This window comes from Streptomyces sp. NPDC008001 (assembly GCF_042958085.1).
Taxonomy (GTDB): domain Bacteria; phylum Actinomycetota; class Actinomycetes; order Streptomycetales; family Streptomycetaceae; genus Streptomyces.
Window position 1 is genome coordinate 395,891 of record NZ_JBIBIZ010000009.1, and the last position, 93,154, is coordinate 489,044.

Consider the following 93,154-nt stretch of genomic DNA (forward strand, 5'->3'; position numbering starts at 1 on the left):
GTCCGTGATGCCCTCGATCGGATCCAGGACGTCGGTCTTCAGCTTCAGGTCCTTGGCCAGCGTCTTCGCGGTCGCCGGGTTGGCCAGGGTCTCGAAGAAGACCGTCGAGACGTGGTGCTCCTCGGCGAGCGCGTGCAGGTCCTTGATGCGGGCCGCGCTGGGCTCGGACTCGGGGTCCAGGCCGCTGATGGACTCCTCGGTGAGGCCGTAGCGCTCGGCCAGGTAGCCGAAGGCGGCGTGGGTGGTGATGAACGTGTCGGAGGCGCGGTTCTTCAGCCCGTCCTTGAACTTGCCGTCGAGCGCGCCGAGCTTCTTCACCAGGGCGTCGGTGTTCTTCTCATAGTCGCCCTTGTGGTCCGGATCCGCCTCGGCAAGGGTCTTCGCGACGCCCTTGGCGGCCTCGGCGTACTTCACCGGGTCGAGCCAGATGTGGGGGTCGGAGCCGCCTTCGGGCTCGGAGTGCGAGTGGTTGTCGCCCGTGGTGTGGTGGTGGCCGTCGACCTCGGTGCCGTGCTGTTCCAGCGCGGTGAGGGAGGCCACGTCCACGGCGTGCTCGTTCTTCGACTGCTTGATCGCCTCGTCGACGGCGGGCTGGATGCCCTTGAGGTAGACGATCGCGCCCGCGTCCGCGAGGGAGCCGATCTGCCTGGGCTTGAGCTCCAGGTCGTGCGGCTCGACCCCGGGCTTCGTCAGGCTGGTCACGTGGACGTGCTCGCCGCCGATCTGCTCGGCGAGGTACTGCATCGGGTAGAACGACGCGACGACGGCGAGCTTGCCGTCCGACGCCTTCCCGGCCCCGTCCGAAGAGGAGCAGGCGGAGAGGCCGAGCAGCCCCGCCGCGGCGGCCGCGGCGACGGCGGCGGTGCGTATTCGGGGGGCGCGGAGACGACGGGCACGGCTTACGTTCATGACACTCATTTTCAACAAAAATGGAAACGATTGTCAACAAGCGCGTTCGGGGGATCTGCGCCGAGGGGTGTGGTCAAGCCAAGGCCAGAGCCGATTTGATGAGAGGGGGTACAGCGCCGGTAACCTGAATCATTCGCTGTTCGTCGTCGCAATGAAGAGAGCACCGTGGCCGCCGACAAGATCGACACCATCGTCAGCCTGAGCAAGCGCCGTGGCTTCGTCTATCCGTGCAGTGAGATCTATGGCGGACAGCGTGCCGCCTGGGACTACGGTCCGCTCGGCGTGGAGCTCAAGGAGAACATCAAGCGCCAGTGGTGGCGCTCGATGGTCACCTCGCGCGACGACGTCGTCGGTCTCGACTCGTCGGTGATCCTCGCCCGTGAGGTCTGGGAGGCGTCCGGCCACGTCGCGACCTTCACCGACCCGCTGACCGAGTGCACCTCCTGCCACAAGCGTTACCGCGCCGACCACCTTGAGGAGGCGTACGAGGCCAAGCACGGCAAGCTGCCCGAGAACGGCCTCGCCGACCTCAACTGCGCGCACTGCGGCACCAAGGGCGCCTTCACCGAGCCCAAGCTGTTCTCCGGCCTGCTCTCCACCCACCTGGGCCCGACCCAGGACTCCGGTTCGGTCAGCTACCTGCGCCCCGAGACCGCGCAGGGCATCTTCACCAACTTCGCCCAGGTCCAGCAGACCTCGCGGAAGAAGCCGCCGTTCGGCATCGCCCAGACCGGCAAGTCCTTCCGCAACGAGATCACGCCGGGCAACTTCATCTTCCGCACCCGCGAGTTCGAGCAGATGGAGATGGAGTTCTTCGTCAAGCCGGGCGAGGACGAGAAGTGGCACGAGTACTGGATGGAGCAGCGCTGGAGCTGGTACACCGGCCTCGGCATGCGCGAGGAGAACATGCGGTGGTACGAGCACGCCGCGGAGAAGCTCTCCCACTACTCCAAGCGCACCACTGACATCGAGTACCGCTTCAACTTCGGCGGCACCGAGTTCTCCGAGCTGGAGGGCATCGCCAACCGCACGGACTACGACCTGAAGGCCCACTCCCAGGCCTCCGGCCAGGACCTGACCTTCTTCGACCAGGAAGCCGGCGAGCGCTGGTTCCCGTACGTCATCGAGCCGGCGGCCGGCCTCAACCGCGCCATGCTCGCCTTCATGCTCGACGCGTACAACGAGGACGAGGCCCCCAACGCCAAGGGCGTCATGGAGAAGCGCGTCGTCATGCGCCTCGACCCGCGCCTGGCCCCGGTCAAGGTCGCCGTCCTGCCGCTGTCCCGCAACCCGCAGCTCTCCCCGAAGGCCAAGGGCCTCGCGACGGACCTGCGCAAGAACTGGAACATCGAGTTCGACGACGCGGGCGCGATCGGCCGCCGCTACCGCCGCCAGGACGAGATCGGCACGCCGTTCTGCGTCACGGTCGACTTCGACACGCTCGAGGACAACGCGGTGACGGTGCGCGAGCGCGACACGATGAAGCAGGAGCGGGTGTCTCTCGACCAGATCGAGGGGTACCTGGGCTCGCGTCTGCTGGGCTGCTGAAGCCTGTCCTTTCGGACTGATGCCGGGGCCCGGCACCGCGTCGTGCGGTGCCGGGCCCCGGCATTGTGCTCAGACCTCCCAGCCGGAGGTGTCGAGCTCGCAGTCGAAGGGGGCGGGGATATGGACAGTTCCGCCGAATTCGATCTGTGTCATGGCGCGGTAGCCGTGGTCCGACGGGTCGGAGTGCACGGCGACAACGCCCTTCAGCACGTCGACGAGCACGTAGACGGGCACGCCGGCCTTGCCGTAGACCTCAGCCTTTTCGTTGCGGTCGGCTTCGGCTGTCGAGGGCGACGTCAGTTCGGCGACGAGTGACAAGGCGTCGCCCGGCCTGTAGATGCTGGTTGTCCGCAGCGCGGCGGACTCCGCGACATGAAAGTCAGGGCCGAAGGCGCCGTCGTGCTCGGTGAACTTGTAGAGGCTGGAGCACGACCGTGCCCGATGCCCCTTGGGCGCGCGTGGGCCCAGCTGGTCCATGAGCTCATCGAGGATGAGGTCGTAGAAAGACCTGGACCAAGGTGACACGACGACCTGCCCCCCGATGATCTCCGGGTAGTACCCGTCCGGGAGATCGTCGTTGATCTTCTCGAGAATCGTGCAGAGCTCTTCGAAGTCTCCCGGCAGCCCGGGTCCTCGGACTATCAATTGCGGCGGCGGCGGTGTCTCGACCATGACTGCCATGATGCGCCTCCTTGGCTGTGTGTGCGGTCAGACACACAACGTAGCGGCGTCGCCGCGCCCCACGCGCCGATTCCCCTCGCACGTTCATCCGATGGTGGCACTGGCTGTACCAACGAGCCGGACACCAGTACCATCGCCTGCCCTGACCTGCGCAATTACCGTGTGAGCCATGCTGATCTCCGGTGTCCCCACCGCCCTTCGCCGCCCCTTCGACGGGGCCGGCCGCGCCGCCGCCTTCCTCGTCGCGGGCGGGCTCATCCAGACCGGCGCGCTCGTCGTCATGGCGGTGCCGTGGCTGAACGGCGGTCCGACGCGGGCGCTGAGCTGTCTCGCGGCCGTGCTGGTGCCGGCGGGCGTCCTCGCCGCCGCCTGCCCCGTGCTGACCCGGGCGCAGCGGGCCCGCTTCCAGGGCCGGCTCGGCGTGGAGATACCGGTCACCGGGCACTCGTGGTCGTGGCGGCAGCTGGGGTACCACCTGGCGGCCGGCCCGCTGATCGCCCTGGCCGGGGTGCTGACGCTGCTGCTGTGGGCGGCGGCCGGGATCGCCGCCACGGTCTACGTCTGGATCTGGGCGCTTCCGGTGGAGACGCGCCTCGCGTACTTCGGCTACACCACGCAGGCTGCGTACTGCACCGCCGCCGGGGTCGCAGGGCTGTACGGCGCGGCGTGGCTCTCCGGCGTGCTCGTGCGGCTGGACACCCGCGTCGCCACGGCCCGGCTCGGCCCCAGCCGTGCCGAGCTCCTGGAGATGCGGGTCGAGGAGGTCACCGAGAGCCGCGCCGGCGTCCTGGACGCCGCCGACGCCGAGCGCCGCCGCATCGAACGCGACCTGCACGACGGCGCGCAGCAGCGGCTGGTGTCGATGGCGGTCAACCTGGGACTGGCCAAGGTGACGCTCAAGGACCTGCCCGACGACGCCCGCCACGTCATCGACGAGGCGCACCGGGAGGCCAAGGAGGCCATCGCCGAACTCAGCAGCCTCGTCCGCGGCCTGCACCCCGCCGTGCTGGAGGACCGCGGCCTCGACGCCGCCCTGTCCGGCATCGCCGAACGCACGCCGCTGCCCGTCGGGCTGACGGTCGATCTGCCCGTCCGGCCGGCCCCGGCCGTCGAGGCCGTCGCCTACTTCGTGGTCTCCGAAGCGCTCGCCAACGTGGTCAAGCACGCCCGCGCGGGCAGGGCCGACGTCCGCGTCGCGGCGCGTGCGGGGATACTTCTTGTCGTCGTCACCGACGACGGCGTGGGCGGGGCCGACCCTGCGGGCGGGACCGGGCTGGCGGGGCTGGCCAAGCGGGTCGCGTCGGTCGACGGCACGTTCTCGATCAGCAGCCCCGCGGGGGGCCCGACCGTAGTGACTGTGGAGCTGCCGTGCGCGCCGTGATCGCCGAGGATTCCGTCCTGCTCCGGATCGGCCTGGTGAAGGTCCTGGAGGCGGCCGGGTTCGACGTGGTCGCGGAGACCGGCGACGCGGAGGCGGTGCTGGCCGCGGTGGAGGAGCACCGGCCCGGCCTGGTCGTCCTCGACGTCCGCATGCCGCCGGGCTTCACGGACGAGGGCGTGCGCGCCGCGCTCGTCATCCGCAAGCAGTGGCCGGACACGGCCGTGCTGCTGCTCTCCCAGTACGTGGAGGAGCGCTACGCCGCCGACCTGCTGTCGGGCGACACGCGCGGCGTCGGCTACCTGCTCAAGGAGCGGGTCGCCGACGTGGAGGAGTTCATCGACGCCCTGCGGCGCGTCGCGGCCGGCGGCACCGCGCTCGACCCGCAGGTCGTCTCGCAGCTGCTGCTGCGCCGGCACAGCGACCCGCTGGACCGGCTCACGCCGCGCGAGCGGGACGTGCTGGAGCTGATGGCGTCCGGGCGGTCCAACGCGGGCATCGCGGAGGGGCTGGTCGTGAGCGAGAGCGCGGTGGCCAAGCACATCAACTCGATCCTGGCGAAGCTGGACCTGCCGAAGGCGGACGCGGACCACCGGCGGGTGCTGGCGGTGCTGCGGTTCCTGGGCGTGGGCTGACCGCCTGTTTCCGCCTACTTCTGCAGGCCGCGCAGCAGCAGGTCGCACACGGCGTCGAACGCCGCGTCGATCCCCGGGAGCGACCAGTCCGCGGCGTAGGCGGGGTCGTGGAAGCGGTTCGTGGCGTCCCACAGGGCGCGGGCGGTGGCCACGGGGTCGGTTTCGGCGAACTCGCCGTTGCGGACGCCGTTTTCGACGATGTGCGCGAGCTGGCCGATCATCGTCTCGATGTGCCGGTCCACGGTGGCGCTGTTCTCGCCGACGAGGACCATGTACGTGGCGAACAGCTCGGGGTCGCCGCCCGCCTTGCGCCGCTTCGCGGCGAACAGCGCGGTGAGCCAGGCGCGCAGGCGCGGCCCGGCGGGGCCGTCCGCCTCGGCGACGGCCGACAGCTCCGCGTGCGACAGGTCGAGCCAGCGCTGCGTGACGGCCTCCCGCAGGGCGGCCTTGCTGCCGAAGTGCCGGTAGACACTGCCGTGGCTGACGCCCAGCGCGCGTGCGACGTCGACCACGGTGGCCTTGGCGGGGCCGAAGCGGCGCAGCACGTCCTCGGTGGCTTCGAGGATGCGCTCGGGGGTCAGCGGCTCGGGCGGCATGCGGGCGTACCTTTCGGTTCGGTGCGGGCGGTCCGGTGACGATGCGCCGCCCGAATGGACGGTACCTGCCCGGTCCCCGGGGGTGTGCGGAGAGGCCGGGCCTCTCTGTTCCGCCGCCGTGGCATGTAACCACCGTGGTGGTGTCCGGCGGTGCCGAACCTGCCCGGGCCGGAGGCTGCGCGGCACCGCCGGGTCGCGCTGTCGGGGCTGCTCGCTGTTGCGGCGGGGGATTTTCTGCCGGGCCGGCAGGGGGGTGGAGAGGCGTCGCCTCTCTGTTCCGCCGCCGCGGCGAGCAGCCACCGTGGCGGATTCCGGCGGTGCCGAACCTGCCCGGGCCGGAGGCCGTACGGCACCGCCGGGTCGCGCCGTGCGGCTTCTCGCCGTCGCGGCGGAGTTTTTGCCGGGGCGGCAAGGGGAGCCGGAGAGGCCGGGCCTCTCCTTTCCACCTCGCCCGTGGGCCGGCAGAGCCGCCCGCAGGGCTTACCGCTCGCTGTCCAGGTGGGCCATCTGGGAGTCCGGGTAGCGCGCGCCGGCCGCCGCGCCGGCCGGGACCGCTTCCTCGATCGCGGCGAGGTCGGCGGCGTCGAGGGTCAGGTCGAGCGCGCCGAGCGCCTCGGTGAGGCGGTCGCGGCGGCGGGCGCCGACGAGGGGCACGATGTCCTCGCCCTGGGCGAGGACCCAGGCGATGGCGGTCTGCGCGACGGACGCCCCCTTGCCCTCGGCGACCTTGCGCAGCGCGTCGACCAGGTCGAGGTTGTGCTGGAGGTTCTCGCCCTGGAAGCGCGGGCTCATGCCGCGGAAGTCGCCCGCCCCGAGCTGCCGGTCCCGGCCGAAGTGGCCGCTGATCAGGCCGCGCGAGAGCACGCCGTACGCGGTGATGCCGATGCCCAGCTCGCGTGCGGTGGGCAGGATCTGCTCCTCGATGCCGCGGGAGATCAGCGAGTACTCGATCTGCAGGTCGGAGACGGGCGCCACGGACGCGGCCCGGCGCAAGGTGTCCGCGTTCACCTCGGACAGGCCGATGTGCCGCACGTGGCCGGCCTCGACGAGCTCGGCGATGGCGCCGACCGTCTCCTCGATCGGCACGTCGGGGTCGACGCGGGCGATGCGGTAGACGTCGATGTGGCCGGTGCCGAGCCGCTGCAGCGAGTAGGCGGCGAAGTTCTTCACCGCGGCGGGGCGGCCGTCGTAGCCGGACCAGCCGCCGTCCGGGTCGCGCAGGGCGCCGAACTTGACGCTGGTGAGCGCCTTGGCGCGGTTCGCCTCGCTCGTGGTGCGCAGGGCCTCGCCGATGAGGAGTTCGTTGTGGCCCATGCCGTAGAAGTCGCCGGTGTCGATCAGGGTGACGCCGGCGTCGAGGGCGGCGTGGATCGTGGCGATCGACTCGGCGCGGTCGGCCTCGCCGTAGAGGGCGGACATGCCCATCGCGCCGAGACCGAGGGCGGAGACCCGGGGGCCGGTGGTGCCGAGGGTGCGGTGCTGCACGGGAGCTCCTAGGGAGAGGAAACGAAAGAAAGGGGCAATCCGCTCATAAGCGGGTAAGGCGGATTGCGGGCTCCCTTGAAGAGTGACACATGGACTGACAGATTTCAATATCTGTCAGTCCATGTGTCAGTGGTTCGCCTTCGGATGCGGCATCCGCAGCGTCAGCAGCACCGTTGCCACCACCGTCACCAGCTGCACCCCCAGCGTCACCGCGAGCGCGTCCCGCATCCCCATGGACTCCGACAGCGTCAGGAACAGCGACCCGAGCGTGGCCACCCCCAGCGCCATGAACGACTGCTGCGTGGTGACCATGACCCCGCTGCCCACGCCCGCCTGCTCCACCGGCACCTCGCTCAGCACCGTCCGCAGCGTCAGCGGCAGCAGCAGCCCCTGCCCCAGGCCCTGGACGGCCATCGCCGCGCACGGGCCCCACGCGCCGGGTCCGTCCCAGCCCCAGAAGAACGCCGCCGCCACCCCGAGCAGGCCCACGCCCTGGATCAGCGCCCCCGCCGTGACGGCCCGCCGCCCGTACCGGCCGAACAGCCGCGGCCCGGCCAGCGACCCCGCGAAGAACGTCAGGCACATCGGCAGCAGCGCCAGCCCCGCGGCCAGCGGACCCAGTCGCAGCCCCTCCTGCAACACCACCGCCAGGACGAACATGAAGCCGCCCCAGCCCAGCGAGAACGGCACCAGCACCGTCAGCCCCGTGCGCACCGAACGCACCCGCAGCAGCGACGGCGGCACCAGCGGCGTCCGGCCGGCGTTCCCCGCACGTCCTGCCCGCTCCAGCCGCCGCTCCGTGACGGCGAACGCCACCGCCGCGAACGGGAAGACCGCCAGCAGCACCCACGACCACACCGGCCAGCCCGTCGCCCTGCCCTCGGTCAGCGGCACCAGCAGGGACACCAGCGACAGCGACAGCAGCACCGTGCCCCGGACGTCCACCCGCGTCGGGTGCGCGGACCGGGTCTCCGGCATCGCACGGCCGGCCAGCAGCAGCGCGACCGCCGCGACCGGCGCGTTCACCAGGAAGATCGAGCGCCAGCCGGTGCCCGCCACATCGGCGGCGACCAGCACCCCGCCCAGCACCTGGCCGACCGAGGCGGAGACCCCGGCCGTGCCGCTGTAGAAGCTGAGCGCCCTGGCCCGGGCCGCCCCGCTCGTCGTGGCCTGGATCGTCGCCAGCACCTGGGGCAGCATCAGCGCGGACGCCGCGCCCTGCGCGATCCGCGCGATCACCAGCGGCCAGGCGCCCGGCGCGAGGCCGCACGCCACCGACGTCACCCCGAACGCGGCCGTGCCCCACAGGAACAGCCGGCGCCGGCCCACCATGTCGCCCAGCCGCCCGCCGAGCACCAGCAGCACGGCGTACGCGACCCCGTAGCCGCCCACGACCATCTCCAGGAGGGCCGGGCCCGCGTGCAGGTCGTGGTCGATGGCGGGCAGGGCGACGTTGACGATGAAGAAGTCGACCATGGGCAGCGCCGCGCCGGTCAGCACGGTGAACAGGCCGAGGGGGGTGAGGGCGGGGGAGGAGGGGGCCTTGCCCGGCGGCCGGGCGGCGGTGGTCCCGGCGGGGCCGGTGACGTGGGGAGTGGTTCGGGTATCGCTCACGCCTTCGACGATGGCGGTCCGCCCAGCCCGGTACCAGAGCCTTCTTATCCTGGTACCAGCACTACCTGGAACGGGGCGCCGGCCTCGCGCACGCTGGAGACATGACCACGATGCTGCTGGAATCCCGGGCCGTCCCCGCCCCCACCGCCGACGACGTGCGCCGCGGGGAGCTGGCCGCGTTCCTGCGCAGCCGCCGCGAGCGCGTCTCCCCCGAACAGGCCGGGCTGCCGCGCGGGCCCCGGCGGCGCACCCCCGGGTTGCGCCGGGAGGAGGTCGCGCACCTCGCCGCGGTGGGGGTGACCTGGTACACGTGGCTGGAGCAGGCCCGCGACATCAAGGTCTCGCCGCAGGTCCTCGACGCCGTCGCCCGGGCCCTGCAGCTCGACCGCAGCGAGCGCAGCCACCTCTTCGCCCTGGCCAACACGGTCGACCCGGTGCCGGAGACCGAGTGCCCGGGGGTCTCCGCCGACCTGCGGATGATGCTGGAGCGGCTGGAGCCGTTCCCCGCCTGCATCCAGAACTCGCGGTACGACATCCTCGCCTACAACCGCACTTACAACGCGCTCATGTGCGACCTCGACAAGCTGCCGGCCGAGGAGCGCAACTGCATGTGGCTCGCGTTCACCAACGAGGAGGTGCGGGCGACGTTCGTCGACCGGGAGGAGACGATCCGGGCGATGGCGGCGAAGTTCCGCGCGGCGATGGCGGAGCACCTCGCCGAGCCGGCGTGGGAGCAGCTCCTGGCCAGGCTGCTGGCGGCGTCCCCGGAGTTCCGCATGATCTGGGCCCGGCACGAGGTCGCTCCGATCACGTACTACCGGACCCGCACCCTGTGGCACGCGGAGGCCGGCGACCTCCGCCTGAACCACACGAGCCTGTGGACGGGCCCCCACCCGGGCGGACGCCTGCTGACCTTCACCCCGGCGGACGAGCGGACCCGGGAACGCCTGGACCGCCTGAGCGAGGTCGCCCGCGGCGGGGCGTAGCGGGGGCGCGGCGGGCGGCGGCGGAGTGCCGGCGCGCCGGGGATGAGGCACCGCCGGTCTCGTACGGGGTGGGCTCGCGCCGCTGCGGCGGAGAGGGGGCGCCCAGGCGTGCATGATCCGACCCGCCGCCACGGCGAGGACGAGCGCCGGGGCGTGTGCGATCCGCCCCGCCGCCACGGCGTGGGTCCGGCGGCCTGTATGACCGCGGCAGCCGCAGCCTTGCTCAGGAGCCGTCGGCCACCAGCCGTGAGGCGATCCGTTCCAGGGCCGCCAGATCCTCCGCCGGCAGCGCCAGCAGTGCCGGCGGCGGCGTGCCGAGGATGCCTTCCGCCCGGGCCGCCGCCTCCCGGCCCGCCGGGGTGACCGAGACGATCTTCGAGCGGCGGTCCGCCGGGTTGGCGGTGCGTTCGACCAGGCCGCGGGCGGCCAGGTCGTCCACGACCAGCGTCGTGTACGGGCGGTCGGTCAGGAGCTGTTCGGCCAGTTCGCGGAGGGTGAGCGGGCCGCGGGCGATGCGCCGCAGGGCCTTCACCCGGAAGAAGCTCATGCCGAGCGCGTCGACGACCTCCTTGCGGCGCTCGTTGCCGCCGAGGACGACCTCCCGCAGCTGCTCCCAGGCGCGCTGCGCGGTCTCGGCGTGGGTGTCGTGCGCGGTCATGGTGTGGTCACCGGGATCCTGCTCTGTTCGGAGGCGGGGTCGGGGCGGGCCGCGGCACGCTCCGCGGTCCGGGCGGCCCAGCGGCCGGTGGTGATCGTACCGATGACGAGGACCGCCGCGCCGCAGCCCGTGACGATCCACCAGCCCGCTCCCCGCATCCCCGCAGCGACCGTCGCGCCGATCACCGCGACGCCCAGCGAGCTGCCGACCTGCCGGCTGGTCGAGGCGACGGCGGCGGCGACCCCGGCCCGGGCGCGCGGCAGGCCGGAGACGGCCGTGTTGGTGATGGGCGCGTTCACCAGGCCGAAGCCGATGCCGAAGAGGACGTACGCGGAGAACAGCCGCACGTCGGACGAGCCCGGCCCGCCCGCCGCGAGGAGCACGCCGCTCGCGGTCATCGCCGCCCCCGCGAGCACCAGCGGCAGCCGCGGCCCGCGGGCCGCCACGAGCCGGCCCGACAGGGGCGCGAAGACCAGGCACATGAGGGCCATGGGCAGCATGTACAGGCCGGCGGCCAGGGCGGACAGGCCCCGCTCGTTCTGCAGGTACAGCGTGTTGAGGAAGAGGAAGCCGCCCAGTGCCGCGAAGCCGCACACCGCCATCGCCGTGGCCCCGCCGAAGGGCGCGCTGCGGAAGAGCCGCGGCTCGATCAGCGGTTCGGCGCGCCGCCGCTCGTAGGCGACGAGCCCGGCCAGCGCGCAGCCGGCGGCGGCGAAGCAGCCGGTGATGAGGGGCGCGCCCCAGCCGGCCGCGGCGCCCTCGATGATCCCGTACGTGAGCGAGCCGAGCAGCACGATCATCAGCAGCTGGCCGACGGGGTCGGCGCGGCGCGGCCGGGGCGCGCGGGACTCGGGCACGTACCGGGCGGTCATGGCGAGCGCGGCCAGCCCCACCGGAAGGTTGATCCAGAAGATGGCCCGCCACCCGGTCGTCTCGACGAGCGCGCCGCCGATGACCGGTCCCGCCGCCATGCTGATGCCGACGACGCCGCCCCACACCCCTATCGCGCGGGCCCGCTCCCGCGGCTCGGTGAAGGTGTTGGTGATGATCGACATGGCGACGGGGTTGAGCATCGAGCCGCCGACGGCCTGCACCATGCGGAAGGCGACGAGCCAGCCGAGCCCCGGCGCCAGGCTGCACAGCACGGAGCCGGCGGTGAAGAGCACCAGCCCCGCCTGGAAGACGCGCCTGCGGCCCAGCCGGTCGGCGGTCGACCCGGCGAGCATCAGCAGCGAGGCCAGGACGACCGTGTAGGCGTCGATCGTCCACTGCAGGCCGGCGACCGAGGCGTGCAGCTCGCGCTGCATGGACGGCAGCGCCACGTTGAGGATCGTGTTGTCGAGGCTCACCATCAGCAGGCTCGTGCAGCAGATGGCGAGGACGAGCAGCCGGCGGCGCCGGGAGAGCTCGGGCACAGGGACCCCCCATGGGTACGTGCGGGCGCACAACAAATAGTTGTACATCTCCAATGATTTAAAGAGTACAACTAAAGTTCCCGTGGCGGTACGCGACAATGGGGCCATGACGAATGACGCCGCCACGCCGCTCCAGATCGGCCCGCACACCGTGTGGCCGCCGGTGGTCCTCGCCCCCATGGCGGGCATCACGAACGCGCCCTTCCGCACGCTGTGCCGCGAGTTCTCCGGCGGCAAGGGGCTCTTCGTCAGCGAAATGATCACCACCCGCGCCCTGGTCGAGCGCGACGCCAAGACCATGCGGCTGATCCACTTCGACGGCACCGAGAAGCCCCGCTCGATCCAGCTCTACGGCGTCGACCCGGTCACCGTCGGCAAGGCCGTCCGCATGATCGTGGACGAGGACCTGGCCGACCACATCGACCTCAACTTCGGCTGCCCGGTCCCCAAGGTCACCCGCAAGGGCGGCGGCTCGGCGCTCCCGTACAAGCGCAACCTGCTCCGCTCGATCCTGCGCGAGGCCGTCGGCAACGCCGGCTCCCTCCCGGTCACGATGAAGATGCGCAAGGGAATCGACGACGAGCACATCACCTACCTCGACGCGGGCCGGATCGCGGTCGAGGAGGGCGTCACGGCCATCGCCCTGCACGGCCGCACCGCCGCCCAGCACTACGGCGGCACCGCCGACTGGGAGGCCATAGCCCGTCTGAAGGAGGCCGTCCCCGAGATCCCCGTGCTCGGGAACGGCGACATCTGGTCGGCGGAGGACGCCGTGCGGATGATGCGCGAGACCGGTTGCGACGGCGTCGTCGTCGGCCGCGGCTGCCTGGGCCGCCCCTGGCTCTTCGGCGATCTGGTCACCGCCTTCGAGGGCGGCGGCGGCTTCACCGCGCCCACCCTGCGCGAGGTCGCCGACGTGATGGTGCGCCACGCCACGCTCCTCGGCGAGTGGCTGGAGAGCGAGGAGCGCGGCGTCATCGACTTCCGCAAGCACGTGGCCTGGTACACCAAGGGCTTCTCCATCGGCTCGGACATGCGCAAGAAGCTGGCGATCGCCTCGTCCCTGGACGAGCTCCGCGCTCATCTGAGCGAGCTCGACCTGGACCAGCCCTGGCCCCTGGGTGCCGACGGGCCCCGTGGCCGTACGTCGGGCCGCAACCGCGTGGTGCTCCCGGAGGGCTGGCTGGACGACCCGTACGACTGCGCGGCCGTCGGATCGGACGCCGAACTCGACACGTCCGGCGGCTGAACGGGCGTGATTCTCGCCACCCCTGATCGAGGTGCCGCTCAGATGAGCGATTAGATCCGGGGTGCATCTCTTGAGGGGTGGCACGCAGTGCCACCCCTCTTGCGTTCACTGATTGACGCCACCCCTACAGATTTCTCGACGCTCCGTGATCCAGCGACTTCTTTTTGTCATTCTGTCTTCAGAAGTCGAACGATCGGCTTCCGGGCGCTTTACCCGGGCGTGACTTTCGATCTGCTGGCTGACAGGCGGTTACGCCCATATGGCCGGGGGGTGGACCTCCTCATAAGCCTTCGATCTGGGTACGCTCCCCGCCGTCAGCACGTTTGAGCACGCCTTCCCCCAACTGTGTACGGGGGGACCCCAGTGAGGAGTCGAGTCCCGTGCCGGAAACCACAGATCAGCAGAAGTTCGTCTACGACTTCACCGAGGGCAACAAGGACCTGAAGGACCTGCTCGGCGGGAAGGGCGCCAACCTCGCCGAGATGACCAACCTCGGCCTGCCCGTACCCCCCGGCTTCACCATCACCACCGAAGCCTGCAAGGTCTACCTCGACAGCGGCAGCGAGCCCACCGCCCTGCGCGACGAGGTCTCGGCCCACCTGGAGGCCCTCGAGAAGCGGATGGGCAAGAAGCTGGGGCAGGCGGACGACCCGCTGCTGGTCTCGGTCCGTTCCGGCGCCAAGTTCTCCATGCCCGGCATGATGGACACGGTCCTCAACATCGGGCTCTCCGACGCCTCCGTGGCCGGGCTCGCCGCCCAGGCCGGCGACGAGCGCTTCGCCTGGGACTCCTACCGCCGCCTCATCCAGATGTTCGGCAAGACCGTGCTCGGCGTGGACGGCGAGCTCTTCGAGGAGGCGCTCGACGAGGCCAAGCGCGCCAAGGGCGTCACCACCGACGTCGAGCTCGCCGCTGCCGACCTCAAGCGCCTGGTCGAGCAGTTCAAGGGCATCGTCGCCGAGGAGACCGGCCGGGACTTCCCGCAGGAGCCCCGCGAGCAGATGGACCTCGCCATAAGGGCGGTCTTCGACTCGTGGAACGGCGACCGCGCCAAGCTCTACCGCCGCCAGGAGCGCATCCCGGGCGACCTCGGCACCGCCGTCAACATCTGCTCCATGGTCTTCGGCAACCTCGGCCCCGACTCCGGCACCGGCGTCGCCTTCACCCGTGACCCCGCCAGCGGCCACCAGGGCGTCTACGGCGACTACCTGCAGAACGCCCAGGGCGAGGACGTCGTCGCGGGCATCCGCAACACCGTGCCGCTCGCCGACCTGGAGCGCATCGACAAGGCGTCCTACGCCCAGCTGATGCAGATCATGGAGACGCTCGAAACGCACTACAAGGACCTGTGCGACATCGAGTTCACCATCGAGCGCGGCAAGCTGTGGATGCTGCAGACCCGCGTCGGCAAGCGCACCGCGGGCGCGGCCTTCCGCATCGCCACCCAGCTCGTGGACCAGGGCCTCATCGACGAGGCCGAGGCGCTGCAGCGCGTCACCGGCGCCCAGCTCGCGCAGCTGATGTTCCCGCGCTTCGACGAGAAGGCCAAGACCGAGCTGCTGGGCCGGGGCATCGCCGCCTCGCCCGGCGCCGCCGTCGGCAAGGCCGTCTTCGACTCGTACACCGCCGTGAAGTGGTCGCGCTCGGGCGAGAAGGTCATCCTGATCCGCCGCGAGACCAACCCGGACGACCTCGACGGCATGATCGCCTCCGAGGGCATCCTCACCTCCCGCGGCGGCAAGACCTCGCACGCCGCCGTCGTCGCCCGCGGCATGGGCAAGACCTGTGTCTGCGGCGCCGAGGAGCTGGAGGTCGACACCAAGCGGCGCCGGATGACGGCCAACGGCCCGGACGGGAAACAGAGCGTCGTCATCGAGGAGGGTGAGGTCGTCTCCATCGACGGCTCCACCGGCAAGGTCTACCTCGGCGAGGTGCCCGTCGTGCCGTCCCCGGTCGTCGAGTACTTCGAGGGCCGCATGGACGGCGGCGCGGCGGACGCCGACGAGCTCGTGAAGGCCGTGCACCGCGTGATGTCCTACGCGGACGCCGGGCGCCGGCTGCAGGTCCGGGCCAACGCCGACAACGCCGAGGACGCCGCCCGCGCCCGCCGCTTCGGCGCCCAGGGCATCGGCCTGTGCCGCACCGAGCACATGTTCCTCGGCGAGCGGCGCGAGATGGTCGAGCGCCTGATCCTGGCCGACCACGAGGACGAGCGGGACGAGGCCCTCCGGGCCCTGCTGCCGCTGCAGAAGGCCGACTTCGTCGAGCTCTTCGAGGCCATGGACGGGCTGCCGGTCACGGTCCGCCTGCTCGACCCGCCGCTGCACGAGTTCCTGCCCGACATCACCGACCTGTCGGTGCGGGTCGCGCTCGCCGAGGCCCGCCACGAGCCGCACGAGAACGAGCTGCGCCTGCTGCAGGCGGTGCACAAGCTCCACGAGCAGAACCCGATGCTGGGCCTGCGCGGCGTCCGCCTCGGCCTCGTCATCCCGGGTCTGTTCGCCATGCAGGTGCGGGCCATCGCCGAGGCCGCGGCCGAGCGGCGCGCCGCCGGCGGCGACCCGCACGCCGAGATCATGATCCCGCTGGTGGGCACGGTCCAGGAGCTGGAGATCGTCCGTGAGGAGGCCGAGCGGGTCATCGCCGAGGTCGAGCAGGCCACCGGCACCGCGCTGCGGCTCACCCTCGGCACCATGATCGAGCTGCCGCGGGCCGCGCTCACGGCCGGTCAGATCGCCGAGGCCGCCGAGTTCTTCTCCTTCGGCACCAACGACCTCACCCAGACCGTGTGGGGCTTCTCCCGCGACGACGTCGAGGCGAGCTTCTTCACCGCCTACCTGGAGAAGGGCATCTTCGGCGTCAGCCCCTTCGAGACCATCGACCGCGACGGCGTCGGCTCGCTGGTGCGCGAGGCCGCCAAGGCCGGCCGGGCCACCCGCCCCGACCTCAAGCTCGGCGTCTGCGGCGAGCACGGCGGCGACCCGGACTCGGTGCACTTCTTCCACGAGGTGGGCCTGGACTACGTCTCCTGCTCCCCCTTCCGCATCCCCGTGGCGCGCCTGGAGGCGGGCCGTGCCGCCGCGCTCGGCAACGGGGGCTCCGACAGCCGCTGATGCGGCGGCCGCGCCGGCCCGGCACGACCCGGGCCGGCGCGGCGGAGCCGCCGCCCGGGCGACCCCGACCCTCAGCCCGGCGGCGGCTCCGGCACCTCGAAGGGGCGGCACCCGTGCGGGGGGCCGCCCCTTCACCATGCGCGGTCGTTCGCCGTGAGTGTCCGGCGTGGTCGTGCGTTGTAGTCGTTCCCCCCTCGCACGGACCGTTCGGTACGGACCAAGGCCCCTCGCCCGGAACCGCGTTGGCCGGAAACCGCCACTCCCATGGGGCGCGTGAGGCGTGCGGTGGGGCGGCAGTGTCTCCGGCACATGACGCGAGGGTTACCGGGAGGTGCTCGATCTGTGGTGATCCTGCGCCCGGCATGTGCCCGTCATGTGGCTGACCTGTGGCCGGGCGGGTGCCGGACAGGGCGAAGGGGCGGCGCCCGTGCGGGAGCGCCGCCCCTCTTTACTCCCCCACCGGGAGTTGTTGCCGCCCGCATCGGCTCGGGCGGCAACTCGCATACTCAGCGGCCGCTTTTTCGCTCGCCACCCCCCACGGGAACGAGCGGGGGCGGCCCCGAGTGCGTGAATAGCATTTCGCTTCCCCCACGTTCGCCGCGAGTCCTTTCAACTGTGGCCAAAAGGGCGTGGTAACAGCTCGTATCGGTGTGCATACTCAGTGAGCGGGGGGTGGTTGCGGATGTCTCATGTGGGGGTTTGGTGCTGCGCGTCCATTTCACTGGACTCGATCTGGCCCGGTTGCGCCTGGCCGGAGACCCGGACGCACTCTGGGAAACCGTATTGAGCCTCCACCGGCTCCGGGACAAACAAGGCGAGTCGATCTTCGGGGATTGGCGGTCGGAAACCCGGGCCAGGTTGAATGGTGAAACTCGGCTTCTCGCCCCGCTGGTGCCTTCCCGCGGGTATTTTCCGGACTTCCTCACGCCCCCCGAAGGGGTACTCGGACTGGACTCCGGCATGCAGGCCCTGCGCGAGACGCCGGGGGAGCGGGTGCACCGCGAGCTCGGGCGGCTCTCCACGGCCCGGACGCTCCCGGCTTGGATACGATCCATGGCCGAGGGCGACGACCGCGCCTTCGCCAAGCTCACCGGCGCGCTCCAGGCCTACCACGAGGCCGCGATAGCACCCTACTGGCAGCACATCCAGGCCCAGATCGAGGCCGACCGCGCCGTGCGCGGCCGGGCCCTGCTGGACGGCGGCGCGGACGCCCTGCTCTCCTCGCTGCCGCCCATGATGCGCTGGCGCGCCCCGGTCCTGGAGGCCGACTATCCCGTCGACCGCGACGTCCATCTCAACGGCCGCGGGCTGCTGCTGGTTCCCTCCTTCTTCTGCCGCCGCACGCCCGTCACCTACCGGGACCCCGACCTCACCCCGGTCCTCGTCTACCCCGCCCGGCACATGTCGGAGTCCTCGCCCGCCGTGCAGACCGCGCCGCGCTCGCTCGGCAAGCTCGTCGGGCACACGCGCTCGGCGGTGCTCGGCTCCATCGGCGGCGGCTGCACGACCAGCGAGCTCGCCCGCCGCGTGGGCGTCTCCGCGGCCTCCGCGAGCCAGCACGCGGGCGTGCTGCGCGAGGCCGGCCTGGTGCTGACCCTGCGCAACGGCAGCGCGGTGATGCACACCCTGACGCCGCTGGGCGCGGCCCTGCTGCGCGGCGGTCACAAGGCGCCGCGCCCTCAGCCGTCGATCCCGGAGCGCTCCACCCCCGCGACCATGTAGCGCTGCAGCGCCAGGAACACCAGGAGCAGCGGGACGACCGACACCGCCGCCGCGACGAACAGTTCGTGGAGGTTGACCGCCTGGGCCGTGGTGAACGTCGACAGGGCCACCTGCACCGTCCACGCGTCGCGGTCCTGGCCGATGACCAGCGGCCACAGGAACGCGTTCCACGCCCCGACGAAGACGATCGTGCCGACCGCGGCGAACACCGGCCGCGCGTTGGGCACGACCACCAGCCAGTACGTCCGCCACGGACCGAGCCCGTCCACCTGCGCCGCGTCCTCCAGCTCCCGCGGGAACCCGAGGAAGTACTGGCGGAAGACGAAGCAGGCAAAGGCGCTGAAGAGGGTCGGCACGATCAGCCCGCGCAGGCTGGAGACCCAGCCCAGCGACGACACCAGCACGAACGACGGCACGAAGGTCACCGCCGCCGGCACCAGCAGCGTGCCCAGGATCGCCGAGAAGACGGCGCCGGCGTGGCGGTAGGGGATCCGGGCCAGGCCGTAGCCCGCGAGGGAGGCGAGCAGCAGCGTGCCGAGCGTCGTCGCCACCGCGATCAGCGCGGAGTTCAGCAGCGCGTGCGCCATCGGCACGTCCGGGTCGGCGAACAGCTCCCGCACGTTCGACCAGTGCACCTCGGACGGGAAGAACGTCCAGTCCGGCGACGTGATGTCCGCCTCGGCCGCGAGACCGTTGCGCACGAGCAGGTAGAACGGGACCAGGAACAGCGCGGCGAGCACGATCAGCAGCACCAGCCGCAGCGCCCGCCCCGCCCGTACGAGTGCGTCGTCCACCGCTCAGTCCTCCCTGCGGCCGAGACCCGGCAGGCGCGCCTGCACCACCGTCACCACCGCGATCACCAGCGCCAGCACCACCGCGCCCGCGCTGCCCACCCCGAAGTCCTGCCCCTGCCCCAGCGCCGTGTAGTACAGGTAGACGAGCGGCGGCCTGGCGTACGGCGGGTAGCCGCGCGCGTCCGACAGCAGGTTGTAGAACTCGTCGAACGCCTGGAAGGCGTTGACGACCAGCAGCAGCACCACCGCCACCGACGTCGCCCGCAGCGCCGGGAAGGTGATGTGCCGGAACGTCTGCCAGCCGGGCCGCGCCCCGTCGACGGCCGCCGCCTCGTACAGCTGCGGCGGGATGCGCTGCACCCCGGCGAGGAAGAGCACCATGTAGAAGCCCGCCTGCAGCCACAGCCGGACGGTCACCACGACCAGCCAGTACCAGGGCGGGTCGGTCGCCGACAGCCACGCCACCGGCTCGGCGCCGAACCAGCCGAGGACGGTGTTGGCCAGCCCGAACCGCACCCCGTTGAAGAGCGACATCTTCCAGACCAGCGACGCGACCACGTAGCTGCACGCCGTCGGCAGGAAGAACACCGACCGGAAGAACGCCTGCGCGCGCCGCAGCCGCCCCACCGCCAGCGCGAGCCCCAGCGACAGCACGTACGTGGCCGGCACGATGAAGGCCGTGAACACCGCGAACGTGCCCAGCGCGGAGCGGAAGGCGGGATCGCCGAGCACCTGCCGGTAGTTGTCCAGGCCGGTGAAGCGCGTGGGCGAGACGGTGTTGTGCGCGTCGAAGAAGCTCAGCCAGACGCTCCAGCCCAGCGGCACGTACGTGAAGAGCACGAGCCCCAGCACGAAGGGCCCGGTGAACGCCCAGAACCACAGGGCCTGCCGGCGCCGCCGCACCGCACCGTACGCCGCCACCTCAGGACTTCTTCCTGGCGCGCCGCAGCTCCTCGGCGGTCCGCTGCGCCGCCGCCCTCACCTCGCGCTCCGGATCGGCGCCCTCCTTGATGATGCGGCTCAGCCCGTCCTGGTAGGCGGTCTGCGCGGCGACCGTCCACAGCAGCGGCTGGGCGTGGCCGTGGTCGGCGGCGAACCGCACCGCCTCGGCCGCCGCGCCTTCCTTGAGCCTGCCCGCCTTCGCGGCCAGGGAGGTGCGGGCCGGGATGTGGAAGCCGTAGGACAGCGCGAAGTCCTCCTGGAAGTCGGTGCGGTCGATCCACAGCCACTTCACGTACGCCTTGGCCGCCTCCTGCCGGCCGCTGCGCGCGCTGACCGCCGCCGCGTACGCCCCGACGGGCACGGCCGGCCGGCCCGCCGGCCCGTCCGCGGGAAAGGGGAGCACCCCGAAGTCGTCGCCGAGCGCCTTCTTCACCTGCGGCAGTGCCCACAGCCCGGACCACTGCATCGCGGTCAGCCCCTGGATCAGGGCCGCGGGGTCGGACCAGTCGGCGGGCGCGCCCAGCAGCAGGGACTTGTCGGCGTACAGCCGGTGCAGCTTGCCGAGGGTGCGGGCGGCGGCCGGGTCGTCGAAGCCCGGCTTGCCGTCGTCGGTGACGAGCGAGAGCCCCGCCGCGTACAGGGGCGTGCCGCCGAGGACGCCCGCGCCGCCGTCGTTGCCGAGGAAGAGGCCCTTGACCGTGCCCCCGGTCAGGCTGCGCGCGGCGTCGACCAGCTCGTCCAGGGTGCGCGGCGGCCGCACCCCGGCCTTCTCCAGCAGGCTGCGGCGGTAGTAGAGCAGCTGGGTGTCGACGACCTGGGGGACGCCCCAGACGCGGCCGTCCCAGGTCTTGGGCGCGAGGACGGCCTGGTTGAAGTCGCCCTGGACGTCGTCCAGGAGGCCGGTGAGGTCGGTGACCTGGCCGCCGCGGATCTGGTCGAGCGTGGGCCCGTTGACCTCGAAGACGTCGGGCCCGGAAGCGGTCAGCAGGGCCGCGGCGGTCTGCTGGTCGTAGTTCCCCGGACGCCACTCGATCCGCACGTCGGCGTCCTTGTACGCGGCGGCGTACCGGCCCACCGCCTGCCGCGTGCCCGCCTCGCCGTACTGGTGGTACCAGTGGGAGAGCCGGGGTCTGCCCGAACCCTCCCCGCCGCGCCCCGTGTTCGATCCGCACCCGGTCAGTGCGGCGGCCGCACCCCCGGCCAAGAGCAGTCTGCGGCTGATCGGCATGTCGGTTCTCCCCCTCGCGGTCGGGACCGTACGGACCAACGATCAACGATGGGGGAGGATTACGACAGGCCCATTACCGCCGTGTGCCGTCTTCTACCGCCTGCCGTCTTCCCGGGCGGCGGCCGGCCCGGCGCCGATGCGGAAGCGGAGGCGGCAGATCACCGCGTCGGTGTCCCGGCGCACGGCGTGGGCCACGACCGCGCCGCGCTGGTTCTGCAGCAGCCGCTGCCAGACGTGGGCGGGTTCGACCTCGGGGATGAGGACGGTGACGCGGTTGTCGGGGTGCCGGTCGGTGAGCGCGCGCACGTAGTCCACGATGGGGCGGCCCAGGGCACGCGTGGGGGCGGGCAGTTCGACCAGGTCGACGCCCGGGTTCCACAGCTCCCAGTCGCGCCGCAGGGACTCGGCGGCCCGCGCCCCCTCCGCGTCGGGCTGCACTGCGGTCACCGCGACCACCTCGTCGCCGAGCGACACGGCGGCGGTCAGCGCCTTGCTGGTCAGCCGGGAGAGGGAGGAGACGGGCACGACGACCACGCTGTGGCAGCGGCGCGGCGCCTCCGGCACCCGGCCCAGCTCCAGCGTCGCGCCGATCCGCCCGTACGCGCGGTGGACCGCCTCGAAGGCCAGGACCATCAGCGGCAGCGCCAGGACGATCAGCCAGGCGCCCTCCCCGAACTTCGTGGCCGTGACGACGACGGCCGACACGCCCGTCAGCAGCGCGCCGGAGCCGTTGAGGCACGCCTTGCCCCGCCAGCCCGCCGAGCGCTCCCGCCGCCAGTGCCGCACCATGCCGACCTGGCAGATGGTGAAGCCCACGAACACCCCGATCGCGAACAGCGGCACGAGGGTGTTGACGTCGCCGCCGGAGAAGACCAGCAGCAGCGCCGAGACGGCCGCCAGCGCCAGCACGCCGTGCCGGTGCACCTGCCGGTCGGCCTTGAGGGCGAAGACGTGCGGCAGGTAGTTGTCCCGGGCCAGCAGGGCCATCAGGACGGGCAGGCCGCCGAAGGAGGTGTTCGCGGCCAGCGCCAGCAGGACGACCGTCGCGCACTGCACCACGTAGAACGCCGCGTTGTGGCCGAGCGAGGCGTCGGCGAGCTGCGCGAGGACGGTGACGCCCTCGGCCGGCTGCAGGTGGAAGCGGCCGATGAGCACCGCCAGGCCGACCAGCATGACGCCCAGCAGCACGCCCAGCGCCACCTCCGTGCGCTGCGCGCGCCGCTGCGCCGGGGCGCGGAAGGCCGGCACGGCGTTGGCCACGGCCTCCACGCCGGTGAGGGCGGAGCAGCCGGCGGCGAAGGCCTTCAGGAGCAGCAGGGCGCCCACCGACGCGGCGTTCCCGGCGAGCACGGAGGCGTGCCCGGCGGCGGCCTCGGTGCTCGCGGGCGCGTCCCGCAGCAACCCGGCCACGATCATCGTCAGCACCGAGCCGACGAACACGGCGGTCGGCACCATGAACCACTTCGCGGACTCCACGATGCCGCGCAGGTTCACGCCGGTCACCAGGGCCAGCACGCCCAGGCAGAGCCACGTCCGGTCGGCGTAGAGGGAGGGGAAGGCGGAGGTCAGGGCGGCGACGCCCGCGGTGACCGACACCGCCACGTTCAGCACGTAGTCCAGCACCAGGGAGGCCGCGGTCACCAGGGCGGTGCGCCGGCCCAGGTGCCGCTTGGCGACCGCGTACGAGCCGCCGCCGTCCGGGAACGCCGCGATGACCTGCCGGTAGGAGGCGACGAGGACCGCCAGCAGGACGGCGATCGCCAGCGTGACGGGGAGCGTGAAGCCCAGCCCGTACGCGCCCGCCGCGGCCAGCACCAGGACGATCGACTCGGGCCCGTAGGCCACCGACGCCATCGCGTCCAGCGAGAGGGCCGCGAGCCCCTGGGTGGCGGTCAGCCGGTGCCGCTCCTCGGCGGACGGCCGCGCGGCGCCGGTATCAGGCGGTTCCTCGCCGGCCCCTCCGGGCCGGCGGTTCGCGTGGGCGAGCAGGGACATGCTGTTCGTACCTCCGTGAGTGGGACGCCCAGCGTGCAGCCGGTCCCGCGCGCCCGCGCACGGCATTGGCGGCCTTTTGGCGGGTTCCGGAGGGATCTTCACGTCTTCTTGACGGCGCGGGCCGGGTTACGTCAGGAGGGCGTAAGGGCCGGCCCGAGTGGCGTCAGCACCCCGTCAACGTCGGGCGCCCGGCGCCCGGGGCGGGCCTAGCGTCACGACCATGGGACGGCGACAGCTCTCGAAGGCGCGGGCAGGCGGAAACGTCGCACGGGCGGGACGGCCCGGGGCCCGGACGCCGGGCGGGGAGGTCCTCGCCCACGACCGGAGATGGCGGCGCGAGGCGCGGGCCGCCTGGTACTGCGGCGGCGCCCTCGCGGGCGTCCTCCTCATCGCCGACCTCGCCCGGGGCGGCCTCGACGGGCCGCGTGCCGTCTGCTGGACCGGCCTCGGGGCGCTCCTCACGGCCGTCCTGCTGCCCCCTCGGGTGACCGCCGGCGACGGCTGGCTCGCCGTGCGCGGCCTGCTGGGCGAGAAGCGCGTCCGCACGGACCTGCTCACGCGGGTGCACCGCGCGGACGGCATGACGCCGCGGCTCGTGCTGCGGGACGCCGGCGGCAACCGGGTGGAGCTCGACCCGCAAGTCCTCGTCGCCAACCCGCTGCTGTGGCACCGGCTGGACGGGGGAGCGCGGCGCGCCCGGGCGAGCGGCCTGCTGCAGGAGGGCGGGGCGCCGCTGGCCGAGCTCGCGGAACGGATCGACGGGGAGGGGGCGCGGCGGCTGCTGGAGACGCTTACCCACCAGAGTCTGTCCGGCGATTGAGGACAAAAGGCCGTGGTCAGGTCCGGGTCACAGCCAGTGGTACGTCACGCCCGTAAGTCGTTCGGAGGCCGCCCAGAGCCCGGCACTCGCCCGCTCGTTCCGCGTCCACGGAGCCCGCACCGTCCGCCGCGTGGGCGCCCCGGCGCTGCCGAAGCGCGGCCCGAAGTAGTCGTCCTGCCGCACGTCCGGCGCCGTGGCCGCGTACAGCGTGGGCAGGGCGCCGGCCTCCGCGCTCTGGGCGAAGAGCCGGTTGGCCAGCTCGGTCAGGCGCTCGGCCGTCGCCCGGCCCTCCATCCGCGCCCCCGCCGTCTGCAGGTTCGTCGCCGCGTAGCCGGGGTGGGCGGCCGCCGCGACGACGCGCGAGCCCTCCGCCGTCAGCCGCTCCGCCAGCTCGTGCGTGAACAGCAGGTTGGCGCTCTTGGAACGGCCGTACGCGATCCAGCGGCGGTAGCGGTGCTCCATGTTGAGATCGCGCGGGTCGACCGTGCCGAGGACGTGCAGCCCGCTGGCGACGGTGACGACCCGCGCGCCGTGCCCGGCCTCCCGCAGCCGCGGCAACAGCAGCCCGGTCAGCGCGAAATGGCCGAGATGGTTCGTCCCGAACTGCATCTCGAACCCGTCGACCGTGCGGCGCTGCGGCAGTGCCATCACCCCGGCGTTGTTGATCAGCAGGTCCAGCCGGTCGCCGGGCAGGTCCGCGGCGAAGGCCCGGACGGAGGACAGGTCCGCGAGGTCCAGCGGGGCGAACTGCACGTCGGCGCCCGGCGCCGCGGCCCGGATCCGCTCCTCGGCCGCCTTGCCGCGCGCCGCGTCCCGGCAGGCCAGGACGACCCGCGCGCCGCACCGTGCCAGCTCGCGGGCCGTGACGTAGCCGATGCCGCTGTTGGCGCCGGTCACCACCGCCGTGCGGCCGCTCTGGTCGGGGATCTCCCTCGCGTTCCATCCAGTCACGTCTGCTGCGCTCCTCTGCGGTCCGCACCCGGCACATACGCGTCAGTAGCCCTCGTGGGTCCCAGCGTAGGCGAGGCCGTGCCGGTGCAGGGCGGGCATTCCCCCGATACGGTGGCCCGGCGCGGGGCTCCCCGCTCAGCGCAGCCGGACCGTATACGCCGGGACCCACACCGCGGCGTCGTCCAGGCACCGGCCGTCCGTCAGGTCGAACCGGCGCCCGGCCGCGGGTGAAGTGACGTACGCGCGCCCGCCCGCCGAGCCGAGCGCACCGCGCGCGAGGACGTACGCCCCGCTGAACGGGTCCCGGTTGCCGACGGCGTACGCGCGCCCCGCACCGTCGACGAAGACCGCGGCCTGCCTGCCGTCCGGCAGCAGGACCGCCACCCCGCGCCCCGGCGTCAGATCGCCCAGCTCGCAGAGCGCGTGCCAGCGGCCGCCGAGCAATGCCTCGACGCGTGCGGAGGAGGCGAACGCGCAGGCGGGCGACCAGGAGTGCGCGCGAGCGGGGGAGACCGAGGGAGCGGGCGCGTGCGGGAGCTGCTCGGGAGCGACGGTCATCGCAGGGGTCCCTTCGAGAGAGCGGGCAGGGACGGTGGGGGAGCGGGCGGGGCGGCGGAGCGCCCTGCACTGTGGCACAGTCACCGCGGCGTGTCGCCACCCTGGCACGCGTTTTCACCACCCGTGTGACGGCCGTGTGTCCGGGTCCCGCGGACTGCGTCCGCCTTCCACGGGTGAGTTGGGGCCGGCCCGTACGATCACCGGGGTGACGACCGACATATCGCTGACGACGCTGCTCGTGCTCTGCCTCGCCGCCGCCGCGGCCGGGTGGATCGACGCCGTGGTGGGCGGCGGCGGCCTCCTGCAGCTCCCGGCGCTGATGGTCGCCCTGCCGCACGTACCGGTCTCCCACGTCATCGGCACCAACAAGGCCGTCGCCATCTGCGGCACCTCGGCGGCCGCCGTCGCCTACAGCCGCCGCGCCCCGGTGAACAGACGCACCGCCCTGCGCATCGGCCTCGCCGCGCTCGGGGGCTCCTTCGCGGGGGCGTTCTTCGCGTCCGCCATCAGCAGCGCCGTCCTGCGCCCCCTGATCATGGCGATCCTGGTGGCCGTGCTCGCCTTCGTCCTGCTGCGGCCCGGCTTCGGCACGGGCACGCTCTCCACCGAGCCCGTCTCCCGCCGCCGCGCCCTCGCCGCCATCCTCGTCGCGGGCCTCGGCATCGGCTTCTACGACGGGCTCATGGGCCCCGGCACCGGCACCTTCCTCGTGCTCGCCCTCGCCGCGATCCTGCACATGGACCTGGTGACGGCCTCCGGCACCTCCAAGATCATCAATGTGTGCACCAACGTGGGCGCGCTCGTCACCTTCTCGTTCCAGCACGCCGTGATCTGGCAGATCGCCGCCCCCATGGCGGTCTTCAACCTCACCGGCGGCGCGCTCGGCGCACGGATGGCGCTGAAGCGGGGGAGCGGCTTCGTCCGCGTGGTGCTCGTCGTGGTGGTCCTGTCCCTGGTGTGCAAGCTGGGGTACGACCAGTGGGGCGGCTGAGCCGCGCCGCGGCCCCGGCTGCCCCGAACGGCTGGCACTCGCATAAGAAATCCCTTAAATAGGCTCGGCGTGATCCAGCGCGCCGGGGAATACGGCTAGCCTGACGACTACCTTCCTGACGTGGTGGGGGTTCTCGTGCGTTTCTCCCGGTGGGGCCGGGCCCGGTGGGTCCGGGCCGTGCTCGCGGGGCTCTATGTCGTCACCCTCGCGGCCGCCGTGCCCCGCGGGGCCGGAGGCCACGGCCGGGAGGGCAGCTGGTCGAGCGAGGAGGCCCGGCGGTTCTGGGGCCCCACGCGGACGGACCGCTCGGCGGACGGGGGCGACGGCGCGAACGGCGACGCCGTGCCCTCCGCACAGCGCATCACCGGCAGCGCCCGGCACTTCGACGGCGTGCCGTCCGTGGGCGTGCTCTTCTCCGTCGGCGAGGACATGCGCGACCACCACTGCACCGCCAGCGTGGTGCACAGCCCCAAGGGCAACCTGATCATCACCGCCGGGCACTGCTCCGTCGGCGACGACGCCGCGTTCGTCCCCGGCTACCAGGCCGGCGCGAGCAAGCAGCCGTACGGGGTGTGGCCCGTGGACCACGTCTTCGCCGACCCCCGCCGCAGCGACACCGGCGAGGGCTCCGACCTGGACTTCGCCTTCGCCACCGTCAGACCCGACGGCCGCGGCCGCCAGATCGAGCGGGTCACCGGCGCCAACCGGCTGGTCCGCACCCCCGGCTACGTCAACCGGGTCACCGTCATCGGCTACCCCGACGCGGACGACGACCCCGCCGACAAGGCCATCCGCTGCACCGCCATGACCGCCCGCCTCGAACCCCGCCGGCAGCTGCGGATGAACTGCGACGGCTTCGTCTCCGGCACCTCCGGCAGCCCGTGGCTCACCCACTTCGACGAGGGGACGCGCACCGGCGACCTCGTGGGAGTGCTGGGAGGCCTCAACGGAGGCGGACCGGACGGCGACGAGAGCGCGCGGATCTCGTACAGCCCGGTCAACGGGGACGAGATCTTCGCCCTGTACCTGGACGCCATAAACGACCGGCAGCCCACCCGGGACTAGACCGGCCACCGGCCGGACTGCCGGGAGAACGCGACTGCCGGGAGAACGCGACTACCGGGAGAGCGCCTGTTCCACGCCCGGCTCGTGCGGGCCCAGGAAGCGCGGGCCCGGCCGCACGATCGCGTCCAGCGCCGCCTTCCCCGAGGCGAAGACCTCCCGCGCACCGCCCGCGTACCAGGTCACGTCGTGCTTGGCGGCCACCCCGACCCCGTACGCGTCGATGCCCGCCGCCCCGCACAGCGCCAGCGCCCGCCGGACGTGGAAGCCCTGGGTGATCAGCACCGCCTTCTTCACGCCGAAGACCCGCACGGCGCGCGTGCACGAATCCCACGTGTCGAAGCCCGCGTAGTCGCTCACGATGCGGTCCTCCGGCACCCCGTGCCGGGTCAGGTACGCCCGCATCGCGTCCGGCTCGTCGTACTCCTCGCGGCTGTTGTCGCCCGTGACCAGCACGACGCGCACCTTGCCCGCCCGGTACAGCTCGATCGCCGCGTCGAGGCGGTGCGCCAGATAGGGGGACGGCTTGCCCTCCCACAGGCCCGCGCCGAAGACCAGGGCGACCGGCGCGGACGGCACGTCCCCGACGGTCCGCATCCGGGGCTCCGCCGCCGCGTACACCCAGGTGACCGGCAGCAGCCCGAGCACACAGCCGGCCACGGCCGCCCACAGCAGCCGCCGCCGCTCCCGCCGCGTGCGCGGCATCCGCACCCGCATCCGCAGCCTGCGGCCCCGCATCATGTGGATCACCCTCCCCGTCGACCGGTAAGAACGCAGCGGCCGCCCGTCCGGTTCCCGGCCCCCCGCAGGTCACGCCGTCGCTGCTGTCACACCCGGCGGTTACCGTCGGGGGTATGAACGGAACGGCACGCACCCAGGGCGAGCAGCCTCCCCTCGCCGGATACGACGAGCGGGACCTGGAGCGATGGGCCCCCGAGCCCGACAAACGCCCCGGGCGCACCGCCTTCCAGCGCGACCGGGCCCGCGTGCTGCACTCGGCCGCCCTGCGCCGCCTCGCCGGCAAGACCCAGGTCGTCACGCCCGGCGTCAGCGCCCAGGCCTGGGACGCCAGCCCGCGCACCCGCCTCACCCACTCCCTGGAGTGCGCCCAGGTCGGCCGGGAGCTCGGCGCGGCCCTCGGCTGCGACCCCGACCTGGTCGAGGCCGCCTGCCTCGCGCACGACCTGGGCCACCCCCCGTTCGGCCACAACGGCGAGCAGGCGCTCGACGAAGTCGCGGGCGCGTGCGGCGGTTTCGAGGGCAACGCCCAGTCGCTGCGCCTCCTCACCCGGCTCGAACCCAAGCGGTTCGTGCCCGCCGCCGGCGGCGGCGAGCTCGTTAGCGTAGGCCTCAACCTCACCCGGGCCGCCCTCGACGCCGCCACCAAGTACCCCTGGCCGCGCGGCGGCCACCCCACCGACCCGGCCTCCCGCAAGTTCGGCGTCTACGCGGACGACGTGCCGGTCTTCAGCTGGCTGCGGCAGGGCGCCCCCGAGGGCCGGCAGAGCTTCGAGGCCCAGGTCATGGACTGGTCCGACGACGTCGCCTACTCCGTGCACGACGTCGAGGACGGCCTGCACGCCGGCCACCTCGACCCCAACGCGCTCCTCGCCGAGCCCGAGCGCCGGGAGGTCTTCGCCGTCGCCGCAGGCCGCTACGCCCCCGGGGCCGCGCCCGACGAGCTCGCCGAGGCCCTCGACCGCCTCCTGGAGCAGGAGTGGTGGCCGCACGGCTACGACGGCTCGGCCGTCGCCCAGGCCCGCCTCAAGGACGCCACCAGCCAGCTCATCGGCCGCTTCTGCCTGGCCGCCGAGAGCGCCACCCGCGCGGCGTACGGGCCCGGACGGCTCACCCGGTACGGGGCCGAGCTCGTCGTCCCCCGCGAAACCCGCCTCGAATGCGCCGTCTTGAAGGCCGTCGCCGACCGCTACGTGATGCAGCGCGAGGACCAGGAAAAGCTCCGCGCCGAGCAGCGCGTCGTCATCGCCGAGCTCGCCGAGGCCCTCACCGCCCGCGCCCCCGACGGCCTCGACCCGCAGTTCCGCACCCTCTACGCCGCCGCCGCGGACGACACCGGCCGGCAGCGCGCCGTCATCGACCAGATCGCCGCCCTGACCGACGTCTCCGCCCGCTCCCTGCTCGCCCGCCTCACCGGTGGCCGCCCCGCGGCAGGAGGTCGAGAAGGTTCTGCGGCAGAAGGGTGACCGAATGTCCACAGAATCCAAGGACTTCCCCCACATCCTGCGGGTACTGACCCGTCCGGGGTAGTCCCTCTTCCGGCGGCGGGCCCCGTGCGGCAACCTCTGCACGGACGATCCGGGCCGGGGGCGGTTCAACGCAGACGCACTGCGTGGCAGCGAGGAGGCAGCAAGTGGTCGACGCGAACCAGACGTTCGTCATCGTCGGAGGGGGCCTGGCCGGGGCGAAGGCCGCGGAGACCCTGCGGGCGGAGGGCTTCACCGGCCGGGTGATCCTCATCTGCGACGAACGCGAACACCCCTACGAGCGCCCGCCGCTCTCCAAGGGCTATCTCACCGGCAAGGACGACCGCGACAGCGTCTTCGTGCACGAGCCCGCCTGGTACGCCCAGGCCGACATCGAGCTGCACCTCGGCCAGCCCGCCGTCCACCTCGACCGCGCGAACCGCTCCGTCCGCCTCGGCGACGGCACCCGCGTCCACTACGACAAGCTGCTGCTCGCCACCGGCGCCGAGCCGCGCCGCCTGGAGATCCCCGGCACCGGCCTCGCCGGCGTCCACCACCTGCGCCGCCTCGCCCACGCCGAGCGGCTGCGCGGCGTCCTCGCCTCCCTCGGCCGCGACAACGGCCACCTCGTCATCGCCGGCGCGGGCTGGATCGGCCTCGAAGTGGCCGCCGCCGCCCGCTCCTACGGTGCCGAGGTGACCGTCGTCGAGCCCGAGCCCACGCCGCTGCACCCCGTCCTCGGCCCGGAGCTCGGCCAGCTCTTCACCGACCTGCACAGCGAGCACGGCGTCCGCTTCCACTTCGGCGCCCGCCTCACCGAGATCACCGGCCAGGACGGCGTGGTCCTCGCCGCCCGCACCGACGACGGCGAGGAGCACCCCGCCCACGCCGTCCTCGCCGCCATCGGCGCCGCCCCCCGCACCGCCCTCGCCGAGGCCGCGGGCCTCGCCCTCGTCGACCGCGCCGACGGCGGCGGCATTGCCGTCGACGCCTCCCTGCGCACCTCCGACCCCGAGATCCACGCCGCCGGCGACGTCGCCGCGCCACCGCTCGCCCACCCCGGCGGGGCCCCGCGCATCGCCGCCCGGCTCCGCGTCGAGCACTGGGCCAACGCCCTCCACACCGGCCCGGCCGCCGCCCGCGCCATGCTCGGCCGGGAGGTCGCCTACGACCGGGTGCCCTACTTCTTCTCCGACCAGTACGACGTCGGCCTCGAGTACTGCGGCTACGCCCCGCCCGGCTCCTACGACCAGGTCGTCTGCCGCGGCGACGTCGGCAAGCGCGAGTTCATCGCCTTCTGGCTCTCCGAAGGACGCCTCCTCGCCGGGATGAACGTCAATGTGTGGGATGTCACGGACCCCGTCCGGAAGCTCATCCGCTCCGGTGCCCCCCTGGACCCCGACGCCCTCGCCGACCCCGCCGTCCCCCTCGAGGAGCTGCTGCCCAGCCCGGCCAAGCCCTGACCGGTCCGCGCCGTCCCACCCCGCCCGTAGAATTCACGCGTGGCAGGACGGATCAACGATGACGACGTGAAGGCGGTTCGGGACGCGGTCCCGATCGACGCCGTCGTGTCCGAGTACCTCCAGCTGCGCAACGCGGGCGGCGGCAACCTCAAGGGTCTCTGCCCCTTCCACGACGAGAAGTCCCCGTCCTTCCAGGTCAGCCCCGCCAAGGGGCTCTTCTACTGCTTCGGCTGCCAGGAGGGCGGGGACACCGTCGACTTCGTCATGAAGATCGACCACCTCTCCTTCGCCGAAACGATCGAGCGGCTGGCCGCCCAGGCCGGCATCACCCTGCGCTACGAGGAGGGCGGCTACACCCCCGGCCGCCAGCAGGGCGAGCGCATCCGCCTCGTCGAGGCCCACAAGCACGCCGCGAAGTTCTACGCCGAGCAGCTCGGCAGCCCCGAGGCCGAGATCGGCCGGCAGTTCCTCGCGAGCCGCGGCTTCGGCCAGGACGCGGCGGAGCACTTCGGCGTCGGCTACAGCCCCGCCGGCTGGGACCACCTCACCCGCTTCCTGCGCGGCAAGGGCTTCAGCGACAAGGAGCTCATCGTCTCCGGCCTCGCCCAGGAGAGCCGCGGCGGCCGGCCCATCGACCGCTTCCGCGGCCGCCTGATGTGGCCCATCCGCGACATTACCGGCGAGGTCATCGGCTTCGGCGCCCGCAAGCTCCGCGACGACGACAACGGCCCCAAGTACCTCAACACCCCCGAGACGCCCCTCTACCGCAAGTCGCACGTCCTCTACGGCATCGACCTCGCGAAGAAGGACATCGCCAAGACCAGCCGCGCCGTCGTCGTCGAGGGCTACACCGACGTCATGGCCTGCCACCTGGCCGGCGTCACCACCGCCATCGCCACCTGCGGCACCGCCTTCGCCGGCGACCACATCAAGATCCTCCGCCGGCTGCTGATGGACAACTCCGGCGCCGAGGTCGTCTTCACCTTCGACGGCGACGCCGCCGGCCAGAAGGCCGCCCTGCGCGCCTTCGAGGACGACCAGAAGTTCGCCGCCGAGACCTCCATCGCCATCACCCCCGGCGGCATGGACCCCTGCGAGCTCCGCCTCGCCGAGGGCGACGCCGCCGTCCAGGCGCTCGTGGACTCCCGCACGCCGCTCTTCGCCTTCGCCATCCGCCAGGTCGTCGGCCGCCACAACCTCGACACGGCGGAGGGGCGCGCCGCCGCGCTCGAAGCGGCCGCGCCCATCGTCTCCAACATCAAGAACAGCTCCATCCAGCACGAGTACGCGGTCCAGCTCGCCGGCATGCTCGGCATCCTCGACACCCAGTTCGTCGTCCGCCGCGTCGGCCAGCTCGCCAAGTGGGCCCGCGAGCGGGGCCAGCAGCCGGCGGCCTCCGGGCGCGGCCGGGCCGCCGCGCCGCCCGCCCCCGCGGCGCCGCAGGAGCCCGTGCGCCGCGGCCCCGCGCTCAACCTCCGCAGCCCCGCCGCGCTCACCGAGCGCGAGCTCCTCAAGCTCGCCCTGCAGCGGCCCGAGCTCGTCGCCCCCGCCTTCGACGCCTACGGCGAGGACGAGTTCACCGCCGCGCCCTACGTGGCCGTGCGCCGCGCGATCGAGGAGGCGGGCGGCGTCACCGCCGCCCCCGCCGACTACCTCACCCGCGTCCGGGACGCCGCCCCCGACGACACCGTCCGCTCGATGATCACGGAGCTGGCGGTCGAGGCCATCCGGCACAAGAACGTCGACGAGGTCTACGCGGGCATCCAGCTCGTCCAGGTGCGGCTGCGCGCCGTCGAACGCCGCATCCAGGAGGTCCAGGGCAGCCTGATCCGCCTGGGCAGCCGGCCGGACCCGGAGCACCTCGCCGCCGTGCAGAACGAGTTGTGGGTGCTGGAGCAGTACGCGCGCTCCCTGAAGGACCGCGGGGCGGCGGCGCTGTAGCCGCGGGCTCCGGTGGCAGCGAAGGGGCGCAGCCCCTTCGAATCCGCCGCAGCGGACCGCAATCCCCACGGCGTCGTCCGGCGGTGCCGAACCGCCCGGAAGCGTCGTCCGGCACCGCCGGTCTCCGTCGCGGGGGCTGATCGCCGTTGCGGCGGGACGGAAGGGCCGGGCCCTTCACGCGCATGACCCGGCCGTGCGGGGTCGTCACCCAGGCCGTAACCCCCGGTCACGGAACGGACTCAGAAAGTGCCCGCAAGCCCCTCGTGGCGGGCCCTCGTCGTACCCCACACTGGTGGGCGGTGCCTGAGTCCTCGGACGCGGCAGGCCCGGCCGCTCGGACCCCGAACTCGGAACCCTTCGCGAAGCCGCTCCTGATCCCCCGGGACGGCCGGCGGCCAGGCCGCTGCCGCCCCTCCGGCGCATGCCGCCCCGAACCGGCAGCGATCACCTTGGAGGTCGCCCCCGTGCAGACCCGGACCCCGACCAGGCCCCAGCCGCGCCCCCCGGCCGCCCCGGCCCAGGGCGTGCCCCGGCAGCCCGCCGCACCGCAGGCCGAGAGCCTCCCCGACGAGCCGCTCCTGCCGGATCCGGCCGAGGACGCGGACAGGACGACGGGCGCGGAGGACGAGGAGAGCCCCCCGGCCGGGGCGGCCGATCCCGAGGCCGATCCCGAGCCCGAGGCCCCCGAGGTCGATGCCGAGCCCTCCCGGGTCTCCGACTCCGTGCGTCCCGACACCGGCGGTCCCTCCTCCGACCTCTTCCGCCAGTACCTGCGCGAGATCGGCCGCATCCCACTGCTGTCGGCCGCCGAGGAGGTCGAGCTGGCCCGCTGCGTCGAGGCGGGCCTGTTCGCCGAGGAGAAGCTCGCCGGCGCCCCGGACCTCGACTCCCAGCTCGCCCTCGACCTGGACCGCCTGGTCGTGCTCGGCCGGATGGCCAAGCGCCGCCTCATCGAGGCCAACCTGCGCCTCGTGGTCTCCGTCGCCAAGCGCTACATCGGCCGCGGCCTGACGATGCTCGACCTCGTCCAGGAGGGCAACCTCGGCCTGATCCGGGCCGTCGAGAAGTTCGACTACGCCCGGGGCTACAAGTTCTCCACGTACGCGACGTGGTGGATCCGCCAGGCCATGTCGCGCGCCCTCGCGGACCAGGCCCGCACCATCCGCGTCCCCGTGCACGTCGTCGAGCTGATCAACCGGGTCGTGCGCGTCCAGCGCCGCATGCTCCAGGAGCGCGGCTACGAGCCCACGGCCGACGAGGTCGCCGCGCAGCTCGACCTCACCCAGGAACGGGTCAGCGAGGTCCTGCGGCTGGCCCAGGAGCCGGTCTCGCTGCACGCGCCGGTGGGCGAGGAGGACGACGTCGCCCTGGGCGACCTGATCGAGGACGGCGACGCCGCGTCCCCCGTCGAGTCGGCCGCCTTCCTGCTGCTGCGCGAGCACCTGGAGGCCGTCCTGTCGACGCTCGGCGAGCGCGAGCGCAAGGTCGTGCAGCTGCGCTACGGGCTGGTCGACGGACGTCCCCGCACCCTGGAGGAGATCGGCCGCATCTTCGGCGTGACCCGCGAGCGCATCCGCCAGATCGAGTCGAAGACCCTCAACAAGCTGCGCGACCACGCCTTCGCCGACCAGCTGCGCGGCTACCTGGACTGACGCCGCCCGGACCGGCCGCGCCGGTCACCCGGCGTGGAACGCCCCCGGGTGGGTCTGCTCGCGCACGGCCGTGAACTGCTGCCGCACCGCCTGCCCCACCGGCAGGTCCTCGCCGGGTTCGAACACCTGGCTGGCCGCCGCGGGCCACAGCGGCGGCTCGTGGGGGGCCAGCGTGCCCTGCTGGACGCCCAGCGCCCAGGCCGCCTGCCGGGCCGCGCCCAGCGCCGCGTAGTCCGCCGGCTGCGGCACGACGACCTGCGTGCCGAACAGCGCCGGCGCGATCACCTGCACGGCCGGCAGCTCCGCCGCGGCCCCCAGCAGGAACACCCGGCGCACCTGCACGCCGCGCGTGCGCAGCACGTCCAGGGCGTCCGTCAGCCCGCACAGCATGCCCTCGAACGCGGCCCGCGCCAGGTGCTCGGGCTTCATGCTCTCGCGCCGCAGGCCCGCCAGGGTGCCCGCCGTGTGCGGGAGGTGCGGGGTCCGCTCGCCCTCCAGGTACGGCAGCAGCACCAGCCCGTACGAGCCGGGGGTCGACTTCAGGGCCAGGTCCGAGAGGCCGGGCAGGTCCGTGCCGAGCATCTCGGCCGTGCCGCGCAGCACCCGTACGGCGTTGAGGGTGTGCACGACGGGCAGGTGCATGCCGGTCGCGTCGGCGAGGGACGTGATCGTCCCGGAGGCGTCGACGAGCGCCTCGTGGTGCACGGCGAACACCGAGCCGGAGGCCCCGAGCGAGACCACGGCGTCGCCCGGCCCCACGCCCAGGCCGAAGGCCGCGGCCATCGTCTCGCCGGTCCCCGCGGAGATCAGCAGGCCTTCGGGGGTGTGCCCGGCGGGCTCGGCGGGCGCGAGCACGTCGGGGAGCACCGCCTGCCGGCCCAGGGCCAGCTCCACCAGGTCCGGCCGCCAGGAGCCGGTCGCGGCCGACCACAGGCCCGTGCCCGAGGCGTCGCCGCGGTCGGTCGTGCGCCGCAGCGGGCGGCCCAGCAGCTGCCACACGAGCCAGTCGTGCGGCTGCAGCAGGGCGGCGATGCGCTGGGCGGACTCGGGCTCGTTGCGGGCGAGCCAGCGCAGCTTGGAGACCATCTGGCCGGGCTGCGGCACGGAGCCGACGGCCTGGGCCCACGCGGCCCGCCCGCCCAGCGCGTCGGCCAGGTCGGCCGCCGAGGGCTGCATCCGCTTGTCGTTGCCGAGCATCGCGGGCCGGACGAGCACCCCGCCGGCGTCCAGCGCGAGCAGTCCGTGCTGCTGCGCGGACACCCCGATGGCCTGGACGCCCTCCAGGAGGCCGCCGGCGGCGGCCTCGCCCAGCGAGATCAGCCACGCCTGAGGATCGCCGTCGGTGTGCGGATGAGGGGCGTACCCCTGCCGGAGCACGGCACCCGTGTCCGTATCGCAGACGACGATCCGTGTGCTCTCGGTGGAACTGTCCAAGCCCGCGACTATGCCCATGCCGAGATGATGCCAAACCCCGGGGCATGCTCCGTGCCCCGGAGGGGTGTCAGCGGGTCAGGTGTTGCTGGTGCCCCAGTCGTCCTCGGCCGCCCCCTGGCCGCGCCCGCGCAGCGACCGGACCCGCTCGCTCACCGAATCCGGCATCCGGTCGCCCACCTGGGTGAGGGCCCGGGAGGCCAGCGCCCGGCCGTTCTGCGCGGCGGATTCGACGGTGTTGCGGACGGCGGGGTTCTGGGCGATCTGCTGAGCCCCCTTGCGCAGCTGTTCGTACCGCTCCCGGCCGGCTCGCGCCCCCAGGACGTATCCGACGGCTGCTCCCACCATGAACGTCAGCCGGTAGCGCATCACGCTCCACCCTTCCCTCGACACCGTGGTCGCCGCCTACCCGCCGGGCGCGAAGGTCACTCCCGGGATACCGATTGGCGGAGCACCCCCCTGCTTGCGCTAATGTATGTCTCGCAGCGAGCGCCCGCCGCCCGGAAGACCGGCCGGAAGGGCATTCGAGGCACATGCAGCAGTCCCCTGTAGCTCAATTGGCAGAGCAGCCGGCTGTTAACCGGCAGGTTACTGGTTCGAGTCCAGTCGGGGGAGCGCGATCCTCTGTAGCTCAATTGGCAGAGCAGCCGGCTGTTAACCGGCAGGTTACTGGTTCGAGTCCAGTCGGAGGAGCAAGCGATCGAGGACCCCTGCGGGGGTCCTTTTTCGTATCCGGAAGTGCTTCCGGAGGGAACCGTCCCGGCGTGATCGAAGTCCTCATGGTCAGGTAGGCCACGCAATACGCCCCCTCAGGGGCAGCAGATCGTATGAGCGGCTATGCTGCGGCAGACGGCGCGCACAGATGTGCGCGACGCGCCGTGAACGGGGCGGTAGCTCAGCCGGTTAGAGCAGCGGACTCATAATCCGTCGGCCGTGGGTTCGAGTCCCACCCGCCCCACTCACGCGTTTCAGGTGCAGAAACGTTGCAGCCTGCGTCTTCGGTGCCCCGCCCGGTCCTGATCCAGTTTCGGACCCGCGGGGCTTCGTGCTGTGCGGGCCCGGGGGCCGCTCCTCTTCGGCCACGCCGCCCGCCTGCCCCGTCCCGGCGCGGGTATGCGGCGGAATACGGTCCGGCGTCATCCTGTTGGCGCTGCTGGGCCGGTCCGACGGTCACCCGACGCCACAGCGGAAGCAGGTAGCGACGCATGAGCAGCAGCACGGTGGAGCTCACCAAGGACAACTTCGACGAGATCGTCTCCGGCAGCGGATTCGTGCTCATCGACTTCTGGGCGTCGTGGTGCGGTCCGTGCCGGCGGTTCGCGCCGGTGTACGAGGCCGCGGCCGGGCGCCACGAGGACCTGGTGTTCGGCAAGGTCGACACCGAGGCCCAGCCCGAGCTGGCGGCCGCGTTCGACATCCGGTCGATCCCCACGCTGATGATCGTGCGGGACAACATCGCGGTGTTCGCGCAGCCCGGCGCGCTGCCGGAGGCCGCGCTGGAGGACGTCATCCGGCAGGCCCGCGCGCTCGACATGGACGAGGTGCGGGCCTCCGTCGCCGAGGAGCAGGAGAAGGCGGCGGCCGGGCAGGGCGAGGGGCAGTCCGCCGGTGAGTGAGCTGCTGCTGATCCGGCACGGCGAGACGGAGTGGAGCCGCGACGGCCGCCACACCGGCTTCACCGACGTGGCCCTGACCGAGCGCGGCGAGCGGCAGGCGGAGGCCCTGCGCCCGCTGCTCGCGGGGCGCATGCCCGCGAAGGTCCTGGTGAGCCCCATGAAGCGGGCCCTGCGGACGGCCGAACTCGCCGGGCTGCACGACACCGAGACCGACCCCGACCTCCACGAGTGGGACTACGGCGGCTACGAGGGCGTCACCACCGACGAGATCCACCGCACCCGCCCCGGCTGGTTCCTGTGGGACGACGGCGTCGTCCCCGGCCCGCCGGAGCACCCGGGGGAGACGCCGGAGCAGGTCGGCGCGCGCGCCGACCGGGTGCTGGCCCGCGTCGTGCCCCTGCTGGAGGCCGGCGGCGGGGACGTGGCGCTCGTCGCGCACGGGCACTTCCTGCGCGTCCTCACCGCCCGTAGGCTCGGCCTGCCGCCCGCGGCGGGGGCGCTCTTCCGGCTGGACACCGCGACCGTCAGCCGGATCGGCACCGAGCGCGGACGGCCCGCGCTCGTGGCCTGGAACCAGCAGCCGGTGTGATCCGTTGCCGGGTCGGCGGAGCGTGTCGGAACCGGGGCCCCGGCCGCGGTGGACCGATGATCGGGGCGGGCCGGAAGCCGGCGGCGCCCCGGTCCCCGTACGACCGCCTTCGTACGACCGATTCAGTGGAGGGATGTATTCGTGGCCACCACCCGCACCGCGCACACCGTCTGGGAAGGTGAGCTGCTCAAGGGCAGCGGCACCGTCACCTTCGACTCGTCCGGCATCGGCTCGCAGCCGGTGTCGTGGCCGTCGCGCGCCGAGCAGGCCAACGGGAAGACCAGCCCGGAGGAGCTGATCGCGGCCGCGCACTCCAGCTGCTTCTCGATGGCCCTCTCGCACGGCCTGACGGGCGCGGGCACCCCGCCCACCCGCCTGGAGACCAAGGCCGACGTCACGTTCCAGCCGGGCGAGGGCATCACCGGCATCCACCTCACCGTCCGCGGCGAGGTGCCGGGCCTGGACGCGGACGGCTTCGCCTCCGCCGCCGAGGGCGCCAAGAAGAACTGCCCCGTCAGCCAGGCCCTCACGGGCACGACGATCACGCTGACGGCCGAGCTGGCCTGACCGCGGTCCTCCTCCGTGCGGCGTGCCGCGCGGCCCGGTGTCATGACGCGCGCGGCGCGCTCGTGACGCCGGGGCCGGGCGGCCGGCGCGGTGCCGCACCGGCCGGCCCGCCGCTCCGGAGGCGACGCTTCCGGACTTCTTAAACGAACCGCTGCAGCAGTCCCCACGTGAACTCGGCCACGTACTCCGCCCGCCTTCCGGCGGCGTCCGGCGCGGTGAACGCGAGCCGCCAGCGGGTGGGGGCCGTGCCCTCCAGCGGCCGGGCCGGGGCGAACGCCCGCGCCACCTCGTCCACCGTGCACGACCAGGGCCGCAGGTCCTCCACGGTCCGCAGCTCCGGGCCGGGCGCGCCGGGCGCGCGCACCAGCCACTCGTTCCACACGGCCCCGCCGGGGGCCGCCAGCACCTCGAACCGCAGGCCGGGCCAGAGCGGCAGCCGCCACGCCGCCGCCTCGAAGACCAGGTCGCCGACGCGGCGCTCACCGGTGGTCTCGGGCGGCCCGAGCACCGACCGGTAGCGCGGGCCGGCGCCGCGCCGCCCGGGGGCCCGCAGCATGGCCTGCCAGCGGCGGTTGGCCTCCCGCATCTCCGCTCTGCCGACGCCGAGCTCGCGCAGGGCGTCCTCGACGAGCCCGGGCTGGTGGTCGGCCATCCGCCGCAGCAGGACGAGCTGGAAGGCCAGGACGCCGGATGCGGGGGACTCGGGGCCGGGGCCGGTCGCTGGGTTCATGAGGGCCATCGTCGCGCACTCCGCCCCCTGCGGGCGGGGCGGGCCGGGAACCGCCGCCGGGCGCCGCTCACTAAGGTCGGGGTGAGTGATCACCGGAGTACGGAGGCTTCTGATGACCGGCTCGGCGGCGCCGCACGGCGCGCACGCCCCCCTCTTGCGGCTGCGCGGGGTCAGCCGCACCTACGGGCAGCGGAAGGCCCTGCTCCCGCTCGACCTCGACCTCGAGCCGGGCACCTGCACCGCCCTCTTCGGCCACAACGGATCCGGCAAGTCCACGCTGCTGCGGATCGCCTCCGGCCGGGACGAGCCGACGAGCGGCACCGCGAAGTTCGCGGGCCGCAAGATCTCCGAGGACGACCCGGAGGTACGGGCCCGGGTCGCGGTCGTCGGCGACACCGTCGCCACCTACCCGGACCTGACCGTCCGCGAGCACCTCGAACTGGTCACCGTCGCCCACGCCGTGGAGGACGCCGACGCCTGGATCGACGAGGTGCTCGCCGACCGCCGGCTGTCCGGCCACGCGCAGGCGCTGCCCGGCTCGCTCTCCTCCGGCCAGCTCCAGTCCCTGCTGCTGGCCGCCGCGCTGGTGCGGCCCCGGGACCTGCTCGTCCTGGACGAGCCCGAGCAGCGGCTCGACCCGGACGCCCGCGTCCGCCTCGCGGAGCTGCTGAACGGCGAGAAGCGCGACGGCGTGGCTGTCCTGCTGGCCACCCACCAGGCCGGCCTGGCCGAGACCGTCGCGGACCGGATGATCGCCCTGGAGGACGGCCGGGTGATCGCCGAGGGGCCGCCGGCGGAGGTCCTGGGCACGCTGGGGCTGCGCGGATGAGCCACGACCTGCCGGGCGGCACCCCGGCCGCCGGCGAGAGAGGCAAGAGCGGCGGGTCCGGCGGGGCCGGCGAGCCCGTGTGGAGCGAGGAGGAGGACGACCGCACCGCCGAGACGCTCCGCTGGCTGCGGGAGAAGCGCAAGGCCCACCGCCGGCAGAAGGGCCGCGACATAGCGGTCGTCGTCTACACGATCGTGCTCCTCGGCGCCGGCTACGGCGGCGGTTACGCCTTCTACTTCCTGCGCCGGGTCCGGCTCGGGGCGGACTACGGCGCCGTCGGCGCGCACGTCCGGGACACCCTGCCGGCCCTGTTCGCCTTCCTGACCGCCGCCCTGGCCCTGCTCGCCGCGCGCGACGCCCTGTGGCGCGGCCCCGTCGTCGTCCCCGCGCCGTCCGTCGGCTGGCTGCTCGCCCAGCCGGTGCGCCGGGCGGCCGTCCTGCGCCCGTGGTTCTGGGTGTCGGCCGCGGCGTCGACGGCCGGCGCCCTGGCCGTCGCGGGAGCCGCGGCGGTCGTCCTGCGCGTCCTGGGCCTGGCCCCGCTGGGCGGCGCCCTGCTCGCGCTCCTCCCGGCGGCGGTGTGCCTGCCGCTGCTGGCCGTCGCCACCGGCATGGCCGTGGAGCACCGGGCCGGGCTCGCGCGCCTCGTCCGCCGGTTCTCGGCCCCGGCCGTCGTCGTGCTGATGCTGCTCGCGGGACAGGTCGCGGCCGCCGCGTACGGGCACCGGAGCGCGGTGCTCGAACAGGTGGAGCTGTGGTCCGGGCCGTGGGGCTGGGCCGCCCAGCCGGTCGTCGCCGCGACGACCGGCGGCCACGCCCCCGGATGGCCCGCCGCCGTGGTTCTGCTGGTGCTGCTGACGGCCGCGGGCCTGGTGCGGGGGCACCGGGACGCCGCGCTCGTGCCCACGGCGCAGCTGCGGCAGCGGGCGGCGACCGCCCAGACCGTGTCCTCCGTGATGTATTCGGCGGAGCTGCGCGCCGCCAAGCTGGCCCTGACGGACGCCGCCGGGACCGGGCACACAGCCCGCGTCCGGCTGCCCCGCCCGCGCAGCAAGTACCTGGTGGTGGTCTGGCGCGACCTGCTGTCCCTGCTGCGGGCGCCCGCCCGTCCGGGGAAGGCCCTGATGTGGACGGCCTGTGCCGCCGCGGTGGCCGCCCTGGCCGTGCGGTCCGGCGGCGGCGCCCGGGCCGTCGGCCTCGCCGCCGCGCTGCTGCTCGGCTACGTCGCCGTGGGCGCCCTCGCCGAACCGGCCCGGCTGGAGACGGACGACGTGCGGCGCGCGGCCTGGTCGCCCTTCCGGTTCCGTACGCTGATGCTCCAGCACGCGGTGGTGCCGACGGTGCTGGGCGCCCTGCTGGCGCTGCTCGCGGCGGTGCCGTTCGCGGTGGCGGGCGCGCCCTGGGCGCTGCTGCTGATGCCGCTGTGCGCGCTGCCGTTCGGCGCGGCGGCGGTCTTCGCGGCCGCCCGCGGACCGGCCCGTACGAACCTGCTGTTCACCGGGATCAGCACCCCGGTCGGCGACCCCGGGATATTCCTCTTCCTCGGCTGGTACGCGATGGGGCCGCTGGTGGCGGTGGGCGGTCTGGCGATCGCGCTGCACCGGGTGCTGGAGCGGCCGCTGGATGCGGGGGCCGTGGCCGGCACGGCCGGGGTGGCCGTGGTGCTGGCGGCGGGTCTGCTGTTCTTCGCCACGCGGCTCGCGGACCGCCTCGTACGGCACGGAAGTTGACGCTCTTCGCGCTGGTCACCGGCGTTTGCGAGGCGGACATCGTCACCTGAACAGGCGATTCCGGCCCGGTGTCCGGTGCGAGCACACTCGGGCCGGGACGGTGAGTGCGCCCCTTCCCGGAACGGCCCCCGCTCCGTCTTGTGCGCCCGGAGCGGGGTGTCGCCATGGCGCACAGCTTCACCTGAACGAGTGATTCCGTAACGGCCGCTGACGCGCGCACACTCGGGGCAGGATGGTGCGCACCCTCCCTCCCCAGGGGCTCCCGGACGCCGTTCTGCCGGGATGCCCCCGAAGCGAAGGAGGACGGCATGTTCTCATCCACCCCCCGCCGGCTGACGGCCGGCGCGGTCGTACTCGCCGGGGCGCTCGCGCTCGGACTCGGGACGTCCGGCGGCGCGGCCGCGGCGGCCCCGCAGGCCACGCTCGTCACCTGCACCGGCGGCGGCTTCACCATGGACGTCGACTCCACGGCGACGGGGAGCGGCACCCTCACCGGATGCACCGCCCCCGGACACCCCGACCTGACGTCCGCGACGATCAAGATGTCGGGGCTGCCCACCCTCTCCGACGGCATCGTGGAGACCACCACCAGCGACACCATCAAATGGAACACGGGAGCCCAGACCAGACTGACCGAAGCCCGGACGTTCGTTCCGGCCCCCGGCAACAGGGTCACGGAAACGGGAGCGGGAGCCACTGACAACGGTCTCTTCCACCCCGCCGACGAAGAGGAACTCGGCAGCGGCACCCAGACGGCCAACCACGTCCGTCACTTCAGCATCAACAACGGATTCACCTTCGCGCTGACCGACGGCGCCCTCGGCTGACCGCAGCGCCTCACGCGTGGCCCCGCCGGCCCCAGCCTCACCGGCGGGGCCACCCCGTGCCCCCGCGCCCGCTCAGCCCCCCGTGACCCCGTCCACCCGCTCCCGCACCAGATCCGCGTGCCCGTTGTGGCGCGCGTACTCGCCGATGAGGTGCAGGTGGATAAAGCGCAGGGAGTACGTTTCGCCGTCGTCCCCGGTGAACGTGTCGTCCAGCGACGCCCCCGCCACCACCTCGTCGGCCAGGCGCTGCTCCTCCAGCAGGAGCGCGTAGTCCTCGGCGGCGCGGGCCGGGTCGGCCTCCTCGAAGTCGGCGTTCCCGCGCTCCTCCGTGCTGTGGAGCCGGGGCACGTCCTGGCCGGCGAACCGCTCGCGGAACCAGATGCGCTCGACCTTCGCCAGGTGCCGGATCAGCCCCAGCAGCGACAGGTCCGACGGCGGCACGGAGCGCTCGGCCAGCTGCTCGCCGGTCAGCCCCGCGCACTTGTGCAGCAGGGTGCTGCGGTGCCAGGCGAGGAGGCCGGTGAGCAGGGCGCGTTCGCCGGCGGCGGGCGATCCGCCGGGGCGGGTGACTTCGGGTGCTGTCCATGTCATCCGGCGATCATGCCCATGACCGTACGGCCGCGCGAGTCGTTTCCCCCGTGTCTCCCGTGCTCCTGCCCGGCTCAGCCCTGCGGCTCCGGCTGCAGCACCACGAAGTCCGCCCCCGCCGGATCGAGGCAGACCGCCAGCCGGCCGACGCCCTCCGCGTCCTCCGGGCCCATCTGCACCGTGCCGCCACCCTCGACGACCTTCGCGACCGTCGCGTCGCAGTCCTCCGAGCCGAAGACCGGGTGCCAGTAGGGGCGGCCGCCGTTCAGCGCCAGGTGCTCGGACGGGAGCTCCATGAGACCGCCCTGCATGCGCTCCTTGCCCTGCCCCGCCGGAGTGATCAGGGAATACGTGCCTCCGCCGCCCGGCAGCGGGATGTCCTCGGTGGCCCAGCCGAAGACCGTGCCGTAGAACTGCTTCGCCGCGGCGGCGTCGGTGGTGTAGAGCTCGGTCCAGGACAGGGTGCCCGCTTCGTCGGCCGCCTCCAGGCCCGGGTACGTGCCGGGCTGGAAGACGGCGAACTGGCCGCCCTGCGGGTCGGTGAACTGGGCCATCCGCCCCTCGCCCTCGCCGGGGCCCATCGGCGCGACCCGCACCGTGCCGCCCGCGTCCCGCACGGCCGCGGCCGTCGCGTCCGCGTCCGCGGCCCGGAAATAGATCATCCAGGCGGACCGGGCGCCCTCCTCGGTGAGCGGGCCCAGGCCGGCCACGGTCCTGCCGCCCAGCCGGAAGACGCCGTAACCGCCCGTCTCCGGGCCGTGGGACTGGAACTCCCAGCCGAACACCGCGCCGTAGAAGCGCGCCGCGGCAGCGGTGTCGGGCGAGCCGAGGTCGAGCCAGGAGGGGGAGCCGGGGACAAAGTCGGTGGTGATCATGGAAGTGATCTCCCTTCGCGGGGTGCGCGGACTTTCGCGGATCCTGCTGCGAAGCCAGCGTGACACCCCCCACTGACAATCGCCCGCCGGCCCGGGCCGGGCGCCCTCCGGGCTAGTCGCCGCCGTCCTGGTGCGCGCGCAGCCCGACCCCCAGGATCCCGTCCCAGTCCGTCAGCTCCTCCACGAGCGGGTACGCCGGGCCCCTGCCCTCCAGGCTCAGCACCACCCCCGCCTCCTTGCCCTTGCCCTTCTCGCGGGCCTCCGCCGCCGGCTCCGGCTCGATGTGCACGTCCGTCACCCGGAATCCGCGCTGTGTGCACAGCGCCAGCACCCGCCCGAGCAGCCCCCTGCGCGTCCGGTACGACAGGTGCAGCTCGACCCGGTCGCCGGGCACGAGGGCCATGCGCCGGGTGACCACGGGATAGCCGCGCACCACCAGGAAGTGCACCAGCGTCGCGGCGGCGCCCAGCAGCGGCAGGCCGCCGCCGCAGGCCATGCCCACGGCGCAGGTCAGCCAGATCGTGGCCGCCGTCGTCAGGCCGTGCACCGCGTCCCGGCGCACGAAGATCAGGCCGCCGCCGATGAAGCCGATGCCGGAGACGATCTGGGCGGCCACCCGGGAGGGGTCCTGGCGGGCGCCGACGAGGCCGGCCACCGCGCCGAAGCCGTGGATCGAGACCTCCATGAACAGCGCGCTGCCCACTCCGACGAGGGTGTGGGTGCGCAGCCCGGCGCTCTTCTGCTGCAGCTCGCGCTCCAGGCCGATGAGCGAGGAGAGCAGCAGCGCGAGGCCCAGCTCCGCGAACTGGCGCGTGCCCTGGCCGGTGGCGGGGTCGAAGAGCGGGGCCGCGAGGTGCCGGGCTATGTCCATTGCGCCATTGTGGCCTGAACTGCACTGCCTTAAAAGGGAGTTGACAGGCCCTCTGTCGCACAGGCCGACGCAGTGGGTACCTTCCGCCCCATGCATCCCTTGAGGCTTGTGAGACGGAGCGGGATATCCCTCGGCGCGGCCCTCCTGGCCGCCGTTGCCGCCGTACCCGCCACCGCGGCTGCCCCCACGACGGCTGCCGCCCCCGCGTCCCCCACCGCCGAGGAACAGCGGCTCTCCGGCCCCGTACCGCAGGAGATCCTGCGCCGCGGCGGCTTCGCCGGCGTGGCCCCGGCCTTCGCCGCCGCGCTCGGCCGCACCCGCACGCTCCCGCAGGCGCAGCAGCTCGCGACCGCCGAGGGGCGGCGGCTGTGGCGGCGGGCCGTGGACCGGGCGCAGGGCCGCGGGCCCGGGCCGGGGAGCCCCGGGGGAGGGGACCTGAGCCGGGACGACGACCGCCCGCTGTACTGGGCGCGGCTCGGCATGACCCGCGCCCTGGAGGAGTGGAAGCCCAGCTTCCGGCTGTCCGGCGCGCAGCGCGCCGAGCTCACCGGCCGGATCGAGCGCTCCTCGCGCGGCCAGGACTCCCTCGACCTCCCGGCGGACCCGCACGTCAAGCGCGTCCTCGTCACCGGCTTCGACCCCTTCCAGCTCGACGCCGACCCCCGCCGCTCCAACCCCTCCGGCGCGGCCGCCCTCGCCCTGGACGGCACGACGGTCGACACCCCGGCCGGTCCCGCGCGCATCGAGGCCGCCGTCTTCCCCGTCCGCTGGGCGGACTTCGCGGACGGCACGGTGGAGCGGACGCTGCTGCCGCACTTCCGGCCCGGCCCGCGCCGGGTGGACCTGTTCACCACGATCAGCCAGGGGCGCCCGGGCCGCTTCGACGTCGAGCGCACCAACGGGGCCTGGCGCGGCGGCTATCCGGACAACGCGAACGTCTCCCGCACGGAGACCGTGCCCGTACCGGCCGGCGTGCCGACCGTCCGCCCGCAGCCGCAGTGGACGTCGACGAGCCTCCCGTACGCGGCCATGACGGCCGCCGCGACCGGGCCGTTCCCCGTGTACGACCACACCGGGGTCACCGAGATCCCCGCGGGCGGCACCGAGCCGGTCGACCGGCCGGACGGGCCCACTCCGGGCTCGACCGCCCGCGCGGGCGGCGGGGGCGACTACCTCTCCAACGAGATCGCCTACCGGGCGACCCTCCTGCGCGACGCCGTGCGCCTGCCCGTCCCGGGCGGCCACCTGCACACCCCCGTGCTCGCGTTCGGCGAGGGCAACACCGACCCGGCGACCGGCACGGTCACCGACCCCGCCTTCGTACGGAACCGGCTCGCGATCATCGCGCAGGTGCGGTCGCTCACAGCCGTGGCCGTCGCGAACGCCGGAACGCCATGATGGGCGCATGATCATTGCAGCAGCGCAGTTCACCGCCCGGCCGTGCGACATCGGCGCGAACGTGGCCACGATGGCCGCCTTCGTCACCGAAGCGGGGGAGCGCGGCGCCGCCCTCGTGGCCTTCGCCGAGCTCGCCGTCACCGGCTACGAACTGGAGGCCGTCGTCGCCGACCCGGACGGGCTGACCCTCGGTCCCGGCGACCCGCGGCTCGACCCGATACGGGAGGCGTGCCGGGCCGCGGGCGTCGCCGCCGTCGTCAACTGCCCGGGCCGGACGGCCGCGGGCCCGGCGATCAGCAGCTTCGTCTACGGCCCGGACGGCGCCCTCCTCACCCGCTACGACAAGGTGCACGTCACCGACGCGGAGCGGGCCGCGGGCTTCGTGCCCGGGACGGGGAAGGGCCGGTTCACGCTCGACGGCACCGGCTTCGGGCACGTCATCTGCTACGACGCCCACTTCCCGGAGCTCGCGGCGAGCGCCGCCGCCGACGGCTGCCGCGTGCTGGTCGCCAGCTCGCTCTACGGGCGGGGCAGCGGCGCACAGGAGCGGATGACGATCTTCCGTGCGCTGGCCGAGGACAACGGCCTCCACGTGCTGCTGGCCAACCACTCCGGCCCCTCGGGCCCCTACGACGGCTGCGGCCTCAGCGCGGTCTGGGCGCCGGACGGCAGCGTCCTCGCCGAGGCTTCGGACACGGGTGCGGAGCTGGTGACGGCCGAGCTCACGCTCGGCTGAGGTCGTCCTCGTCCTCCGCCCCGGCGCCGTCCCCGGCCGCCTCCTCCCCCATGAGGTCCCGGACGAGCAGCGTCGCACCGGCCACCGCACCCGGCATCACGAACACCGCCACGACCGGCACCAGGAACAGCAGCGCCAGCGGCACCCCGAAGCCGAGCGCGAGCAGCTTGCGGGAGCGCAGCAGCCGCAGCCGCTCGCGCAGCGGCACCCCGCGGCGCTGCAGGGCGACCGCCGTGAGTTCCTCGGTGAGGAAGAAGCCGGAGACGCAGAAGCCGATCGCGGGGACCACGGTCTGCCCGGCGACGGGCACGAAGCCGAGGGCGAACAGCAGCACGCCCCAGACGGCGACGCGAACGAGCACCGCCAGGCTCTCGCGCGCGGAGATCCACAGCTCCCGCCAGAGCGGCAGCCCGGACTCGGGGGCGTCGCCGCCCTCCGCGCGGTCGACCCGCGCGGACAGCTCCTCGTAGAAGGGCTGCCCGACCAGCAGGGTCACGGCGGTGAAGGAGATCAGGGCGAGCAGCAGACCGCCGCCGAAGAGGAGGACGGTCAGCGCGCCCCGGAACAGGCCGGACCAGGGGGAGGCCCAGCCGCCGGCGAAGGGCGTGGCCCAGGCGACGGCGTCGTCCGCGTAGAGGGCCAGGCAGACGACCGCGGCCGCGTACCCGGCGAGGGTGACGAGGCCGGGCAGCAGCCCGAACCCCCACTGCCGCCGGTTCCGGGCCACCCAGCGCTGGCCCTTGCCGAGGTACGCCGTTCCCGCCATGAGATCTCGCATGGCGGGAAGGGTATCCGGCGCGCCCGGACGGTCAGAACGTGACGATCATCTTGCCCGTGTTCTCGCCCCGCAGCATGCCCAGGAACGCGTCCACCGCGTTCTCGACGCCGTGCACGACCGTCTCGCGGTACTTGAGCTCGCCGGAGCGCACCCAGCCGCCGACCTCCTCCACGAACTGCGGCTGCAGCGCCTGGTGGTCGCGGACGATCATGCCCTGGAGGCGCAGCCGCTTGCCGATGATCATCATCATGTTGCGCGGGCCGGGCTGCGGCTCGGTGTCGTTGTAGCCGGCGATGGCGCCGCAGAGGGTCGCGCGGCCGTGCAGCTTCAGCGCGCCGATGGCCGCCTCCAGGTGCTCGCCGCCGACGTTGTCGAAGTAGACGTCGATGCCGTCGGGCGCGGCCTGGTTCAGCTGCGTGGCGACCGGGCCGTCCTTGTAGTTGAACGCGGCGTCGAAGCCGTACTCCTCGACGAGGGCCTTGACCTTCTCGTCCGTGCCGGCGCTGCCGATCACGCGCGAGGCGCCCTTGAGCCGGGCGATCTGGCCGACCTGCAGGCCGACCGCGCCCGCGGCGCCGGAGACGAACACGGCGTCGCCCTCCTTGAAGGAGGCGACCTCCAGCAGGCCGGCGTAGGCCGTCAGGCCGGGCATGCCGAGCACGCCGAGGTAGGTGGACAGGGGCGCCAGCTCCGGGTCGACCTTCACCGCGTGCGCCGCGTCGACCAGGGCGTACTCGCGCCAGCCGAGGGGGTGCAGGACGTGGTCGCCGACGGCGAAGGCGTCACTGCGCGAGGCGACGACCTCGCCGACCGCACCGCCCTGCATCGGCTGGTCCAGCTCGAAGGGCGGGACGTACGAGCGCACGTCGTTCATCCGGCCGCGCATGTACGGGTCCACGGACATGTGGATGGTGCGCACCAGGATCTGCCCCTCGCCGGGCTCGGGCACGGCGGTCTCGCGCAGCGCGAAGTCCGCCGGCGTCGGCCAGCCCTGCGGGCGGGCGACGAGGTGCCATTCACGGCTGGTGGTGGGGGTGGTGGACATGGAACGCGGCCTCCTAAAGGTTGAGCACGTAAAACAACCATGCTCCTCGATATTTCATGTTGTCAAGCAACGCGGTAACCTGGAGCCATGGTCCCCCGAACCGATGCCCTGACCCGTGAGGTCGTCGACCTCATCGCGGCCGTCGTGGCCCGCTACCACGAGGAGTACGAGGAGGCGGCGGCCAAGCACGCGCTCACCGGCGCCCAGGCCAAGGTCCTCGCCCTGCTCGCGCGCGAGTCCCTGCCGATGCGCCGCATCGCCCAGCTCCTCAAGTGCGAGCCGTCCAACGTCACCGGCATCGTCGACCGGCTGGAGACCCGCGGCCTGGTCGAACGCCGCCCCGACCCCGACGACCGGCGCGTCAAGCTCGCGGCCGCCACCCCGGCCGGCCTGGAGACCGCCGGCCGCCTGAGCGAGTCCCTGGACTTCGCCCGCGAGCCCCTGGCCGGCCTCTCGGTGGAGGAGCGGACGGCGCTGCGGGACCTGCTGCGCAGGATGCTGGGCGCCTCCGGCGGGGCGTGACGAGGTCGCGCCGGTACGGCGCGCCCGAGCGGGCTGCCGGAGTCCGCAGTGGTAGCCCGCGACCCGAAGGGGCGCGGGGAACTGCGCGCTCAGCCATGCACGGCCCGCAGCCGGATGACTGCTCCTCCGTCTGGACGGCCCTACCCGTGCCCGGCCCCGCTCACGCGGGAAACCGCAGGTCCGCCGCCCGCACCACCGTTCCCAGCCGTGGCATGTCCAGCGCCGTGGACGCCCGGTGCTCCTCCGCCGTCAGCGCACTCATCGCGTCCTCCACGAAGACCAGCCCGTAGCCGTGGTCGGCGGCCGCGCGCGCCGTCGACTCCACGCCCAGGTTGGTGGCGATCCCGCCGAGGACGAGCGTCCGCACCCCCCGCTCCCGCAGCCGCGCGTCCAGCTCCGTGCCGTGGAAGGCCCCCACCGCCCGCTTCACCACCTCGACGTCGCCCTCCTCGGCGACCCCCGCGAGCAGCCCGCTCCCCGGCGGCTGCTCCGCCGGCCCGGGCCGCTCGGTGCGCACCACGGCCACCGTGCCCCCGGACTTCCGGAACGCCCGCGCCAACTCCTCCGCCGTACGGACCACTTCGTCCCCGCTGTGCGGGGCGAGGGGGAGCGCGACCATGCGCTCCATCAGGTCGACGAGGACGAGGGCAGTGCGCTGCGGGTCGATTTCCGTCATGGCCAGACCGTACCGGTCGGGCCCGGGCCGCGGGCGGCCTCCCGGCCCCCTCCGGGATGACGATAGGTAAAGCTTGCCCGACGCCCGCATGCCGCCTTCACCCCCGCCGTACGGAAGTTGACCCGCGCAGGGGTGAACTTGCTTATGAGTACGGTCTGTTCATCGGATACCGTGCTGAGGGACAGGCGCGGACGCTCCCGGGCCGCGGCTTTGGCCAAGGCTGGGGGCGTGCGGTGCGCGTGTGCGCGGTGCCGGGCGTCCGGAGCGAGGGTACGCATGTCCGCGCCGCGCACAGTCCGCACCACCCGTGTCTGACCGGGGCGGGGCCACCTGACAGGCCCCGCCCCACCGGCTCTCCCCGGCCGCTGCGCAGGGTGCCCGTGCGGGGTGTCTACGCGGGGTGCCGCTCGGCGGTGACGGTCCGGTAGGCCAGCGCCGCCAGCTCGTCCTGGCCCTGCCTGCTCGGGTGGAACCAGTCCCACTCGCTGAGCGCCTTGCCCGTGAAGGCGTAGGCGGGCACCGTCTCGTCGAAGCGGCACAGCGCGTCCCGGCGGCACACGTCCTTCATGGCCGCGTTGTACTCGCCGACCCGCTTCACGACCTGCGCGCGCCGCTCCTCGGCCGCCGGGTCGGCGGACGCGGAGTCCTTGAGCATCGAGGGGCAGATGCCCAGGTTCCAGACCGTCCGGGCGTAGCTGTTGGTGCGCCCCTGCGACCACAGGCGCCGCAGGTCGGGCACGCCGGCCACGTAGAGCTGGGACTTCGGGAGCGCCGTGCGCAGCGCCTTCACCGAGGTCTCGAAGTCCGTGCGGAAAGAGGTCACCGGCGTCATGTCGGCCACATTGTCGCGGCAGGCGTCATTGGCGCCCAGGAGCACGGTCACCAGCTGCGGTTTCTGTGCGATGGCGGACTGCATCTGGGCCGGGAGGTCCGTCATCCGGGCGCCGGTCCTCGCGTAATTCCAGCTGCTGGTCTGCGGCGAGGCCAGCAGCCTCCGGGCGAGGCTGTCGACCTGTGTGCCGGTGGCCCAGGAGACCTCCGGGCAGTCCTTGAAGACCCTGCACGCGTCGAATCCGCGCGTAATGGAGTCACCCAGTGAGGCGATCGATGCCGGATGGGTATTCCACGCGGGGGCGGTGGGCCGGGCGCTCGGCTTTTCCGCGGAGGAGCCGTCGCCGCCCTTGTCGCACCCCGTGACCAGCAGGGCCGCCGAGAAGGCGGAGACCGCTGCGACGGCGGCCCTGGCGGCCCCGCGCGCCTTCCGTCCCGTGCTGCGGTGCATCGCTTTTCCCCTCCGGCCGGGTGATATCCGTTCGGGTCCGACGGTACGTCACCGCGCGGGTCCGTTCGCACGGTAGCTTTTCCCCGGGGTGGTCGTGCCGTGCCCCGGGACGGCTTTGCACTTCCGGCACAACGGAAATACGACACGTCACATCCTGTCCCTTTCAGGAGAAATGCTCCCGATGGTGTTTACTGTTGGTAACCTCGCGAGCTGGTGCGGGAGTGGCCATTGGGGCAGAATGTCTCACGCTGTCCCAGGCGGGACCGGTACGGGTGCGAGGCCGCTGGGGAAGGCGAACCTCGAACCGCACTGGAGGTCCCGGTGACGACACGTGGAGTTCTGTACGTGCACTCCGCCCCGCGCGCGCTGTGCCCGCACGTCGAATGGGCGGTCGCGGGCGTGCTCGGCGTGCGGGTCACCCTCGACTGGATCAGACAACCCGCCTCGCCCGGCACCTGGCGTGCCGAATTCTCCTGGCAGGGGCAGGTCGGCACCGCCTCCAAGCTCGCCTCCGCGCTCCGCGGCTGGCACCTGCTGCGCTTCGAGGTGACCGCCGAGCCGTGCGCCACGGCGGAGGGCGAGCGCTACAGCTCCACCCCCGACCTCGGCATCTTCCACGCCGTCACCGGCATCCACGGCGACATCCTCGTCCCCGAGGACCGGCTGCGCGCGGCCCTCGCCCGCGCCGCCCGCGGTGAGACGGAGCTGGAGGCCGAGGTCGCCAAGCTCCTCGGCAAGCCGTGGGACGACGAGCTGGAGCCCTTCCGCTACGCCGGCGAGGGCGCCCCCGTCCGCTGGCTGCACCAGGTGGTCTGAGCCGCCCGCCGGCCGCGCCCCCTTGCCCTGGAGCGCACTCCAGCCCCTAGCGTCGGGGCATGACCGAATCGAGCACCACACCGGCCGTCGCCGTCCTCGGCACCGGCATCATGGGCGCCGCCATGGCCCGCAACCTCGCCCGCGCCGGGCTGGCCGTCACCGCCTGGAACCGCAGCCGCGACAAGGCCGAGCCCCTCGCCGCCGACGGGGTGCGGATCGCGGACGCGCCCGCCGACGCCGTCCGCGGGGCCGGCGTCGTCCTGACCATGCTGCGCGACGGGCCGGCCGCCCTCGACGTGATGCGCGACGCCGCCCCCGGGCTGCGGCCCGGCACCGTCTGGGTCCAGTCGGGCACCGTCGGCCTGGAGGGCTTCGAGGACCTCGCGGCCTTCGCCGGGGAGCACGGCCTGGCGCTGGTGGACGCGCCCGTCCTCGGCACCAGGCAGCCCGCGGAGGAGGGCAAGCTGACCGTGCTGGCCGCCGGGCCGGAGGAGGCGCGGGAAGCCGCGGAGCCGGTCTTCGCGGCCGTCGGCAGCCGGACGATGTGGCTCGGCGACGACGGCGCGAGCGGCGCGGCCACCCGGCTCAAGCTCGTCATCAACAGCTGGGTGCTGACCGTCACCCACGGCACGGCCGAAGCGCTCGCGCTCGCCGAGGGCCTCGGCGTGGACCCCGCCGGCTTCCTGGACGCGGTCGCCGGCGGCCCCTTGGACATGGGCTACCTGCGCGCCAAGGCCGGACTGATCCTCCGCGACGGCCTCACGCCGCCCAGCTTCACGACCGCCACGGCCGAGAAGGACGCCCGGCTGATCGTCACCGCGGGGGAGCGGGCGGGCGTCCGGATGGACGTGGCGGCCGCGGGCGCCGAACGGTTCCGGCGGGCCGTGGAACAGGGGCACGGCGAGGAGGACATGGCCGCTTCGTACTACGCGTCCTTCGACGACCCGTCGACGATCCTCTGAGGGGTCCTTCGAGGGGCCTTGGGCGACGGCCCTCTGATCAGCAGTGCTCCAGGCCCCGCGGCGGGTCGTGCGGGGTGTCCACGTTGCCGCCCCAGACCCAGACCGGGGGGTCCAGGGGGCGCGGGCCCGTCCACACGCCGCCCTGGTACCAGACGTCGGTGTGGTGATTGCCGGTGTTCACGTCCTGTCCCCGGGCCCAGCAGTCGACGTCGATGTACGCGCCCCGGCCCGCGGTGCCGTAGATGCGGCTGTGGAGGTTGGGGCCTCCGCGGACGTTGCTGCCCACGTCCATGGTGTATCTGCCGGGGATACGGGTGGGCGCCCCGTCGGTGCTTGCCATGGCGGGGGCGGTCCCCAGCGCGACTCCCGACAGGAGGGCGGCGGCCGCCGCCCCGGTGACAAGGGCCTTGCGTGCGATGCGGTGGGCGTGCAACGGCTTGTCCTCTCGTCCGTGACCGGTCGGCAGGCTAGCGGTGGATCGTCACACACGCCACGTCGATGCCCTCGATCGAGCCGCAGACCTTGTTGCCGTTGTTCATGATGCGGTTGTAGTCGAACCGCCAGGACTGGCCCTTCTTGAGCCGCGGACCCACGTGCGTGGCGCCGTCCCAGTTGCTGGAGATCATCCCGCGGCCGACGGTGCTGCCCTTCTTGTTGGTCACCACCGCGTAGTTGACCCGCAGACCGCTGCCGTTGACGTAGATGCAGGTCGTTCCGGTGCAGCCGGTCGCGCTGAGGACGCCGGCCCCGCCGCTGCCGGCCGCCGCGGCGACGCCCGCCGGTGCCAGGGCCACCGTGAGCCCGGCCACGCCGGCGGCCAGCGCGAGCCCGGTCCTCCGGATCTTGTTCATGGTTCCTCCCCGTCGGTTGCGGTGCGGCTGTTTGACGCGGAACAGCCTTCCCGACCCCGCCCGGCGGCCGCCATCCTTTCGGCTCCCGTTGAAAGGTCACGCGCGCCCCCCGGCCACAGCGCGCGCCCCGGCAAACCCGGCAAACTCGGCAAGCCCGGTAAGAGGTCGCCATGCTGCGCATCCACTGCACCCCTCAGGATCTGCTCAACGTCACCGTCGCCGACCACCCCGCGCCGCTCCTCGAACTCTCCCTGGCCTTCGCGGCGCTGCAGCGCCGCGACGTCCCCCCGGAGCAGGGCCGGTGGTGGAAACGTTCGTCGAGAGGCCTGCCCCGCGCCGCACATCCGCTGCTGCAACTGGTCTCGCCCCAGGGCGCCGGCCCGCTCTTCCTCGACCCGCCCGCCGAGGGGTTCGCGGAAGGCCTGGACACGGTCCTGGCCGCGCCCCGCGCCCGCGTCCGGGCGGAACTCCGCCGGGTGTGCGGGACCGGGCTGCCGGTCACCCCGTGGCTCCGCTCCCTCGCGGACCTCGACCGTGCCGCCTGGAAGGACCTGGAACGCGCCCTCCGCACGGGCCACCAGCACGTCATCCGCCCGCAATGGGCCAGACTCGAATCCGCCTTCCGCGCCGAGACCGCCTGGCGCTCCCGCGTCATCGCCCAGCAGGGACTGCAGGCCGCGATCACCTCGCTGGCCCCGGGCACCCGGTGGCGGGCACTGACCCTGGAGTCCCCCCTTCCGCGGGAGGCCGGGATCACCCTGCGGGGGAAGGGCATCGTCCTCGTCCCGACGTTCTTCTGGACGGGCCACCTCCTCGCGGCCCCGCAGCCCGACGGGCGCCTCTTCCTCGTCCACCCGGCCGTCACCCCGCTGAGCCTCCACCCCCTCGGACCGGCCGACGACCCCCTCGTCACGCTGCTGGGCAGCACACGCGCCCGGATCCTGGGCCTGCTGGTGCACCGGCACACCACGACGGACCTCGCGCGGCAGCTCACCATGAGCATCAGCACCGCCTCCACCCAGACCAAGGCCCTCCGCTACGCCGGGCTGGTCGATTCCCGGCGGGAGGGCAGGGCGGTGTGGCACTGGTGCACGCCGCTCGGGCTGGACCTGCTCGTCCACGCGCACCGCTCGGCGTCCTGAGCCGTACGGCGAGTGGCCCGCGTACGACGACGGCGGCCCCCGGGGCTGTCACCCCTGGAGCCGCCGTCGAAGCGGAGCGTGCGTCGTCAGACCGAGCGCAGCGCCAGCACCACGTTGTGGCCGCCGAAGCCGAACGAGTTGTTGATCGCGGCGATCGTGCCCTCGGCGGGCAGCGCGCGCGGCTCGTCGCGGACGATGTCCGCGTCGATGTCCTCGTCCAGGTCGTCGACGTTGATGGTCGGCGGGGCCGTCCGGTGGTGCAGGGCGAGGACGGTCATGACCGTCTCGATGCCGCCCGCGCCGCCCAGGAGGTGGCCGGTCATCGACTTGGTCGCGGAGACCGCGACGTGGTCGAGGTCGTCGCCGAGGACCTTGCGCAGCGCCTTGATCTCGGCCGCGTCACCCTGCGGGGTGGACGTGGCGTGCGCGTTGAGGTGCACGACCTCGGACGGCTTGAGGTCGGTGCTGTCGAGCAGGCTCTGCAGCGCGGCGGCGATGCCGCGGCCGGTCGGCTCGGGCTGGGCGATGTGGTGGCTGTCCGCGGACAGGCCCTGGCCCAGCACCTCGCAGTAGACCCGCGCGCCGCGCCGGGCGGCGTGCTCGGCCGACTCCAGGACCACGACGCCGGCGCCCTCGCCGAGGACGAAGCCGTCACGGCCCTTGTCGTACGGGCGGGAGGCCTTCTCGGGCTCCTCGTTGTTCTTGGACATCGCCATCATGTTGGCGAAGGCGGTGATGGGCAGCGGGTGGATCGCCGCCTCGGTGCCGCCCGCGACGACCACGTCGGCGCGGCCGGTGCGGATCATCTCGACGGCGTAGCCGATGGCCTCGGCGCCGGAGGCGCAGGCGCTGACCGGGGTGTGGACGCCCGCCTGGGCGTTCACCTCCAGGCCGACGTTGGCCGAGGGGCTGTTCGGCATGAGCATGGGCACGGTGTGCGGGGAGACGCGGCGGACGCCCTGCTCCTTGAGCACGTCGTACTGGTCGAGCAGGGTGGTCACGCCGCCGATGCCGGAGGCGATGACGGTGCCGAGGCGCTCGGGGGCGATGGACGAGTCCTCGCCGGCCTTGGCGGAGTAACCCGCGTCGGCCCAGGCCTCACGGGCCGCGATCAGCGCGAACTGCGCCGAGCGGTCCAGCTTGCGGGCGAGCGGGCGGGGCAGGACATCGCCGGGGTCCACGGCCGCGGTCGCGGCGATGCGGACGGGAAGGCCGGCGAAGCGCTCGCCCTCGAGGGGCTTGACGCCGGACCGGCCGGCGAGCAGAGCCTCCCAGGTCGTCGCGCTGTCGCCACCCAGCGGTGTGGTTGCGCCGATACCGGTGACGACCACGGTGCGATTGGTCGAGCTCACAGGGATTCTGTCTCCACGTGTAGAGGTGCTGGTGAACCGCCACCACTGGGGTGGCGACGAACGCTCAGGTCAGGCCTGGTGCTTGAGGATGTAGTCCGCGGCGTCGCCGACGGTCTTGAGGTTCTTGACGTCCTCGTCGGGGATCTTGACGTCGAAGCGCTCCTCGGCGGCCACGACGACCTCGACCATGGACAGCGAGTCGACGTCCAGGTCGTCCGTGAAGGACTTGTCCAGCTTGACGTCCTCGACGGGGATGCCGGCGATCTCGTTCACGATCTCGGCGAGACCGGCGACGATCTGCTCCTGGGTGTGAGCCATGTGGCGCTCCTTCTATCTGTGCGGTGGAACCTGCGTGGTACGGAAACTGCTGGTGCGGTGAGTCCTCCGCGGCCGGCGGGGAAGCCGGGCCGCGAGGATCTCGCCTAGGGGAGGGTAACGACCGTGGCGGCGTAGACGAGACCCGCCCCGAAACCGATGACGAGCGCGGTGTCCCCGCTCTTGGCGGCGCCGGTGGCCAGGAGCCGCTCCATGGCCAGCGGAATGGAGGCCGCGGACGTGTTGCCCGTGGTCTCCACGTCACGGGCGACCGTGACGCTCTCCGGCAGCTTGAGGGTCTTGACCATCGAGTCGATGATCCGCATGTTGGCCTGGTGCGGGATGAAGACGTCCAGGTCCTCCGCGCTGACCCCGGCGTCGTCCAGCGCCTGCTGGGCGACCTTCGCCATCTCGAAGACGGCCCAGCGGAACACCGCCTGGCCCTCCTGCGTGATGGCCGGGTAGCGGATCTCGTCCAGCGGCGTACGGGCCTGCGCGCCGTCACCGCCGGGGACCGGGGTGGTGCGGTAGGCGTCCCAGCCCAGGGTCTGCTTGATGGTGTGCGACTTGTCGCCCTCGGAGCCCCACACGACCGGGCCGATGCCCGGCTCGGTGGCCGGGCCGACGACGACGGCGCCCGCGCCGTCACCGAACAGGAAGGCCGTCGCGCGGTCCTCCAGGTCGGTCAGGTCCGACAGCCGCTCGACGCCGATCACCACGACGTACTCCGCGGAGCCCTCGACGACCATGCCCTTGGCGAGCGCCAGGCCGTAGCCGAAGCCCGCGCAGCCCGCCGAGATGTCGAACGCGGCCGGCTTGCCCGCACCGATCTTGTGCGCGATCTCGGTGGCGATCGCCGGGGTCTGGTGGAAGTGCGAGACCGTGGAGACGATCACGGCGCCGACCTGCTCCGGCGCGATGCCCGCGGCGGCGATGGCCTTGCCGGCCGCCTCGACCGACATCGAGGACACCGTCTCGTCCGGGCCGGCCCAGTGGCGGGTCGCGATGCCGGAGCGGGAGCGGATCCACTCGTCGGAGGAGTCGATGTGCTTAAGGATCTCCTCGTTCGGCACCACCCGGGTGGGGCGGTAGCCGCCCACGCCGAGGACGCGCGCGTACGGGGCGCCCTTGCTCGGCTTGATCTTCGCGGTCATGCTCTGAGGCTCCTTATTCGGCCGGGGAACCGGCGGGTGCGGCGTACTCGGCGATCAGCTCGCGGGCTGCGTCGAGGTCGGCCGGCGACTTCAGGGCCAGGGTCTTCACGCCGGGCAGGGCACGCTTGGCCAGGCCGGTGAGCGTACCGCCGGGGGCCACTTCGAGCAGGGCCGTCACGCCGAGCTCCTTGAACGTCTCCATGCACAGGTCCCAGCGCACCGGGTTGGCCACCTGGCCGACCAGCCGCTGCACGACCTCCGTGCCGGAGGTGACGACGCCGCCGTCCTTGTTCGAAACGTACCGGGTGTGCGGCTCGGCGGGGGACAGCTCCTGCACGGCGGCCTCCAGGGCCGACACGGCGGGCGCCATGTGGTGCGTGTGGAACGCGCCGGCGACCTTCAGCGCCACGACCTTGCGGGTGCCCTCGGGCTTGTCCTCGGCCAGCGCGGCCAGCTGCCCGGCGGTGCCGGCGGCCACGATCTGGCCCGCGCCGTTCACGTTCGCGGGGGTCAGGCCGAGCTTCTCCAGGTGCGGCACGACGACCTCGGGGTCGCCGCCGAGGAGGGCGGCCATGCCGGTCTCGGTGACCGCCGCGGCCTCGGCCATGGCCAGGCCGCGCTTGCGGACCAGCTCCATCGCCGCCTGCTCCGGCAGCACGCCGGTCAGCGCCGCGGCCGCGAGCTCGCCCACGCTGTGACCCGCGGCGGCGCCCACCAGGCGGGCGAAGTCGTCCGCCGTGGGGAACAGCTGCCGGGCCGAGACCAGCGCGGACGCGACCAGCAGCGGCTGGGCGACGGCGGTGTCGCGGATCTCGTCCGCGTCGGCGTTCGTGCCGTAGTGGACGAGGTCCAGGCCGATGGCGGCGGACCACTCACGGAGCCGGTCTTCGACACCGGGGAGGTCGAGCCAGGGGGTCAGGAAGCCGGGCGTCTGAGCGCCCTGGCCGGGAGCGACGAGTACGAGCACCCTCACACTCTCTCTCGTGGACGGCTCCGGCCACCCGTGGGGATGGGGACCAAGAACCGTCAGGGGAATTGTTGACGTTCGACAAAAGGCTAGAGGGCCGTCTCCGTGTCGGCCAGACGCCCCAGGATGAGCGCGATGCGCAGGGTGAAAGCCGAGCGGACATCGGAGGGTGACCAGCCGGTGACGTCCGTCACACGTCGGAGGCGGTATCTCACGGTGTTGGGGTGGACGAACAGCATCCGTGCCGCGCCTTCCAGGCTGCTCGCCTGCTCCAGGTAGACGCTCAGCGTCTCCAGCAGGGCCGAGCCCGCTTCCTGTAGCGGTCTGTAGATCTCCTCCACCAGCTGGTCACGGGCTGTGGCGTCCCCGGCCATCGCCCGCTCCGGCAGGAGGTCGTCCGCCACCACCGGGCGGGGGGCGTCCGGCCAGGCCGCGCAGGCCTTCAGGCCGGCCGCGGCCGCCTGCGCGGAGCGCGTCGCCGACAGCAGGTCCGGCACCACCGGGCCGGCCACCACCGGGCCCGCCGCGAAGGGCCCGATCAGCGCCTTGGCCGTCTGCAGCGGCTGGTCGGAGCCGCCCGCGATGACCACCAGCCGGTCGCCGAGCACCCCCGTCAGCACCTGCAGCTTCGCGTGCCGGGCCGCCCGCCGGATCGCCTCCACCGTCAGCTCGCTGTCCCCGTTCGGGGCGGTCCCCAGCACCACGCAGACGTGTGACGGGGCGCTCCAGCCGAGGGCCGCGGCCCGGGACAGGGCGCCCTCGTCCGCCTCCCCCGACAGCACCGCGTTGACCACCAGCGACTCCAGCCGGGCGTCCCACGCGCCGCGCGCCTCGGCGGCCTGCGCGTACACCTGCGCGGTGGCGAACGCGATCTCGCGGGCGTAGACCAGCAGGGCCTCCCGCAGCACGCCCTCGTCGCCCGGCGCCGCCACCTCGTCGATGGCCGATTCCATGACCTCGATGGTCGTGCGGACCATCTCCACCGTCTGGCGCAGGGTGATCGCCCGCGTCAGCTCGCGCGGGGCCGTGCCGAACACGTCCGTGCTGATGGCCTGGGGGGTCTCCGGATGCCGGAACCACTCGGTGAAGGCCGCGATGCCGGCCTGGGCGACCAGGCCGATCCACGAGCGGTTCTCCGGGGGCATCGCCCGGTACCACGGCAGCTGGGCGTCCATCCGGGCGATGGCGGCGGCGGCCAGCGTGCCGGAGGACTTCTCCAGGCGGCGGAGGGTGGCGCTGTGCGGATGCGGGGTGTTAGCGGCGGGTTCAGGCACGGGGACAAGCCTGCCTTATTCGGGTCCGGTGCGGGGCCGCCGGGCTACCGTAGCCCGATGACGCACGTACAGCGGTCCGTCCAGCGAGCCGGTGAACGCTTCCGCGGCGGCGACCCGGACGCCGGGATCGAGACCTGGCACGCCTTCTCCTTCTCCGGCTTCTACGACCCGGACAACGTGCGCTTCGGGCCGCTCGCGGCCTGCAACGAGGAGAGGCTCGCGCCGGGGGCCGGGTTCGCGGAGCACCCGCACCGCGACGTCGAGATCGTGACCTGGGTCGTCGAGGGCGAGCTCACGCACGAGGACTCCACGGGGCGGGCGGTCGTCGTGCGGCCCGGTGACGTGCAGCGGCTCAGCGCGGGCGCCGGGGCCCGGCACTCGGAGCGCAACGAGGGCGCGGTGCCGCTGCGCTTCGTGCAGATGTGGCTGACGCCGTCGGAGTACGGGGGCGAGCCGTCGTACGAGGTGGTGCGGGGCGTCGGCGACGCGCCGTACGCCCTGGCGGGCGGCGATGCGGTGCTGCACGTCCGGCGCTTGCGCACCGGCGAGCGGGCAGTCCTGCCGGGGGCGCCGTGGGTGTACGTGCACGTCGTACGTGGCGCCGTCCGGCTGGACGGGGAGCTCCTGCTGGAGGCCGGCGGCGCGGCGCGGTTGCTCGACGCGCCGGGCGTGGAGGCGGAGGCCGCCGGCTCCGATGCGGAGCTCCTGTGCTGGGAGATGCACGCCGAGCCGCACTTCGGCTGAGGCACGCGGGGCTCCGCCCCGGACCCCGGTCCTCAAACGCCGGACGGGCTTTTCGGTGGTGTGCCCGGACGGGCTTTTCGGTGGTGTGCCCGGACGGGCTATTCGGTGATGAGCTCCGCCAGGACCGCGTCCGTGAACGCCGGCCACGCTTCGATGGCCCACGGCCCGAACGCCCGGTCCGTCAGCGCCACGCACGCCGCGCCCGCCTCCGGGTCCACCCACAGGAACGTGCCGGACTGGCCGAAGTGCCCGTACGTACGCGGTGAGGACGACGAGCCGGTCCAGTGCGGGGACTTGCCGTCGCGGATCTCGAAGCCGAGGCCCCAGTCGTTGGGCCGCTGGTGGCCGTAGCCGGGCAGGATGCCGGTGAGGCCGGGGAAGGCCACCGAGGTGGCCCCGGCGACGGTCTCCGGCGAGAGCAGCCGCGGGGCCTGCAGCTCCGCGGCGAACCGCACCAGGTCGGAGACGGTCGAGACGCCGTCCTTCGCCGGCGAGCCCGGAAGGTCCGTCGCCGTCATCCCCAGCGGCTCCAGCACCGCCTCCCGCAGGTAGTCCGCGAAGGGGATGTCCGTGGCCTTGGCGATGTGGTCGCCGAGGGCCTCGAAACCGGCGTTGGAGTACAGCCGCCGCGTGCCCGGCTCGGCCATCGCGCGGGGCTCGTCGAAGGCCAGCCCGGAGGTGTGGGCGAGGAGGTGGCGGACCGTCGAACCGGCGGGCCCGGCGGGCTCGTCCAGCTCGACCGCGCCCTCCTCGACGGCGACGAGCGCGGCGTAGGCGGCGAGCGGTTTGGTCACGGAGGCCAGCGGGAAACGATGCCCGGCCGGCCCGTGCGTGCCCACCGTCGTGCCGTCGGCCCGTACGACCGCCGCCGCAGCGGTGTCCACCGGCCAGTTCTCGATCATCCGCAGGCTCTCCATGGGTCCGAGCCTATCCGCCCGCCCGCCCCGGCCAAGATTCCCCCAAGACTTCGCTTGCCTGGAGTGCACTCCAGCTCTCTAGCGTTGTGGTCATCGCAAGGGCGGCGACTGCGACCGCCCGCGAACAGGGGGAAGTGCCATGACCGTCTTGGACAGCGCGCCCGTGGGGACGCCGGTACCGCCGGCCATCGTGTGCACCGTGCTCGAACAGCAGCGGCACGGCCGCCCGGCGGGGCGCGACCGCTACACGATCAGTGAAGTGGCGGGCTGCACGGGGCTGTCGGTCCACACGCTGCGCTGGTACGAGCGGATCGGGCTGATGCCGCACGTGGACCGCTCGCACACCGGCCAGCGCCGCTACACCGACCGCGACCTGGACTGGCTGGACCTGGTGGGGCGGCTCCGCCTCACCGGCATGCCGGTGGCGGACATGGTCCGCTACGCACGGCTCGTCCGGGAGGGCGAGGACACGCTGGCGGAGCGGGAACGGCTGCTCACCGCGCACCGCGAGGACGTCAGGAGGCGCATCGCGGAGCTGCAGAGCACGCTGGAAGTACTGGACTACAAGATCGATATCTATTCCGACGCCCGGCGACGGGCCGAGGCTGCCGAAGGGGCCTGACCTACTCATGACGGACAGCAACGACACGATGGCGACCGCGACCCTCGGCACCGGCGGCCCCGAGGTGGGCGTGCAGGGGCTCGGCTGCATGGGCATGAGCTTCGCCTACGGGCCGACGACCGATGTGGACGAGGCCCGGGCGACGCTGGAGCGGGCGCTCGAACTGGGCGTCACCCTCTACGACACGGCCGACATGTACGGCGCGGGTGAGAACGAGAAGTTCCTCGCGCCCTTCGTGCGGGCCCACCGCGACCGGATCGTCCTGGCCACCAAGTTCGCCATCGACTTCGACCCGGAGAACCCGCAGAAGCGGACGATCCGCAACGACCGCCCGTACATCCGCCGGGCCGTCGAGGGCAGCCTGCGGCGGCTCGGCGTCGACGAGATCGACCTCTACTACATGCACCGGCGCGACGTGAACGTCCCCATCGAGGAGACGGTCGGCGCCATGGCGGAGCTCGTGGCCGAGGGCAAGGTCAAGCACCTGGGCCTCAGCGAGGTCACCGGGGGCGAGCTGCGCGCCGCGCAGGCCGTGCACCCGATCGCCGCCGTGCAGTCGGAGTGGTCCCTGTTCAGCCGCGACATCGAGGCCAACGTGGTGCCCGCGGCGCGGGAGCTGGGCGTCGCCCTCGTGCCCTACTCGCCGCTCGGGCGCGGCTTCCTGACCGGCTCCTTCGTCCACGCCGAGAACGAGCTGTCGGGCGACGACTTCCGGCGTTCCCAGCCCCGCTTCACCGGCGACAATGCCGAGGCGAACGCCGCGCTGCTGGAGCCGGTGCGGCGGATCGCGCAGGAGCGCGGCATCTCCCTCGGCCAGGTGGCCCTCGCCTGGGTCCAGCAGCAGGCGCAGGTGCACGGCCTGACGGTCGTTCCGATCCCGGGCACGCGCCGCCGCTCCCGCCTGGAGGAGAACACGGCCGCGACCCGGATCACCCTGACGGCGGACGAGCTCGCGGCCCTGGAGCCGATCGCGGAGAAGGTCGCGGGCGGCCGGTACGCCGACATGTCCTTCACCTCGGCCGGCCGCGAGTAGCCGGCGCGGGCGGCCGACCGGGGTGACGCCCCGTCACCGGCCGCCCGGAGCCACCAGCCCCGACTCGTAGGCGAAGATCACCGCCTGGGCGCGGTCGCGCAGGTCCAGCTTGGCCAGGACCCTGCCGATGTGCGTCTTGACGGTCTGCTCGGCCAGCACCAGGGTCGCCGCGATCTCCTGGTTGGACAGTCCGCGGGCGATGAGCCCGAGGACCTCGGTCTCGCGCGGGGTGAGACCGTTCAGCCGCAGCGCCGGGCCGCCCTTGCGGGGCGCCGGGCGCTGCTTGGCGAAGTCCGCGATCAGACGGCGCGTCACGGACGGGGCCAGCAGGGCCTCCCCGGCGGCCACCACCCGCACGGCCGAGATCAGGTCGGCGGGAGGGGCGTCCTTCAGCAGGAAGCCGGACGCCCCCGCGCGCAGCGCCTCGTAGACGTAGTCGTCGACGTCGAAGGTCGTGAGCATCAGGACCTTCGGACGGTGCGTCACACCGGGCGGCGGGGACAGGAGCTGCCGCGCCGCCTCCAGCCCGTCCATCTCCGGCATCCGGACGTCCATCAGCACGACGTCCGGGTGGGTGCTGCGGCTGACCTCCAGGCCCTGCCGCCCGTCCGCCGCGTCGCCGACGACGTCGATGTCGGGCTGGGCGGCCAGCAGCGCGGCGAAGCCCGCCCGCACCATGGCCTGGTCGTCGACGATGATCACCTTGATGGTCATGCTGAAACGGAGTCCTCTTCCGGAGCGGTCGTGAACGGGAGCCGGGCCGCGACCCGGAAGCCGCCGCCGGGCAGCGGGCCGGTGTCGAGCGTGCCGCCCACCAGGCGGACCCGCTCGCGCATGCCGACCAGGCCGTGGCCGGTGCCGCTGGTCTCCAGCGGCGGCGCGTCCCGGTCCGCCGCGGGGGCGTTGACGACCAGCACCATCAGCCCGGCGCCGGCGTCGCCGGCCGACACGGAGACCCGCGTCTCCGCGCCCGGCGCGTGCCGGACGACGTTGGCCAGGGCCTCCTGCACGATGCGGTACGCGGAGAGGTCCACCGCCTGCGGCAGCGCGTCCGGCAGCTTATCCGGCATGGTGAGCTCCACCGGCAGCCCGGACCGCACGGTCGCCTCGACCAACTGGGGGATCCGGCCCACGCCCGGCTGCGGCGCCCGCTCGGTGCCGCCGCCCGCGCCCGAGGCGTCCTCGCTGCGCAGCACCCCCAGCAGCCTGCGCATCTCCGTCAGCGACTCCCGCGCCGTCGCGGCGATCGTCGCGAACTCCTCCCGTGCCTCCCCGGGCAGGCCCGCGAGCCGGTACGGGGCGCTGTCCGCCTGCACGGTGATCACCGACATGTGGTGGGCGACCACGTCGTGCAGCTCGCGGGCGATGCGGGCGCGCTCCTCCAGCAGGGTGCGCCGGGCCCGCTCGGCCTCGCTGATGGTCTCCTGCTCGGCGAGCGCCCGCCGCGCGTCCCCGCGCTCGCGCAGCGCCCCGGCGAGCAGCATCAGCATGCCGCCGACCACGAACAGCGTCACCCAGACGTTGGAGGAGCTGCGCTCGGGCGACAGACTCCGCAGGACCGCGCCCGAGACGCCGGTGACCAGCCAGATCGCGACGAGCGTCGGGCGCCGTTCCCGCATGCCGGCCGCGAGCATCAGCAGCAGCAGGCCCATGACGGTCATGGGCGGCCACGGCCAGGGCCACTCGCCGTTCACGGGCTCGGACAGCAGGACCAGCGCCGTGGCGAGGTCCGCCGCGAAGGCGATCGCCCAGGCGAGCAGGGGCCTGCGGACGGCGACGAGCAGCGGCACGGTCTGGGCGACGGCGAGGGACAGCCCGAAGCCGAAGCCCAGGCCGTACTCGTGCGTCAGCAGGTTGCCGGTCAGCGGCAGCAGCAGCGCCGTGAACAGCGCGGCGACCACGTAGGGCAGCTTCCGCACCCAGCCGCGGCGCGACCGGCCGCCCAGCGGCACGGGCGGCCCGGCGGGGGTGCAGACGTCGATCAGGTGGGCGCGCGCACGGGCGAGGGGAGCGGGGAGCGACTGGATCATGACCCCTTCACCCTAGGCCGCGGCACGCGCGAGGACGTCACCCCTGGGTGGGGGCTCGCGGGTCATACCGGGGTAGCACCGGTAGCGGCCGGGAGGCCGGTCACAGCTCGGCGAGGAGCTGCGCCTTCTTCGCGCTGAACTCGTCGTCGGTCAGGAGCCCGGCCTCGTGCAGCGCGCCCAGGTGGCGGATGCGGTCGGCGATGCCGCCGGGGTCGGGGCGGGCGGCCGGCACCCGCACGGCCGGCCCGGTGGGCGCCGCGGCGCGGACGGCTTCGAGGACCGCCGCGCCGAAGGGCAGCGATTCGTGCAGCAGGCCGTAGCCCATGCCGAAGACGACGGCCGCCGGGTTCTGGTCGGCCTGGCCGGGCGGCTGGTCCTCGGTGCCGCGCGGCAGGAGCCGCAGATGGCCGCCGGCGACCTCGGGGGAGCGCCACTCGACGCCCGAGAGCTCCTCGACGGCGAACCGCTGGTCGCCCGCCTTCCACTTGGCGGACGAGGCGCCCGTCCAGAACCAGCGGAAGGAGACGGAGCGGCCGTCGAAGGAGGCCTTGCCGTCGTAGGCCTTGAAGGACGGCGGGGGAGCGGGCGCCGCGACGAGCGGGCGCTGGGCCGGATCGGCCGCGTCCGGGCCGAGGGCGGCCCGTATCTCGTCGGCGTAGTACTCGGCGAGGGCGTCGCGCTGTTCGGGCAGCACCAGCCGGTACGGGTCGGTGCTCTCCTTGAGCTGGCCGTCGGCGACGTCCATCAGCGGATCGGCGCCCGGTCTCGGCACCGCACGCAGCACCACCGTCCCGCGCTTCCCCGGGGCCAGCTCCACGCCCGCGAGCGCCTCGTAGGGGATGCGTCGCTCACCGAGCGCCTGGAGCAGCTTCGGCGTGCGGATCCCCCGTTCGAAGCGGATGAGCACGGAGTCGGTGTCGAACTCCCAGACGGTGTGGAAACCCGTCAGCACATCACCCATGCCCGTCATCGTATGCGGCACCCGCCCGGGCGTCCCCCCTGCGGCCGCTACGCGCGTCGTCTCCCGTACGGCAGAGGTTGCCGGCCGGCGCCGCGAGACGCGCTGCTACGTGCCCGACGTGCAGGCCTCGTTCGGGTCGGCGCACGACACGCTCGCCGGCTCGCCGACGCCGATGCCCGCGAAGTTGGCCAGGCTCGTCGTGCCGGGCTCGAAGTAGCCGGCGTGGCCCTCCGCGCCGCGGGCGGACATGACCCGCGCGCCGAAGCCCTGCGAGACCGGGTCGGCGCCGTGGCCGAGGCCGCCGACCTCCAGGTGGGGGACGCCCTGGATCCAGTCGTCCGGGTCGCGCATGGCCCATATCCGGGCGCTGGTCCGCAGCTCGGAGACGTGCTCGGCGCGCAGCCCGGGGCTGCCGGCGACGGCGATGTCGGTGACGCGCGGGGACAGGTCGCGCGCGGCGACGCCGCACACCACCGAGCCGTAGCTGTGGCAGACGAGGGCGACCCGGGAGTCGCCGGGCAGCGCGCGGACCGCGGCGCGCAGCCGCAGGGCGCCCTCGGCGGCGAGCTTTCCGGTGGCGGCGTCCATGCCGACGCCGGCGGGCGAGGTGTAGTCGGCCCAGGCGATGACGGCCGTGCGGGTGCCGGGGGCGGCCTTGCGCTCGGCGGCGTAGAGGGAGCGGGCCATGCCGACGGGGGCGCTGTTGGCGCGCTGGGACTTCTCGAACGTCAGCACGTTGGTGTCGACGCCGGGGACGACGACGGAGACCCGCTGGGCCCGGTCGAGGTCGCCGACGACCTCGGCGACGCGGCCGTCACCGGTGGGGTCGAAGGCGAGGATCTGCCGCCCCTCCGCGCGCAGGGACTCGAAGCGGTGCATGCGGCGCAGCGCTTCCTGGCGGCCGACGGGGCTGAGGCCGCTCGCGTGGCTGCGGCGCTTCTCGACGGCACGGGCCCGGTCGAGGGCGGCGCGGTTGGCGCGGTAGCGCAGGACGGACGGGGCGCCGTTGAGGTTGCCGACGACGATGGGGTACTCGTCGGCGAGCCGGGCCTGCTGGGCACCGGTGAGGGTGGCGAAGAAGCGGGCCACGGTCTCGGGGGCCGTCCCCGGGGCCGGCAGCGGCCGGCCGGCTATGGAGCCGTGCAGCCAGGCGCTGAGCGAGGCCGTCCGGGCGTCCCCGGTCGCCTTGTGACTTCTGACGGCCGTCCAGCCGGTCGTGCCGAGCATGACGAACACCACGGCCAGGGCGAGCAGCGCGCGCCACACGGTGGCCGTGTTGGTCCACGGTACGGAGGAGGGGGAGCCGAGCTCCGGAAAGGAAGTCACCGCGGGACACCTTAGGAGAAACCCGGCGGCGACTGCGGGGTCCGTGAGCTATCTCACGTTTGGGTGGGGGGAATTGGGCACAAGCTTGGTTTTCTCGATCAAGCGCGCCAATTTTCCGCCAATGCCGGACCCAGCTGGTCCAGATAGGTGACGGTGAGCCTCCGGAGATCGTCCGGGCCGCCCTCCCCGTGCTCTCCCCAGATGCGCGCGGTGACACGCATCACCCCGCCGAACGCGGCCACCAGGACGTGCGGCCGGGGGTCGGCCCGCAGATCCAGACCCTCGCGCCGGGCGATCTCCCCGGCCAGCTGCTCCTCCACCTCGGACAGCAGCCGCAGCCGCGCCGCCAGCAGCTGGGGCGTCGACTCGATCATGCGGTACGTCCGCATGTGCAGTTCCAGCGGTACGACCGCCTCGATCACCCCGCTCGCGCCGTCCCAGGTGTCGAGGACGGCCCCGCGCAGGGCGGCCAGCGGGGCCTCGGGGGCGGGGCGGGAGCGCAGCGTGGCGAGGAAGAGGGCGTCGAGGGCGGTGTGCATCGCCAGCGCCACCTCGTCCTTGTTCGCGAAGTAGCGGAAGAAGGTGCGCTGCGAGACCTCCGCGGCCTCGGCGATCTCGTCGACGGTGGTGCGCTCGTAGCCCTTGCGGGCGAACAGCTCCAGGGCGGACCGGATCAGGGTGTCCCGCGTGCGCTGCTTCTTCCGCTCGCGCAGCCCGGACGGCGCCGCCGGGCGGGCCGCCGCACCCTCGATCGCGTGCATGGGTCGTCTCTCCTCCGCCACGTTTGTGCTGCTCAGGATAGCCGCGGGTGAATACGGCAGTCACCGGCGCATGCTGCCGTCAGCCAATTGTCAGTGGCTGCCATAATTCTTGCCATGACGTCTCAGACCGCTGTCGCCGAGGCGCAGCAGGAGCTCGGTCCCCGCAAGGGGCTCCGCGGCCACCCCTGGCTGACCCTCGTTACCGTGGCGATAGGCGTGATGATGGTCGCGCTCGACGGCACGATCGTCGCCGTCGCGAATCCCGTCATCCGGGATGACCTCCACGCCTCGCTCGCCGATGTCCAGTGGATAACCAACAGCTACCTCCTCGCCCTCGCGGTCGCGCTGATCACCGCGGGCAAGCTGGGTGACCGCTTCGGTCACCGGCTGACCTTCCTCATAGGTACCACCGGCTTCGCCGCCTCCTCCGGAGCCATCGCGCTCTCCGGCAGCGTGTCGGCCGTCGTCGCCTTCCGCGTCCTCCAGGGGCTCTGCGGCGCCCTGCTGATGCCCGCCGCGCTCGGCCTGCTGCGCGCCACCTTCCCGGCCGGGAAGCTCAACATGGCCGTCGGCATCTGGGGCATGGTGATCGGCGCCTCCACCGCCGGCGGCCCCATCCTCGGCGGCGTCCTCGTCGAACACGTCAACTGGCAGTCCGTCTTCTTCATCAACGTGCCGGTCGGCGCCGTGGCCCTCGTCCTCGGCCTCCTCATCCTCAGGGACCACCGCTCCGACCACGCCCCGCGCTCCTTCGACCTCCCCGGCATCGGCCTGCTCTCGGCCGGCATGTTCTGCCTCGTCTGGGCGCTCATCAAGGCCCGCGACTGGGGCTGGGGGGACGCGAAGACCCTGCTCTTCCTGGCGGCCGCGGCCCTCGCCCTCGCCCTCTTCGTGGTGTGGGAGACCAAGGCCCGCGAACCCCTGCTGCCGCTGCGCCTGTTCCGCTCCGTACCGCTGACCGCCGGCACCGTCCTGATGCTGCTGATGGCGTTCGCCTTCATCGGCGGCCTGTTCTTCGTCACCTTCTACCTGCAGAACGTGCACGGCATGAGCCCCGTCGACTCGGGCCTGCACCTGCTGCCGCTCACCGGCATGATGATCGTCGGCTCGCCGGCCGCGGGCGCGCTCATCACGCGCGTGGGCCCCCGCATCCCGCTGGTCGCGGGCATGCTGCTGACCACCGCCGCCTGCTTCGGCATGGCCCGCCTCGAACCCGGCTCCGGCACGGGCGTGATGTCCGTGTGGTTCGCCCTCTTCGGCCTCGGCCTCGCCCCCGTCATGGTCGGCGCCACCGAAGTCATCGTCGGCAACGCCCCGCTGCAGCACGCCGGCGTCGCGGGCGGCCTGCAGCAGGCCGCCATGCAGGTGGGCGGCTCGCTCGGGACGGCCGTCCTCGGCGCCGTCATGGCCGCCCGCGTCGACGACACCCTGCCCGGCAAGTGGGCGGAGACCGGGCTCCCCGCGGGCACGCCGGAGCAGGCGGCCCGGGCGGCGGACGCCGTCGCGGTCGGCGTGGCCCCGGTGCCGCCCGGGGCGCGGCCGGAGGTCGCCCGGGTGATCACGGACGTCGCGCATGACACTTTCGTGTCAGGGATGAGCCTGTCCTTCACCGTCGCCGGTGTCGTCGCGGCCTGTGCGGCCCTGGTCGCGCTGTTCACCAAGCGCGGGACGAACCCCGAGGCGGCGGCCGGCGCGGCCCACATCTGACCCGGACGCCCGCCTTCCCCTATCAGGGCCCCGCACCGCGGGGCCCTCTTGGCATCTTCTGTCACTCCCGCCAGGATGCGGTGTGCAACACCACCGACACAGGGAGTGATGTTCATGCATGCGATCCGTACCGCCGCCGCTGCCGTGACCACTGCCGCCGCCCTGGCCCTGCTCTGCGCCCCCTCGGCCGGAGCGGCGGCAGCGGGGACAGCGGGGACAGGGGCAGGGAGGGAGCGGCTCGGCCCCTGCGCCGCGGGGCAGCTGTGCCTGTGGACGAAGACCGGCTTCCGCGGGACGCGGAGCACGAGCGAGCTCGCGGACATCGGCATCGAGGACTGCGTGGCCTTACCGGCGGGCAGCAGCGCGGCGGCCCTCGCCAACCGCACGGGGCGCCCCGTCACCGCGTACCAGAGCGCCACGTGCGCGGAGACGGGCGAGTTCACCACGTACCCCTCGGGGTCGTGGGCACCGGAGACGCCGTTCACCGTACGGGCGTACAAGGTCTGGGAGCACTGAGCTCCCGCCCCCGAACTGCCGCCGCCCCCGGCCAGCAAAGCTGGCCGGGGGCGGCGGCAGTGGAGCTATCCGGGGCGATCCCGAGCGGGAGGCGTTACGCGTCGCCGCCGGCCGCGCCCGGGTCGGCCGCGGTGACGTCCAGCAGCTGGTAGCGGTCCACCGCCTGCTTCAGCACGGAGCGGTCGACCTTGCCCTGCTTGGCCAGCTCGGTGAGCACGGCCAGGACGATCGACTGGGCGTCGATGTGGAAGAAGCGGCGCGCCGCACCACGGGTGTCGGCGAAGCCGAAGCCGTCGGCGCCCAGCGACTGGTACGCACCCGGCACCCAGCGGGCGATCTGGTCCGGCACGGCCCGCATCCAGTCGGAGACGGCCACGAACGGGCCCTCGGCGCCCTGGAGCTTCTGCGTCACGTACGGGACGCGGAGCTCCTCCTCCGGGTGCAGGAGGTTGTGCTCCTCGACGGCGACGGCGTCCTTGCGGAGCTCGTTCCACGAGGTGGCCGACCAGACGTCCGCCTTGACGTCCCACTCCTCGGCGAGGATCTTCTGGGCCTCGATCGCCCACGGCACCGCGACGCCCGAGGCCAGGATCTGGGCCGGGATCGCGCCCTTCTCGCCCTGCGCGAAGCGGTACAGACCCTTGAGGATGCCCTCGGCGTCCACGTCCGCCGGCTCGGCCGGGTGCTGGATCGGCTCGTTGTAGACGGTCAGGTAGTAGAAGACGTCCTCGGCGTTCTCGCCGTACATCCGGCGCAGACCGTCCTTGACGATGTGCGCCATCTCGAAGCCGAACGCGGGGTCGTAGGAGACGACGCCCGGGTTGGTGGACGCCAGCAGCTGCGAGTGGCCGTCGGCGTGCTGCAGGCCCTCACCGGTCAGGGTGGTGCGGCCCGCCGTGGCGCCGAGCACGAAGCCGCGCGCCAGCTGGTCGGCCATCTGCCAGAACTGGTCGCCCGTGCGCTGGAAGCCGAACATCGAGTAGAAGACGTAGACCGGGATCAGCGGCTCGCCGTGCGTCGCGTAGGCGGAGCCCGCCGCGATCAGCGAGGCCGTGCAGCCCGCCTCGGAGATGCCGTCGTGCAGCATCTGGCCGGTCGGCGACTCCTTGTACGCGAGCAGCAGCTCGCGGTCCACGGACTCGTACTGCTGGCCGAGCGGGTTGTAGATCTTCGCCGACGGGAAGAACGCGTCCATGCCGAAGGTGCGGTACTCGTCGGGGGCGATCAGCACGAAGCGCTTGCCGATCTCCTTGTCCCGCATGAGGTCCTTCAGGATGCGGACGAACGCCATGGTCGTGGCGATCGACTGCTGCCCGGAGCCCTTCTTCGCGGTCGCGTAGGCCTTGTCGTCCGGCAGGGCCAGCGGCTTCGACCGGTCGACGCGGGTCGGCACGTAGCCGCCCAGCGCGTTGCGCCGGTCGTGCATGTACTGGATCTCCTCCGAGTCGCGGCCCGGGTGGTAGTACGGCGGCAGGCCGGACTCCAGCTCCTTGTCGGCGATCGGGATGTGGAGGCGGTCGCGGAAGCGCTTGAGGTCCTCGACCGTGAGCTTCTTCATCTGGTGGGTCGCGTTGCGGCCCTCGAAGTTCGGACCCAGGGTCCAGCCCTTGACGGTCTGCGCGAGGATCACGGTCGGCTGGCCCTTGTGGGCCTTGGCCGCCGCGTACGCCGCGTAGATCTTCTTGTGGTCGTGACCGCCGCGGCCCAGGTGCAGGATCTGGTCGTCGGTCATGTTCTCGACCATCTTGCGGAGACGGTGGTCGTCGCCGAAGAAGTGCTCGCGGATGTACGCACCGGTCTCGGTGGCGTACGTCTGGAACTGGCCGTCGGGGGTGCTGTTGAGCTTGTTGACCAGGATGCCGTCCCGGTCCTGGGCCAGCAGCGGGTCCCAGGAGCGGTCCCACACCAGCTTGATCACGTTCCAGCCGGCGCCGCGGAACTGCGACTCCAGCTCCTGCATGACCTTGCCGTTGCCGCGCACCGGGCCGTCGAGGCGCTGCAGGTTGCAGTTGACGACGAAGGTCAGGTTGTCCAGGCCCTCACGGGCGGCGATGGACAGCTGGCCGAGCGACTCCGGCTCGTCCATCTCGCCGTCGCCGAGGAACGCCCAGACGTGCGACTTGGAGGTGTCGGCGATGCCGCGGGCCTCCATGTAGCGGTTCATGCGGGCCTGGTAGATCGCACCGAGGGGGCCGAGGCCCATCGAGACGGTGGGGAACTCCCAGAAGTCCGGCATCAGGCGCGGGTGCGGGTAGCTGGACAGGCCGTAGGGGGCCTTGGACTTCTCCTGGCGGAACGAGTCCAGGTGCCGCTCGGAGAGCCGGTCCAGGAGGAACGCGCGGGCGTAGATGCCCGGGGACGCGTGGCCCTGGAAGAAGATCTGGTCGCCGCCGTCGCCCTCGTCCTTGCCGCGGAAGAAGTGGTTGAAGCCCACGTCGTACAGGGAGGCGGAGGAGGCGAAGGTGGCGATGTGGCCGCCGACGCCGATGCCCGGACGCTGGGCCCGGGAGACCATCACGGCCGCGTTCCACCGGGTCGCGTTGAGGACCTTGCGCTCGATCTCCTCGTTGCCCGGGAAGAACGGCTCGTCCTTGGTCGCGATGGTGTTGACGTAGTCCGTGCTGCGCATCTCGGGCACGGCGACGCGCTTCTCGCGAGCCCGCTCGATCAGGCGAAGCATGAGGTAGCGGGCACGTTCCCGGCCTCGCTCATCGACGGCTGCGTCGAGCGAGTCGAGCCACTCCTGGGTCTCTTCGGGATCGAAGTCCGGGACCTGGCTGGGAAGGCCGCCAATGATGATCGGGTTGCGATCGGATCCGGAAGCCACGCTGTTCCTTCGCTGTTCGGTCGTGGTCGTGCTCTGCACGCGATGTTGCTGCGCACGCGGTCAAATATGGGGCTGCTTTATCTGGCGCCGGCTCCCATCGTGGACCGCGGCGGCGGAAACGTCATCTCTACTGGGCGGTAACCACCACGGGTGAGACGAAGCAGCGTTTGTTGGTCGCCCGGGGCGGCCAAATCGCAACCTTACGCCCCCAAAGGGGGTCCCCCGTGTACGGCTGTTCGGAGTCGCCCTCGGGAATCGCATGGAGTAACTTCACAAAACGGGCAAAGTTCTGTGTGGTGAATCACTTACCCCTCCTGCCTCATGGTTGGAGTTGCCACAGGACGTCCGCGTCCGTCAACGTTTCGGCGGTCTCGATGGCCGGGTACTTGCGCGATCCGTCCGTCACGTGTGGACTACGCCCATCGTTTCGCGTACGCGCGAGGCGAATGCAACGTCTCGAAGGATGACAGGAGGAAATCCGTGAGCGCGACCGCGGACCACGCGGAGGAGCGGACCAATCCAGCCGGAAGGCTGGGTTTCGAGCCCGGACAGGTGGTCCAGGAGATCGGCTACGACGACGACGTCGATCATGATCTCCGTGAAGGTATTGAGTCCCTCATCGGCCAGGACCTCGTCGACGAGGACTATGACGACGTGGCCGACGTCGTCCTGCTGTGGTTCCGGGATGAGGACGGAGACCTCACGGACGCGCTGGTGGACGCCCTCGGCCTGCTCGAGGACGGCGGGATCATCTGGCTGCTGGTCCCCAAGACCGGCCGTGACGGGTACATCGAGCCGAGCGATGTCAGCGAGGCGGCCCAGACCGCGGGCCTGAGCCAGACCAAGAGCATCAGCGTGGCCAAGGACTGGACCGGCGCCCGCCTGGTCGCCCCCAAGCGCTAGGCCCCGGCCCGCCGCCGCGGGCCGCCGCCGAACCGTGTCACCGCGCCCCCCGGCGCCCCTTCCCCCTGCCCGGAGCGGGGGAGGGGGCCTGCCGGGGGGCGCAGTGCATCGCGCGGGGGGCGCAGTGACACACTGGCGGCCTACCCGCCGGTGGCCGGGACCGGACGCAGGTCCCGGGCCGGCCCCTGCCGAGACGAAGAGGGATGCGAACATGGCGATCGAGGTCGGCACCAAGGCCCCGGACTTCGAGCTGAAGAACCAGCACGGCGAGACCGTGCGGCTCTCCGACTACCGCGGCGAGAAGAACGTCGTCCTGCTCTTCTACCCCTTCGCCTTCACCGGCGTGTGCACCGGCGAGCTGTGCGCCCTGCGCGACGAGCTGCCGAAGTTCGTCAACGACGACGTGCAGCTGCTCGCCGTTTCCAACGACGCCCCCTTCTCGCTGCGCGTCTTCGCCGAGCAGGAGGGCCTCACCTACCCGCTGCTCTCCGACTTCTGGCCGCACGGCAACGTCAGCCGCGCCTACGGCGTCTTCGACGAGGAGAAGGGCTGCGCCGTGCGCGGCACCTTCATCATCGACAAGGAGGGCGTCGTGCGCTGGACGGTCGTCAACGGCCTGCCCGACGCGCGCGACCTGGGCGAGTACGCCGAGGCGCTCGCCGCTCTCTGAGCCGAGAAGCACGCCATCGCGGGAACCGGTCAGTAGGATCCACACGTTGACCGGTTGCCATCGCACAAAGGGGAGCGGCCGAGCCATCCGCCTCGGTCACCCCTCGAACCAATGGAGGACTCGTGGGAGTCAGTCTCAGCAAGGGCGGCAACGTCTCGCTGACCAAGGCGGCCCCGAACCTGACCGCGGTCATCGTCGGTCTCGGCTGGGACGCCCGTACCACCACCGGTACGGATTTCGACCTGGACGCCAGCGCGCTGCTGACGAACGACCAGGGCAAGGTCGCCAACGACCAGAACTTCGTCTTCTTCAACAACCTCAAGAGCCCCGACGGCTCGGTCGAGCACCAGGGTGACAACCTCACCGGTGAGGGCGAGGGCGACGACGAGGTCATCAAGGTCAACCTGGCCGGTGTGCCCGCCGACGTCGCCAAGATCGTCTTCCCGGTCTCGATCTACGAGGCCGAGTCGCGGCAGCAGAGCTTCGGCCAGGTGCGCAACGCCTACATCCGCGTCGTGAACCAGGCCGACAACACCGAGCTGGCCCGCTACGACCTCAGCGAGGACGCCTCGACCGAGACCGCCATGGTCTTCGGCGAGCTGTACCGCCACGGCGCCGAGTGGAAGTTCCGCGCCATCGGCCAGGGCTACGCCTCCGGTCTGCGCGGCATCGCCCAGGACTTCGGCGTCAACGTCTGACGACGGGCCCGACACAGGCCATCCGCGTCCGGCGCCGCACCCCCGCCCCCCGGGAGTGCGGCGCCGGACGCGCACGGTGCCCCGTCAAGGACCCGGGGCGCCGGATCTCGACCCGGGGAGGAAACAAGATCATGGGCGTCACGCTCGCCAAGGGAGGCAATGTCTCCCTCTCCAAGGCCGCACCCAACCTCACCAACGTGACCGTCGGTCTCGGCTGGGACGCGCGCTCCACCACCGGAGCCCCCTTCGACCTGGACGCCAGCGCCCTGCTGTGCGCCACGGGCCGCGTGCTCGGCGACGAGTACTTCGTCTTCTACAACAACCTCAAGAGCCCCGAGGGCTCCGTCGAACACACCGGCGACAATCTCACCGGTGAGGGTGAGGGCGACGACGAGACGATCCTGGTCGACCTGGCCAAGGTCCCGGCCGCCTGCGACAAGATCGTCTTCCCGGTGAGCATCCATGACGCCGACGTCCGCGGCCAGAGCTTCGGCCAGGTCAGCAACGCCTACATCCGCGTCGTCAACCAGGCCGACGGCAGCGAGCTCGCCCGCTACGACCTCAGCGAGGACGCCTCCAGCGAAACCGCGATGATCTTCGGCGAGGTCTACCGGTACGGCGGCGAGTGGAAGTTCCGCGCGGTCGGTCAGGGGTACGCATCAGGCTTGCGCGGCATCGCCCTAGACTTCGGGGTCAACGTTTCGTAAAGCCGCGCACGGCGCGGGGGAAACCCCATAACGAAGGATTGGGTAGCCAGTGCTCCTGAAAACCTTTGGCTGGTCGTTCGCCATCACGGCGGCCGGTCTGGCCTTGGCCGGTGTCCTCTGGGGGTGGCAGGGGCTCGCGATCGTCGCGATACTGTCCGTCCTCGAGATCTCGCTCTCGTTCGACAACGCGGTCATCAACGCCGGCATCCTCCGGAAGATGAACCCGTTCTGGCAGAAGATGTTCCTGACCGTGGGCATCCTCATCGCCGTCTTCGGCATGAGGCTCGTCTTCCCGGTCGTCATCGTTGCCATCACGGCGAAGCTGAGTCCGATCGAGGCGGTCAAGGTCGCGATTCAGGACCACGACCGCTACGAAGCCCTCGTCACGAGCGCTCACCCCGCCATCGCCGCCTTCGGCGGCATGTTCCTGCTCATGATCTTCCTGGACTTCATCTTCGAGGACCGGGACATCAAGTGGCTCGCCTGGCTGGAGAAGCCGCTCGCCAAGCTCGGCAAGCTGGACGCCCTCTCCGTCGTCGTCTCCCTGGTCGTGCTGCTCGTCACCGCCACCACCTTCGCCACCGCGGTCCCGGTGCACGGCGGTGAGGGCACGGTCGACAAGGCCTCCACGGTCCTCCTCGCCGGAATCGGCGGTCTGGTCACGTATCTGATCGTCGGCGGCATTTCCGACTTCTTCGAGAACCGTCTGGAAGAGGAAGAGGAAGAGGCCGAAGAGGAGGCCGGGGCCGTGGAGGACGCGGTGCCGGGCGCCGCGAAGAAGAGCGGCGCCGCTGCAGGCGCCTCGGTCGTCGGCCTGGCCGGCAAGGCCGCGTTCTTCATGTTCCTCTACCTGGAGGTCATCGACGCGTCCTTCTCCTTCGACGGTGTCATCGGCGCCTTCGCCATCACCAACGACATCTTCGAGATGGCCCTCGGTCTCGGCATCGGCGCCATGTACATCCGGTCGCTGACGGTCTTCCTCGTCCGCAAGGGGACCCTGGACGACTACGTCTATCTCGAGCACGGCGCGCACTACGCCATCGGTGCCCTCGCCGTCATCCTGCTGATCACCATCAAGCACGAGATCAGCGACGTCATCACCGGCCTCATCGGGGTGGTCCTCATCGGGCTGTCCTTCCTGTCCTCCGTGGTGCGCAACCGCAAGGAGACGGAGGCCGGGGACGACTCCGGCGCCAAGCCGGAGGTCACTTCCGGCGTGTGACCCTTCGGGTGCGACCCCCTTACGGGGTGTGACCCCGGCACATTTGAGGAACGCTCTCAGCGGGGCGGTCGTGAGGCTCACCTCACGGCCGCCCCGCCGCAGTTGAGCGGGAATGTGCGGGAAGCGCGTGCGGGAAACGTGCGGAAAAAGGGTGGGGGTTCGGTCGTCATGGCGGTCTGGGACAGGTTCTTCAGCAACTGGGGGCGCGCGGCCGCGCAGCAGCTCGATTTCGGCGGTGCCAATGGCGCCGTCGAGCTGACCAAGCGTCATCCCTCGTTCTCGCTCACCAAGCAGGGGGCGGTCACCGGCAATCTGCGGGTCAACCTCTCCTGGCGGATGCGCACCTCGGACTTCGACGACCGGATCGGCCGCGGCCAGGGTCTACGGCACCCCATGCGGAAGTTCCGGCCCGAGATGGTGCAGGCGCAGGGCCCCGCCATGGTCAACGTCGACCTCGACCTCGCCTGTCTGTACGAGCTCCAGGACGGCTCCAAAGGCGTGGTCCAGCCCCTCGGCAACATACTGGGCAGCCTCAACTCCCCGCCGTACGTCCAGCTGAGCGGCGACGACCGCTTCGGCTCGGGATCGGGCGAGACGATCTACATCAACATGGACCACCGCGCCGACTTCAAACGGCTGCTCGTCTTCGTCTACATCTACGACGGCACCCCGGCGTTCGACCGTACGCACGCCATGGTGACGCTCTACCCCGGCAACGGCCCCCGGATCGAGATCGCGCTCAACGAGCGCGCACCGGAGGCGCGGTCGTGCGCCGTGGTGATGCTGGAGAACGTCAAGGGCGAGATCCTGCTGCGGCGCGAGATGCGGTACGTGTACGGGTTCCAGGCGGAGCTGGACCGGCTGTACGGGTGGGGGCTGCAGTGGGGGCGGGGGTACAAGACGAAGGTGTGAGGGCTCCCTGCACGGGGGCCGTCACCTCACCCTTGCAGCCGTCCGGCGATTGAGGACCGGGGTCCGGGGCGGGCCCCGGGGCGTGCCGCCGTCAGCGGTTCGGCAGGAACTGCGGGCCCTGCGGCGGCAGCCGGAAGGACGGATCCGGCACCGGGCGGTACTGCGGGTATCCGTAGGCGGGTGCCGGTGCCGGTGGGCCGGTGGGCGCGGGCTGCGGGTATCCGTAGGCGGGCTGCGGCACCGCCGGCGGTACGGGCGGTGGCGGGGGGTAGCCGTATCCCGGCTGCGGCTGCGGCTGCGGCTGCGGCGTCGGTCCGGGCTCGGGTGCGGGCTGCACCGGCTGCACGGGATTCTGCGTGGGCGCAGGTCCCCCTGCTGCTTCCTCCGATTCGTCCACCGAGATCCCGAATTCCGTGGCCAGTCCGACCAGGCCCGAGGCGTACCCCTGTCCCAGGGCCCGGAACTTCCAGCCCTCTCCCCGCCGGTAGAGCTCGCCGCAGATCATCGCGGTCTCCGAGCCCGTCTCCGGCTGGACCTCGAACAGGGCGATCGGCTCGCCGGTCTCTCCCGGAGCGACCGCCGCGGCGTCGTAGAGCAGGACGCACAGGTCCCGCACCCGGCCGAAGTCGCCCCCGTCCGCGGAGGCGGCCAGCACGACGCGGTGCACCGCCGGCTCCAGCGTGCCCAGGTCGGTCTCGATCGCATCGGTCAAGCCTTCGACCAGCCGCTTCTTCGGCAGGTGGCGGACGGCCCCGGAGGGGTGCCGCGGCTGGTTGTAGAAGACGAAGTCCTCGTCGGAGCGGACGCGGCCGTTCTCGCCCACGAGCAGGGCGGAGGCATCCACGTCCGGGACGCCCGGGCCGGGGGTCCAGCGCAGTACGGCCCGCACGGCGCGGGCGTCCAGCGGGATGTTCGACCCCTTCAGCATGGCGTGCGTCATGTCCGCAATCCTGCCCTCCCACGGCTCCGGGGGACAACGCAGGGGTCGGCGACGGTGCCGACGATCACGAAACCGGCACATGACGCCCCCGCCGGCTCCCCGTGCCGACATCCCGGCGACTCATGCGGAGCCCCAGATTTTCATGCGTTTGGGGAACTCTTGACCCGCCGCCGGACGTACGATAATCGGCCACTCTTGCGCGTGGATCAGCCTGCGCAGGTGGGTGGCCACGGGGAGAGTAATGAGGCATTTCGAACACCTTGCGCCCTCGGTGCGGAATGGGCTGTTCCACCGGGAGCCGGTCGCCTTCGACGCCGGCTCCCCGGCCCGTACGCTCTCCGTGGCCCTCGGCGCGACGCTCTACAGCCCGGCGACGCGGACCTCCCTCGCCGCGGACGCCGTCAAGCAGGCCGGGCAGGGCGTGGTGTCGATGGTGCTGTGCCTGGAGGACTCCATAGGCGATCACGACGTGGTCGCCGCCGAGGAGAACCTCGTCCGGCAGTTCACCGCGCTGCACGAGGCCCGGGCCGCCGTGCCGCTGCTCTTCGTCCGGGTGCGGGAAGCCGCTCAGATCACCGATCTCGTACGGCGGCTCGGGCCGGCCGTGCGGCTGCTGTCCGGGTTCGTCCTGCCCAAGTTCACCGAGGAGCGCGGGGTCCCCTTCCTGGAGGCGCTCACCGAGGCCGAAGCCGCCTGCGGGCAGCGGCTGTTCGCCATGCCCGTCCTGGAGTCGCCCGAGCTGCTCCACCTGGAGACGCGCCGCGAGACCCTCGCCGGGATCGCCCGCGTCGTGGACAAGTACCGCGACCGGGTGCTCGCCCTGCGGCTCGGCGTGACGGACTTCTGCTCCGCGTACGGGCTGCGCCGAGCGCCCGACATGACCGCGTACGACGTCCAGCTCGTCGCCTCGGTGATCGCCGACGTGGTGAACGTGCTCGGGCGGGCGGACGGCAGCGGCTTCACCGTCACCGGCCCGGTGTGGGAGTACTTCAGACAGCACGAGCGGATGTTCAAGCCGCAGCTGCGGCGGACGCCCTTCGCCGGGCCCGCGGAGGAGCTGCGCACGGCTCTCATCGAGCACGACATGGACGGGCTGCTGCGGGAGATCCAGCTCGACCGGGCGAACGGCCTCCAGGGCAAGACCTGCATTCATCCTTCGCACGTCGCGCCCGTTCACGCCCTGTCCGTCGTCAGCCATGAAGAGTTCAGCGACGCGCAGGACATCCTGCGGCCCGAGCGGGACGGCGGCGGAGTGCTGCGGTCCGCCTACACGAACAAGATGAACGAAGTGAAGCCGCACCGGGCCTGGGCCGAGCGGATCATGCTGCGCGCCGAGGTGTTCGGCGTCGCGCGGGAGGACGTGAGCTTTGTGGAACTGCTGTCGGCGAGCGTGGGGGCGGGCGCGTGAGCGCGGGTGCGGGTTCCGGTGCGGGTACGGGCGCGGGTGCGGGCGCTGTGTGGTCGGGGCAGTGGGTTGCCGAGCGGCTGGGCGTCTCGCTGGACGGTGACGCCCGGCTTCCCGAGCTGCTCGGACTGGCGCTGCGGCGGAACCCCAAGCGGGCGCACCTGCTGGTGTCGAACGTGCTGGGCAAGCACGTGCCGGCGGCGCCGGCGGCGGTGTACGGGTCCGGGTTCGGGCTCGGGCGGCGGGTCCGGGAGCTGCTCGGGGAGGAGGAGGCCGGGCGGGCCGTCGTGCTGGGGTACGCGGAGACGGCCACCGGGCTGGGGCACGCCGTGGCCGACGGGCTGGGGCTCGCTCCGTACCTGCACTCGACGCGGCGGGCCGTGGCGGGGATCGCGCCGGTGGGGGGCTTCGAGGAAGAGCACAGCCATGCCACGTCGCACCTGCTGCTGCCGGAGGACCCGGGGTTCTTCGCGGGGGGCGGGCCGCTGGTCCTGGTGGACGACGAGTTCTCGACGGGGCGGACGGTCCTGAACACGATCGCGGCGCTGCACGCGGGGTTTCCGCGGGGGCGGTACGTGGTCGTGGCGCTGGTCGACATGCGGTCGGAGGAGGACCGCGCGCGGCTCGCCGAGTTCGCGGCGGAGCTGGGGGCGCGGGTGGATCTCGTCGCGCTGGCTTCGGGGGCGGTGCGGTTGCCGGACGGGGTGCTGGAGCGGGGGCAGGAGCTGGTGGCCGAGCGGGAGGCGTCGGCGGCTGCCGGTGCGTCGGGGTGCCGGGGCCGGGGGCTCCGGGGTGGGGGTCCGGGGCCGCATATTTACGGGCCCGGACCCGGCGCCGCTTCGGTGCCCTCGTCCCCGTCGGGCCCACAAATACACGTCAGCGCCCCGGACCCCCACCCCTGCGCCCCCGCCCCCTCCCGTCACACTCCGGCCGCGCCGCCCGTGACCCGTGTGGACCTTCAGTGGCCCGTCGGTGTCCCCGACGGTGCCCGGCACGGCTTCACTCCGGAGCAGCGGGCTGGCTTGGAAGCCGCTCTGCCGGCTATGGCCGCTCGGCTTGCCAGTGTTCTGGGTACTGGGGTTGGGGGCACCCGGCGCGTCCTCGTTCTCGGTACCGAGGAGCTGATGTACGTTCCCCTGCGCCTCGCGCAGGCGCTCGATGACGTGGCGGCCGGCATTGACGTGCGGTTCTCCACCACCACCCGGTCGCCCGTCCTGCCCGTCGACGACCCCGGCTACGCGATCCGTTCGCGGATCACCTTTCCCGCGCACGACGAGCCCGCCGACGGTCCGGGCGACCGCTACGCGTACAACGTCGCCGGCGCCGGCTTCGACGCCGTCGTCGTGGTCACCGACTCGCACGGTGACACGCCCGAGCTGCACGCGGAGGGCGGTCTCCTCGACGCGCTGTCCGCGCACACGGCGAGCGTGCTGCTCGCCGTCGTCCCCTCCTACACACCCGAGGTCGCACCGCCCATGCCCGAGCCCCTCCGCGGCCCCGCCTTCTCCTCCTACGCGCCCGAGGACGTCGGCTGGCTCCTCCAGGACCTGTCGGGGGTCGAGCTGGAGGCGCCCACCGAGGAGCGCGAGGAGGCCATCCAGAGCGGCGGGGCGCACTACGCGGAGTCGCTGCCCGTGGAGTACCAGCCCAGTGCGCAGTACCAGGCCCTCTACCAGGCCGCTCTGGACGCGTCGGCGGGCCGGGTCGCCCGTGCCGTCGGGGTGGTCACCGAGACCGTGCTCGCCGAGCGGTCGCCCCGGCCCGTGCTCGTCTCGCTGGCCCGGGCCGGGACGCCCGTCGGCGTGCTGATGCGCCGCTGGGCCCGCCACGCGCACGGCCTGGACCTGCCGCACTACGCCGTCTCCATCGTGCGGGGCCGCGGCATCGACCGCGTGGCGCTGCGCTGGCTCGCCGAGCACCACGACCCCGCCGACGTCGTCTTCGTGGACGGGTGGACCGGCAAGGGGGCGATCACCCGTGAGCTGGCCGCGGCCCTGGAGGGCTTCGACGGGTTCGACCCGCGCGTCGCCGTCCTCGCCGACCCCGGTCACTGCGTGGACACCTACGGCACCCGGGACGACTTCCTCATCCCGTCCGCCTGCCTCAACTCCACCGTCTCGGGGCTCGTCTCCCGGACCGTGCTGCGGTCCGACCTGGTCGGGCCGCACGACTTCCACGGCGCCAAGTTCTACCGCGAGCTGGCCGGCGCCGACGTCTCCCGCGCGTTCGTCGACGGGGTGACGGCCCGCTTCGGCGAGGTGGAGGGGGACGCGCGGCGGGACGCCAAGGAGCTCGCCGGCACCGACCGCACGCCCACGTGGGCCGGGTGGGCCGCCGTCGAGCGGATCAGCGAGGAGTACGGCATCCACGACGTCAACCTCGTCAAGCCGGGGGTGGGGGAGACCACCCGCGTGCTGCTGCGGCGCGTCCCGTGGAAGATCCTCGCCCAGCGCGGGGCCGGGGCGGACCTGGATCACGTGCGGCTGCTCGCCGAGCAGCGCGGCGTGCCCGTGGAGGAGACCGACGGCCTGCCGTACAGCTGCGTCGGGCTCATCCACCCCCGCTACACGCGCGGCGCCACCGGCGCCGACGGCAAGGCGGTCGCGAAGTGACCGTCCTCGTCGCCAGTGACCTCGACCGCACCCTGATCTACTCGGCCGCCGCGCTCGGCCTGGAGGGGCCCGACGCCCTCGCGCCCCGGCTCCTGTGCGTCGAGGTCTACGAGCGCAAGCCGCTGTCGTACATGACCGAGACGGCGGCCGGCGTGTTCGCGGAGCTGGCCGCCGCCGTGCCCCTCGTGCCCACGACCACCCGGACGCGCGAGCAGTACGGGCGGATCCGGCTGCCCGGCCGCCCGCCCGCGTACGCGATCTGCGCCAACGGCGGCGAACTGCTCGTCCAGGGCGTCTCCGACCGGTCCTGGCGGGCCGGCGTGGAGCGGCGGATCGCCGCCGGGTGCGCCCCGCTCGCCGAGGTGCGCGCGCACCTGGTGCGGGCCGCCGACCCCGCGTGGCTGCTCAAGGAGCGCACCGCCGAAGACCTCTTCGCGTACCTGGTGGTCGACCGGGCGCTGCTGCCCGCGGGGTGGGTGGAGGAGCTCACCGAGTGGGCCGCCGCCCGCGGCTGGAGCGTGTCCCTCCAGGGCCGCAAGCTCTACGCCGTGCCGCGCCCGCTCACCAAGAGCGCCGCGGTCGCGGAGGTCGCGCGGCGTACGGACGCCTCCGAGGTGCTCGCCGCCGGCGACTCGCTGCTCGACGCCGACCTGCTGCTCGCCGCGGGCCGCGGCTGGCGGCCCGGCCACGGCGAGCTCGCCGACACCGGCTGGACCGCCCCGCACGTCACCGCCCTCAAGACGCGCGGCGTGGCCGCGGGCGAGGAGATCCTGCGGGCTTTCGCGGGTGCGGCGGCGTAGGCTCGTCGCACTCTTGTGTGCATCCCCGGTGAGTCGAGGAGGAACCGTGACGGAGTTCAAGGGCACTGTGCTCACACCCGAGTTGTACGCGTACGTGCTTGCGCACAACCCCCCGCTCGACCCCGTGCAGCGCGGCCTGGTGGAGACCACCCAGCGGGCCCTCCCCGCGCACGCGATCAAGCAGATCGCCGAGGAGCAGGTGGCGTTGCTGGCGTTCCTCGTGCGGCTGACCGGAGCCCGGCACGTCGTGGAGGTCGGCACGTTCACCGGCCTGTCCGCGCTGGCCATGGCGCAGGCGCTGCCCGAGGGCGGCAGACTCGTCGCCCTGGACGTCTCCGAGGAGTGGACCGCCTACGCCCGGCAGGCCTGGGAGCAGGCCGGCGTCGACGGCCGGATCGACCTGCGGATCGCACCCGCCCTGGACTCCCTGCGGGCCATGCCCGCCGAGCCCCGCATCGACCTGGCGTTCCTCGACGCCGACAAGGACAACTACGTCAACTACTGGGAGGAGCTCGTCCCGCGGCTGCGCCCCGGCGGCCTGATCGTCGCCGACAACACGCTGATGATGGGCTCGGTCCTCGACCCGCACAACCACCCGATGGGCGCGGCGGTACGGGAGTTCAACACGCACGTGGCGGCCGACAAGCGCATGGAGTCCGTGATGCTGACGGTCGCGGACGGGCTGACCCTGGCGCGGAAGGTCTGATCAGGCGCAGCAGCCGCCCCCGCAGCAGCCTCCGCCGCCCCCGGCCTGCGGCGCCGGCGCGGCGGAGGAGCCGCCCGTGACGGCGACGGCGGACAGCAGCTTCACCGTGTCCTCGTGCCCGGCGGGGCACGTCGCGGGCGCGGACGACTCGGCCATCGGCCGGCTCAGCTCGAAGGTGTCCCCACAGGCGCGGCAGCGGTATTCGTAACGAGGCATGCGGGCAGCATAGCCAGGCGGCCGGCGGCAGGGGTCACCCCGCCGCCGCCCCCCGCTCGCCCCGGATCTCCTGGACGACCCGGGTCACGGCCTCCCGCACCGCCTCCGTCTCCGTGAGGAAGTGCCACCAGTCCGGGTGCCGCCCCTCCAGGCCGGCGACCGCCCGGTCCAGGCGCTCGACCGCCGCGTCCAGCGGGCGGGCGTGGCGCGGGTCGGGCGTGCTGCGCCCGGCCATCGCCAGGCGCTGCGCGTCGCGGATCGCGAAGCGGGTGCGCTCGACCTCCCGCCGGTGGTCGGCGGACACCTCGTCCAGCCGCCGCAGCCGGTCACCGGCGGCGGAGACGGAGTCGTCGGTGGTGCTCAGCAGGGCCCGCACGGTCGACAGCAGGGCCTGGGCGTCCGGCCACCGCTGCTCGTCGCGCGCCCGGCGGGCCTCGGCGAGCTTCTCCTCCGCCCGGGCGACGGCGCGCTGCGCCTCGCCGGGCACCTGCTGGAGGTCCTGCCAGCAGGCGGCGCTGTAGCGGCGGCGCAGCTCGCTGAGGACGGGCTCGACGCCGGAGGCGCGGGTGGTCAGCGCCTGGGCCCGGGTGCGCAGGGACACCAGCCGCTTGTCGATCTCCGCGACCTTCGCGGGCAGCGCCTCGGCCTCGGCCCGTACGGCCCCGGCCTCCCGGAGCACCTTCTCCGCCCGCTGGAGGGTGCCGGGCACGCCGTGCTGCCCGGCGCCCTGGTTGAGCTTGGTGAGCTCGGGGGAGAGCGCCGCGAGCCGCGCGGCGAGGCCGTCCGCCGCGAGGCCCGCGTCCCGGACGGCGTCGAGGGCGACCGTGGCGGCGAGCAGGGCCTGGCGGGCGCGCTCCACGGCGGGCGCGACCCGCGCCAGCTGGTCCTCGGCGGCGGTCAGGAGCGGGGCGAGGCCCTGCCCGAACCGGTCCAGGTCGGCCTTGGTGCGCAGCAGCTCGTCCTTGGCCCGGGTGAGGTCCGTGCGGGCCCGGGCGGCGGCGCCGGCGTCGAGGTCCTCGCGGTCGAGGTCGTGCGAGTCGACGGCGGAGATGTAGGCGTGCGAGACCTCGTCGATGCGCTGCCCGAAGGCCGCGAAGTCGGCGGCGGCCTTGCGGGCGGCGGGGGAGGAGTCCGCCGCGGTGATCGTCTCGATGGAGATGCGCAGCTCGCGCTGGGCGGTGTCCAGCTCGTAGAAGGCGGCCGCGGCAGCGTCCTTCGCGGCCTGGGCGTCCGCGCGCTGCCCCTCCCCGCGGCCCCAGCCCCAGCGGCGCGTCCCGCCGCCGGCGAAGGCCGCGGGCGCGGTGGCCACGGCCGCGGCGAGCAGGGGGAGCGGCAGGAGGGCGAGGGCGGCGGCGTCCCGGACGGTGGCCGTGAGGGCCCGCGCAGCCCGGAAGCGGCGGTGTGCCGGTCGTGCGGACTGTGCGAAGGTCGCCGTCACTTGCCCTCTCCCGATGGATCGCCCCTGGCGGGATGCCATTCTCCCACCCGGTAAGGACGAACACACGGGACGGTCAGTTCACCCGCATGCGCCCCGCACGTCCACGGCGTCACGTTTGCGGCGACCCCGGCAGGTCGATGTAGGCTGTCACCTCGTGCCAGGGCGCATAGCTCAGCGGTAGAGCGCTGCTCTTACAAAGCAGATGTCGGCGGTTCAAATCCGTCTGTGCCCACCAGCCGAAACGCCCCCGCGGAGAGCCCTCCACGGGGGCGCTGACGGTCGCTTTTGACGGCAGTCCCTACTCTGGACGCCCCCGTCGGCGCCGCAAGAGCCGGTCCATGTGTCCCACTGCCTCTCTGCGCGAATCCTCCGACACGTGGGTGTAGACGTTCATGGTCACTGCGATCTGCGAGTGCCCAAGGATCTCCATCACCACGCGCGGCTGCACTCCCGCGGCGAAGAGCAGCGATGCGCAGCCGTGCCGGGCGTCGTGCAGGCGGATCCGTGGCAGGCCGGCGGACTGCCCGATCCGCTCGAACGACCGGCTGAGGTTCCGGGGCTCGATGGGACGCCCTGTACGCGTCGTGAAGACGTAGTCGCCGTCGTTCAACCAGTCCGTCCCGGCGGCTACGCGCTGAGCCTTCTGCCGCAGGCGTTGCCACCGCAGGGGAGCGATGCACATGAGCGGAAGAGGGATCACCCGGCTTCGCCGGTTCTTCGTGGTGTCCGCGTACAGCTCCTTCTGCACCCGTTGAAGCTGAGACCGAACGGACAGAGTCCGGCGGTCCAGATCAACGTCACCCCAGCGCAGCCCCAGGATTTCACCCCGCCGGAGGCCCAGCGACGCGGCCAGCACGAAAGCTGCGTACAGCGGATCCATGCGGGCTGCCTCCAGAAAGGACACGGTCTCGTCCAGCGTCCACGGATTCAGCTCTCTCGGCTGGACGTGCGGAGCAGGCACCAGTTGAGCCACGTTTCGGCTGATCAGCTCCTCCCGGCACGCGGCTGAGAGGGCGGAACGCAGGACGCGGTGCGACTCCTTGGCCGTAGCCGCCGACGCTTGGCGCTTAACGGCGGCGAGCAGACGACGCACGTCCGCAACGCCCAATGACTCCAACCGCTTCGCGCCGATCTGCGGTATGAGGTACAGGCGCACGTGCGTCTCGTACTTCGCGTACGTCGTCTTCTTGCGCTCGGGCGGCTTGACGTACTGCTCCAGCCAGTACGGAAACCACTCGGAGAGCTTGGCGGAGCGGGTCGGTGTCGGGATGCCCTGACGGTCCCGGCGCACCAGTTCCTGCCGTTTGGTGTCGCACTCCTCCCACGTGCTGCCGTAGACCGTCTTGCGCTTGCGGGTGCCGTCAGGCTGGGGGACATACACGCGGGCTTCGTACCGGCCGTCCTTGCGCTGCCAGATACTGCCAGCACCATTCGGGTTTCTCTTGCGTGCCATCAGGCGGCTTCCTCCAAGTTGGCCTGCATGAAGTTCTGCAGAGCGTCGGCGGGGATTCGGCGGGCCCGGCCAACCTTGATGCTCTGAAGCTGCCGAGAGCGGATGAGGTTGTAGATCATCGATCGGCTGAGGCGAAGGGCCACCATGACTTCGGGCACTGTCAGGGCCTCGTGGCTGGGGAGGGGAGGGGTGCTCATCGCTGCCTCCGAGTTGGAGTCACATTGCTCTGAGTCGCGACTCATCGCGACTCATCGCGACTCAGAGCGGGATGGAGAGGTGTTGAGTCGCGATGAGTCACGACTCAGGCGAATGTGGGCCGGAGGGGTTGAGGGTGATGCCGTTGTAGGTGGCCACTTGCCGGCCGTAGGCATCGCGGGGGCGCGTCCGGTTGAGCTGGGGGACTACAGCGAGCAGGTTGCGGCCGAACACCTGCTTCGAGCCGACCGCCTTCACGCCGTTGTCCTCGGCCCATTCCCGCCAGACCGCCCACAGGGCGTCCACGGGAACGCTGCAGGCCGGGCCGGTGATGCAGCGTTCGCGGACGAACGCGCTGGTGGGTGAGGCGGTGTCCTGCATGGTGGTGACCGCCTCGCGGCTGCACTCGGGCTCGGTGATCCTGCCCTTGGCTTCCAGCCGGGCAAGCCCGTCCAATGCCCAGTTCAGGATGCCGGGCATCTCCGCGGTGAGCCGGCCGAACAGGGTGGGGTCCTCTTTGCCCAGCCAGGACACCGTCATGTTCAGCACGACGAAGCGGCGGGCGATGACCCCGGAGGAGTCGCCGAAGTACGGCAGCTCGTTGGAGAGGATCATCAGCCGCGTGGGGAGCTTGCCGGTCCACACTTCGCGGTACTTGCGATCGACGTCGATCGTGTCCTCACCGGAGATGGTCAGCAGCCGCTCCACGACCTGACTGTCGTTGCCGGACAGCCGGGCGTCGGCAATGACTGCGAGCGGCTTGCCAACCAGCGTCGACAGCCCGAAGTTCGTGCCGAGACCGGCGAGGGTGGGTCCGGCGAGGTTCTCCTTGCCGACCAGCTCTTTGAGCACGCGGGCGATGGTGCCCTTGCCGGAGCGAGACGGGCCGACGATGAGAAGGATCTTCTGCTGGTCGGTGCGGCCGGAGAGGACGTAGCCGAACCACTCCTGTAGCGCCTGGATCGCGTCGGGGGCGTCGGGCCAGATCTGCGCCAGGAAGCCTTCCCAGGTGGGCGCGGTGGCCTGCGGGTCGTAGGCGAAGGGCACGGAGACGAGGTTGAAGAACCCCGGACCGTGCGGCAGCAGCTCCCGGTCCCCGATCCTCAGCAGCCCGTTTTCACAGGCCACGATCGGGCTTCCGTCCTGCTCGCCCTCACCATCGGGCGTGATCCAGGCGGGTGCATCTACATCGGTGGGGAGCAAGGTGATGGCTCCTAGGGCGTCGAGGAGGTTGCTGATCTTCTGCTTCGTGGGCGCCCAGTCCCGCATCTCCGGCTGCCCGTCCTTGCCAGGAGCGCTGTAGACGGCGTGCTCCAGGCGCTCGTACATGGCGGCGCGCACCTGCACTTCGTCCAGCTCACGCCAGCAGGTACCTGTCCAGCGCATCCACGAGCCGCGCCAGCGCCGGCGTACAAGCCGTCCCGTTTCGCTCTGCCAGTCCGGCAGCAGACGACGGGCCACAGCCAGCGGGTTGGAGGGGGCGGGCAGCTCTTCCAGGCCGGTCACGCGGCGGTCCTCGCTTCCGGGGGGGTCCGGAGCGGGCAGGAGTCGCGGTGGGCGGTGTGGGCTTCGACCAGGGCCAGCACGCGGGCAGGGCCGACGGCACTGTGCTCCCAACCACACCAGCACCATGAGGTGGCCGTGGGGGTAGCGCCGCGCGGCGCCCTGATGTGCAGCCACGCGATGGGGTAGCGACCGTCTCCGGCCTGCGGCTCAGGGCGAGGAGCTGAAAGGACGCCCTGACGGGCGGCCTTTCCCTGGTCGCGCCCCGGAGCCGGGGGTGCGGCCTTGTGGGCGGGGTCCGGTCGGCTGGTGGTGGGGTGGCGTTTGGGTTGCGGGGGCGGCGGGGTGGGGGTCATGCCGTCTCCCGGGGCCGGCAGGTGCGGGCGGAGTAGGCCAGGGCATCGCGGATCGTCGCGCGGCACTCGGCCGCTGGCAGTCCCACGGATTCCCCGGCCGACCCAAACGCTTCTTCGACCACGGCGCGGGGGATATCGCCCCAGACCACGAAGCGCCCCATGGCGATCGTCCGGGTCAGCAGCAGCCGGTGCCGCTGCCCCTTTCGGGCCGCCCGCACGGTCGCGACTTCGCGATCCAGGGCTGCCTCCGCCCGGCGGGTGGCCCGGCCGGGGATACGCAGGGCAGCAAGCTGCCGGGGCGGCTCGGGACGGGTGCCGAGCTGGTGCAGCAGCCAGCCGGGCAGCACAGCTGTGGGCCCGTCGTTCACCACCTCGTACATCCCCTGGGCGGTGGTGCTGCCCACGGCGACGATGTTGCCGCCCCACGCGCGGGTGTCGATGTTCGGGGCCACGGTCTTGGTGGTGCTGGGCAACCGGACACCAGCCGGGACGTGGAAGTACAGGTGAAGACCAGCGCTTGGTGTCCGCACCGTGTAGGTGGCCGGCCAGGGCACTCCGGCGCGCTCGCAGAGCGCCGTGAAGGATGTCGCGCCGCAAGGCGCGTCCGAACTGCTCTTGTCCTTTGAAACGTCCAGGTCGACCACGAGCAGACCGGACGGGCCGGTCGCGATGCCGACGTTGAACGGCCGCGTACTCCAGGCGCGGCGGATCCGGTCGGGGTCGGTGGTGGCGCGCTGCTCCCACTTGCGGTGCCCGCCGGCGCATTCGCCGGTCTTGGGGCAGGAGCGTTCGCCGTGCAGTGCGGAGCCTTTGGCGCCGGGGCGGAGCGGGTGGACGTGCCAGCCGCGGGCGGCGGCGTCCAGAGCGGCGGTGAGCAGGAGTGCTCGCCGCGTGGGGGCGTGATGCGTCATGCTGGTTGCCTCCAACGAGTCTGTTGCGGACTGGTTGGCCGGGGCGACCGCGTGTCTTTGGCGAGATCGGGCGGTCGCCCCGGGTGTACCTAGGCGATGTCCAGAGCGAGCTGGGATGGGGTACAGCGCGCGGCTTCGGGCGCCAAGCTGGCGAGCAGGGTGCGGTAGGCGAGGGCGGCTTGGTGGATGACGACGCCGTTGCCGAGGATCTTGAGCTGGTCGGAGCGGGACAGCCCGAGGTCCGTGCCGGTCACCCAGCCGGGTTCGGCGCCCATCATCCATTCCACGAAGCCCGGGGACAGGCGACGGTTGCCCTTCGTGCCCGGTTCGGTCGGCTCCGGCGCCGGGCGCCCCAGGACGGCCTCCCAGCGCCGGATGGCGGGCCCGTAGTCGGTGCCGTTAGTGGCCACCCACCGATCGTCCAGGCGAACGGCCTGCCCGGGGAGGTAGTAGTTCCCGGCCCGGTCGCGCTGGTTCGGCCCACCGTGCGGCCCGTCAGACGCTTTGGGAGTCGCCAGCAGGTTGACCACCACCTCGTTCAGCGGACGGGAGTTGGTCCCCAGCAGATTGGAGGCGCCGGACTTCCAGTCGCGGGCCGCGGGGGTGGGCAGCAGCGTCACGGCGGTGCGCAGGTTCATACCGCCCCTGCGCTTGGGCGAGGTTCCGGGGCCACCGGTTCCGTCGGCGGCGGCCGGGGTGGGCAGCAGCCTCAAGCGTTCGTCGGGGGCAGCAAGAAGACCACTTCGTCCTCCAGCGTGGGCCCGTGCCCGCCCGCTTTGCGCTTGTCCGGGTGCTGGGGTCCCCCGTTGCGGCCGAGCTGGGAGGTAGGGGTCTTCAGCAGCGGGATACGCGAGGGCGAACCAGCGGTCGCGCCGGTGGCAGGCTCCAACTTCGGGATCTCCAGCGCGTAGGCACAGCCACCGTGCGTCGTACCCGCACGCGGCCAGGTCCGCGGCGACGACGTCGAGTCCCCGGCTCCGGATGGCGGCGACGTTTTCCAGGAACACGAATCGGGGTCGAAGATGGCGAATGGCCTGAGCGACGGTTTTCCACAGCCCTGAGCGGTCACCGGCGATCCCTCCCCGAGATCCAGCGTTGGAGATGTCCTGGCAGGGAAAGCCGGCGGTCAGCGCCGCCGAGCGTGGCAGCGAGGCGGCCAGCGCCGCCCAGTCGACGGCCTTGATGTCGCCCAGGTTGCGGGTGTGGGGCAGGCGGGCGGCCAGCAGCCTTGATGCGGCCGGGTCCTTCTCGCCAACCAGGAACGTGGGCAGGCCGGTTACGGCTTCTACGGCCAGGTCCAGCGCACCGGATCCGGTGCACAGGCTGACGTTGCCGCCCTGCGGCGGCGCAACGGGAGGGTGGATCATGCTGTTTGCCTCCGACGAGTCTGTTGCGGACTGGTTGGCCGGGGCGACCGCGTGTCTTTGGCGAGATCGGGCGGCCGCCCCGGGCGTACTTACTGATCGTTTCAGAATGAGTTGAGCTGTGGGTCTTGCGCTCGGCAATCTTGGTCGGCAGGGTGTCCGGATGCGTGCTGATCTTGTTCCGGACGA

87 protein-coding genes and 4 tRNA genes (1 of these 91 only partly in view) are annotated in these 93,154 nt (G+C 72.7%); 45 read left to right on the forward strand and 46 right to left on the reverse strand.

Translation table 11 applies throughout. The annotated features are described in order from the left end of the window. Positions 1–909: the 5' portion of a metal ABC transporter substrate-binding protein gene (locus ACFZCD_RS25575; RefSeq protein WP_391834642.1), read on the reverse strand. It extends 78 nt beyond the left edge of the window; the window shows 909 of its 987 coding nt (coding positions 1–909); the start codon lies at positions 907–909; its stop codon lies off the left edge, out of view. A gap of 165 nt (positions 910–1,074) precedes the next feature. Between ACFZCD_RS25575 and ACFZCD_RS25580 the strand changes: the two genes are divergently transcribed. After that, the gene (locus ACFZCD_RS25580; RefSeq protein WP_391834644.1) at positions 1,075–2,457 is read left to right on the forward strand and encodes a glycine--tRNA ligase; all 1,383 of its coding nucleotides are present in this window, start codon (positions 1,075–1,077) and stop codon (positions 2,455–2,457) included. 69 nt (positions 2,458–2,526) lie between these two features. On the opposite strand, the gene ACFZCD_RS25585 is transcribed toward ACFZCD_RS25580, so the two are convergent. Continuing rightward, positions 2,527–3,138: a Uma2 family endonuclease gene (locus tag ACFZCD_RS25585; protein WP_391834646.1), complete on the reverse strand. Its 612-nt coding sequence runs from the start codon at positions 3,136–3,138 to the stop codon at positions 2,527–2,529. 169 nt (positions 3,139–3,307) lie between these two features. Here ACFZCD_RS25585 and ACFZCD_RS25590 point away from each other — a divergent pair, with 169 nt between their 5' ends. Both ACFZCD_RS25590 and ACFZCD_RS25595 read left to right on the forward strand, forming a co-directional pair. Next, positions 3,308–4,519, forward strand: coding sequence for a histidine kinase (locus ACFZCD_RS25590; RefSeq protein ID WP_391834648.1), 1,212 nt, complete (start codon positions 3,308–3,310; stop codon positions 4,517–4,519). Further along, positions 4,507–5,151, forward strand: coding sequence for a response regulator (locus ACFZCD_RS25595; protein ID WP_391834650.1), 645 nt, complete (start codon positions 4,507–4,509; stop codon positions 5,149–5,151). The genes ACFZCD_RS25590 and ACFZCD_RS25595 overlap by 13 nt, the downstream gene beginning before the upstream one ends. Before the next feature lie 14 nt (positions 5,152–5,165). On the opposite strand, the gene ACFZCD_RS25600 is transcribed toward ACFZCD_RS25595, so the two are convergent. The 3 genes from ACFZCD_RS25600 to ACFZCD_RS25610 form a co-directional block, all read right to left on the reverse strand. After that, positions 5,166–5,747, reverse strand: a complete 582-nt coding sequence (locus ACFZCD_RS25600; protein ID WP_391834652.1) for a TetR/AcrR family transcriptional regulator — start codon at positions 5,745–5,747, stop codon at positions 5,166–5,168. A 480-nt stretch (positions 5,748–6,227) separates the two neighbouring features. Beyond that, the gene (locus ACFZCD_RS25605) at positions 6,228–7,232 is read right to left on the reverse strand and encodes an aldo/keto reductase (protein ID WP_391834654.1); all 1,005 of its coding nucleotides are present in this window, start codon (positions 7,230–7,232) and stop codon (positions 6,228–6,230) included. A 126-nt stretch (positions 7,233–7,358) separates the two neighbouring features. Then, complete coding sequence (locus ACFZCD_RS25610) at positions 7,359–8,846, reverse strand: MFS transporter (RefSeq protein WP_391834656.1); 1,488 nt, start codon at positions 8,844–8,846, stop codon at positions 7,359–7,361. A 101-nt stretch (positions 8,847–8,947) separates the two neighbouring features. On the opposite strand from ACFZCD_RS25610, the gene ACFZCD_RS25615 reads away from it, so the two are divergent. Continuing rightward, the gene (locus tag ACFZCD_RS25615; protein WP_391834658.1) at positions 8,948–9,832 is read left to right on the forward strand and encodes a helix-turn-helix transcriptional regulator; all 885 of its coding nucleotides are present in this window, start codon (positions 8,948–8,950) and stop codon (positions 9,830–9,832) included. Between the two features lie 223 nt (positions 9,833–10,055). Here the strand turns inward: ACFZCD_RS25615 and ACFZCD_RS25620 are convergent, their stop codons facing one another. Both ACFZCD_RS25620 and ACFZCD_RS25625 read right to left on the reverse strand, forming a co-directional pair. Next, positions 10,056–10,490 (reverse strand): MarR family winged helix-turn-helix transcriptional regulator, encoded by a 435-nt coding sequence (locus ACFZCD_RS25620; protein ID WP_391834660.1) that lies wholly within the window; start codon positions 10,488–10,490, stop codon positions 10,056–10,058. Then, positions 10,487–11,905 carry an MFS transporter gene (locus ACFZCD_RS25625; RefSeq protein ID WP_391834662.1) on the reverse strand — a complete coding sequence of 473 codons (1,419 nt, stop codon included), beginning with the start codon at positions 11,903–11,905 and terminating at the stop codon, positions 10,487–10,489. The genes ACFZCD_RS25620 and ACFZCD_RS25625 overlap by 4 nt, the downstream gene beginning before the upstream one ends. 106 nt (positions 11,906–12,011) lie before the next feature. On the opposite strand from ACFZCD_RS25625, the gene dusB reads away from it, so the two are divergent. The 3 genes from dusB (at position 12,012) to ACFZCD_RS25640 (ending at position 17,989) form a co-directional block, all read left to right on the forward strand. Then, positions 12,012–13,154 carry a tRNA dihydrouridine synthase DusB gene (gene dusB / locus ACFZCD_RS25630; RefSeq protein ID WP_391834664.1) on the forward strand — a complete coding sequence of 381 codons (1,143 nt, stop codon included), beginning with the start codon at positions 12,012–12,014 and terminating at the stop codon, positions 13,152–13,154. A gap of 380 nt (positions 13,155–13,534) precedes the next feature. Beyond that, on the forward strand, positions 13,535–16,267 hold the full coding sequence (gene ppdK, locus ACFZCD_RS25635) for a pyruvate, phosphate dikinase (protein ID WP_391834666.1): 2,733 nt from the start codon (positions 13,535–13,537) through the stop codon (positions 16,265–16,267). Positions 16,268–16,969: 702 nt separating this feature from the next. Next, a complete protein-coding gene (locus ACFZCD_RS25640; protein WP_391834668.1) occupies positions 16,970–17,989 on the forward strand; it encodes an ArsR/SmtB family transcription factor in 1,020 nt (339 codons plus the stop codon). Here ACFZCD_RS25640 and ACFZCD_RS25645 read toward each other — a convergent pair. From ACFZCD_RS25645 to ACFZCD_RS25660, 4 genes are all read right to left on the reverse strand, one after another. Beyond that, on the reverse strand, positions 17,947–18,783 hold the full coding sequence (locus tag ACFZCD_RS25645; RefSeq protein ID WP_391834670.1) for a carbohydrate ABC transporter permease: 837 nt from the start codon (positions 18,781–18,783) through the stop codon (positions 17,947–17,949). The two genes, ACFZCD_RS25640 and ACFZCD_RS25645, sit on opposite strands and share 43 nt — an antisense overlap. A gap of 3 nt (positions 18,784–18,786) precedes the next feature. Next, positions 18,787–19,704: a carbohydrate ABC transporter permease gene (locus tag ACFZCD_RS25650; protein WP_391834672.1), complete on the reverse strand. Its 918-nt coding sequence runs from the start codon at positions 19,702–19,704 to the stop codon at positions 18,787–18,789. Position 19,705: 1 nt separating this feature from the next. Further along, a complete protein-coding gene (locus ACFZCD_RS25655; RefSeq protein ID WP_391834674.1) occupies positions 19,706–20,953 on the reverse strand; it encodes an ABC transporter substrate-binding protein in 1,248 nt (415 codons plus the stop codon). Positions 20,954–21,046: 93 nt separating this feature from the next. Further along, on the reverse strand, positions 21,047–22,948 hold the full coding sequence (locus ACFZCD_RS25660; protein WP_391834676.1) for an APC family permease: 1,902 nt from the start codon (positions 22,946–22,948) through the stop codon (positions 21,047–21,049). A 220-nt stretch (positions 22,949–23,168) separates the two neighbouring features. Between ACFZCD_RS25660 and ACFZCD_RS25665 the strand changes: the two genes are divergently transcribed. Further along, entirely contained in the window at positions 23,169–23,768 is a 600-nt protein-coding gene (locus tag ACFZCD_RS25665; RefSeq protein ID WP_391834678.1) for a hypothetical protein, read from the forward strand. A 27-nt stretch (positions 23,769–23,795) separates the two neighbouring features. Here the strand turns inward: ACFZCD_RS25665 and ACFZCD_RS25670 are convergent, their stop codons facing one another. Both ACFZCD_RS25670 and ACFZCD_RS25675 read right to left on the reverse strand, forming a co-directional pair. Beyond that, positions 23,796–24,719, reverse strand: coding sequence for an oxidoreductase (locus ACFZCD_RS25670; protein ID WP_391834680.1), 924 nt, complete (start codon positions 24,717–24,719; stop codon positions 23,796–23,798). Between the two features lie 135 nt (positions 24,720–24,854). After that, a complete protein-coding gene (locus ACFZCD_RS25675) occupies positions 24,855–25,277 on the reverse strand; it encodes a nitrite reductase (NAD(P)H) small subunit (RefSeq protein ID WP_391834682.1) in 423 nt (140 codons plus the stop codon). Between the two features lie 205 nt (positions 25,278–25,482). Between ACFZCD_RS25675 and ACFZCD_RS25680 the strand changes: the two genes are divergently transcribed. Then, positions 25,483–26,268 carry a sulfite exporter TauE/SafE family protein gene (locus tag ACFZCD_RS25680; protein WP_391834684.1) on the forward strand — a complete coding sequence of 262 codons (786 nt, stop codon included), beginning with the start codon at positions 25,483–25,485 and terminating at the stop codon, positions 26,266–26,268. Between the two features lie 120 nt (positions 26,269–26,388). Further along, positions 26,389–27,333 (forward strand): trypsin-like serine peptidase, encoded by a 945-nt coding sequence (locus tag ACFZCD_RS25685; RefSeq protein ID WP_391834686.1) that lies wholly within the window; start codon positions 26,389–26,391, stop codon positions 27,331–27,333. 51 nt (positions 27,334–27,384) lie between these two features. Here the strand turns inward: ACFZCD_RS25685 and ACFZCD_RS25690 are convergent, their stop codons facing one another. Continuing rightward, entirely contained in the window at positions 27,385–28,068 is a 684-nt protein-coding gene (locus tag ACFZCD_RS25690) for a vancomycin high temperature exclusion protein (RefSeq protein WP_391834869.1), read from the reverse strand. A gap of 116 nt (positions 28,069–28,184) precedes the next feature. Between ACFZCD_RS25690 and ACFZCD_RS25695 the strand changes: the two genes are divergently transcribed. From ACFZCD_RS25695 to ACFZCD_RS25710, 4 genes are all read left to right on the forward strand, one after another. After that, complete coding sequence (locus tag ACFZCD_RS25695; RefSeq protein WP_391834688.1) at positions 28,185–29,534, forward strand: deoxyguanosinetriphosphate triphosphohydrolase; 1,350 nt, start codon at positions 28,185–28,187, stop codon at positions 29,532–29,534. Between the two features lie 167 nt (positions 29,535–29,701). Further along, positions 29,702–30,997 carry an NAD(P)/FAD-dependent oxidoreductase gene (locus ACFZCD_RS25700; RefSeq protein ID WP_391834690.1) on the forward strand — a complete coding sequence of 432 codons (1,296 nt, stop codon included), beginning with the start codon at positions 29,702–29,704 and terminating at the stop codon, positions 30,995–30,997. 39 nt (positions 30,998–31,036) lie between these two features. Then, on the forward strand, positions 31,037–32,938 hold the full coding sequence (gene dnaG / locus ACFZCD_RS25705; RefSeq protein ID WP_391834692.1) for a DNA primase: 1,902 nt from the start codon (positions 31,037–31,039) through the stop codon (positions 32,936–32,938). A 299-nt stretch (positions 32,939–33,237) separates the two neighbouring features. Then, the gene (locus tag ACFZCD_RS25710; protein WP_391834694.1) at positions 33,238–34,590 is read left to right on the forward strand and encodes an RNA polymerase sigma factor; all 1,353 of its coding nucleotides are present in this window, start codon (positions 33,238–33,240) and stop codon (positions 34,588–34,590) included. Positions 34,591–34,614: 24 nt separating this feature from the next. Here the strand turns inward: ACFZCD_RS25710 and ACFZCD_RS25715 are convergent, their stop codons facing one another. Both ACFZCD_RS25715 and ACFZCD_RS25720 read right to left on the reverse strand, forming a co-directional pair. Beyond that, positions 34,615–36,042, reverse strand: coding sequence for an FGGY family carbohydrate kinase (locus tag ACFZCD_RS25715; RefSeq protein WP_391834696.1), 1,428 nt, complete (start codon positions 36,040–36,042; stop codon positions 34,615–34,617). Between the two features lie 57 nt (positions 36,043–36,099). Continuing rightward, a complete protein-coding gene (locus ACFZCD_RS25720) occupies positions 36,100–36,390 on the reverse strand; it encodes a YtxH domain-containing protein (protein ID WP_391834698.1) in 291 nt (96 codons plus the stop codon). A gap of 173 nt (positions 36,391–36,563) precedes the next feature. On the opposite strand from ACFZCD_RS25720, the gene ACFZCD_RS25725 reads away from it, so the two are divergent. From ACFZCD_RS25725 to ACFZCD_RS25750, 6 genes are all read left to right on the forward strand, one after another. Next, positions 36,564–36,636: transfer RNA gene (locus ACFZCD_RS25725), tRNA-Asn, on the forward strand. A 5-nt stretch (positions 36,637–36,641) separates the two neighbouring features. Then, positions 36,642–36,714: transfer RNA gene (locus ACFZCD_RS25730), tRNA-Asn, on the forward strand. Positions 36,715–36,905: 191 nt separating this feature from the next. Beyond that, positions 36,906–36,979 (forward strand) — tRNA-Ile (locus tag ACFZCD_RS25735). Between the two features lie 247 nt (positions 36,980–37,226). Next, positions 37,227–37,637 (forward strand): thioredoxin family protein, encoded by a 411-nt coding sequence (locus ACFZCD_RS25740; protein WP_391834700.1) that lies wholly within the window; start codon positions 37,227–37,229, stop codon positions 37,635–37,637. Next, on the forward strand, positions 37,630–38,226 hold the full coding sequence (locus tag ACFZCD_RS25745; RefSeq protein ID WP_391834702.1) for a histidine phosphatase family protein: 597 nt from the start codon (positions 37,630–37,632) through the stop codon (positions 38,224–38,226). The genes ACFZCD_RS25740 and ACFZCD_RS25745 overlap by 8 nt, the downstream gene beginning before the upstream one ends. A 141-nt stretch (positions 38,227–38,367) precedes the next feature. Then, positions 38,368–38,793: an OsmC family protein gene (locus ACFZCD_RS25750; protein WP_391834704.1), complete on the forward strand. Its 426-nt coding sequence runs from the start codon at positions 38,368–38,370 to the stop codon at positions 38,791–38,793. Positions 38,794–38,932: 139 nt separating this feature from the next. Here ACFZCD_RS25750 and ACFZCD_RS25755 read toward each other — a convergent pair whose 3' ends face one another. Next, positions 38,933–39,523, reverse strand: coding sequence for a hypothetical protein (locus tag ACFZCD_RS25755; protein WP_391834706.1), 591 nt, complete (start codon positions 39,521–39,523; stop codon positions 38,933–38,935). A 112-nt stretch (positions 39,524–39,635) separates the two neighbouring features. On the opposite strand from ACFZCD_RS25755, the gene ACFZCD_RS25760 reads away from it, so the two are divergent. The 3 genes from ACFZCD_RS25760 (at position 39,636) to ACFZCD_RS25770 (ending at position 42,906) form a co-directional block, all read left to right on the forward strand. Then, positions 39,636–40,352 (forward strand): ATP-binding cassette domain-containing protein, encoded by a 717-nt coding sequence (locus ACFZCD_RS25760; protein WP_391834710.1) that lies wholly within the window; start codon positions 39,636–39,638, stop codon positions 40,350–40,352. Further along, positions 40,349–42,079, forward strand: a complete 1,731-nt coding sequence (locus ACFZCD_RS25765) for a hypothetical protein (RefSeq protein ID WP_391834712.1) — start codon at positions 40,349–40,351, stop codon at positions 42,077–42,079. Before ACFZCD_RS25760 ends, ACFZCD_RS25765 begins: the two co-directional genes overlap by 4 nt. Before the next feature lie 308 nt (positions 42,080–42,387). Then, entirely contained in the window at positions 42,388–42,906 is a 519-nt protein-coding gene (locus ACFZCD_RS25770; protein WP_391834714.1) for a hypothetical protein, read from the forward strand. A 72-nt stretch (positions 42,907–42,978) separates the two neighbouring features. Here ACFZCD_RS25770 and ACFZCD_RS25775 read toward each other — a convergent pair whose 3' ends face one another. The 3 genes from ACFZCD_RS25775 to ACFZCD_RS25785 all read right to left on the reverse strand — a co-directional run bounded on the left by ACFZCD_RS25775 (position 42,979) and on the right by ACFZCD_RS25785 (position 45,240). Next, positions 42,979–43,497, reverse strand: coding sequence for a DinB family protein (locus ACFZCD_RS25775; protein WP_391834716.1), 519 nt, complete (start codon positions 43,495–43,497; stop codon positions 42,979–42,981). 71 nt (positions 43,498–43,568) lie between these two features. After that, entirely contained in the window at positions 43,569–44,369 is an 801-nt protein-coding gene (locus ACFZCD_RS25780) for a VOC family protein (RefSeq protein WP_391834718.1), read from the reverse strand. Positions 44,370–44,481: 112 nt separating this feature from the next. Beyond that, positions 44,482–45,240, reverse strand: a complete 759-nt coding sequence (locus ACFZCD_RS25785; protein WP_391834720.1) for an MgtC/SapB family protein — start codon at positions 45,238–45,240, stop codon at positions 44,482–44,484. 90 nt (positions 45,241–45,330) lie between these two features. Between ACFZCD_RS25785 and ACFZCD_RS25790 the strand changes: the two genes are divergently transcribed. Together ACFZCD_RS25790 and ACFZCD_RS25795 are read left to right on the forward strand one after the other, a co-directional pair. Next, a complete protein-coding gene (locus ACFZCD_RS25790) occupies positions 45,331–46,638 on the forward strand; it encodes a pyroglutamyl peptidase (protein ID WP_391834722.1) in 1,308 nt (435 codons plus the stop codon). Between the two features lie 7 nt (positions 46,639–46,645). After that, positions 46,646–47,374 (forward strand): carbon-nitrogen hydrolase family protein, encoded by a 729-nt coding sequence (locus ACFZCD_RS25795; protein WP_391834724.1) that lies wholly within the window; start codon positions 46,646–46,648, stop codon positions 47,372–47,374. Here the strand turns inward: ACFZCD_RS25795 and ACFZCD_RS25800 are convergent. Beyond that, a complete protein-coding gene (locus tag ACFZCD_RS25800; RefSeq protein WP_391834726.1) occupies positions 47,361–48,152 on the reverse strand; it encodes an EI24 domain-containing protein in 792 nt (263 codons plus the stop codon). The genes ACFZCD_RS25795 and ACFZCD_RS25800 overlap by 14 nt on opposite strands. A 31-nt stretch (positions 48,153–48,183) precedes the next feature. Continuing rightward, complete coding sequence (locus ACFZCD_RS25805; protein WP_391834728.1) at positions 48,184–49,197, reverse strand: NADP-dependent oxidoreductase; 1,014 nt, start codon at positions 49,195–49,197, stop codon at positions 48,184–48,186. A gap of 87 nt (positions 49,198–49,284) precedes the next feature. On the opposite strand from ACFZCD_RS25805, the gene ACFZCD_RS25810 reads away from it, so the two are divergent. After that, the gene (locus tag ACFZCD_RS25810) at positions 49,285–49,719 is read left to right on the forward strand and encodes a MarR family winged helix-turn-helix transcriptional regulator (protein ID WP_391834730.1); all 435 of its coding nucleotides are present in this window, start codon (positions 49,285–49,287) and stop codon (positions 49,717–49,719) included. 160 nt (positions 49,720–49,879) lie between these two features. On the opposite strand, the gene ACFZCD_RS25815 is transcribed toward ACFZCD_RS25810, so the two are convergent. Beyond that, complete coding sequence (locus ACFZCD_RS25815; RefSeq protein ID WP_391834732.1) at positions 49,880–50,395, reverse strand: isochorismatase family protein; 516 nt, start codon at positions 50,393–50,395, stop codon at positions 49,880–49,882. 391 nt (positions 50,396–50,786) lie between these two features. Then, positions 50,787–51,677 (reverse strand): SGNH/GDSL hydrolase family protein, encoded by an 891-nt coding sequence (locus tag ACFZCD_RS25820; protein ID WP_391834734.1) that lies wholly within the window; start codon positions 51,675–51,677, stop codon positions 50,787–50,789. Positions 51,678–51,998: 321 nt separating this feature from the next. Here ACFZCD_RS25820 and ACFZCD_RS25825 point away from each other — a divergent pair, with 321 nt between their 5' ends. Continuing rightward, entirely contained in the window at positions 51,999–52,493 is a 495-nt protein-coding gene (locus ACFZCD_RS25825; protein ID WP_058044575.1) for a DUF3145 domain-containing protein, read from the forward strand. Between the two features lie 59 nt (positions 52,494–52,552). Next, on the forward strand, positions 52,553–53,455 hold the full coding sequence (locus ACFZCD_RS25830; protein WP_391834736.1) for an NAD(P)-dependent oxidoreductase: 903 nt from the start codon (positions 52,553–52,555) through the stop codon (positions 53,453–53,455). A 37-nt stretch (positions 53,456–53,492) separates the two neighbouring features. Here the strand turns inward: ACFZCD_RS25830 and ACFZCD_RS25835 are convergent, their stop codons facing one another. Together ACFZCD_RS25835 and ACFZCD_RS25840 are read right to left on the reverse strand one after the other, a co-directional pair. Further along, positions 53,493–53,888, reverse strand: a complete 396-nt coding sequence (locus ACFZCD_RS25835; RefSeq protein ID WP_391834738.1) for a hypothetical protein — start codon at positions 53,886–53,888, stop codon at positions 53,493–53,495. 34 nt (positions 53,889–53,922) lie between these two features. Beyond that, positions 53,923–54,306 carry a hypothetical protein gene (locus ACFZCD_RS25840; protein ID WP_391834740.1) on the reverse strand — a complete coding sequence of 128 codons (384 nt, stop codon included), beginning with the start codon at positions 54,304–54,306 and terminating at the stop codon, positions 53,923–53,925. A 170-nt stretch (positions 54,307–54,476) separates the two neighbouring features. Here ACFZCD_RS25840 and ACFZCD_RS25845 point away from each other — a divergent pair, with 170 nt between their 5' ends. Then, positions 54,477–55,448, forward strand: a complete 972-nt coding sequence (locus ACFZCD_RS25845; RefSeq protein WP_391834742.1) for an ArsR/SmtB family transcription factor — start codon at positions 54,477–54,479, stop codon at positions 55,446–55,448. Between the two features lie 86 nt (positions 55,449–55,534). Here the strand turns inward: ACFZCD_RS25845 and fabF are convergent, their stop codons facing one another. The 5 genes from fabF to ACFZCD_RS25870 all read right to left on the reverse strand — a co-directional run bounded on the left by fabF (position 55,535) and on the right by ACFZCD_RS25870 (position 60,510). Next, positions 55,535–56,800 carry a beta-ketoacyl-ACP synthase II gene (gene fabF, locus ACFZCD_RS25850; protein WP_391834744.1) on the reverse strand — a complete coding sequence of 422 codons (1,266 nt, stop codon included), beginning with the start codon at positions 56,798–56,800 and terminating at the stop codon, positions 55,535–55,537. Between the two features lie 69 nt (positions 56,801–56,869). Beyond that, complete coding sequence (locus ACFZCD_RS25855) at positions 56,870–57,118, reverse strand: acyl carrier protein (protein WP_391834746.1); 249 nt, start codon at positions 57,116–57,118, stop codon at positions 56,870–56,872. 104 nt (positions 57,119–57,222) lie between these two features. Further along, entirely contained in the window at positions 57,223–58,269 is a 1,047-nt protein-coding gene (locus tag ACFZCD_RS25860; RefSeq protein ID WP_391834748.1) for a ketoacyl-ACP synthase III, read from the reverse strand. A gap of 13 nt (positions 58,270–58,282) precedes the next feature. Next, positions 58,283–59,236 (reverse strand): ACP S-malonyltransferase, encoded by a 954-nt coding sequence (locus tag ACFZCD_RS25865; RefSeq protein ID WP_391834750.1) that lies wholly within the window; start codon positions 59,234–59,236, stop codon positions 58,283–58,285. 89 nt (positions 59,237–59,325) lie between these two features. Then, positions 59,326–60,510, reverse strand: a complete 1,185-nt coding sequence (locus tag ACFZCD_RS25870; RefSeq protein ID WP_391834752.1) for a PucR family transcriptional regulator — start codon at positions 60,508–60,510, stop codon at positions 59,326–59,328. Between the two features lie 57 nt (positions 60,511–60,567). Here ACFZCD_RS25870 and ACFZCD_RS25875 point away from each other — a divergent pair, with 57 nt between their 5' ends. Further along, positions 60,568–61,254: a pirin family protein gene (locus ACFZCD_RS25875; protein WP_391834754.1), complete on the forward strand. Its 687-nt coding sequence runs from the start codon at positions 60,568–60,570 to the stop codon at positions 61,252–61,254. Positions 61,255–61,352: 98 nt separating this feature from the next. Here the strand turns inward: ACFZCD_RS25875 and ACFZCD_RS25880 are convergent, their stop codons facing one another. Beyond that, positions 61,353–62,171 (reverse strand): serine hydrolase domain-containing protein, encoded by an 819-nt coding sequence (locus ACFZCD_RS25880; protein ID WP_391834756.1) that lies wholly within the window; start codon positions 62,169–62,171, stop codon positions 61,353–61,355. A gap of 139 nt (positions 62,172–62,310) precedes the next feature. Here ACFZCD_RS25880 and ACFZCD_RS25885 point away from each other — a divergent pair, with 139 nt between their 5' ends. Then, positions 62,311–62,793: a MerR family transcriptional regulator gene (locus ACFZCD_RS25885; protein ID WP_391834758.1), complete on the forward strand. Its 483-nt coding sequence runs from the start codon at positions 62,311–62,313 to the stop codon at positions 62,791–62,793. Between the two features lie 7 nt (positions 62,794–62,800). Then, on the forward strand, positions 62,801–63,826 hold the full coding sequence (locus ACFZCD_RS25890; RefSeq protein WP_391834760.1) for an aldo/keto reductase: 1,026 nt from the start codon (positions 62,801–62,803) through the stop codon (positions 63,824–63,826). Between the two features lie 33 nt (positions 63,827–63,859). Here the strand turns inward: ACFZCD_RS25890 and ACFZCD_RS25895 are convergent, their stop codons facing one another. The 5 genes from ACFZCD_RS25895 to ACFZCD_RS25915 all read right to left on the reverse strand — a co-directional run bounded on the left by ACFZCD_RS25895 (position 63,860) and on the right by ACFZCD_RS25915 (position 68,904). After that, complete coding sequence (locus ACFZCD_RS25895; protein ID WP_391834762.1) at positions 63,860–64,540, reverse strand: response regulator; 681 nt, start codon at positions 64,538–64,540, stop codon at positions 63,860–63,862. Next, the gene (locus ACFZCD_RS25900) at positions 64,537–65,856 is read right to left on the reverse strand and encodes a sensor histidine kinase (protein ID WP_391834764.1); all 1,320 of its coding nucleotides are present in this window, start codon (positions 65,854–65,856) and stop codon (positions 64,537–64,539) included. Before ACFZCD_RS25900 ends, ACFZCD_RS25895 begins: the two co-directional genes overlap by 4 nt. 100 nt (positions 65,857–65,956) lie before the next feature. Next, positions 65,957–66,817, reverse strand: coding sequence for a DUF4429 domain-containing protein (locus ACFZCD_RS25905; protein WP_391834766.1), 861 nt, complete (start codon positions 66,815–66,817; stop codon positions 65,957–65,959). A gap of 105 nt (positions 66,818–66,922) precedes the next feature. Then, a complete protein-coding gene (locus tag ACFZCD_RS25910) occupies positions 66,923–68,143 on the reverse strand; it encodes an alpha/beta hydrolase (RefSeq protein WP_391834768.1) in 1,221 nt (406 codons plus the stop codon). A gap of 98 nt (positions 68,144–68,241) precedes the next feature. Continuing rightward, positions 68,242–68,904, reverse strand: a complete 663-nt coding sequence (locus ACFZCD_RS25915; protein ID WP_391834770.1) for a TetR/AcrR family transcriptional regulator — start codon at positions 68,902–68,904, stop codon at positions 68,242–68,244. 114 nt (positions 68,905–69,018) lie between these two features. On the opposite strand from ACFZCD_RS25915, the gene ACFZCD_RS25920 reads away from it, so the two are divergent. Both ACFZCD_RS25920 and ACFZCD_RS25925 read left to right on the forward strand, forming a co-directional pair. After that, on the forward strand, positions 69,019–70,611 hold the full coding sequence (locus ACFZCD_RS25920) for an MFS transporter (RefSeq protein ID WP_391834772.1): 1,593 nt from the start codon (positions 69,019–69,021) through the stop codon (positions 70,609–70,611). 114 nt (positions 70,612–70,725) lie between these two features. Next, positions 70,726–71,127, forward strand: coding sequence for a peptidase inhibitor family I36 protein (locus ACFZCD_RS25925; RefSeq protein ID WP_391834774.1), 402 nt, complete (start codon positions 70,726–70,728; stop codon positions 71,125–71,127). A 94-nt stretch (positions 71,128–71,221) separates the two neighbouring features. Here ACFZCD_RS25925 and aceE read toward each other — a convergent pair whose 3' ends face one another. Further along, the gene (gene aceE / locus ACFZCD_RS25930) at positions 71,222–73,954 is read right to left on the reverse strand and encodes a pyruvate dehydrogenase (acetyl-transferring), homodimeric type (protein WP_391834776.1); all 2,733 of its coding nucleotides are present in this window, start codon (positions 73,952–73,954) and stop codon (positions 71,222–71,224) included. A gap of 480 nt (positions 73,955–74,434) precedes the next feature. Here aceE and ACFZCD_RS25935 point away from each other — a divergent pair, with 480 nt between their 5' ends. The 6 genes from ACFZCD_RS25935 (at position 74,435) to ACFZCD_RS25960 (ending at position 79,066) form a co-directional block, all read left to right on the forward strand. Then, entirely contained in the window at positions 74,435–74,857 is a 423-nt protein-coding gene (locus ACFZCD_RS25935; RefSeq protein ID WP_391834778.1) for a DUF3052 domain-containing protein, read from the forward strand. A 211-nt stretch (positions 74,858–75,068) separates the two neighbouring features. After that, a complete protein-coding gene (locus tag ACFZCD_RS25940) occupies positions 75,069–75,527 on the forward strand; it encodes a peroxiredoxin (protein WP_391834780.1) in 459 nt (152 codons plus the stop codon). Positions 75,528–75,649: 122 nt separating this feature from the next. Continuing rightward, on the forward strand, positions 75,650–76,225 hold the full coding sequence (locus ACFZCD_RS25945) for a TerD family protein (protein ID WP_030369882.1): 576 nt from the start codon (positions 75,650–75,652) through the stop codon (positions 76,223–76,225). Positions 76,226–76,356: 131 nt separating this feature from the next. Continuing rightward, positions 76,357–76,932: a TerD family protein gene (locus ACFZCD_RS25950; RefSeq protein WP_391834782.1), complete on the forward strand. Its 576-nt coding sequence runs from the start codon at positions 76,357–76,359 to the stop codon at positions 76,930–76,932. A gap of 49 nt (positions 76,933–76,981) precedes the next feature. Continuing rightward, positions 76,982–78,154 (forward strand): DUF475 domain-containing protein, encoded by a 1,173-nt coding sequence (locus ACFZCD_RS25955; RefSeq protein WP_391834784.1) that lies wholly within the window; start codon positions 76,982–76,984, stop codon positions 78,152–78,154. 168 nt (positions 78,155–78,322) lie between these two features. After that, complete coding sequence (locus ACFZCD_RS25960) at positions 78,323–79,066, forward strand: Tellurium resistance (protein WP_391834786.1); 744 nt, start codon at positions 78,323–78,325, stop codon at positions 79,064–79,066. Positions 79,067–79,157: 91 nt separating this feature from the next. Here ACFZCD_RS25960 and ACFZCD_RS25965 read toward each other — a convergent pair whose 3' ends face one another. Next, on the reverse strand, positions 79,158–80,006 hold the full coding sequence (locus ACFZCD_RS25965) for a TerD family protein (protein ID WP_391834788.1): 849 nt from the start codon (positions 80,004–80,006) through the stop codon (positions 79,158–79,160). A gap of 241 nt (positions 80,007–80,247) precedes the next feature. Between ACFZCD_RS25965 and ACFZCD_RS25970 the strand changes: the two genes are divergently transcribed. The 4 genes from ACFZCD_RS25970 to ACFZCD_RS25985 are packed head-to-tail and all read left to right on the forward strand — an operon-like array spanning position 80,248 to position 85,529. Beyond that, on the forward strand, positions 80,248–81,414 hold the full coding sequence (locus ACFZCD_RS25970; RefSeq protein ID WP_391834790.1) for an HpcH/HpaI aldolase/citrate lyase family protein: 1,167 nt from the start codon (positions 80,248–80,250) through the stop codon (positions 81,412–81,414). After that, positions 81,411–84,023, forward strand: coding sequence for a phosphoribosyltransferase (locus tag ACFZCD_RS25975; RefSeq protein WP_391834792.1), 2,613 nt, complete (start codon positions 81,411–81,413; stop codon positions 84,021–84,023). The genes ACFZCD_RS25970 and ACFZCD_RS25975 overlap by 4 nt, the downstream gene beginning before the upstream one ends. After that, complete coding sequence (locus ACFZCD_RS25980) at positions 84,020–84,823, forward strand: HAD family hydrolase (protein ID WP_391834794.1); 804 nt, start codon at positions 84,020–84,022, stop codon at positions 84,821–84,823. Before ACFZCD_RS25975 ends, ACFZCD_RS25980 begins: the two co-directional genes overlap by 4 nt. A 46-nt stretch (positions 84,824–84,869) precedes the next feature. Then, positions 84,870–85,529, forward strand: a complete 660-nt coding sequence (locus ACFZCD_RS25985; RefSeq protein WP_391834796.1) for an O-methyltransferase — start codon at positions 84,870–84,872, stop codon at positions 85,527–85,529. On the opposite strand, the gene ACFZCD_RS25990 is transcribed toward ACFZCD_RS25985, so the two are convergent. Next, the gene (locus ACFZCD_RS25990) at positions 85,530–85,745 is read right to left on the reverse strand and encodes a zinc ribbon domain-containing protein (protein ID WP_391834798.1); all 216 of its coding nucleotides are present in this window, start codon (positions 85,743–85,745) and stop codon (positions 85,530–85,532) included. Between the two features lie 34 nt (positions 85,746–85,779). After that, positions 85,780–87,183 carry a hypothetical protein gene (locus tag ACFZCD_RS25995; RefSeq protein ID WP_391834800.1) on the reverse strand — a complete coding sequence of 468 codons (1,404 nt, stop codon included), beginning with the start codon at positions 87,181–87,183 and terminating at the stop codon, positions 85,780–85,782. A 160-nt stretch (positions 87,184–87,343) separates the two neighbouring features. Here ACFZCD_RS25995 and ACFZCD_RS26000 point away from each other — a divergent pair. Beyond that, positions 87,344–87,418, forward strand: a tRNA-Val gene (locus ACFZCD_RS26000). 63 nt (positions 87,419–87,481) lie between these two features. Here the strand turns inward: ACFZCD_RS26000 and ACFZCD_RS26005 are convergent. The 5 genes from ACFZCD_RS26005 to ACFZCD_RS26025 all read right to left on the reverse strand — a co-directional run bounded on the left by ACFZCD_RS26005 (position 87,482) and on the right by ACFZCD_RS26025 (position 92,968). Continuing rightward, on the reverse strand, positions 87,482–88,636 hold the full coding sequence (locus ACFZCD_RS26005) for a tyrosine-type recombinase/integrase (protein ID WP_391834802.1): 1,155 nt from the start codon (positions 88,634–88,636) through the stop codon (positions 87,482–87,484). Continuing rightward, positions 88,636–88,833: a helix-turn-helix domain-containing protein gene (locus ACFZCD_RS26010; protein ID WP_391834804.1), complete on the reverse strand. Its 198-nt coding sequence runs from the start codon at positions 88,831–88,833 to the stop codon at positions 88,636–88,638. Before ACFZCD_RS26010 ends, ACFZCD_RS26005 begins: the two co-directional genes overlap by 1 nt. Before the next feature lie 97 nt (positions 88,834–88,930). Beyond that, positions 88,931–90,337 (reverse strand): phage/plasmid primase, P4 family, encoded by a 1,407-nt coding sequence (locus ACFZCD_RS26015; RefSeq protein WP_391834806.1) that lies wholly within the window; start codon positions 90,335–90,337, stop codon positions 88,931–88,933. Between the two features lie 349 nt (positions 90,338–90,686). Further along, complete coding sequence (locus ACFZCD_RS26020) at positions 90,687–91,601, reverse strand: bifunctional DNA primase/polymerase (protein ID WP_391834808.1); 915 nt, start codon at positions 91,599–91,601, stop codon at positions 90,687–90,689. Between the two features lie 89 nt (positions 91,602–91,690). Continuing rightward, the gene (locus tag ACFZCD_RS26025; RefSeq protein WP_391834810.1) at positions 91,691–92,968 is read right to left on the reverse strand and encodes a DNA cytosine methyltransferase; all 1,278 of its coding nucleotides are present in this window, start codon (positions 92,966–92,968) and stop codon (positions 91,691–91,693) included. Positions 92,969–93,154 lie beyond the last annotated feature (186 nt).

Bases quoted from the DNA above. Each gene is read 5' to 3' on its own strand.
- ACFZCD_RS25805 (WP_391834728.1), bottom strand. From the start codon at position 49,197: ATGTCCACCACCCCCACCACCAGCCGTGAATGGCACCTCGTCGCCCGC.
- ACFZCD_RS25720 (WP_391834698.1), bottom strand. From the start codon at position 36,390: ATGCGCTACCGGCTGACGTTCATGGTGGGAGCAGCCGTCGGATACGTC.
- ACFZCD_RS25800 (WP_391834726.1), bottom strand. From the start codon at position 48,152: ATGCGAGATCTCATGGCGGGAACGGCGTACCTCGGCAAGGGCCAGCGC.
- ACFZCD_RS25905 (WP_391834766.1), bottom strand. From the start codon at position 66,817: ATGGGTGATGTGCTGACGGGTTTCCACACCGTCTGGGAGTTCGACACC.
- ACFZCD_RS25785 (WP_391834720.1), bottom strand. From the start codon at position 45,240: ATGGACATAGCCCGGCACCTCGCGGCCCCGCTCTTCGACCCCGCCACC.
- ACFZCD_RS26020 (WP_391834808.1), bottom strand. From the start codon at position 91,601: ATGACGCATCACGCCCCCACGCGGCGAGCACTCCTGCTCACCGCCGCT.
- ACFZCD_RS25690 (WP_391834869.1), bottom strand. From the start codon at position 28,068: ATGCGGGGCCGCAGGCTGCGGATGCGGGTGCGGATGCCGCGCACGCGG.
- ACFZCD_RS25810 (WP_391834730.1), top strand. From the start codon at position 49,285: ATGGTCCCCCGAACCGATGCCCTGACCCGTGAGGTCGTCGACCTCATC.
- ACFZCD_RS25950 (WP_391834782.1), top strand. From the start codon at position 76,357: ATGGGCGTCACGCTCGCCAAGGGAGGCAATGTCTCCCTCTCCAAGGCC.
- ACFZCD_RS25840 (WP_391834740.1), bottom strand. From the start codon at position 54,306: ATGAACAAGATCCGGAGGACCGGGCTCGCGCTGGCCGCCGGCGTGGCC.
- ACFZCD_RS25765 (WP_391834712.1), top strand. From the start codon at position 40,349: ATGAGCCACGACCTGCCGGGCGGCACCCCGGCCGCCGGCGAGAGAGGC.
- ACFZCD_RS25665 (WP_391834678.1), top strand. From the start codon at position 23,169: ATGGGACGGCGACAGCTCTCGAAGGCGCGGGCAGGCGGAAACGTCGCA.
- ACFZCD_RS25755 (WP_391834706.1), bottom strand. From the start codon at position 39,523: ATGAACCCAGCGACCGGCCCCGGCCCCGAGTCCCCCGCATCCGGCGTC.
- dusB (WP_391834664.1), top strand. From the start codon at position 12,012: ATGACGAATGACGCCGCCACGCCGCTCCAGATCGGCCCGCACACCGTG.
- ACFZCD_RS25780 (WP_391834718.1), bottom strand. From the start codon at position 44,369: ATGATCACCACCGACTTTGTCCCCGGCTCCCCCTCCTGGCTCGACCTC.
- ACFZCD_RS25830 (WP_391834736.1), top strand. From the start codon at position 52,553: ATGACCGAATCGAGCACCACACCGGCCGTCGCCGTCCTCGGCACCGGC.
- ACFZCD_RS25900 (WP_391834764.1), bottom strand. From the start codon at position 65,856: ATGATCCAGTCGCTCCCCGCTCCCCTCGCCCGTGCGCGCGCCCACCTG.
- ACFZCD_RS25920 (WP_391834772.1), top strand. From the start codon at position 69,019: ATGACGTCTCAGACCGCTGTCGCCGAGGCGCAGCAGGAGCTCGGTCCC.
- ACFZCD_RS26005 (WP_391834802.1), bottom strand. From the start codon at position 88,636: ATGGCACGCAAGAGAAACCCGAATGGTGCTGGCAGTATCTGGCAGCGC.
- ACFZCD_RS25660 (WP_391834676.1), bottom strand. From the start codon at position 22,948: ATGTCCCTGCTCGCCCACGCGAACCGCCGGCCCGGAGGGGCCGGCGAG.
- ACFZCD_RS25600 (WP_391834652.1), bottom strand. From the start codon at position 5,747: ATGCCGCCCGAGCCGCTGACCCCCGAGCGCATCCTCGAAGCCACCGAG.
- ACFZCD_RS25820 (WP_391834734.1), bottom strand. From the start codon at position 51,677: ATGCACCGCAGCACGGGACGGAAGGCGCGCGGGGCCGCCAGGGCCGCC.
- ACFZCD_RS25655 (WP_391834674.1), bottom strand. From the start codon at position 20,953: ATGCCGATCAGCCGCAGACTGCTCTTGGCCGGGGGTGCGGCCGCCGCA.
- ACFZCD_RS25860 (WP_391834748.1), bottom strand. From the start codon at position 58,269: ATGACCGCGAAGATCAAGCCGAGCAAGGGCGCCCCGTACGCGCGCGTC.
- ACFZCD_RS25895 (WP_391834762.1), bottom strand. From the start codon at position 64,540: ATGACCATCAAGGTGATCATCGTCGACGACCAGGCCATGGTGCGGGCG.
- ACFZCD_RS25740 (WP_391834700.1), top strand. From the start codon at position 37,227: ATGAGCAGCAGCACGGTGGAGCTCACCAAGGACAACTTCGACGAGATC.
- ACFZCD_RS25880 (WP_391834756.1), bottom strand. From the start codon at position 62,171: ATGGAGAGCCTGCGGATGATCGAGAACTGGCCGGTGGACACCGCTGCG.
- ACFZCD_RS25615 (WP_391834658.1), top strand. From the start codon at position 8,948: ATGACCACGATGCTGCTGGAATCCCGGGCCGTCCCCGCCCCCACCGCC.
- ACFZCD_RS25675 (WP_391834682.1), bottom strand. From the start codon at position 25,277: ATGACCGTCGCTCCCGAGCAGCTCCCGCACGCGCCCGCTCCCTCGGTC.
- ACFZCD_RS25620 (WP_391834660.1), bottom strand. From the start codon at position 10,490: ATGACCGCGCACGACACCCACGCCGAGACCGCGCAGCGCGCCTGGGAG.
- ACFZCD_RS25585 (WP_391834646.1), bottom strand. From the start codon at position 3,138: ATGGCAGTCATGGTCGAGACACCGCCGCCGCCGCAATTGATAGTCCGA.
- ACFZCD_RS25990 (WP_391834798.1), bottom strand. From the start codon at position 85,745: ATGCCTCGTTACGAATACCGCTGCCGCGCCTGTGGGGACACCTTCGAG.
- ACFZCD_RS25845 (WP_391834742.1), top strand. From the start codon at position 54,477: ATGCTGCGCATCCACTGCACCCCTCAGGATCTGCTCAACGTCACCGTC.
- ACFZCD_RS25760 (WP_391834710.1), top strand. From the start codon at position 39,636: ATGACCGGCTCGGCGGCGCCGCACGGCGCGCACGCCCCCCTCTTGCGG.
- ACFZCD_RS25915 (WP_391834770.1), bottom strand. From the start codon at position 68,904: ATGCACGCGATCGAGGGTGCGGCGGCCCGCCCGGCGGCGCCGTCCGGG.
- ACFZCD_RS26010 (WP_391834804.1), bottom strand. From the start codon at position 88,833: ATGAGCACCCCTCCCCTCCCCAGCCACGAGGCCCTGACAGTGCCCGAA.
- ACFZCD_RS25890 (WP_391834760.1), top strand. From the start codon at position 62,801: ATGACGGACAGCAACGACACGATGGCGACCGCGACCCTCGGCACCGGC.
- ACFZCD_RS25815 (WP_391834732.1), bottom strand. From the start codon at position 50,395: ATGACGGAAATCGACCCGCAGCGCACTGCCCTCGTCCTCGTCGACCTG.
- ACFZCD_RS25770 (WP_391834714.1), top strand. From the start codon at position 42,388: ATGTTCTCATCCACCCCCCGCCGGCTGACGGCCGGCGCGGTCGTACTC.
- ACFZCD_RS25695 (WP_391834688.1), top strand. From the start codon at position 28,185: ATGAACGGAACGGCACGCACCCAGGGCGAGCAGCCTCCCCTCGCCGGA.
- ACFZCD_RS25970 (WP_391834790.1), top strand. From the start codon at position 80,248: ATGAGGCATTTCGAACACCTTGCGCCCTCGGTGCGGAATGGGCTGTTC.
- ACFZCD_RS25885 (WP_391834758.1), top strand. From the start codon at position 62,311: ATGACCGTCTTGGACAGCGCGCCCGTGGGGACGCCGGTACCGCCGGCC.
- ACFZCD_RS25790 (WP_391834722.1), top strand. From the start codon at position 45,331: ATGCATCCCTTGAGGCTTGTGAGACGGAGCGGGATATCCCTCGGCGCG.
- ACFZCD_RS25940 (WP_391834780.1), top strand. From the start codon at position 75,069: ATGGCGATCGAGGTCGGCACCAAGGCCCCGGACTTCGAGCTGAAGAAC.
- ACFZCD_RS25715 (WP_391834696.1), bottom strand. From the start codon at position 36,042: ATGGGCATAGTCGCGGGCTTGGACAGTTCCACCGAGAGCACACGGATC.
- ACFZCD_RS25875 (WP_391834754.1), top strand. From the start codon at position 60,568: ATGACGCACGTACAGCGGTCCGTCCAGCGAGCCGGTGAACGCTTCCGC.
- ACFZCD_RS25775 (WP_391834716.1), bottom strand. From the start codon at position 43,497: ATGACATGGACAGCACCCGAAGTCACCCGCCCCGGCGGATCGCCCGCC.
- ACFZCD_RS25965 (WP_391834788.1), bottom strand. From the start codon at position 80,006: ATGACGCACGCCATGCTGAAGGGGTCGAACATCCCGCTGGACGCCCGC.
- ACFZCD_RS26025 (WP_391834810.1), bottom strand. From the start codon at position 92,968: ATGATCCACCCTCCCGTTGCGCCGCCGCAGGGCGGCAACGTCAGCCTG.
- ACFZCD_RS25795 (WP_391834724.1), top strand. From the start codon at position 46,646: ATGATCATTGCAGCAGCGCAGTTCACCGCCCGGCCGTGCGACATCGGC.
- ACFZCD_RS25855 (WP_391834746.1), bottom strand. From the start codon at position 57,118: ATGGCTCACACCCAGGAGCAGATCGTCGCCGGTCTCGCCGAGATCGTG.
- ACFZCD_RS25590 (WP_391834648.1), top strand. From the start codon at position 3,308: ATGCTGATCTCCGGTGTCCCCACCGCCCTTCGCCGCCCCTTCGACGGG.
- ACFZCD_RS25960 (WP_391834786.1), top strand. From the start codon at position 78,323: ATGGCGGTCTGGGACAGGTTCTTCAGCAACTGGGGGCGCGCGGCCGCG.
- ACFZCD_RS25925 (WP_391834774.1), top strand. From the start codon at position 70,726: ATGCATGCGATCCGTACCGCCGCCGCTGCCGTGACCACTGCCGCCGCC.